This is a genomic window from Shewanella eurypsychrophilus (genome assembly GCF_007004545.3).
Lineage (GTDB): Bacteria > Pseudomonadota > Gammaproteobacteria > Enterobacterales > Shewanellaceae > Shewanella > Shewanella eurypsychrophilus.
Map to the genome: position 1 here is coordinate 688,529 of NZ_CP045503.2, position 115,343 is coordinate 803,871.

The window sequence follows — 115,343 nt, forward strand, 5'->3', positions numbered from 1 at the left end:
AAAACAGTCCCGTCACAACAAGGCTTGTTGTGACTAAGCGGGTAAGGAAAGTCCGTTTCTTCATTGTAGTTATTCTCTAAGGTTAATGTCTCTAGGATTAGTCGTACTTACATTCGTTAAGTTCAGACTGGGTATTCAGAGTGTTAACTGGATTTTAAAATAAGCTATTTTTGTGAGGTGGGCTTAGCCATCATATAAGATATAAAGCCCTATTTTGCCAGTGTTATATCTTTACTTTGATGACAACCTTACGCACTTGCTGAGGTGATGCACTGGTGCCCGGCATATGCATGTCATCGGGAAAGAATACAGCAAACATTCCTGCTTTTAACGGTATAAAGGCCGCATCAGCTTTATTGCTCTCGTAGTCGAATTCGGCGTAATCATGTTTTTCAAAATAAGGTCTTGAGGGAGTTTGCTCTGCCAGTGGCAGGTAGCCAAACTCCTCTTCACCGCTAACCACATACTGGACATCAATATATTGCTGGTGAACTTCAAAGGGTTCTACTTCGCGAGGCTTGGTTTCGTAATCATTAACAATAACAATCAGATTCTTACCATCTAGCTCGTAGTTACCAAGCTCCATTGAGGTGAAGTCAGTTTCTGCCAAGTGGGCTAAGGCTGCTGTGATCCGTGGGCTAATGTGCGAGTAAAGGTCTTTGTTATTTAAGGTATCGACAATCATGATTATCTCGGGCTGTTTGGTTATTGCTAGTGTGTATTAGGCATGAGTGTAGCGGCCATACCATTTTATACAAGAGCAGTTATAAAGCAGAGTACTTAAGAGTCGAGATTTGGATAAATAAGGGACTCAAACTGCTAGCGCCTAGCATCTATTTATTAGGAATTAGGCAAGATTTTATCTCGAAGGGGATATCTCTTAGCTCAAACGCCGCTTTTAATTGCTTAGTGATTTTAGATTTAGGCTTAAGTGGAAAGCTTATCTTGCCCTTGGTGGCATGGATAAATAAATGATCGCCAAGCAAGCGTACCGAGTTGATCTCATCATATTTAACTGAGAGGTCTTTTGCAGGCCCCCAATCACTCTCCAAGGAAAGTTTAATAAACCTAACCGACTCAGGGGTAAATTGAATTTTTTGTTGCCAGATAAAATAGATCCAGCTGATACAGGTGCAGACAAATAAGGCTGGAATGATCAGATCCCAACTGGTGTCAAAAGAGCTGACTTTTATAATAAACCCTATGTAGGTACTAGAGATAATCGCGATGATTATGCTCAGCTTTCTGAAGGGACGAATATTAGTGTCTTCCATCTGTGATATTCCTTATCAAGACTTCCTTTCCTTGAGGCTATAGTACTCCTACTATTTTAAAAAGTTAATTTTTGTTAAATAATGTCTCAGAAATACATTGTGAAGGAAAATAGATTTGCCAGCCCTACGTTTTCTCGCGGGACCGACCGCATATAAACAAATCGCCGATAACGGATTAAAACCTGAACTCTTTAGTCAACTATTGGCAGCTTCTGGTGGTCCAAAATGGATTGGTATCGCCGGATTAGACAAGTATCTATTTGGTGAGTTTTTTAAACAGAGAAAAGCGCCTCTGCATACACTCGGTGCTTCTTCTGGGGCTTGGCGCCTGGCTTGCTTGGCGCAAGATAATCCTCTAGCGGCGTATTCCAGGTTAGAGGAGTTATATATCGGCCAAAAATATGATGTGAAGCCCACATCTTTTGATGTCTCTGAGCAAGTGAAGGTGATTATTCGCGGTCTACTTGGGGATGCTGTGGGAAAAGATATCGTCGAAAATCAGACAATCAAGAGTCACTTTTTAGCATGTCGAGGGAAGCATTTAAACCGTTTGTCCAGTCGGTTGGCATTAAGCTTAGGTCTGGCCACCACAGCGGCAAGCAATTTGATCAGTCGTCAAACTTTAGGCATGCATTTTGAACGCTTTCTCTTTAGCTCAAATGATGAAGCATCCCCCTTTAATGCGCTCAGTGATCTCCCCAGTAAACAGGTTATGTTAAGCGTAGATAATATTGCCCAAGTGCTGCTAGCTACAGGTTCTATTCCTTGGGTTCTTGCACCTGTGACCGAGATTACTGGTGCACCCAAAGGGCATTATTATGATGGTGGCATTACCGATTATCATTTTGACTTGCCACTGTCCCATGCAAAAGGTCTCACCATTTACCCGCACTTTTATCCTAAGATCACCCCAGGTTGGTTTGATAAATCTCTGCCATGGCGCCAGGCTCGGCATAACTATGCTAATGCACTTATTCTCACACCGAGTGAGGAATATCTTTCTTCTCTACCCTATGGAAAGTTACCCGATCGTAGTGATTTTAAACATTTTTCGAGCGATGAAAGAATGGCTTACTGGTATAAGGCTATCTCAATGAGCGAAGTGCTGGCCGATGAGTTTGCAGATGTGATGGCTAAGGGCTCAATTATGCAACACCTAGAACACTTCTAATCCAGATGGCATGCTCTCTTTTATAAGAGTGAGGGGTGAACATTTAAGGAGTAATAAATCACTGCAACAAATCGCTATCTATCTGTGTCTAATAGAATGTAAAAGCAGGAGAGATTTGAGCTGTATTTTTATGTGAAAAATGGTGTTAGCAAGCAAAAGGGGTCAATCAGCAGTAAATTCTGTAACTGCTACACTTTATGATTATTACCTTTGCTGTTAATTAACGAGAAATTGGTACGCTTTTTTCGGCTACCTGGCCTTGAGGCTGGAGGTTACTATGCGCACACAGGAGATGGCGTTAATCACGCGGGATGCGGTGTTATTACCCGAAGGAAGGTTAGAGATCCGAGTCGTGGATCCAGCTTATCTACAAGTGATAGCAGATAATCTTAAAGGCAAGTGTCAACTGGCTTTTGGCATGTTTATGGCTAATGGCAAACCTCCTTGTTACCCGAATGCGACTCAATGTGAAGTCATTGATTTTAATCAGCTAGATGATAATTCTTTGGGGATCGTGCTCGAAGGAAAGCAAAGAGTAAAAGTCTTGTCTGCAGCGCAGAAAAGAGATGGAGTATGGATTTCCAGAACCTTACCTTGTAGCAACTGGTGTGAAGAACCGATAAAAGGTGAATTTGAGCTCATTAGTGCTGCACTAGAGCAGTTCTATGAAGTAAACCCTGACTTATTTGGCCTATATTCAAATCTGCACTTAGATGATGCAGCTTGGGTCAGTCAACGATGGTTAGAAGTGCTGCCCTTGTACAGCAAAGATAAACAGGTATTGCTCAATCAGCCTGATTGTCATAAGACAATGAACTTCGTACTAGAGCTAATCAAGTCACATGTGAACTAATGTGCGGAGCGCTTCGCTCCGAGAGCGTTCGCAAGCTCACTTCGAGGCCGCTGCGCTTCGAGCTCGTTCGCAAGCTCACTTCGAGAACGCTGCGCTTCGAGTCCGTTCGTAAACTCACTTCGAGAACGGGAACAAGTTCCCTACGAGATAATTGCAAAATCTTTTTTCTTCTGACTTTTCTTGAGCTCGCAGGAACGAAGTTCCGTACTCGGAGGCGCTTCTCAGCCGAACTCGCATTCTCGCAGCGGCTTTGCCGCGTCCTCGAAGGGCGAAGCCCGTCCTTGCCAGTGACGAAGTCACGCTCTAGCCGCTTCTTTTCTGTTAAAATAACTTGTCTTTAATCCGATCTAATTAGAATTATCATGCCTTCATCTGTTCGTGCTTCTCAAGCGTCCTATGTCGTTTTACCTGAAAGTGTTGCCGATAAACCCACGGTATTGAGTTTTCTTGTGGAACGTTTTAATCAGATAGGCAGTGATGTTTGGCGAGAGCGTATTATTGACGGTAAGGTGCACTGGCGAGATGGCAGCCTCATTGCTGTCGATACGCCATTTATACCTAGGGCTCGGGTTTATTATTATCGTGAAGTGAAAGCCGAAACTAAGGTGCCTTTCGAAGAAAAGGTGCTCTACCAAGATGAGCAGATTATCTTAGCGTTTAAGCCGCACTTTTTAGCCCTTCATCCCAGTGGCAATTTTGTCAATGAGTGCCTGATCAATCGATTGCGAATGAAAACGGGGATTGAGACATTAGTGCCAGCGCACAGGTTAGACAGAGCGACTGCAGGTATTGTGCTGATTATTGTTCAGCCTGAGGCTCGCACTCAGTATCACGACCTATTCAAGAACCAGCAAATAACTAAAGAATATCAGGCATTAGCCAAGCTTACGCCTGAGCTATTAGCGAAAAATCAGCAAGGCGAGTTGCAACTTCCCCTTCATTGGACAGTAAAAAATCGCATGGTGAAAGGTGAGCCCTCATTTACTATGCAGGTGGTGGATGGGGAGTCAAATACTCATTCAGAAATCAGCCTTATCGATATTAAAGGTGATATTGGCTTATTTAAATTATCGCCAATCACAGGGCGTACCCATCAGCTAAGAGTGCATATGCAAAGTTTAGGTATGTCGATTCTCAATGATCGCTGTTATCCGCAATTGCAGCCGAAATCAGATGACGACTATACTCGTCCGTTGAAACTCGTGGCTAAGCGCCTGAAATTTCAAGACCCTGTGACTGGAATAGCACTAGATATTGAATGCGAGGGTTTTGAGTGTGAAGGGTTTAAATCTTTACTTGGTTAAGTTGAATGCACATAGTCAATTTTGTATAAAATATCCCAAGCTTGTTTTTTTATCGGCATGTCTCTATGCTGGAGTGGCTTAACTCATCAATATGATGAGCGAGCAAGTAACCTTCATTACCTCAGAAAGTGGTCGGGGAGTAGATGCTATTGGTTAGCTTAATATTCTGTTTATGCTCAATGTTTAACAGAGTTAGTGCGTACAAGATCTACTATAAACAACACAAGGATAATAATAATGAATAAATCAGCCCTGATCTCAATTACATTGGTCGCTGTAGCGGTTGCCGCTGCGATTGGCTACCAAAGCTTAAATTCTGAGCCTGCCTCTCTTGAATCAGCTTCTCAGAAGGTTACGGATGCTTCTCCAGTAGCACAAGTAGCCCAATCTTCTGCAAAGCCAATGGCGCCTGTTTCCATGAGTGCACCAGTGACCCCAGTACAGTATGAAGTAGAGCAAGAAGTACAGCATGAGGCACAAGCAGGAACTATGGAGGTGGCAGCTATGTCGGCCTCAGAACCACAGCAAGATAGTAAACCTTCAGCCGTTAATGATCCTAGCCACCCTCCGCGTCAAGCGCCGAATGCCAACCGAGCACCAAGATCGGCACCCAATGCCAACCCTGAATATGCCCATCACCCGAGACCCGGCACTGAGCAGCCCGTTTCAGCGCCTGTAAGCATGCCATCACAACCATCTGGAAATTAAACATAAATCTGCATGAGTGACGTTGCTGGTGTTTTTCAAGGTAGCTGTCACTCTTCGCAAGTGTCAGATAACAAGTTCCTGAAATCTCTATTGTGGATTCATTGGGCTGGTTTTGTTATTTGGTTAGTTTATTGAGAACCATAGCTTCATTGGTGTTTATTGCTTGCAGCAGGTGCTGTAAATGGATTTACGAATGTCACGATCACACGGTCAGAGATGCTCCCGGCATCTCAAGACATTTCCCATATCCCTATGGGTCAGATGTGAATGAGTGACCTTACATGTAGATACTTCTGTGGAACGCTGCAAGTACAGTCCCTGTAAGCTCTACCAAAACATCTGACCACCATGGAAGGTGGAAATGCCGGAAAATGTATGGAACATTTCCGGCCCAGTTTTGGAAGCCCACAGCCGTATCTACATCGGATTATTCATCTCTTCGATTTGAAGTATTAATGTGTCAGCTAAACATGTTTATGGACATTAGTGAGCTAGTGCACTCGCCCTAACTCAACAGATATTTTAAAACTGAACAAAAGCGGATTCACCACGGAGAACACGGAGGGCCACGGAGAAAGGCAACAGCGAAAGCCTCTGGAACTCTTCATCTTTACCTCCGTGTTCTTCGTGTAAGCGAAGCGCTCCGTGGTGATATTATGCTCGAATTGAAGATCCCCCTTTCTGTAGAACACCCAGTGTAGAAGCGGCTGCGAACTTCGATTTCAGGGATGAAATCGCAGAGCGCCCAAGGATGGGTTTACAGCGTACCGAGAGATTACTTACACATGCGCCCACTGCAGGTGATAGATAGCAATGAAAGTACGACTTTCAAACACACCATCCAACAAATGCTAGATTCCGGCTCAAAAGCTTTGCCGGAAAGACAGTCGTATCAACAAAAAATGTAACCTGCCTTCATTCCAAGGCTGGCTAATTTTTTTGGGGGAAGCAGTGTCAAACTCGCTACTCTTTTCTTGGTGAGTCAAAGTGAGTTTCGCTCATATCTGTGTGCAGCACGGCAATCTTAGTCGGTGCACCATTTTTAGCTAAATCAAGCATCCCAATTCCGCTCTGATTCATTAAGCGCTTGCTGCGTGCACCATTGGGGCGCCTGCCACGAATGGACATGCGTTTACGCTTGGTGAAAAAATTCAGTGGCGAAAAGTGGCCATATAGCCAGCCATTTATTTTATCGAAGATAGGAATTAGCTTTTCTGGGAATTGATTTTTTAAGCCGCTACAGGTGATCTGATAAATCTTAGGGCCACCTTTTCTAAATCGTATACGAATGTCATAGGCAAAGGAGTAATGGACATCGCCTGACAAGATCACAAATTGCTCCGGCGTTTTCCTGTGTTGAAAAATGCTTAACAAGGTGTTGGCAGTGCCTGGGTGGGCCATCCAGTTTTCGGCATCCACCAACAATGAACCGCCAAGCATAGTAGCGGTACGTTGCACGGTTTCGATGAGTTTGACTCCGAACATAGGGGCCGCCGAGACGATGATGACATTACTCTGGCCAACTAACTCCTGTTGCAACTCCATCAGGGATTCCCAGTCCATCAGACCAGATGGTTTTGCTAGGTTAGACTCGCTACGCCAGCGGTGAGTTCGAGTATCTAACACCACCAATTTAGGCGATGTCTTTAAGGTGTAATGCCAATGCTCAAATTTGAGCAGTTCATCGATGAGTCTGTCTTGTGTTGCTTCATCTGGCTGAGAAAAGTGGGCATCGATGAGTGGTGTTATTTGCGCTTTAAATTTTTTCGGAGCATTGCCTAAGCCCTGAAATAGGGCATAACCTATCAGTGCGTTACCTATGATACGTTTAGAGAAGGGATGCCCGTAAGCGGCTTGCTCCCATTTTGCGGTCAGGTTCCAATCATCGGTGACATCATGATCATCAAAAATCATGTAGGTTGGCAGGTGTGCCATTAAGCGTCTGACTTGCTGGAGTCCTGCCTTAAACTCCAGCAGATGTAGCCACTCCCTATTCCAGCGGGTGTTGTTTGCCACAGATAAGCCTGCAACCTCTTTAGGGATCTCTATTTGATCCCAGAGCTCGGGTGACCAGGTCAGTAAATACAGGGCAATGATTTCACCTAAAGTGATCAGGTGGTTTTCGGCCAATGATGAGGTGAAGATGGGATGGTTGATATACCAACGCCTGATCGCCGTTTTTGCCTGATATTGTGTCTTAGGCAGTAAATTTTTTTGTCGCTGATATAGGGCTGCAGGATGGTAGCTGATAGCAGCACTTCCACTGAGGGCTGCATCGTTAAATTTCTCTTGCGGTAAGCCCAATAGCTTTATGACTTCACCTATGGCATAGATCATCGGCCCGGCAATGTCATCGACGTAGACTTGATCGCCGCTAAGCATCAGTAGAGAGGGGCGCGCTTCAATGCTGAGATCTTGGCTGAGTCTGGTATCGGCAGCCACGAGCGCATCACCGCTGTGGTGATGAGGATTACGGCAGGAGCCGTGTAGCAAGTTATCTATTTGAGGCTTGATAACAAACTCTGGGTTTTTTTTATCTTGATAGTTTAGCTGCTGGATACTGCTAAATAGCGCCCCATGCTGGCTATCGGTTAACTCATAAGCTATTGCAGAATCGACACAAAGAAAATCCTTCTGCTCAACCTGAATAAGATACTGCCAGGCCTTTTCTCCAAGCTGGACTTCATGGCACTGCTCCTGTTGCAGGACTAACTTTTTCTTAGCAAGGGTTAAGGTCAGTTCATTCATCGGCTTTGAGCTGACAAGCCACAGGGTGAAGTTATCTTGATCGCAATGACGAAGTGTTGGACCTGCAAGGACTAAGGGTAATGCTGCGGGCATCATTGAGTGTCGATTCCAGAGGTGATGAGTGAGCTAACAGATTAAACAAAAGGATTAAATTTGCAAAATATTAATCGTCAGCAAGCTTTAGTTAAGGCGTTTCCAGTTCATATATGCCTCATCGGCCAGTGCTAACATTGATAGATCTTCATGGGTGTCACCGTAAGCATAGACCTTGGGGTAGTCTGCGAGGGTGAATTGAGCCTTAACCTTGTTGGCTTTTTTATCACCACTACAGTCGCCAGCTAAATAGCGACCAGAATAATGACCATTCAGACTCTCCATCTCACTGCAGATCAGGCTTATCTCCATGGCGTCACACCAAGATCTTAAATAGATATCTAACGATGCTGAAACGAGTACGGCTTTGTCACCGCGGCTAAGATGCCAGCGTATTTTATCTAGGGCGATATCTCTGAGATGAAGAGGAATAATGTGTTGAGCATAATAAGCCCCTAAGGATTCAAGCTGTTTAACTGAGCGACCTTTAAACGCAATATAGGCGACCATAGGACGCAATACTCGAGCTGGAAATAGACCCGCTTTATAAGCGACAAAGAAGGGCAGGATAAGACTGCCCCATATTATAAATCGTCTCTTCTTGGCCGAATGGCGAATAAATTTAGAGAACATGTCGGAGTGAGTGATGGTGCCGTCAAAATCGAACAAGGCTAAGCAAGGTTGGTTGTTTTCCATCGTATCCCCTCATTTTAAACTTGAACGATAAGACCTATTTTAACGCGCTTTTTATTGACAATCGATAGCGTTGAAAAACAAGTCGGTATTGGTACGTAAATTGTAGATAATCGAGATATTAGTTGTCGATGAAGTATGTAATTATTGCAGCCTCTGTGATTTGTGTGGTTATGTGCGTATATGGATATTGGTGCTAAAACTTCTTGGAGTGGCTTAGGTAAATGGGCCCTGCTTTCTGTTTCTTTGTTAAGTTCCGCAGCTTGGGCTGATATCGGTGATACGCCTGTTATCGGGGGTGTATTTAATGCCAGTGAGATCATGCGAGATCAGATTGTCTCATCCTTAAGTTATTCCACTAAGCTGACGAGAGATATCACCCTGTTTACTATTGGCGGACTTTCGCTTGATGCGTATATCCTAACCTTGCCTCTGGATAAAAAGGTTAAAGCTCGCGTGATTGCTCAGCTAAGCGATCCGACGTATGCGATCCCTCTGGGTCATTTTCTTTATCGTTTTTACGACCGTTATACCGGTCTGAATAGTGAAGATGAATTTAAGCAATATTTGGCAAGTATCTATGATGAAGAACAGCTCAAGCAGTTCGAACATAGTCTCTACCATTTTGGTTCTGGCTCAGTAAAAGATAAGACCGCCGATAGAGTAAAGGAGGAAAGCTCTTCTTCGGCTGACCAAAGATTAACTAAGCAAGAATCGGCTAAACAGACATCTGTTAAACACCAGAGTGCCCAAGCCCAAGGCATAAAAGCTGATCGTAAGTTTATCGCATCTATGGTCACCATATATGATGCTCTGGTAGATATTGGTATGTGGCAGGATATGGATGCTGTGCCAGCTAAGTATACCTATCTCACGAATAACCCGGCTGACCTGCAATTAGTCGATAAAATACAGCCTATCATTATCGATATCATGTCCGATGCGGCCGGTGGTATGGATGAGGGCGAGATGAAAGCCTCGGTGCTTGCCATCATCGCAGACGATAAGCCAGAAAACCGCAGTAAGGTCAATAATAAGGCTCAGGCGTTAACTGTTACCCTGATAGATTTTGTGCGCTTAAATGTACTCAAGGCTTACCGTCAATTTGTGTTTCAGACAGAGCGGGAGCAGGCATTAAATGCCTGGATGCAGGACACTTTCGATGATAATAGTGATGACTTGATCGCTTTTTTGAAGTCACAACAGCAGCGCCGACATTCGGTACAGGTGACTGTCGATGGATTACAGCAAAGTTTAATTGAAGGCTTAGTGGATCAGTCTAAACCCTTTATCCATAAGGCCTATCAGTTGCATCAAGAGAGAGCCGCAGTTAAGCCTAAAACTGAGGTTACCCAAGAGCCAGAGCATCAACAACAGGTTAAGTTTATGGCTCAGCTTGCTAAGGAAGCATATCGCGATCCAAATTACTTGCCATTCTTTAAACGCTTATATCGTGATAATCCTCATTCTATAACGCAAGTAGGTATCTCATCTACGCCGACTATTAGTGTACGTAACTTGCCTATTATCAAGACCGGAGCCAAGGTCTCTGGAGAGGGCGGAACGGGGATCCCTAATTTCCATTTTGTCGATCGCGATCGGGATCGCGCCTATTACTTTTTTGGTAATGATGCGCTACAACTCGACCGCTTGATGGAGAGCCATGGCGTCAGAACCATGTTCGATCGTTTAGCTTATCTGATCACACTCAACTGTAATGGCCAATATGATTGGAATGCGCACACTAGCTACGACGGTCTCGTCAACTTAGGTTTGGGTGAAGTGCAGCGTGATTATGGTGAGAAGCGCTGTATAAGAGAGTTGCAGGAGCGGGCTAAGGTTGAAGTTAAATTGAAGAAGGATAGAGCTGAGCTTATCGAGGATATTCGCGGTTATCAAGGTATCTGGTTTGTGGATGTTTTTACGAAATTAACCAAAAAATGGAAGATAGAGAAAGCGATTTCTGAATTGGCGAAACTCGATGGCCAAGGCATGCCAGATCATACTTTGATCTATAATCCCTGGCCGGATCATTTTGCACATTTTACCGGGCCTTTCAGTGATGAGATTATCATGCCCACCGGTGAGTTGAATCGACTAGATTTTTGGCTAGAGAAGACTGAACAGGCTTATAGAAATGCAGGTATTTATGATCAAACCTTGTGGGGGATGGCAGGCGACCATGGTCTGTCTCCGGTTTTTTACGCGCTTAATCCTGAGAGGCAAGTGTTTGATAACTTGTCGAAGAAGCTTGGCTACCCTCTTTTAGTTAAGAAGATCTCTTCCGATGAGGGAGAAGGTCCAAAGATCACCAATGCGCTAAATTATGAGAGCAATAAAGGTATCGATGTGGTTGTGGCCTCGACGGCTGGTGGCAACATGATGATGGACTTTTTCAATGCTAAGTCAGGATGGGAGGCACAACCAGTTTACAGTGAACTGATTAACTGGACACCTATCAATGCACCAATGCAATCCGATACTGTCGATATTGTTACCGAGACGGTCAATAGCCTGTCAGAGTCGCTGGATTATATGGTGCTTAGGCAAAGGTCTTGTCAAGCTGAGGGCTGCCTGGTGCGATTGATTGGGCATCGTGATGGTGTGCGACACGATGAGCTGGTGGAGCGCAGAGGAGATAAACTGTTTTACTCAAGCGCAAAGGGAGGCTCGCCCAAGTTACTGGATATCACCAGCCTAAATCCATATCGAAACTCTCCCTCTCAAGCTGAGATAGAACACTTTTCTGAGCTGCAAAATCTATGTATTACTCAGGCGAAAGCCGATGATGTAAACTCCTGGTGCAATGTCGAGCAGTGGCGTGATTTAACACGTTTTACTTCCCGCCCCGATTCGGTGAATCAGCTTGCCAGGCTATACGATGAAACGCGGGCCGGTACCATTAACCTGTTCCCCAAAGCGGGGATCGGTTTTAACACTAAGGTTCCGGGTCGCCATGCAGGAGAGAGCTTTTCTGAGAAAGATGCCTTCATCGGTTTCTGGGGCATGCCAATAGGGCCCAATGCCAGCACACTCAAGATTGAAGAGAATGGTTCATTGGCGCCGACCCTGTATGAGTTTTTAACTGGTGAGCAAGTCAGCCCTGGTGAAAATGGCTGGGGTTATCCGTCTTTATTGAATAAGCTTGATATTCAGTGAGCCTAGTTTATATGTGTAGAACATTTATAGCAGCTTGGAGATGAAAATGGCTAAAATAATGATAACCGGTGCGACAGGTTTACTCGGTAGGGCTGTGAAATCTCAGCTTGAAAAAGTGACTGAGCATCAAGTGATTGCCACAGGATTTAGTCGTGCTCAAGCTGGTATATACAAGTTAGATCTCACCCATGCAGATGAGATAGCACAATTTATTGCACAGCATAAACCCGATGTGATTGTACATTGCGCCGCCGAGCGTCGCCCCGATGTATCGGAGCAAAACCCAAGCGCTGCATTAGCACTCAATGTCAGTGCGACCAAGGCGCTCGCTGAGACAGCCAAAAAGCACGGCGCCTGGGTTATCTATATCTCTACCGATTATGTATTCGATGGCACTGAGCCCAGTTATTCTGAGTCAGATATGCCTAATCCGGTTAACTTCTACGGTGAGTCGAAATGGAAGGGTGAGCAGGCGCTGCTAAAAGCGTCCAATGAGTTTGCCGTGCTTAGATTGCCTATTCTCTATGGTCGAGTTGAACAGGTCTCTGAGTCCGCAATCTTGGTCCTGCTTAACCAGTTAATGGATAAGCAGACTCAAGAGGTTGATCATTGGGCGGTACGAAGTCCTACATCGACCCAAGATATTGCTCAGGCGATTGAGAAGATGATTGAGCTGAAGCTTAATCATATCGATCTGTCTGGTATTTATCATTTCAGTGGTACAGAGACCATGAGTAAATATCAGATGTTGCTTTCCTTAGGGGAGATACTTGGGCATAGCACTCAGCATTTAAAATCGGTTTCAGAGCCAACCGACAGTGCTAAACGTCCTAAAGATTGTACCTTAATCTGTGACAGGCTCGCTAAGCTTGGCATTCAATCTAAGGTATTATTCCGCGAGGGAATGTTAGCATCTCTTGGTGAGTCACCAACGGCACTTGCAAAAATAGGATTGAAAGTAGATTAATTATGCCTCATAAGTTAGTGCCAAGTTTGAAAGCCTCCGATCAGCTGGCTTTTCTGAGAATATTTGGTTTAGTGCTCAAGCTAGGGCTGACATTTTTTGCCGCCGAAACTTTTGGTCTATCCATTCATAGCCCTGTACTCAATTACGCTCTTTTGCTTGAAGGCGCTTATCTGACATTAACGTTTGCGATCAGGCAGCCCATGATGTCAAAGGACTCTGGCTTGTTTACTGCGCTATTGCTAGATACCGCTTTTTGGATCACTTGGCTGTATTTTTCAGGTGGTGCAACGAATGCATTCATTTCCCTATTGTTGTTGCCTATTGCAATTGCGGCGGTAACATTGCCCCGCTGGGCACCTTGGACACTGAGCTTCATTTCAACCATTGCCTATAGTTTAATGCTCTACTCTGTGCCTGATAATCAGATGCAGCATCACGGTATGGATATGGGGTCTCACTATTTAGGCATGTGGTTCAACTTTGTCATTTCAGCACTGGTATTAACGACCAGTGTCGCCTTTATTGCTAAACGCATGCGTCGACAAGACGCAGAGCTGGCCTATATGAGAGAGGCACAACTTAGGCAGGAGAAATTATTAGCATTAGGCACCGCATCGGCGCAGATGGCACACCAATTGGCGACCCCACTATCTAGCTTGCGTTTATTGGTCGAAGAAGTGGCTGAAGATCTCGTTACTGACTCTCCCTCCATCAAAGAGATGGAAGTGGCCCTTTCTCGTTGTGAAACAACGCTTACAGAGCTTAGGTTGGCTACAGAGTCTATTCGAGAGCAGAAGCAGGTAGAGGTTGAGACGAGTATCTTGATAGCTATGCTGAGGCAGCAAGTGACGCTGTTAATGCCGCAGCTTAAACTACAGTTGGTGGCAGATCCACAGATTCAACAGAGCCACATTTTTACTGATGCCAGTTTGCTGCCAGCACTACTCTCGCTGATTGAAAATGCCGCTCGTGCCAGTGAAGACCAAATCGGTGAGAAGCGTGTCAAAGTCGAAATTGATATAGAACCAGAATATCTAAATTTGCGGGTTAGAGTGCGTGACTATGGTATCGGGATCCCCAAACACTTGCTGTCTCAACTCGGTCATAAACTAATCGATAGTCCAACAGGTATGGGGATGGCACTGATGCTAAGCCATGCTAGTTTTGAACGACTAGGTGGCACCTTAATTCTAGGTAGCCATAGTGAAGGTGGCGCGGTGGCTGAAGTGACCCTGCCAGTCATAGAGCATTAGATAAGCGCTGTATTCATTGGTAACCTTGTGGAGAGCATGTGACAGAAAACAATAGATTATTGATCATAGAGGACGACTTCGCCTTTGCTGGCGTACTAGCAAGACGTTTAACGCGATATGATTTCGAGTGTCAGCTTGCTCACGATGCAACTCAGGGATTACTGCTTGCCAGGCAGTTTAAACCCACACATATATTGCTGGATATGAAGCTTGCCGAAGATAATGGCTTGGCACTGATTGAGCCTTTAAGGCAACACCTTCCTCAGGTGTTGATGGTGCTGCTTACTGGCTATGCGAGTATTGCTACCGCAGTTGAGGCAATACGTCTGGGCGCAAATAATTATTTGGCAAAACCTGTCGACACTCAGACCTTGCTTCATGCACTTAATGCACTGCCCGAAGATGTGTTACTTGTTCCTGTTGATGAAGAGCCGCTTAACCCCAAACGATTGGAGTGGGAGCATATTCAACAGGTGTTGACTGCTAATAAGGGCAATGTGTCGGCAACAGCTCGTCAATTGAGTATGCACAGGCGGACATTACAGCGAAAGCTGTTGAAGAAGCCTGTATCGTAAAAGCAGGCAAATGCTCTTCTTTATGAGTCTGTATAAGTAAATCCACTCATTTATTCTATGATTATAGGGTGTTTCACTGTAGCTTGTTGTTAATGACAGCTGGAATAGGTCGCATAAGATGACTCATAGCTCAGTATTTGAAACGGATAAGTTTTTACTCGACAATCCAAACGATCTTATCTCAATCGAAAAATGGCAAAAGACGGTTAATTTACTGGCCAAACTGTTCGATGCGCCAGCCGGTTTTTTGGTGCAACACACCTCTTCCGGTTTTCAGGTGACGATTGCCAGTGAGCAGGAGTCAAATCCCTATAGTGCTGGGATCGTTATTGAGCCTGAGGTTAATATTTTCTGCCGTAAAATAGTAGAAACCGGTGAAGAGCTGTATGTCTCTAATGCCCCAATAGACCCTTGCTGGGACAGCAATCCTGAAGTCCATAAAGATGGCTTTACATCTTACCTTGGTGTACCTGTTTTTTGGCCCAATGGTAAAGCGTTTGGCACCTTTTGTGTGATGGATTATAAACAGACAGATTATCAAGAGACCTATCTTGAGTTGATCCGTCATCTGAAGGATATTCTCGAAGCAGATCTATCCATGTTGGGCGTCTATGAGCAGATGTTAAAACTAGCGATCACCGATCCCTTGTGTGATATCAATAACCGACGTGGTTTTTCTGTGTTAGCAGAGCAAAGGATTAAGCTGGCACAACGTACTCAGGGTCGATTAGGCTTGCTCTATATTGATATCGATGACTTCAAATCTATCAACGATATTCACGGCCATAATGTTGGCGATGAAGTGCTCCAACACTTGGCTAACACGCTGGGTGAGTGTGTAAGACATACTGATGTGATCGGTAGAATGGGCGGTGATGAGTTTGTTGCTTTGGTCGTCATGGAGCAAGAAGATGATCTGATTAAAATAGAGCAGAGCATAATGCAAGGTATCGCATCAGCCACTGAGAGTCGCTCCCTACCTGAATATGCTGTTTCCATAGGGCATGTGACAGTGGATTTAAAGCTGGATTTGATGTCTATGCTCGATAGTGCCGATAAAGATATGTTGATCCGTAAGCAGGGAAAACTTGATATCAGCTAGTTTATCTATCCTAGGTACTAGGATCTAGTACCTAGGATTTAACATCTTAAAATCTATATTCTCCCGTTAGCCAAGCGTTCATGCCTGTGCCTGGCATGCGTTCGCCAGCTGTCAAATCACCACCCATGACTCGGTTATAACCGGCTAAATGATCTTCATATTCGGTATCGAACAGGTTATTGACCCCAGCTTTAATCATCCAACTGTCAGCGTCATAGCCAAGAGATATATTCATCAGACCATAACCGGCAGTCGTTTCTTCAAGTTGAGTCTCAGATACCTTGTCCTGAGCGTTGACACCTAGGCCTTCGACTCTTGCCTGCCAGTTGCCGTTTTGATAATTTAATCCAAACATGACCTTAGGTGGAGCGATTCGGTAGAGGTTATCGTCGATATCACGACGCTCACCACTCACATAGCTGGCATTCATATCTAGGCTCCAGTTGTCACTAAGCTGATAAGCCGCAGCGAGATCCATGCCAAATAGCTGGGCATCGACGTTATCAAACTGCATAGGGTTGTCATCGCCCATCATCTGCGCCGCCATAATCACTGCCGGGTCTGTTGCTGCAACCCCTTGAATATAATCATTGATGCGGTGTAAGAAGATACGCGGACTGAGGCTGAAGTCGCCACTGGCGTAATCAGCGCCGACTTCGACTTGATAGGCTGTTTCTAAGTTCAGATCTATCTGGCCGACATAGGTGCGTCCATCTGCCAAGCCGCCGGTTGATTGCATTGGTACCCATAGGTATCTCTGTTGGTAGCTGGCGCTGGTTTGTTTACTGGCCAAGCCTAAAATCCAGCTCAGCTCGCTGTTCACTTGATAACGGCCATTAAGCACAAGATCGACACCGGTTTGAGATTGCGAACGGTCGGCATTGTTATACCTATCCATCAGCATCTTAATCGCAGGCATGCTGCCGGCCATAGAGTGTTCTACCTCATCGGCGTCGGTGAGGTAGTGCTTAACGCGTGCGCCCAGTTGCCAATTCCACTGGCCGATATCTTGTTGCCACTGAGCAAAGGCACTGTAGGTATCGTCTTTTACACCATTGAAATTATCCACATGGAACATGGCCATGGTGGGATCGGTTATCACTGAATTATGTTCACTAAGCTGAGTATCGACTCCGAATAGCCAAGCGTCTTTGCCTATAGATATCAGGCCATCGAAGCTGGTGCTGTCGGCGCTGTTGTATCTGGCATTCATGGAGGGCATCTTCATGCGTTGGCTGAAGTTGTCCATGCCATGTGTTGCATCGCTGTAGGCCAGATGCCAATTGAGCTCCCAGTTAGAGAGGTCATGAACACCCTCTAGCTTGACCCTGTCACTGCGGATAAAGTCGATATCCATAGGCAGTGCCGGCGTTCCGGCTTCGTTGGTTTCAACGTGCTGATAGCCTATGGCAATAGACTCATTGTCTGAACTCGATGCTCCCAGATTGAAGCGGTACTGACCACCAAACATCTGCTTGTCATATGTGGTGGGTGAAATTTCACTGCCATTACCCGAGGTGGTATTTTCATCGCCTTTGAGTATGTCTGCATAAACCAGTAGGGCATGATCTTGGTTACCGATATTGGCCTTAGCGCCTAAATGACCACGCTGACCATTATCCTGATATTGTGCCGCTATTTTGCCACTGGTTTCATCGAAGCTAGCTTGAGATTCTATGACCTTGACGCTACCGCCTATGGTATCGGTGCCAGCTGATACCGGTGCTATGCCTCGCGTCATTTCAAGGCGTTCGCTATTGACTAAACTGGCATAACTTAGTGGAGAGTCCATGGCATTCGGGCCGGCGCTCGCTAAGGTGACACCGTTAACTTGAGTATTGACTCTGTCGCCATATAGTCCGCGATATTGGGCTATGCCAGTTAGCGGGCCATTACCATTGACTGCTGCACCGGGAATTTGTTCCAGTAAGCCACTGATATCGGCTTTTGGTGCGACCGTATCTGCCGAAACTGAGCTATAGCTGCCTTCTTGATGACCAGTGACTTCGATAACTTCGAAGCCAGCATCGTCGGCGAAAGCCTTGGTAGATGAAAAAAGAGCTGAAAAGATCGAAAGTGAGATAATTGATAAGCGCAATGTCATAGTATTTATCTTCGTTGATTTATCTGTTGATAATTTGTTTTTGATGTGACCATCTTGGTTCGCGGCGGATTGTGTCAGTCAACGAGAAGAGTGACAAAGCCTAATCGCCAAACTGCGACAAGCTGTCGCAGGGGTGGTTAAATTCGTGGCAGGTTTGTGCAGTGCTATAAAGCGGGATTACTTAACTATCAAGGGAAAAGTCTCTGAAAACTCTTCTATCCGTTTGATGATAAAGTCTATGGTTTTTCTGATTTTTAGTGTTGGGTAGTCGGATTGCAGATACACGAGTTGCAGTGGGATCTTCTCGGCCAGCTGATCGGGAAAGAGTAATACCAGCCTGCCTTGGTGCACATCCGCGGCAACATCCAGCCAACTCTTATAGGCAATGCCTTCACCAGCTAAGGCCCAGTCACGAATGACGGCGCCATCATTGCTTATCTTATTGGCCCTGACATGGGTGTCATAGCTTTCACCCTTATGGCTGAATCGCCACTTATTCCAAGGTTTTCCGCCTCGATTGAGGAGCAATATTTGGTGTTGGTTGAGCTCATTTGGGTGTTTGGGTATTCCGCTCTTAGCGAGGTAATCGGGGGAGGCTATGGCAACCCTATGGGTCATGGCTAGCTGACGGCGTTTAAGATTAGAGTCTTCAAGCTGGCCATATCTAAGTGCCAGATGCAGGTTCTGATTGATAAGATCTGACATATGATCGCCAAACAAGAGAGTGAGGGTCAGATCGGGAGCCTGATTGGCAAAATCATCGAGCCAGCCACGGATGAGGTTTCGTCCTAGATCTGAAGGTAGCGCGATACGTATCTCTCCCTTTAGTTCTCCTCGGTTATCCGCTAGGGCTGTATTTGCACCTTCAAGTAACTCCAGCGCTTTACGGCCTGTCTCGATAAAGACCTGCCCTTCCTGAGTGAGTGTCATCGAGCGGGTAGAGCGAGAGAACAGCTGACAGTTTATCAGTTTTTCCAGCCGCTGAAGCGCAGCGCTGGCCGCCGCTGGCGTCATACCTAGTTCGCGACCGGCTGCAGAGATGCTTTGAAGATCGGCAATTCTGATGGCGAGATGGAGATCTTTGAGATGATACATATCAAATATTTTTTGAAAATGATTCCAATAATAGCCTAATTATCAAAATTTGTTAACAGGGGTAGACTTAGCTCATGTTTTCAATCATCAGGAGTTATTATGAGCCTTTTTACCCCCTATAAAAAATCACATCTGTCATTGAGTAATCGTATGGTGATGGCACCGATGACACGTTCGAGAACGACTCAGCCAGGCAATACGCCCAATGAGATGATGGCCGAGTATTATGCTCAGCGGGCCTCGACGGGGTTAATAATCACCGAAGCCACTCAGATCTCTGATGATAGTCAGGGCTATTCTTTTACGCCGGGAGTCTACACCCCTGAGCAGGTCGAGGGGTGGAAAAAGGTCACGTCGGCAGTGCATCAGGCCGGAGGCACTATTTTCAATCAGCTCTGGCATGTGGGGCGAGTATCTCATCCTGTTTTTCAGCGGGGACAGGCACCGATAGCCCCATCGGCTATAAAGCCGACAGATACTCAAGTTTGGGTAGTAGACGAGGCCAACCCTGAGGGGCAGATGGTAGATTGTCCGACGCCTCGAGAAATGCACCAAGGGGATATCGATCGTGTGGTCAATGACTTTGCCTTAGCGGCAAAAAATGCCATCGATGCCGGATTTGATGGGGTCGAAATTCACGGTGGCAATGGTTATCTTATCGATCAGTTTTTACGCACCAACTCTAATCATAGAGCTGATGAATATGGAGGAACACCAGAGAAACGTATTCGCTTCTTAATCGAAATAGTCAAAGCGGTCAGTGTTAAAATTGGAGCCGAAAAAGTGGGTGTCAGGTTAGCCCCGTTTGTGACCTTTAAAGATATGGGCTGCCCTGAAATTGTAGAGACGATTTTGTTAGCCGCTAAGCAATTAGGCACGATGAATATCGGTTATGTTCATTTATCTGAAGCGGATTGGGACGATGCGCCGCAGATCCCAGAATCATTTCGCGTTGAACTCAGGGAAGTGTTTCATGGCACCATTATCGTGGCGGGGCGTTATGATGTTCATCGAGCCGATGGGATCTTAGCTAAGGGATATGCCGATCTCGTCGCATTTGGACGTTCATTTATTGCTAATCCTGACTTGCCTTATCGTCTGTGTAATCAGCTACCTTTGGCTCATTTCGATAAGGGGCCACTGTTTGGGGGCGGCGCAGAAGGTTACATCGATTATCCTAACTACCAAGCGGCGACATAAAGTGGCTGGTTTGTTGAGATAATCAACTGAGATTTTCATTTATCACTAAACACGCTCATTGTCGGGTCGCATTGACTAGCTCGGCAATGTTGTGCACCCCAAGCTTCTTCATCACCTTAGCACGATGGACCTCTATGGTGCGTAAGGATAGAAATAGCGCTTCAGAGATCTGCTTGTTGGTTTTACCCTCTGTAAGCAAGTGCAGTACCTGATGCTCTCTGGGAGAGAGAGTGAGGAGTTTGCATTTCAGTGACTGTTCTTCAAAGGTTCGCTGGCTGTAAATAAAAGCCTTGTTAATCGCTTCGGCTAATTCAGTGCCTGGTACTGGCTTTTGAAAAAAATCACAGGCGCCTTTACGAAATGCATCCACTGCCATGGGCATATCACCGTGACCGGTGAGAAAAATAATCCCTAGTGGGCTATCCACATCAAGTAATCTGGATTGCACCTCCTGCCCGGTGATTTCAGGCATGCGGCTATCGAGAATAACGCAGCCAGCTTGTTGCAGATCTATCTGTTTGAGAAATTGGCTACCAGAGTTAAACCCAGTGACTTCGTAGTCGAACTGGTGCAGCATAAAACTCAATGAGTCTAAGATCGCCGCATCGTCATCAACTAAGTAAACGGGCAGAGTGAGATCAACTTGTATCATTATTAGGCTCTAGATTCTCTATGGCATTGTACTGACTTTAGATTAGCCTTATGGCGCTCTAGTCTCAATGGTTCAACGCCAGTTTAGGATGGAGATCACTATATAAATATCATGTTTTATGAATACTTGAGACTGGCTCTCTGTATTTTATTGTGGATTGAATTATCTTTGCCCTAGAACCACAGCCGGGCACAGATGATGCGATTACCTCACTACTTTCTTACTCTCTTTACTCTTCTTTTTTGTATAAGTGCCTCAGCGCAACCCAAGCTCATTGATGCAGAGGAAAACATAGAGCGTTTTAAAGTTGGAGTACTCGCCAATCATGGTGTGAAGAAGGGGATAGAGCGTTGGCAGATGACCATGGATTATCTCAGTGAACAAGTGCCTGGGACACATTTTGAAGTGGTGCCTGTCGATTTTGATGAGATGAGCCGTCAGTTACTGAGTCATGAGATCCAATTTATCGTCACCAATCCTGGTCAATATTTGAACCTTAGCGGGCACTTTCCGCTGTCATGGCTAGCGACCATGAAAAGTCTTAAGCATCAGCAAACCACCTTTGCAATAGGCTCAACCATCATAGTGCGTGCCGATAGTCAGATTTATACCCTCAAAGATTTAGAAGGCAAACATATCGTTGCCAGCGATCCCCAGGCGTTAGGTGGTTATCAGGCCGCAATAGGCCTATTGCATAAGGTGGGTTACAACCCTGAGCGTTTTTTTGGCTCTATGCGTTTCTTAGGTTTTCCTTTAGAACCCATTGTTTATCAGGTGAGAGATAAGACAGTCGATGCTGCAATTACCCCTTTTTGTACCCTGGAAGAGATGATCGATCAAGGAATGGTCAATAAGGCAGACTTTAGGGTGATCCACCCGACTAAGCCCGAGGGTTGTGATTGCCTTGTGAGCACACAACTTTACCCGAATTGGTCCTTTGCTTCTGCCGATACGGTGTCACCTCTGATCACACAAAAGATCGCCCAGGCGCTCTATGATCTTCCTGCCGATCATATTGCAGCCATCACAGCTAAAAACTCAGGCTGGACTGCACCAATTAGCCAATTTAAGGTGATACAGCTATTTAAAGAACTGCAGCTTAAGATGCCACCTCCGCCACTACATAAAACTGTACTGAAGTGGATGGAGCGCAACAAGGAGTGGGGATTCGCCCTTTTGTTGCTGTTTGTCGCCTCTACCATCTATCACCTTTGGCTTGAGTATAAATTCAGAGAGAAGAGTGAATACTTGCTTGAGACAGAGCGACAATTAAAGGATAAAGCCTTGCAGGTTGAGCGAATGCAAAGTGCCGCAATTTTAGGTGAAATAGGCTCAGGGCTCGCCCATGAGTTGAATCAACCTATAGCAGCGATCACTCAGTACAGTGAGGGAGGCATGATGCGATTAAACAACAGAGGCGATGGAGGCTCCGAGCTCTATGAGTTATTGGCCAAGATAAATGCTCAGTCTGTGCGTGCTGGGGCCGTCGTACACCGTATAAGAGGTCTGCTAAAGCGGCGAAAAACCCATGCTGAAGCGCTAAATATAAGTGATGTTATTAATAACTCCTTAGTGCTTTTTCGACGTGAATTTGATCGACAGAATATAGCACTGGCGCAGGAAACCCATGGCGTGTTCTACTCGATACAAGGTGATGAGGTGGGCCTGAGTCAAGTATTAGTCAATGTGATCAAGAATAGCTTAGATGCCATGAGTGCGATGGCCACTGCGGATAAGCAGATCTGTGTATTCCTCGATTTTGAGGATACCCAAGTTCGAGTACGTGTGAGAGATAATGGTCCGGGTTTACAGGGAGAAGCCAGTGAACTGATGGCATCATTCTGTTCCACCAAAGATGAAGGTCTTGGATTAGGGCTAGCCATCTGTAAAGATGTTATCAATCAACATAACGGCGAGTTTAAAATAGAGAATAACAACAAGTCTAAAGAGTCTACTTGGGCACAGGGTTGTGTGGTAACAATTCTATTGCCTAGAGAGATAAATCAAAGGAATAAACATGAGTTTGAAGTGGAGCTTCCCTAAGGGATTAATATTACTTTGTTTTGGTGACGACCTATTTTGAACATAGGCTATCCAATATTTGTTGTATTCTCATCATACTGCTCTGCGACAACTCACAGTTTCCCGGCAATCCCTATAGATAATCCTGCGTAGGATCACACTCACTTCCTTCATGTGGTTTACCACAATACCCTTGCTTCTTGTAAGGGTTAACAATGCTCATAAGCCCGCTGTAGAAATGGGCAGCGAATACTATATTTGTGAGCGTTTCATCTGCATTGCCGATGAAGGAGGAAACTATGATTAAGCTTGATAGGCGTAATTTTATTAAGGGAGCTGGAGCTGGGAGTGCAACCTGCGCCCTAGCAACCATGTTACCAGGGTCTTTGGCAGCATTGGAAAGTGCCCCACTAAAAGGAGTGGGTAAAGAGGTCGCGAGTATCTGTGAGATGTGCTCAACACGCTGTCCAATTTCGGCGCGAGTCGTTAACGGCAAGAATGTTTTTATTACTGGTAATAAAGAAGCTAAGTCGTTCGGCGGTAAGGTGTGTGCGAGAGGCGGTGCCGGTCATAGCTTACTCTATGATCCACAGCGAATCGTTAATCCTCTTAAGCGTGTCGGTGAGCGTGGTGAAGGCAAGTGGGCTGAGATCAGCTGGGATGAAGCTTATAAAACCATAGCCAAAAAACTGAATCAGATAAAGCGCGACCATGGCGCCGAGTCTGTTGCCTTCTCATCAAAGTCGGGCTCTCTTTCTGGTCACCTGTTTCATCTTTGTAAAGCCTTTGGTTCGCCCAATACATTTACCCATGGCTCTACCTGTCCTGGTGGTTATGTCGTTGCTGCAAAAGCGATTTTTGGTACCAAGGTTAAACGAGATCTAGGCAACTCAAAATATATTATTAACTTCGGTCATAACCTCTATGAAGGTATTAATATGTCCGAAACTCGCGCCATGATGGATGCGCAGATGGAGAAGGGCACTAAGCTGGTGGTGTTTGAACCCCGCTTCTCAATCGTTGCCGATAAGGCGGATGAATGGTTTGCGATTAAACCTGGTACCGATGTCACCGTAGCATTAGCTCTGTGCCATGTATTGATTGAAGATGGCCTATACGACAAAGCCTTTATTGAACGTTATGTTGAAGGATTCGATGAATTTGCCAAAGAAGTTAAGGCATACACTCCCGAGTGGGCCGAAGGCATAAGTGATGTACCCGCAGCCGATATTCGTCGTATCGCTTATGAATATGCATCACATGCCCCTCACGCAGTCGTCGATTTTGGCCATCGAGCCACCTTCACCACCGAAGAGTTCGAGATGCGTCGCGCCCTGTTTGCTGCCAATGTATTGATTGGTAATATCGAGCGAAAAGGTGGCTTATATCTAGGTAAGAAGGCCAAAACCTACAACAAGTTTGCCGGTGAAACAGTGGCACCGATACTGGGTAAACCTGGTGTAGAGGGCATGCCTAAGCCAACAGCCAAACGTATTGATCAGGTTGATGACCAATACGCCATCATGTGGTCATCGGGCGGAGTTTACCAAACGATTTTGGATGCCACATTAGAGGCGAAACCCTACCAGTTAAAAGCTTGGGTGATGAGCCGCACCAATCCAATGCAAACCATGACGGATAGATCCCGTGTGGTGGAAGCACTTAAAAAGCTCGACTTAGTGGTGAGCTGTGATGTTTATATTAGCGAAACAGCGGCCTATGCCGACATTATCTTACCTGAATCTACCTACCTCGAGCGTGACGAAGAGATTGCTGATAAATCTGGCAAGAACCCTGCCTACTATGTGCGTCAGCGTGTGGTTGAAACCATAGGTCAAACTAAACCGAGCTGGCAGATTTTCAAAGAGCTTGGTGAAGAGATGGGTTTAGGTCAGTTCTTCCCTTGGGCGAGCATGGAAACCTTGCAGATGCTGCAACTTAACCGTGATACGACTGAGCTTAAACGCATTAAAGATAAAGGCTATGTCAGTTACGGTAAGCCGCTAATGCTTAGAGAGCCTGAGATGGTCAGCGCCTTTGCCCAATCCTATAGCAATGCTAAGGCGGTCGATGCAGACGGAACCTATGGCAGTCAGCTTAAGTTTAAAACACCAAGCGGCAAGATTGAGCTGAGTTCGAAAAAAGTCGAAGGCATGGCACCTGGTCGTGGAGTCATTAAATATCGTGAGGTAAATCTTAAGCAAGTCGACGAGCTCTACTTTATTCAGGGAAAAGTGGCGATTCATACCAATGGTGCAACCCACAATGTTCCTATGTTGGCGAACTTGATGTCCGATAACGCAATCTGGATCCACCCGATAACCGCAGGAAAGCTGGGGATCGGCGCAGGTGATGCGATAAGTATCACCAGTAGCGTTGGCAGAGAAGAGGGAACGGCCTTAGTCACCCCAGGTATTCGTCAAGATACAGTCTTTGCTTATATGGGCTTTGGCTCTAAAAACAAGGAGCTGGTACGTGCAACAGGTAAAGGCGTGCATTGCGGTAACTTATTACCACATAAGACTGCCCCGGTTTGTGGCATGAATATTCACACCACTGGCGTCAAGCTTGCGAAGATTTAGTAGGAGTTAAAATATGTCTAAGCGACTCATAATGATACATGACGAAAATAAGTGTATCGGCTGCCAAGCTTGCAACATAGCTTGTCGCAGTGAAAATGGCACCCCTGATGAGGTGACCCGACTTCAAGTCAGAGTAGAGGGCCCATTTGGCGAAGCGCCTAATCTACATTTCAAATATAACCGTGTTTCATGCCAGCAGTGTGAAGATGCACCTTGCGTCAAGGTCTGCCCAACAGGCGCGGCCTATGTCGGCGAAGACGGCCTAGTCTCAATCAAGGCTGAAAAATGCGTTGGTTGTATGTACTGTGTTGCTGCCTGCCCTTACAAGGTTCGCTTTATGAACCCGGAAACAAAAGTCGCCGATAAGTGCAACTTCTGTAAGGAGACCCGCCTTGCTAAAGGTGAGTTACCTGCCTGTGTGACAGCTTGTCCAACCGATGCCTTGATCTTTGGTGATGCCAACGATTCTAGCAGCGAAGTCGTCAAAATACTTAACACTAAACCTAGCTATCAAGATAAGACACACCTTGGCACAAAACCGAGACTCTATCGTATTCCGACTAAGAGAGGGGGGATCCAGTCATGAACAATATCTGGGGCGATATGGCGCAATATGATCCGGTTACCTGGAATTGGATCATCGCAATCTATCTGTTTATGGCAGGCTTATCTGCCGGCAGTATCTTAATTGGTATCGGACTTCGCTGGTATCGCAGTGAAGAGGATAGAAAAGCTGTTAAAGGGAGCTGCGCAGAAGAGAGCGCTATCTTAAAGGCGGCCGCTATCATCAGTCCGATAGCGATCAGTTTAGGTTTAGCCTGTCTGGTGTTCGATCTGACTAAGCCGTTTCATTTTTGGTTGATCTTGATTAATTACAACTTCGAGTCGGTGATGGCGTTGGGTGTGCTAGCCCTGTTAGCTTACTCACCCTTGGGCATCGCATATGCATTAATCGTGTTGCGTGATGAGCTACCTAAGTGGAAATTGGGTTTCCTATTGCCAGTGGCTCAGATATTGATGCCATTTAGAAAGGCGATTGAGGTATTGCTGTTTATCTTAGCTATCGGAGTCGGTGCTTATACGGGCTTCCTTATCTCGGCAATGAACGCCTATCCAATGCTCAACACGGCAGTATTGCCTGCTCTGTTTTTGGTTTCTGGTCTATCGGCGGGTGCAGCAGCTAACTCTATCGTGGCGCTATTGATGTTTAACGTCGACAGCCATGATAAAGAACTGAGTAAGATGCATGGGCTTGAACTCCCAGTGATGGCTACTGAAATCATGTTCCTGTTTATGCTGTTTTGCGCACTCTACTTCAAAGGCGGCGCAGCTGCAGTAGCGCTAGCATCACTAACCACAGGTGTGTGGGCGAGTGTGTTTTGGATCGGCGTGGTAGGTATTGGTTTTGGCATTCCCCTGCTATCAATGCTGATGCCAGCATCTACCCGCCACACCAAAACAGCAATGATTGTGGTGGCCTGTAGTGGCTTAACGGGTGTGTTAGCACTCCGTCACTTTATAATCTATGCAGGACAGAGTTACATCCATTAGATGAGCGCTAATGTGCCGCTTATTGTTGTAGTTCATTGTTAGCAATTAGCTGGTGGTGAATATCTAAGCCCAGATATTATATCTGGGCTTTTTGTTTTTGGTTGGTTTCATTTGGTCTAGTTGGTACTTGGCGGCATGCTGCATACCAATATTGCATTGTTATTTAACGCCTGTCCGGCGAGGAATGTGTAAGCACTTCTGTGACACGCTGGCTCTTGATTTCATAAGAGTCTATCCCTATACGCTCTGCGACATCAAACAACCTCCATGTTTAAAAGCCAGTTCGATATCCCTATCTCTCGTTCGGAGAGTATCACTTCGTGATTCCTCACCCTGAAATCGAAGGTCACAGCCGCGTTTACACCTGAGTATTTTCTTCTTCGATTGGAGTTTTACTGACAGAATTGCTTGGTGATCACAGAATAATGAGGACACCTTTAACTCGTTTATGTCGGATAGGCGGCACTTGTTGCCAAGTGCCGCCCTCCTAAGAACCCAGCGTGCAACTTTCACTGCACTGGGCTCAAGCCTCCACTAAGGCGTGTTACGTTACCCAGCTACCTACATTACATTGCAGCCAGAGCAGGTTCGAACCAAGAATTACGACTTTGCTTTTTCGGTTTCCTCTTAACCAAATAGGCTAGATATTGAGGATCGAATGGCGTGGCAGCACTCCTGATTTTCACATGTCTCTTTATCGGCGTTTGAGCTATCTGAACCAGATTAAAATGGCAGTCCATGTTGGCGATTTTCTGCCAGCCGTGGAATTGCCACCCACCTATGCGATTCATGTAGTATTTTCGACGTACCCAGTCTTTGCTTTTCGTTAGGTGACGCCTTACCGCCCATCGCCATAACAACCAGAAAAGTTGATGGCCTACATAATCGAAAGTTCGCTTTGCCACACAATGACGATAATAATTCGCCCATCCTCTCAGCTTCGGATTCAAAATCTTAATGAGATCGTTTACTGGAATAGTTGCGTGCTTTTTGACGAGTTCGCGTAAGTTACTCAAAAATGATAATACATTGCTCTTACTTGGTTTAATAAGCAGTTTGCCTTTGTACTTCCTAAGATTGAATCCCAGAAAGTCAAAACCATCATCAATATGAGTGACATGCGTTTTCTCTTCAGAAAGTGTTAAGCCTCTTTCTTGTAGAAAACCAATTAGCTGCGGTTTGATTTCGTTAAGTAGGAACTGTTGTGAAGTCCCCGTTATTACAAAATCATCTGCGTATCCGATGAAGTTGACCCTATCACCTGTTTTACGAGCAATAGACTTAACCAATTGTTCTAACCCAGCAAGCGTGAGCAGCATCAGAGTAGGAGATATTATCCCACCTTGTGGTGTCCCTTCTGCCGTTTTATAGAACAATCCTTTGTCAACAAAACCACAACCAAGCCATTGTTTCAGCATTCGTTTATCTAATTGAATGTTATCGATAAGCCATTGATGACCAATCTTATCGAAACAGGCTTTGATGTCTCCCTCAAGAACCCATTGGCTAGAGTTTTTCTGACACAAGCATTTGAAGCATTGCGCGATGGCATCGGCAGTACTTCGGTTAGGTCGAAAACCATAACTGTTTGGGTCGACAATGGTCTCAGAGATAGGCTCTAATGCAAGAAGGTGGAGGGCTTGTTGCGCCCTATCTATCATGCAAGGAATGCCTAGGGGTCTGAGTTTGCCGTTTTTCTTGGGGATATAGATACGCCTGAGCGGTTTGGCTTGATAGCCTTTTCTGCTCAGTTGATTGACCGCCGCCATACAACGGACATCGGTGTTCCAGATGATGCCGTCTATTCCTGGCGTTTTACTGCCTTTGTTTTGAGATACTCGTTTAACAGCAAGAATCTTTGCTGCTCTTGAGTGAGTTAGTATCCACTGCAATGCTTTCGCCTTGCCGTGTTTACCTTCTCGGATTGCTTTTGCAATGCGCATTTGAAGCCTTAATACATGTTGCTTAACCGCCTTCCAGTTAATGGATTGCCATTGAGCATTGTCAGGAGATGCACTAACTTCGTTTGAAGCCATCATTTGCGTTTCTCCTTAAATAAAGTTCTTCAAATCATCTTGCAACGGGAGACCAGCTAGAAGTCAGCTCGCTTTCGCGCCAGATAAAATCAGTATCCGCATCATTACAATGCGGCATTCGCTTTTTCTAGCCTCCTTTACCTGCATGACTATCGGCAGCCTTCGCAGGCCACTTTCCCCAAAGGGAGCAATACAGGCTTACCCTGTTCCGTATGTCGCGCAACGTCAGGTTAGATGCCCACTATAGTGCGGAGAGTTATTTGATCACGAAAGAGCACTGTCCAATCTCTTTCCAACTCTCGTGCCTTTTGGCCACAGCGTATTAACCACTTCCGCTGTTTCTCATATAACGCACCTTAAATGGATTCACTTACGTTCATCATACTGACACCCTAGCACTTACCCGATTGTGGTTATCAGGAGGAACATCCTCTCACGATTCTGTTCCCGTCCAATGGACTTCGTTACATTGTCAGACTCGCTGCTTTATTCAGAGTCTTAGGGTCATCTGGTGATACAGATGGTTCACTCTTATCGCGGTGAACAGCGCTTCATACGACTTCAGGTCGCACGGACAAAAGTGAGTTACAGGCTTTGCACTAATGCGCTTAGTTCAGATTAGAAAAAGTATCTTAGTTTATTCAAAAGCCCTAATTCGCTCCGACCCCTTTATCCGTTTCTATTGCCAAAGCTTTACTTGTGCTACTTAACACTTCTATCAGTGAAACTGATTTTGGGGCAGATTCGACTTAGAACAATCACTCTAAGCCGTAGATATGTGTCCTGTCTTTCTTAGGGTTAATCTATCAATAATTAAAAAACTAAATACACTTAATCAATATAGTGTAACATGTTGGTTTTATACCATTTTATATGACAATAAAAGAAAACCTTATGCCTAGAGTACATCTTCAATCTGTAAAACGTAACCTAATAGCAGTTATTGCTATGTTAAGCAGTCTCATAACGATTTATTCATTTTTTTCTTGTCCTGTGCCTAATGAAATAAAAGAAAACCCCATCTTTAGTTTGTTTAGTCTATTTCTATTAAGCATCATTTTTTCGCTAATGCTTAGCAAAGAAAAAAGAAAAGTTAGAATTAAGATTAACAATGATACAGAATTGGAAGTCTCGGTAGGTAAGCTGGGGGCTTGTCAAAATGTAGTTATACCTGTGAATGATTATTTTGATACGAGAGTTGACGGCCATATAGTCTCACCTGATAGTCTTCACGGTCAATTTATCAAGCATGAATTTGGTAATGATACCGCTCTTTTAGAGCAATTAATCGATGAACAATTAATCAATATAAATTATAGAGTAAATGATGAACGTAGTGTTAATAGAAAAAAATCCTACCCTCTAGGCACGACGATTAAGATTAGTCACAAAAAAAGGGATTACTATTTAGTTGTATTGACTCAATTTGATTCTGACAATAAGGCTGGCATTAATAGTTCAGATTATCAATTGGTTATAGCAAAGTTGATTTCTTTTATTGCTACTCACTCTCAAGGAAAAAGGGTCTCGCTACCTATAATTGGTGGTTCATCGAGAACAGGCCTCAAAGCACTATCTAAGCAGCAAAAGCTAGAACTGATTATCTTGTCTATGATGTTATCGGATAGTCTATCGATAGACAAAGGTTTAGATATTGTAATACCTGAAGCGGACTGGAAGAGCATTAGCCTCAATAGATTGGAATATCATATGATTAGTTAGTTGATTTTTTTGTAGTTCGTGCTACGATAATTCAATCTTTACGCGTTAGAAGTATATCTTCATCCGGCGTATCGCCGGAGCTTAGTAATTGGGTAAAATTACGAGCACGATACTCGAAAAATCGCTACGCGATTTGTTCTCGCATCGTGCCCGATCTAGGTAAAGATAAATGTTTTCAGAAAATATCAGCGCATTCTTTCAAAATATCAACCTTGAAAAAATGCGCTTAGCTGATGTACCCATCTGTGTGTTTTTTTGTGGCGGTGAGAATCGTATAGATAGCTCCGAAGATACTATCCCATCAATGCGATATATGGTCCTTCAAAAAATAAAGGCCGATGATCCAACTCTTTTTCGTCAAATTGTTTTAGCTGAATCATTTCAAGATTGGATAAATCAAGATGTTGATATAACTAATTTAATCGACTTAGAGGTTTTATTAGCAGAACTTGCGACTCTTGTTGTTCTAATTGTAGAAGGTCCTGGAGCCTACGCTGAATTAGGTGTATTTAGTGTAATAGAATCAATTCAAAAAAAGTTACTTCCCATAGTTAACACTACAGTTATCCAAGAACGGTCATTTGTTAATTATGGACCAATTGACTATTTGAAAAATGAAAAACCTGAAACTGAAATTAGTGAGCTTACGTGGAAGGTGCATATTGAAAGTTCCGATAATAAAATACTTTCATCAATTGATACATCAGACTCTAATTTAGAAGCAACTGTAGGTGTTATCATTGAGGATATTAATGATTCCCTAAACAAAAAAAATGTAGAGTCACCGCTCATAAATATTGAGATGAAAGGCCACGTATTTATTTTAATACATGAAATTGTATATTTACTTCAAGCTGTGTTGGCAAAAGAAGTTAAGTTTATACTTGGTAATTTCTTTAATATTAACTATGAAACTAAATATATAAGAAAAATACTATATATTTTAACGAAGCTTAATTTTGTTGAAAAGTCAAAAATCAAAAAGAATGATAATTTGTATTATTTATCAAAAACAAATCATAGTCTATTCAAATATTCTTACAAGTCTTCAGATGAGAGTTTAAAAAAAGATAATTTTGTTAGTCATATACTTCTTCATTACTTCGAAGAACCAAAAGAGAAAAGAAGGTTATTAGCAATTAACAATAGAGCACAAGGTGAATAAGTTGAATATACTAAATGAAATATCAAATGATATCGATGTAAACATAGGTGAATTCTTCAACTTTAGCTCTATGGCACCTACTGCATACTCAACATTTCAGATAAGAAAAAAATCTGGTGGTACTAGGGAAATATCCCAGCCAGCTCAGTGGCTTAAGTCTGTTCAGTACGCGATAATACAAAAGCTTTTAGAACAACTTCCCATTCATTACACTGCAACCGCTTATCAAAAAGGTAAGGGCATTAAGCAGAACGCTGAAGCTCACATTAATAAAACATTTATATTAAAGACTGATTTTGAAAATTTTTTCCCATCCATATTACAAAGTGATCTAGAGTTAATATTAAAACGTAATAATATAGAAATAAATAGTTTTGAATACTCTGTAATTTCAAGATTTTTATTTAAGAAGAAAAATGATTCAAATAAACTTGAACTTTGTATTGGAGCCCCGTCTTCACCCATGATTTCAAATGTAGTAATGTTTGAAATTGACAGCTTACTATCAGAAAAATGTAATGAACTAGACATTTCCTATACTAGGTATGCAGATGATATGACATTCTCATCTGATAAGTATGAAAATGTAGAATTCATTTTAGAATTCCTGAAACAGACCATTTTAAAAGTAGAATCGCCTCAGTTAATATTGAATAATAAGAAAACCAAAATAATTTCAAAAGGGCGTTCTCAAAGAGTAACAGGTGTGATTCTTTCGAATGATGGAAGGGTATCTATAGGGAGGAATAAAAGGCGACGAGCTCGAACATTATTACATTTATTAGAATTAGATAAGGTTGATGATAAATCATTAGTTGAACTGTATAGCATTGTTAGCTTTATGAGAAATATTGAACCTGAGTTTTATGAAATATTAAAAGAAAAGTATGGTTATAATCTTTTTAAAAAACTATATAAAAAATTCTCATTGCTGGTTGAAAAACATACGGATCAATCGACAGGGATGAAGCTAAAGTTTAAAGGCTTTAACGTTGATTAAGATAATATTAAATAACATGGCCATATATGGACGCCCCGACCCCGTCAAGATAATATTCCTCTAACTAAGGTGTTTTTTACCTTAGTTAGCCTTTGACTTTTAACTAATCAAACTGCTATTTGATGAGACTCATAGCCGCTAAAAGCGGTTGTACTGCTATATATTCGGGCTTAACAAGCTCTTGCTTGCGCCCCTGATGAAATCCGTACCTATGCGCCAATAATTTATTTAACACCCATGCGGACTAAGCATGTCCTTGGCCTGTTCGGGCTTACATTGGTTGGACTGAGCCTGGCGAATCCCCACAAAAAGATAAACAGAAATAATGAGATAGGAAAAATATTGAGGAACATTCATGGCATTTGGTGATCAAATTTATCGCCAAACAAAAATTACCACGAGTAAATGCCATGAATGCAAAGCAAGTTTTATCAAAATGTCTCTCCCTTGTCACCCCATAAATGCATAAAACTCGCCGACAGAGTTTGTTTTCAGCAATCGAAAGCTCAATGAATGGTGGCTCCCTATCAATCACAAGCCTTGGCCGCGACATTGATAGTAATGCCTTGGAAAAACATAAGATTAAGCGTGTAGACAGGCTCTGCTCTAACACTCAGCTACACCGTGATATCAAGCTCATCTATACTCGAATGGCTTACCTATTGGTGAGCAAAATGTCACAGCCAATAATCCATATCGATTGGTCTGATTTAGATGACAGGAAGGAGAGCTTTCTCATCCGCGCCTCCCTTGCAGCTCAAGGGCGCTCTTTAACACTCTATGAAGAGATTTATCCGTTAAACCTGAAAGAGAAACCTAAAATTCACCTCCAATTTATGACTCGGCTGAAGGCGATGCTACCAAGTAACTGCAAGCCAATTATCGTGACAGAACAAAGGGGTCGGAGCGAATAAGGTCAAACCTTCTTGTAAATCCACAAGTGTAGATACGGCTGCGAGCTTCCAAATCAGGGATGATTTGGCAGAGCTTCCATGGATGGACTTGCAGCGTCTCGCAGAAGTAGCTGCACATCCCCCGCTGGGAAGCGATAGATTAGCATGAAGGTTCGACCTTCAAACACTCAGCCAACACCAACAAATCCAAATGAAACCAATACTAAATGTAATCAGCCTTCCTTCGAAGGCTGGCTCACTTTGGGGCATAAGTGAGTTACGGAACACTAGCCATAACCACAATCGAAGAGAGAAATAACCGAGTGTAGGTGCGGCTGCGGACTTCGGCTTCAAGGATGAAGCCGCAGAGCGTATAGGGATATATTCACAGCGTGCCGCAGAAGTAGCTGCACATGCCTCGCCGGCCAGGCGTTAGGTTACATTGAAAGTACGACTTTCAAACACACTAGCCAACAACTGCTGGATTCCGGCTCAAAAGATCTGCCGGAATGACAAAAGAGCCAGCTTCAACCAAGTAAACAACACATAAAATGTAATAAGACTTCATTCGAAGGCTGGCTCACTTTGGGGCAGAAATGTTTTACCAATTTAAGCTTAGACTTACCATCAAAAGCCAAATCGAAGAGATAAATAACCAAGTGTAGGTGCGGCTGCGGACGTTGATGGCATGGATGCCATCGTCGAGCCTCCATGGACGACTCTTATGAAATCAACAGGCGGCGTTTCGCAGAAGTAGCTGCACAATCCTCGCCGGACAGGCGTTAGATTACAGTGAAGATACAATCTTCAAACACTCGTCCAGATGTAAAACTAGCCAAATGAACCGAATAAAAAATGTCATCAGCCTTCATTCGAAGGCTAGCAAACGATATTGGCCGTCGACACCAATGAACCCAATACAAAAGATATTTAAGACTTGTTATCTGACAAGGTTAAACCCCAACTTTGGGGGATTTTAATCTCTGGCTCAGATACGTTTATTACAATTGATGACATTGTTGTTTCTTTCCAAAGTAAAAGAGGGACTTGTTATCATGGATACATCTAGCTCGAAACCAAAAGCTAAGACCAAAGCTAAGCCAGACTCTAAGACTAATGATAAGTCAGGTGTGGCTCGTCGTATGCCTTGGGTTGCTATCGGTGTCATCACATCCATAGTGATCATTGTTGGGCTGTTGATCACTGTGATGCCTAAAGGTTTTAAGTCGACTCACGAGCAAATAGGCACAGGTAAACCTGCTGTAGTGTTTGTCTATGATCTTAGCTTAACTGTGAGTAACAGCCAGACCGAGCAGATGAATGAAGCTCGCGACTACCTGAGTAATCATCTTGACGAGGAAGTGTTCTTTCTCATCGCCAGCGTGGACACCCCTGAAGGCGATCAACTGATCGCTAAACACCGTGCTAGACCTGCAGAGCTTTTACTCTTTGATCCATCCGGCAACCTAATTAAAAGACAGTATGCTTTGAAAAGTGCTGGCGAGCTCATCCAGTGGCTGCGCTAGGAGGCATTCTATACGGATATGTTATTTGGATGATGTAGCTAATAAGTCTATAAGATACTTCAATCTTGTTATCTGACAAGTTCAGACCACCTAAGGGAGCAAGTATGCCTGAAAGTCAGATAAACCCATTCTAATGTCTCAAACTAATGTCTCAAATCGGAGACTATTTTCCATTGTCGTCGGGCCGTTTCCAAGATAAACCCTGCTGCCAATCCAGCGGCTGTGTTCACTAACAGACAAATCGCGGCGGTTGAGAGAATGATGAAGATACAGAAAGGGCGGCCATCGATAAATCGTTTTGACCAGGCAAGCTGAAGACCAGCAATCGCTAATAGACTGCCCAGCACCGCCAGTGGAATGAGTGACAGCATGGTCGCTATTCCTTCACCCCAAGTGAGGGCTATGAGCAGGCAAGTGCTGCCAAATATCGTTGGTGCAATCCAGGTTCTGGCACCAAAATGATGCTGAACCGCAAGGCCTCCTGCACCATGGCACATGGCAGTTGCACCGAAGGGAGCTAAGACTAAATTCATCAAACCAGAGCTGGTAGCGAGGCGTTTAGGGGTAAAGTTCTCCTTCCCATTGACCATGTCGGCGGGAAACTTATCTTTTGCCATCGCCGTGGTGGCTATCACCGCATTAGTGAGGGTGAGTGCCAGTTGTGGTAACACCAGTAAGCCAGCTGCTGAGGTCCACTCGTTGAGGCTTGGCCAACTGAGCTGCCAGCTGGTGTCGACATTGAGGTTAAAGCTGGGTGCCATACCACTGTTGAGTTGCCATACCATGCCTAAACCGAGTACCAGAGGCATAGCGAGATAGCGCATGGGCAGGAAGCGGCTGGCAAACAGAATGGCAAAGGCTGCGACTCCGATAAACCAGGTCTCTCCCATCATCTGTCCACCCATCCAGATAAGTTGTAATCCAATGGCAAGTTGGATACCGATACTGATAGCGGGTGAGAGCTGCTTTGCCATCCAAGTGATCGCACCGCTAAAGGCGAGCACTAATAGTATTATTCCCATCATCATACCGCTGGCTTGCAGCATGCCAGGGGTTAAGCCTTGGGCTATCACTAACGCAGCGATCACCTTCATCGGCTGAATGGGGATAGGACGCCTGTAGTAGAAAGCGGTAAATAACGCGAACACGCCAAAACCCATAAATATCCCCTGTGGAGAAAAATGGTTGAGGGCGATAAGGCCTAAAACGAGCGGTAAAAACGTACCTAGATCGGCGAAGGCACCGCTGAGTTCACCTGAGTACTGATCACATCTTTTAAGAAATGTGCTTTTGCATGTCATATAGCTTGCCGTGAGTAGAGAACAGCTTATTCTTTACAATTATAGTGCCAATTTGTATTACTGCTTTATAGGCTCTCAGGGAGCAATTACGGCTATTTAAAACACCTAGATGGGACAAGTTGGCCATAGCGTATGCCAGCCTGTATCTAATTGGGTATTATCAGCGAATGCTAATACGGAAGCTTAGGAGCGTTAAGGTTCGATGTGTTCAATGTTAGATAGGTGTTTGTGATAAAAGGTCAACCGCCCCAAGGATAGTGGGCGATTGACAAAAGTGTACCTATTTGGGGTTGGGTACATAACAGGTTATAGCTAGTTTACATGGCGTATTCCTTGCTTATTGATCATTGGGTCGCCCTCATAACCCAGTGCTTGCCAGTTCATGCGAGTGCCTTTCTTATGACAGTCGTTACACTTAAGGGCTTCCTCTTTTGGAGAGACCATGTGGTTGATACGCCACCACATCTCTGTTGCTGCAAAACCATATTCGCCACTGTACTCAAGGCCTTTTTTGACCATAGTTTCATTGGCCTGCATACCGAGTTTAGCGGCAAGGTCCCAATCAAATTCGCTCCAGTACCCCCCCTCACCAAATGTTTTGGCTGTGATGAAGATGTCGTGCTTCTTATCGTAGATCTGCTTACCCTTGTGTACCTTGAAGGGGTAGATCTTGGCCTTGGGATCCTTAATGTCACCCAATGGATAGGTCAGTTTAGTGACTTGGCTGGGATCCATCTTATCGCCCGCCATATAGGCATCGGCGCTGCCGTTGAACCAGGCATAAGTAGGTTCAACCATCTTGCCCCACACGAAGTTGCCCTTTTTCTTCTGGAAGGTTTTTTTACCGTACTTATCTTTAAGTTCGGGTCTGTCTTCTCCGGCGCTTGACCAGTCCCAGCTTAGCTTTGTCGGCTCATTTTTAGCAAAGAATGGAATATGACAAGTTTGGCAGGCAAGTGTTGCCGTGTGCGTGTTGATACGCTTGCTTTTATGGGGAGTATTTTCATGACAATTCTCACAGCCGATATGATCGAGGCCACCTGGTGAGACGCCCATGGCATTACCTGTGATCTGGTGCTGCTCAGTCGTGTGACAAGCCTGGCATTGGAAGTCATTACCGTCGGTATCCATATGTACATCTGTGGCTTTGTCGGGATAAGACATGGATGAGTCAAGATCGCCATGCTTCACCGCATCGCCACCACCACCATAGAAATGACAGCTACCACAGTTATCACGCACCGGAGCCCCCACGTTTTGTGCGACTCGCTCCAGGTTGACTTTAGCCAGAGGCTCTCCGGCGCCAACGGGATCTTTAACGTAAGTCCCTGTGGTGTCGTGACAAACCAGACAATCGACCTTAGTCATATCGGTAAAGTCGAAGTTATTGTCTTTCCAGCCATAGCCCGCATGACAACTGGTACATCTAGGCTCGTTACCTGAGATAGAAGTACAGAAGTTATTGATACTATTTTTCTTACCACGTTTGACCGTACGGCCCGGCAGTTTTTGTTCCAGCTCCCAGGTCCAATGTGACGACTTCATAAAGTCTATAGCATGATCTTCATGACATTCTATGCATTGCTGGGTCACTTGAGTCCCTTCGGTGAAGGGGCCCTCGATATAGTCTTTATGTTGATTCGCTGCGCTGGCTGAGCCACTGAATAAAGACAGGGCTGCCAACGCTAGGGCGAAGGGGATTAGAGTAAGTTTCATATTTTTTCTCCCACCCCGGCCGAAGCCGAGGGGCTGAGCTGGACTAGAAGTTAACGGTCAAAGATGCATTGAGATCAAATGCGGTATCGACAACAGGGAGCATGGAGTAAGCGCTGCCTGCGATAACCTCATCAATCTCTTGTGGTGCGCCGACGGGGGTGCCACTGCCTGTATACTCGAAATCGTAATAGAGGCCAGCGAGTTTGATGAACATGCGCGGGTTGATATCGAACATATAGTAAGCCTCACCCACATGTCCTCGAGTCGCTAACTTGCTACCGATAGGATCGTCTTGTGCCTGAGTGAAGGGGGTCCAATACTTAGAGCCATAGTTATACTCGAGACCGAACTTACCGTAAGGTGCAGGAATTTGAATACCTGCATAGAAACCGTAGCCATCTTTTGCACCGCTATCGTCGGCCGCGCTTGGCATCATGATAATTTCGCTAGCATCGGCATTGAGCTGAGCTTCAAACACGGCATCACTGAGCATGCCGCCGAACATACCTGCATTACCGTTTCCATCGGCGCGAGTCCATCCGCCAGAGACAAACCATTTCACATCGTTATCTTCTTCGCGAGTGAAGCCAATTCCACCGAGATAGATATCGCCAATGACACCACTGGGTTGTACCCGAGTCTGGAAGTTAAAGTTGCTGAATTTCTGCATATCTTGGTACATGGTTGGGGCAAAGATACTGGCAAGTTGTGTCGGGAATGCCATGGTGCCTTTGAAGCCATCGTTGACATCTTTGGCGCCGAACAGGGTAAATTGGAGGAAGTTTTTGCCATCATTAATCGCATCGATGTTGAAGCCACCGAGATGGGTGTCCTTAGTGACAATATCACCGAACATCTCGCCGTTACCGAATTGGGACTCGAAGCCTTGACCATAACAGAAGCGAACGACCTGGCCTTCTACACCTGTGATGTCACTCAAGTGATAGCCCGTGGTTAGACCATCGAAGTTAAAATTCACTAAGTGTCCCGAAGGTGTGCCACCGCGCTTCTCATTTTCACGATACTGGGTTGGTGGACCATAGGTTGAAGGTCGGCGTCCGATAGAGAGATAGAGTGGTGAGCCATTGATATTCTTCCAGTCGAAATAGGCACGTTCTACCCGTAAAAAGTCACCGCTTGGATTACCGCTGTTACTGCCATCCATGGTGAATGAACGCCAGGAGTCAAATACCTGCACACCAGTTGAGTCGCCCCAGTTTTTGTACATGCTCAGACGCCCCGAAAAACTGACGTTATCCCATACTTTGGCTTTCAGGTTCAGCCTGAGTCTGGTGGTGTAGAAGATATCGTTATCGATATCGTTATCGATATCTTGAGTTGTCTTCTGTGCTAAGACATAAGGCATGATCCCTTGTAGTTGACCACTCTGAAATGCTGCCGCTAGATTCGGATCGGCTGCCATCATCTTACCCAAGGGTGAAGTCGGGTCGTTTGGCATACCAAATGTGCCCGACATCGCCTTAGCGCCGAAGTCGCTGAAATTCACCTTTATCGCTGGGTTCCAGGTGACATTTTGATAATGGAGTGAGTGTGCTTTGGTGCGAAAATCCCCCGTGATAAGAATTCTGTCGAGTGCCGAGTGACGTTCATTGTTATCGACACGATCATTGATATCGTCGAGTTCAGTGGTGATATCTTCGAGCTGTTTTTTCAGCTCGGCAATCTTTTGGTTGTCAGTATCACCGGCATAAACCGATCCTGATAGTGCCAGTGCATTTGCAACGAGTAGTGATATTAAGGTTCTCATAACATCTCCTTGGGAGTGCTCGATCGAATTTTAGTGCTTGTCGAGTCGCTCATGAGCTAGGGCCTTAATTAAGCTTCAGACCTTATCTCTATTGATTAAAATCTGACTAACTGTTAACAAATTCAGGCTGATGGGAGGCCTGGGGAGTTCCCCCATATTTTTAAATTTGTCTTGATTAGTCTTTGATTAGTGCTTAATGGTTAACTCTATTAACCGCAGGTTTGTGGTTGGTCCGAGTCGGCCGCATGGTCGTAAAGGAACTGTTGAATATCTTTTAGATCCTTGTTAGACAGCGCATTGAAGGCTTCCTGATCGCCTTTATGTTTCAGACGCTTAAAGTAGCGATCCCACTGGCTCATGGTCTTACTCATTGGAGTGAGTTCTCCAGCTGTGTCACCTTGGCTGTGACAAGATTTACACTCTTTCTTGTACAGGTGCTTCCCCTTCTTAGGATTGCCCCCATCTGCTGCGTATACCTGAGCACTAAATGAGAATGCGAGTAGGATACATGCGCCTATTTTTATTGTCGGTTTCATCATCTTTTCCTTAGTCATCGGAGTACGTGACTTAACTTACTGTTAGCAGAACCGTTCTGCCTTGTTACGTAACTTATCAAAATGGAGTAGATGTTAACTTGATGTTGATCACTATTCATTATAAAAATCTAATTGATAAAAATATCATGAATAAAAATCTAATGAATGGTATTTGTGGGTTATTCCATTGAATTAGATGATATTTATTTTTATTGGTTTTATTTTCACGATTTAATTTAAATATTGATAAGTCAAAAATGAGATTTGAATCACTATTTTTATATCACTTAAGTAATAGTCGATATGTGGAGGTTGTTAAGGTTTTAACGGCTAGTGTAATTTCATCTGTGGCTTTGTCGTTTTGACATCGCTAGTCAAATTGAATCTAGATGTCTTTATGACACCACCATGTCATAAGGACATTTATTTTAATTGTCCTTATGACATTAATTCCCGGTGGGTAAAATGTAAAACACTTTAAATATAGTGAGTTATAACTTTGGCCCGGCTTGTGCAATAGGCTATTCAAGTTTAATAATTTAAGCATATTTGAGGTTTTACCATGGCTATTAAGGTCAAGAACAATATTCAATGGGTCGGTCAACGTGATTGGGAAGTACGAGATTTTCATGGTACTGAATATAAGACGGAAAAGGGTACCAGCTATAACAGCTATCTGATCCGAGAAGAGAAAACGGTACTGATCGATACCGTCGATCACAAGTTCTGTCATGAATTTGTGCAAAATTTGGAGCTGGAGATCGATCTGAAACAGATCGATTATATTGTCATTAATCACGCCGAAGAAGATCACGCTGGCGCCTTGGCGGCACTGTTGGCAAAAATCCCAGGCACACCTATTTACTGCACCGAAAATGCCATCGACTCTATTACTGGGCATCATCATCACCCTGAGTGGAATTTCAATATCGTTAAAACTGGCGATAGCTTGGATCTGGGCAACGGTAAGCAATTGATCTTCATCGAGACCCCAATGCTACATTGGCCCGACAGCATGATGACCTATATGACTGAGGATGCCGTGCTGTTCAGTAACGACGCCTTCGGTCAGCATTACTGTGACGAGCGCCTATTTAACGATGAGGTCGATCAGACTGAACTGATGGATCAATGTCTACGCTATTACGCCAATATCCTCACCCCATTCAGTCCCTTGGTGACCGCGAAGATCCAAGAAGTACTTAGTTTCAACTTGCCTGTCGATATGATTGCTACCGCTCACGGCGTAGTGTGGCGTGAAGATGCAACACAGATTATTCATAAATATCTAGAATGGGCCGATGAATATCAGGAAGACAGGATCACAATTTTTTATGATTCTATGTCTAACAATACTCGCATGATGGCAGATGCCATAGCGCAAGGGATCTATGATGTCGATCCCCAAGTTGCGGTGAAAATTTTTAACGTTTCCCGTCACGATAAGAACGAGATCTTGACCGGCCTATTTAGATCTAAGGGGGTACTTGTTGGCTCATCGACCATGAACAATGTGATGATGCCTAAGGTGGCCGGCATGCTGGAGGAGATCACGGGTCTACGTTTTAAGAATAAGAAGGCTGGCGCCTTCGGCAGTTTCGGTTGGAACGGTGGTGCAGTTGACCGTATCCACACTCGTCTGACCGATGCCGGTTTTGAAACAGTGCTTGGGTTGAAGACTAAATGGAAGCCAGATGGCAAGGCGCTGTTGGCATGTCGTGAGCATGGTAAAGAGGTCGCGCGCCAATGGGCTTTACATCCCCTTCAAGCACTCGATACCAAACAAAATACACCGGCAGTCAATGATCCTGTGATACCAGCCAAGCAGCCAGCAGAAACAGCCAGCCAAGCCGAAGTGGCTAGCGTCAGTACTACGGATTTTGCAGGGCAGAGCCTGGTATGTACTGTGTGTCAGTGGGTCTACGATCCTGCATTGGGAGAGCCTAACCAAGATGTCGCCCCAGGCACTGAGTGGCAAGATGTGCCGGACTATTTTCTTTGTCCTGACTGTAGTTTAGGAAAGGCTGTTTTTGAACCGCTTGCTAAAGAGGCCGCAGCATGAGTCTGCCTATAGTGATTATAGGCAGTGGTTTTGCCGCTTATCAGTTAGTGAAGACGCTACGCCGGCAAGATACACAACAGGCGATCACTGTGATCACCGCCAGCTGTGGCGATGATTATGCGAAACCCGATCTGAGCCATGTGTTCACTAAAGGGCAGTCGGCTAATGATCTGATTAAGATGAGCGCCGATGAGTTTGCCAAGACCTATGACATCACTCTGTTGCGTCGTAGCCGGGTAGAGAGTATAGATGCGAGGCAAAAAACGCTGCGCTGTAATGGTGAGTCGATTGCTTATCAGCAACTGATCTTGGCTACAGGTGCTAAGGCCCTAGTGCCCCCTTTTCAGGGGGACGCGATGGGGCGAATTATTACCCTCAATGGCTTGGAGGATTATGCGGCCTCTGAGGTCGAGCTGAAGAAGGCTCAATCTGTGTTGGTGATAGGCGCTGGCCTGATTGGTACCGAGATCGCAATGGATTTGGCCAGTGCGGATAAGCGAGTGATATTAACCGACAGGGCAGAGGCACTATTACCGAGTCTGTTACCCGATTTTGTCTCTGCGCAACTTTATCAGTCTCTGGGCAATCAAGGGGTGTCGATAGAACTGGGCACCCAAGTTGAAAGTCTGCGACAGGCAGAAGAATCTATCGCCATCAGTCTTGAAAACGGTCATGACTATCGAGTGGATGCTGTGGTGTGCGCTGTGGGACTGCGGCCGAATATTCGTTTAGCGGCAGAAGCTGGACTGAAAACTAATCGTGGTATCGTGGTGGATCGTCAATTGCGCACTTCAGATCCTCATATTTTTGCGCTGGGGGATTGCGCCGAAATTGACGGCAATGTGCTGGCTTTTCTGCAGCCGATACTGATGAGTGCTAATGCGCTGGCAAAAACCTTACTCGGTCAGGCCAGTAATGTGGCGCTACCGCCTATGATGGTTAAGGTTAAGACTCCGCGTCTCCCCATGCAGTTAAGTGGTAATACCGCCAATGCCGATGCAAATTGGCAAGTGAGCGCAAGCAGGGAGGGAATGACGGCCAAAGCCTTCGATGAAGAGCAGCAGCTGATTGGTTTTGTGGTTACCGGCAGTCATATGAAGCAAGGGTTTTCCCTGTTGCGTGAGCTTCCGCCAACATTTTAATCAATACCAATCAGTATAAAGATGTGACCGCTCAGCGAGAGTTTAGCGCTTAAGAGGCAAGGCAACGAGTGAAGAGCATAGTTATTCTACGTTTAAGCTCGTTAACACAGCATCAGATGCGCTAAAACTCGCCTTTCAGGAGTGTTTTTGGCTGCCTACTTCTTCGTTGAATAGATTCACAAGGGAACACCATTCCATCACCTATTCACCTTGAATTAGTTTGCCAAAAATAACTCTGAGTAGCTCACTTTCTTATACTGATTGGTATAAACTCAGTTTTATGCCCAAGAAAAACCCCGGTATCAGAGATGACACTGGGGTTTTTAAATAAATATAGAGTCTGTTCAGGCTCTTTGTTTACTATGACTTTCTACGGCTGTTGACGTGTTGGCGCTAATACGATTTCACGTACACAAACATTCTGTGGCTGCTCGAAAGCAAATACAGCAGCATCAGCAACGGCTGTAGGTTCAATCACGCCACCCATAAACTCTTTCCACTCTTGGTAGCCCGCTTTAATCTCTTCATTCGTCGTATGGCTAAGCAGTGCCGTTTCAACCGCACCCGGTGCGATAGTCACCATACGTACATCGTCCATTGCCACTTCTTCACGGATATTTTCCGTTAAGGCATGAACGGCAAACTTAGTTGCACAATAAGCGGCATGGTTAGGGAAGGTTTTACGACCCGCAACAGAACTGATGTTAATGATGGTACCGGTTTTACGGGCTTTCATGCCAGCAAGAACAGCGTGAATACCGTTAAGTACACCCATGACGTTAACGTTTAGCATCTGGCTCCACTCTGCTGGATCTTGCACATCGGCAGCGCCGAGTAACATAAGACCAGCGTTATTGATTAGGCCGCCAACGGGTCCGAATTTTTCTTCAGCTGTCGCAATCGCTGCTTTCATTGCTGTTGCATCAGTCACATCAACACTAATACACAGTGCATTTTCAAGCTTCAATGCTTGCATTGGCTCAACACGACGAGCGAGTAAAAGTAGTGGGTGGCCTTTAGCGCTAAATGCTTGTGCCATTGCTGCACCGATACCAGAAGATGCGCCTGTAATTACGATAAGTTGTTTCATCTGTTTATGCCTTGTAACTGAGTAATAAGGGGGATCGGCGAATGTTTAAGCCGTTCATTTAAGTTGCATGCATTATAGAAGTAGAATCATTGTTGATATATGCCTTAAAAAGAACATGATTATTTCCAGGTGACTACAAATAAAGTAATCTAAGCTAAGCCAGTATTGAGTACGGGTCCTTTATCGAAATCTAGTCAGCAATTGATGAAAGACCAATTAATACTAATGATCGAAATGACTGTGATGAGAGCTGAGCATGGGTAAAAGTGATATAAATCTAGCGGATATTAAGGCGTTTAGCGTGATTGCTGAGCTGGGAAGTTTTACTCGGGCGGCAGAGAAGCTGGATTGCTCACGATCTCACCTTTCGAAGCAGCTGACGAATTTAGAAGCTTGCCTTGGGGTAACGCTGATCACCAGAACGACGCGGGCTCAGCGTCTGACCGAGCAGGGCTCAGCATTTTTTAATCGCTGTAGAGCTGCTTTAGACAGCATTGATCAGGCAGTGGAGATCGCTGTTGATAATGCTCAGAGACTACAGGGAAGCATCAAGATTAACTGTGTCGGTGGCTATCTTGGTGAAGAGGTGGTGGCGAGCTTAATTAATGATTTTATTTTAAAATATCCCGGGATCTCGGTGGAGTTAGATTTTAGCAGTCAGCGGGTCGATCTGCTGGTGGATCAGTTCGATCTGGTTTTCAGGATGGGTGAATTAGAAGATTCTGGGCTGGTGGCTCGTAAGCTGATGGACATTACCAATTTGACGTTAGCATCGCCTCAATATCTAGAAGCTAGAGGAGTGCCTGAAGATCCTAAATCGCTCAAGGCTCATCAATGCATTACCGGCTCAGTCAATAACTGGTCATTTTTCCATATCGACAACAAAGATCGCAAGCTAGATGTGCATATCAATGGTGCTTTTCGCTGTCGTAATGGCAGAGCAATGAAGCATAGCGCAATAGTGGGCAATGGTATCGTTAGGCTACCTAAGGTCTATTGTGCTGAGGAGATAAACAAGGGGCAATTGGTGTCAGTTTTCGATGATTGGCAAATAGCCGATACTCCCTTCTATCTTCTCTACCATAAAGATAAATACCAGCCTGCGTTATTAAGGGAGTTTGTCAGTTTTACTGCCGAGCATTTTAGGGATTACGTGTATTAGCATTTAATCAATAACAGATAAATATCAGCTGTTTAAAAAAGATCAAAATAAATACCCAATAGTGTTGGTTTTTTGAGCGTTTATCGTACACAATTCTGAATGTTGGACTATCTTTAAATTCGACTGTTTATTACATCTCTCTACATTCTTTAATGAACTTATTTCAGAGCGCTAGGCTGAATTTTATTGAGTAAAAGAGAAGGAGTAAACATCAGAAAATAAAAATAAAGATAAGGGCTGAATGGATGAAAATGCTCAAACTCGCACTCTGCTGTGCACTCTTACTTTCTTCGATACTCATTTCGTTGACGGCTATCGCGGGTCAGCAATATTATGAGGCTCGAAGCGATGCTATGGGCGGTGCTGGTGTGGCCTCTTCAAATCGTGAAGGTGCAGCATTTATCAATCCAGCTCTACTTGCTCTCCAAGCGCCTAAGTTCAATAATTTTGCCATGTTACTCCCCGTTGTAGGTGCCGATGGCGCCGATAGCGATCAGATGATCGATAAGTTTGATTCACTGCAAGACTCCTATGATGCTTTAGATGCTGCGATTAATGCGAGTGATGCTGTAGCAGTCGATCTCCATAGAGATGATCTCGTTAACGATCTGGGATCCTTAAAAGATAACAATGCCTATGTCAGTGCTGGCCTGGGCTTTTCAATCGTGCTGCCTACTCATAGAATGCCGATGGCAGTGTTTTATAAAAGCTATATTGATGCCATTGGAGTCGCTGCAATCGCTGAGTCTGATATCGATAGTCTTAATGCATTAGATCCCAATAATCCACCCGTACTCGCTGATTTAGATTCACAAGGAGCTGTGGTTGCCGGTGGGGTGTCGGATCTTGGTGTGGCGTTAAGTTTTCCACTATCTATCGTCAATATGCCTATTGCTATCGGTGTATCGCCTAAGTTTCAACGCATAGATACTTATAACTACGTGGTGAGTGCCAATAACTTTGATTCTAGTGATTTCGATGACTCGCAGTATCGCAATGACGATACGACATTTAATGTCGATGTGGGCATTGCGATGGAGCCGCTATCTGGCTTAACGGTCGGTTTGTCTGGACGCAACCTTATCAAGCAAAATGTTGAAACCATAGAGAGCCAGGGCCGAAAATATACCTACCAAGTTGAGCCTCTTTTTACTGCTGGTGTGGCTTATGACTGGGATAGTCTTACGCTAACTTCGGATATAGATCTTAATGATCATAAACGCTTTAAAGAGTTTAGTGGTACTCAGTATTGGCGTGTAGGAGGAGAGTTGAAGGCGACAGATTGGTTTGCACTGCGTCTAGGTTACCGCCATGACATGAAAGATAATACCGCTAACATCTACTCATTAGGCACTGGCTTTGAATTCGGGCGAGTATTTTATCTCGACTTAACTGGCATGCTAGGTAGCGACGATGCCATCGGCGGGGTTTTACAAACGTCATATCATTTTTAAGAGCAGTTTCGAGGGCGCGACTGCGTCGCTGCGAGGCCGCTTCGCTATGAGTTCGTAAACTCACTTCGAGAGCGGGAACAAGTTCCCTTCGAGTTCGCCAACAAGTTGGCTGCGAGCAAAGAGTAGCAGCCTTTGGCCTGTCTTTTCTCGCAGCAGCTTTGCTGCGTCCTCGCAGGGCGAAGCCCGCACTCGAAGGCCACAGGCCGTCCTCGCAGTGACGAAGTCACGTCCTCGCAGCAGCTTTGCTGCGTCCTCGTAGGGCGAAGCCCGAACTCGTACCTTCTCTTAGCCTAATTCCATTATCGACTTTGCCGCCAATACCGTCGCACAGATTGAACATAATATGAGTGTTGCTTTGCGAGTCCTATCTTTATCAATTCGTCCAACCAGTCTTCCTGCTACTAAGTAACCTAAAATTACAGAGGGTAGCAGCATTAGCGATAGCCAGAGGTGCTTAATACTCAGTAAGCCAGTGATTGCCAGAATAGCTAGAGCTATCATGGAGCTGAAGATAAAGAAAGCCGATAAGGCGGCTCTAAACTGACGGGCATCTTTTCCTGAAAGGAGAATTGCCAGTGGTGGGCCACCGATAGCGGCGATATTGCCAAATACACCAGATATTATGCCTGCGCCAAATAGGCTCTTACGATTCACGGCTATGTTGAGCTTCAGCAAACTCAATATGACTGCCGTGGCAACAATACCCGATATAGCCAGCCCAAGAATGGCTTGTGGTGCATATATCAATAACCCTGCACCGATAAACCCTCCAGGTATTCGCCCAAGTAACGCATATTGCAAGCCATTAAACTCAAGGGCGCCTCGCTCTCGAAATAGGGTCAACAAGGAGATAGAGAAACCCATCATGATAACGGGGGCAGGCACCAATTCAGGATCGACAATATACAGTAGGGGAGAGGCGACGATGGCTAAACCGAAACCGATAAGGCTCTGTGTCAACGCGCCGCAGAAGATGATAAGGGAGGCTAGCGCTAGTGTCGTCGGATCTATCATTGCAAACACGGCGATTTCTCTCAATATTGGGCGATGTCTTGCTAAAACAACTAAGGATCGCATGGCGATCCTTAGTATATGACTGGTAAAGCGTTAAGTGAGTAGGGTTACTCTACATCTTCCCATTCGATACCCATCTGATCCATCAAGCGCTTCACTTCGGCTGGAATGGTATCTGGTTTATCTTTAGATAGATCATCATCGTTAGGCAGAGGTTGGCCTGTGTAAGCATGCAAAAATGCCTCACATAACAGCTCGCTGTTAGTGGCGTGACGCAGGTTATTGACCTGACGGCGGGTGCGTTCGTCGGTAAGAACCTTAAGTACCTTCAAGGGAATAGACACAGTAATTTTCTTTACTTGTTCATTCTTCTTGCCGTGTTCAGCATATGGGCTGATGTAATCGCCATTCCACTCAGTCATTGACTCACCTGTAAATTCAAAATTCGGGGCAGATTTTAACCCTTTAAATTGTGCAGTCAAATTATTGCCTCTTATTTATGACAATTGCAAATAGATTTCTACAAGTTTGGACGTCTAAACGGCTATAACTGGTTGACGCTGGCCTTTCGCTTAGGTACATTTAGACGTCCAGACATCTCTTTCCACTTTTTGTGGTCAGTATGGTGTTCAGTAAATAGTTTAGGAGTAGTAGATGACCGAACGTAAGTTAGCCACAATTGCAGTGCGCCAAGGGATTGAGTCCGATACCCAACATGGTGCCGTGGTGCCCCCTATCTATTTATCTACTAACTACTCCTTCGATGGGCATAAGAATCCCAGAGACTTTGATTACAGCCGCTCAGGTAATCCTACCCGTTCGATTTTAGGTGATGCGATTGCCGGACTCGAAAAAGGGGCGACAGGGGTTGTGACTTGCACAGGTATGGCAGCAATCACATTGGTGACCAGCTTGCTTGGCCCTGATGATCTGCTCGTGGTACCCCATGATTGTTATGGTGGTAGCTACCGTCTGTTTACCAACTTAGCCAAAAAAGGGGCCTTTAAGCTAGCCGTTGTCGATCAGACTGACAATAAAGCGCTTAATGCTGCGATAGCGCAAAAACCTAAGATGGTCTGGCTGGAAACGCCCTCTAACCCTCTGCTAAGAGTGGTTGATATCGAAGAGATCGCTAAAGCCTGTAAGGCCGTCGATGCGTTAGTTGTGGTAGATAATACCTTCCTGTCACCTATTCTGCAGCAGCCCTTGCTACTGGGCGCCGATATTGTTATTCACTCCACCACTAAATACATCAATGGTCACAGCGATGTGGTTGGTGGCGCCGTAGTAGCCAAAGATGCAGAACTCGGCGAGTTGCTTCACTGGTGGTCAAATACCTTAGGGCTGACGGGGTCGGCGTTTGATAGCTATCTGACCCTTCGCGGTATTCGCACCTTAGCGGTGCGTATTCGTGAGCATCAAGCCAATGCTCAGCGTGTTTTAGCTGTGTTAACTAACAGCAATGCGGTCGATAAGGTGTATTATCCAGGTCTTGCCGATCACCCTGGCCATGAGATTGCCGCTAAGCAGCAAAGAGGCTTCGGTGCCATGATCAGCTTCGAGCTTAAAGGTGGAGAAGATGAGCTGGTAGCATTTCTTGACAAATTATCTGTGTTTTCTGTCGCAGAAAGTTTAGGTGGGGTAGAGAGTTTAGTCGCGGTTCCTGCGACAATGACTCACAGAGCTATGGAGCCAGAGGCTCGAGCAGAAGCTGGGGTTAAAGAGACCCTAATCCGTCTTTCAGTGGGTATCGAAGATGCCGACGATTTAGTTGCCGATATTGAAGCTGGACTTGCCGCAGCGGCAAGTTGTTAATTTCGGTAGATAGGAGTTAAAGATGGCGCGTTGTCATTTGCATAAATTTGGTGGTTCTAGCTTAGCGGATGCAGATTGCTACCGCCGTGTTGCTCATATCCTTCTCACTCACGGCAATAGCGATGATCTCGTCGTTGTATCGGCTGCGGGTAAGAGCACTAATTTTCTTTATAAGCTACTAGAACTCAAAGACACTAAGCAGTTGTGGCAAGAAGAGCTACAAGTGCTGATTAGCTTTCAACAGAATCTGATCGAACAGTTGCTCTCTAATGAGCAAGCAAGAAGCTTAAGGGAACGCTTATCTATTGATAAATATCAATTAATTAGTTTGTTCTCATTAGATATTCTTAATGAATATAAACGCAGTGAAGTGGTGAGCTTCGGCGAGCGTTGGTCTGCGCGTTTACTCGCGGCCTTATTGAGAGAGTCTGGTGTTGCGGCGTCGGATATTGATGCAAGAAGCTTATTGATTGCCGATGAAGGTGCCGTTCCTCAAATCAGGCTCGATGAATCCCGCGAACGCGTACAGGCATCAGTTGCGAATCACCCTAATGAGCGTTTGATTATCACAGGCTTTATCTGTGCAAACAGGCACGGTGAGACCTTGCTATTGGGTCGTAACGGCTCAGATTACAGTGCAACCTTGATTGCCAGCTTAGCCGATATTGAACGTGTGACTATCTGGACCGATGTTGAAGGTGTCTTTAATGCCGATCCGAACAAGATTAACGATGCTAAGCTGCTTAAGAGTCTCTCTTTAGATGAGGCTAACCGTTTAGCACACTTAGGCTCACCAGTACTGCATAACCGCTCACTACAGCCATTATTTGATACCCAAGTGAGTCTGGCAGTACGTTCAAGCTATGCATCTCACACTGACTTTACGCTCATCGCGCCTAAGAGTTCTCAAGCTAGCGCGCCAGTGGTGACAAACCTTCCGAGTGTGTCGCTATTTACCTTCAGAATTGCCAGTGATATTGCAAATCTAGCAGACTTGCTCGAAGAGGCGGGTCTGTTGCCGCTTGCTCATTGGAAGCTGGCACATAATTGCGTCGAACTTGCCTTTACTCACGAGAATCAGAAACAGGTTCAAGCAATTTTAGAAACCGAAGCGCTGGGGATCTCAGACTTAAGTCAGAGAGATGATTTAGGCTTAGTGGCGTTAGTGAGCGCCGATGCAGGGCTTTATCGACGCGGCTTTGCCCGATTGTTAAGTCGTGATGCCAGACCGCTATTTAAAGATGGCTTAAGTTTGGTGACCTTAGTACCAACATCGCAAGTCAATTTACTCACTCAGAAGGTGCATCGTCGCTGCGCTGGACCGCGTAAGCGCATCGGTGTGTTGTTATTGGGTATTGGTAATATTGGTGAGGCCTGGATCGATCTGTTTAGCCGAGCTTGCGTCGCGTTAAATAAAGAGTTAGAAGCCAGCGTTGAGCTAGTAGGGCTACTTAGCTCTAAGAAGGCTTTGTTAAAAGAAGAAGGTATCGAGCTAGATTCTTGGAAAGAGGTATTTGAGCAACAGGCTACACCTTGGTTATATGATCATATGTTTGAGCAGTTACAAGCGCTCGATTGTGATGAGATCATCGCCTTAGATATCAGTGCCAGTGCCGATTTGACTCTGCAATACCCTGAGTTTTTCTCTCGTGGGATCCATGTGGTTAGTGCGAACAAGCTAGCGGGATCTGGTCCTTTGGCTTTTTATCGTGAACTTAAACAGCAACTGGGTAATCGCAGACTGTTCTGGCGCTATAATGCGAGTTGTGGGGCAGGTTTACCTGTGCAGCACGCGCTTAATGACCTACATAACAGCGGTGACACCATTGAGGCTGTTGGCGGGATCTTCTCGGGAACCTTATGCTGGTTGTTTGAGAAATATGACGCTAAAAAACCTTTCTCTGAACTGGTGTTAGAAGCCAAGGGCTTAGGGATCACTGAGCCAGATCCTCGTGATGATCTTTCCGGTCGTGATATGCAGCGTAAGTTGCTTATTCTGGCTCGCGAGATAGGTCATGAGATAGAGCTTGAAGATATCGAGCTTAACTCATTAGTGCCTGCGGACTTAGCCGATATTCCATTAGATCAGTTCTTAAGCCGGATCTCAGAACTTGATGGACAGATGCTGCAACAGTTTCAAGCCGCAGCAGAGCAAAACAAGGTATTGAGATATGTCGCTGGGCTTGATGTTGTCGATGGGCAACTAAAAGCCGCTGTCGGTATCGAGTGGGTCGATTGTGAGCATGCCTATGCCAATCTGACCCCAGGCGATAATGTGTTTGTGATCCGTAGTGTCTTTTATCAGGACAACCCTTTGATTATCAGAGGGCCAGGTGCAGGACGAGAAGTGACTGCAGCGGCTGTGCAATCAGATCTTGCGCAGATTTGTCGGGATTTGGTGCAGGAATAAAGCAGGACGCTGCGCTTCGAGTTCGTTCGCAGGCTCACTGCGAGAGCGCTGCGCTACGAGAACGGGAACAAGTTCCCTTCGAGTTCGCCAACAAGTTGGCTACGAGATAAAAGCCAAATCTTGTCCTCGCAGGAACGAAGTTCCGTCCTCGAAGGCGTTTCTCAGCCGTTCTCGCAGCTGCTTTTCTTCGAGTATGTTCGCAGGCTCACTGCGAGAGCGCTGCGCTACGAGAACGGGAACAAGTTCCCTTCGAGTTCGCCAACAAGTTGGCTACGAGATAAAAGCCAAATCTTGTCCTCGCAGGGCGAAGCCCGTCCTCGGAGGCGCTTTCCAGCCGAACTCGCAGTGACGAAGTCACGTTCTCGTAGCAGCTTTTTTTCAAGCTGGCTGCGAGTAAGATCAAAAGCTTTTAAGCTTCTGACTTTTCTTTTCCTCGTAGTCGCAAAGCGACGTACTCGGAGGTGCTTTCTGCCGTTCTCGGAGGGCGAAGCCCGTACTCGAAGGCGTTTCATAGCCGAACTCGCATCCTCGCATCCTCGCAGTGACGAAGTCACGTCCTCGCAGCAGCTTCGCTGCGTCCTCTAGCGACAGCGTCGCGTCTTCATTATATCTTATTAATATTTAGTCCCCTGTTTGCTATTGACTTCAATCTCATTTTCTCTAGTATGGACATATAGACGTCCAAACGTCTAAAAAGATTTGTACTAGGTATCTTATACAGTAGGTATCCATTACCGCTAGTGCGAGCGTTTAGATAGCTAATTTGTAAAGTGTCGTAAAGGGATAAGAAATGGGTTTTCATCATGCACAACATGCAACATCACTAAACCAGAGCTTGGCTGAGCTGAATGGTGATATTAACGTTTCTTTTGAATTTTTCCCTCCTGCTTCACCTGAGATGGAAAAGATCCTCTGGAATTCAGTTAGACGACTAGAGCCGCTCAATCCAAAATTTGTTTCTGTCACTTACGGTGCTAACTCTGGCGTTCGTGACCGTACCCATGGGGTTATTGAGCGTATTCAGAAAGAGACTGATCTGGTTGCTGCGCCGCACCTGACATTAGTCGACGCAAGTGATGAGGAGCTAAAAGAGCTTGCTAAACATTACTGGAACACTGGTATTCGCGATATTGTTGCGCTTCGTGGCGATCTGCCCGAGGGTAGCCCGAGGCCGACTCGTTTCGCTAATGACTTAGTACGTCTACTACGCTCAGTCGCCGACTTTGATATCTCAGTGGCTGCCTATCCCGAAGTGCATCCTGATGCGAGAAATGCCCAGGCAGATCTGATTAATCTAAAGAAGAAGATCGATGCAGGTGCTAACCGTGCAATTACCCAGTTTTTCTTCGATGTAGAGTCTTACTTAAGGTTCCGCGATCGTTGTGTTGCTGCAGGTATTGATGTCGAAATTGTCCCAGGTATTCTTCCGGTAACTAACTTTAAGCAACTTAAGCGCTTTGCTGGCATGACTAACGTCTCTATTCCTAGCTGGTTACACAAACAGTTCGAAGGCTTAGATGATGATCCGGCCACTCGTCAGATGGTAGGTGCTAACGTAGCTATCGACATGGTTAAGGTGTTGTCCCGCGAAGGCGTAAAAGATTTCCACTTTTATACCCTTAACCGTGCTGAGTTAACTTATGCCATTTGTCACACCTTAGGCGTACGTCCTGGGCGATAAATTTTAGCCGCTAGGTTATAAACCTATAAAGTGACAATTCGAATGCCCACTCTTTTGAGTGGGCATTTTTGTCTGGAATTAGATATTTATCGAAACTTCATGTTAGTTTTAGATCAAGCAAACATTTATACCGATTGGTATTAGGTATTAGATATTTAGGGAAGAATGTCATGAGAATTCTAGTCGTACTCATTTTATCTGGATGCATTACGGCGTGTAGCGGGGTTAGGTTCCAATCGAATATCAGCCCTGATTTAGCTGAACATGCTCAAAGCGTTGCGAACGCTGATAAAGTTGTCGAATACAGTGTGGAGGAGATCCAGCGCTATCAAGCAAGGGATTTAGGGCTATTAGTTGCTTCTTCATGTCAGCAAGAACTGCTCTCAGCTAAACCTTCCAAGTATTCTATTAAGCGCGACCTTAAATATCAGACTCAGAACTTAGGTGGCAATGGATTTGTCATCATGGAATGCAGTAATGATAGGTATGCTGGTTGTTATGCTTATTTGGAGTGTAGAGCGCTAGCCTATGACGTTGATTATGGCAGTCGTTAACTTGGGTTAAAATAGAATGATACAAGTAAAACATAGATACAAAGCGAGCTGTCACTGTGGTGAAGTTGTGCTTAAATTAACCTTACCCGAAGGCTTAGTGGACCCTCGTCGATGTGATTGTTCTATGTGTAGGCGTCGTGGGACAATAGTCGCTTCAGTCCCCTTAGCTGATCTTGAAGTGGTTAAAGGGCAAGAGTTACTCACTCTTTATCAGTTTAATACTCATAGCGCTAAACACTTTTTCTGCTCAAAATGTGGGATTTACACCCATCATCAAAGACGCTCTAATCCCCACCATTATGCATTTAATGTGGCTTGCTTAGATGGTGACGATCCCTTCTCACTGCATCAACTACTGAAAGAAGGCGTTACGTTAAAAGATGGGGTTAATCATCCAAGTGACACACCTACTTATGACTAACTCAAGAGCAATTCATGAGTGAAACATGTGTACTAATGAATAAATAAGTGAATAAAGAAGTGAATAAAAAACCGGATAAACAAATGGATAGCCAGGCTCAGTGCCCCTTGTGTCAAAGAGCTAATGGCTGCGCTGTTAATCAGGGTGGGAGCATTAGTGAGTGTTGGTGCAGTGAGGTCTCTTTCCCTTCTAGAGAGCAGATCCCAGAATCTCAACTCGCTAATAACACCTGTATTTGTAGAACCTGCATTGAAAAACTCAAGCAGGAGGAGCTGTTAGGTATCAAACGTATTGATTGATACCTGTGTCTACTTTACTGGGGTCATATAAAACTTACAGCTTAATAGACCGCCGAAGAGATAAGATTTACCCCACGCTGAAAACAACCATCTGTCAGTCTTTTATGCGCAATACCGTGAAGCATGAAGGAGATATTATAGCGATTGCCTTTCACTGGCAGTTTACTGATGACAGCTCCTCTTACGATATAGCTTTCGGTATGGGTAGCGACATCCTTCTTGCGTTCAATCGCTGTCACCTTATAAACCGTGGTGTCTAGCTTTTCATCACCATCAACGACCATCGCCATCTGCCCAGGCTTGACCTGTTTCCAGTCTTCGTTCATTGCGTCGATGGCTTGATTATCATCAAGATCAAAGATGATAGGGTCGCTCAATACCTCTTGGTTACTGTCCGTTTTATCCTCTGTTTCACCGTAGGCTCTTTTGTAGTCGCGGCCTTTTAAGTTATTAAAGTAGATCATTTGTGTCTCGAGATAGATTAGCTATGCTTTAATAAAACATAAAGATATACATCTGTATAGCCTGTTTTTGTAAAACACTGCTTTGAAGTGTCAGTGAACGTAAGCATTAGTTTAGTTTTCAGCTATATATCTGGCGTGAAAATGTTCGATGATAAGAGGTACTGCTGACTGTCATGAAAGAGCTTGTTGTGAAAGAAGTGGCCTTGAAAGACAAGAGCTGCCATCGAATCGGTTTACTGGTCTTTGTGGCGATATTTCTTTGCGGGTTAAGCTCGTGTCAATTTAGCCGTGAGCAGCGGATGAAAGAATCATACTCCGTGCTAGTGCTACTTGCTCATCCAGATGATGAGACTTGGGTTTCGGGAACATTGGCTAAATTGGCCGATAGAGGGCTTGAGGTTATTCCTGTTTATGCGACCTCAGGAGGTAAGGGAAGTGATCGTTTAGATCTGGGATTATCAGGTACTAAACTGGCTAAGATGAGGGAGCTTGAAGCCATTAAGGCATGCCAAGTGCTAGGTGTGAGCCCGCCTATCTTCTTGCGCTTTGCTGATGGCAAGTTAACCCATCTTCAATCTCAGCTATCTAATAAATTTAAAGTGATTGTCGAGCGAGTGAACCCGGCATGGGTCATATCATTTATGCAAGGTGGGATCACTGGTAATCGAGATCATAGAATAGTGAGTAAACTGATCACACGAGATCACTCTACCCGTGCTGTCTATTTTGGGCTATCCGATACCCGAGCAAGGTCTTTGAGCCATGCAGCACAGAAGTTTGACTTCAATTACTCTGTCACGGCGCCGGTTGATGATAATGAGGTAACTCATCGAGTCGATGTATCTCAATACACCCATTTACGTATTCAGGCTATGTCTCAGCATATAAGCCAATTTCCGCCTGTTATGATAAATGCATTTACAGATTTTGTTAGTGCTTCATCTTTTGAAGAGTTAGTAGTGTCAGATGATGTAGAGAACCCTAAAGCGTTAGAAAAATATCTAGATTGACACAGCTTTACCTTTTTTTACCTCCTTAGCTATTTCTCTAATGTGACTGATATACAGCGTGCGATAGCTTTCGGCGGTGATATTTCAATTTCCATGAGCGCCGGTGACTGTATTGTTCAAGCCAATGATATCCCTAACCATGACTTTAATGATGCGGAGGCAAGCTTTGCCACTAATGTGTCAGAACAAGACTCTAACTATGTGCTAACGAGCCAACCTCAGCAGGCGCAGAATAGTACAGCTTTAAACCTAGGAGTGACCAATGCTGTGATGCTCAATGGGGTGGTGATCGATCTGTTAGCGGCGGCCTGTTATGGCGTAGGTAACGAGCCATTAGGGCTGGAGAAGATAGGTTGTGGCCAAGATCAGAGTGATAACCCTTGGCGTTACGACCCTATGTCAGCGCTAAATAACTTTGGCACAGATGCACATAATGCTCATGTGCAACCTGATGGCACCTATCACTATCATGGCAGCCCTATGGCTATGTATGATCTGGACTGTGAAGCCACAGGCGAGGCATCACCTGTCATCGGTTTTGCCGCCGATGGCTTCCCAGTATTTGGCCCCTGCTTTCAAGAGCCTCAGAGCAGTTTAGTGCGTAAAGCAGAGTCAAGTTTTGTGCTCAAAGGTGATGGCACAGCAAGACAAGCGGTGAACGGTTATACAACGCCAGTTGCAGGTGTGGGTGGCATCGTCAGTAACAATTACGATGGCCAGTTTAGGGGGGATTATGAGTTTTTATCGGGGCAAGGCGATCTTGATGAGTGTAACGGTATGACTATCGATGGCCAGTATGGCTATTACATTACTGATAGTTATCCTTGGGTGCTTAACTGTTACCAAGGTGAGCTGGATGACTCTTTTAGTAAGATGGGGCCAGCATTAACCAACCTGCTGCACAGCCATTAGCTCTTGATTACAGCCATGAGCTTTTGATAGTCGCTGCGCGAGAAAACTCACGCAGCGACGATGAAGTTTCTAGTTAGTTATTGATTGCTCAAGTCGATCATTGCCTGAGTGATGTCGCCGGCAAGATTGGGGTCATCGAGCTTAATGCTAACCGGTTTGCCATTTTCAATTAGGTCGTAGAAGTTGACATTAAAGCGGGTAAACACATCGCCCCACGTATATTCTAAGAAAGTGGTTCCTGTCTCTAGGCTCTGACTGATGGTCCACTCGGTGGCATACTCTGTCATTTTACCGTCGACGATTCTGTTAGGTGCATCATGGGGCACCTTGACGACAGTGGCCTGTAACTTCATCAGGCCATTAATGGTGCTTTGAGGCTCGGTTAAATGCGATAGAAAGTAACGGGCATGCAGGTATCTTTGCTCCGGACTTACGTTACCTTTTTCACCTATGATGCTTTTACCATCAGATGATTGTAACGCTTGCTTGGCCCAGACCTTATCCCAATTATCTATGTGTGCTTTTACGCTAGGTTGATTGGTCATCACTTTAGCGTCATCACCGGTATACACATTCACACCTTCAGGATCTAGCTCTATGATGGCGCGATCGCCAGACTTGTCCGTCACAGTCCAATGAAACTTTGGCGCGATAGGCAGCCCAGGAAGCTCGACTAAGGTGGATTTTATCTGTTCAATATTGGCGATGACCTCCTTTACACTGGCAAAGTTAGTCGCTAAATATTCACCATAGGTAAGTTGAGATATGCTGCCTTCGACTCGTTCACCCATAGCCATAGGACCATAGTATAAGACGCTAGCTCGCATGCCTTCACTATTGACCACATCATGCACCAAGCCACCATAAGAGAAGACCCCGGCAATGGTGTACTTGGTTTTATAGCTGCCACCCGCTTTATCTAATCCCAGAAGCAGCCGCTCAGAACCTGCAGGCAGCACTCTAATCTCGCCCTTGGTGGGCTCTAGCCAGTCATTGGTTCGACTAATCAAGGTGCCGAACTCTTTGGTGTTCCAAGCAACGTCAGTACAAGCTTCAACGTTAAAAGAGCTTGCACTAGCAAGACCCAAGGTGATCATGCAAGCAAGTGCTGTAGAGTGAGTTTTCATAGGTATGCCTCTAGTCATCAATGTACCGCTATCATATGTGGTATATTTCATGAAAACACATCACATTTGATGGGTTAGATCCACGGTGCGGAGACGAGTTATGAGCTTAAGCTATGAGCAGGTAAGGGCTTTTGTCACGGTTGCTGAAACGGGTTCATTCAGTGCCGCTGCCAGAGTTTTAGACAGAGACAGATCAACGCTCAGTCAGGTGATCGCCAATTTAGAGATAGATCTAGGTTATGGGCTTTTCGATCGCTCGGCAAAACTTCCGGTGCTGACCCGAGATGGCCAAGCATTGTTGAGTCATGCTAAGAACTTAGCGGAATATACCTCATCTTTTGAATCATTGAGTGCCAGCATAGGCAAAGGAATTGAGAGCGAATTAACGATTGTGCATTGTGATTTGATCCCCAAAGAGCTGATAACCCTAAGCGTTCAAGCCATTCGAGCGCAATTTCCTGATACCAATATTCATTGGCTTCATCGAAGTCGAGAGGAGATCATTGCAGAGTTAGAGGCTGGTGAGGCAGATTTGGGCTTAGGCATCGCTTTTAAAGCTAAGGCGATAAGTCGGATGGAATATATTCACTTGGCTAACTTACACTTTATCCCCGTCGTCGGGGCTAGCCATCCATTGGCAAAAGCTGGCGAGAGAGAAAAAGTGGGCATTACCCAGCTGAAAGAGTTTAGGCAGCTAGTACCCGAGGATTGCATCACTGCAGAGATGCAAACCACAGTCGTTTTATCGCCCCATTATCAAAGAATCGAAAATATGAGTGTGCTAAAAGCTTTGCTGGAGATTAATGAGGGCTGGGCATTCTTGCCTAAAGGTCTTGTCCATGATGAACTGCAACAAGGCGTACTAGTCAGGTTAGATGTCAAAGAGCTTAATCAGGCGCTCGCGTTCCCGTTAAGCCTGTGGTCATTTAAATCTAAAAATCCTACCCCAGTTAGGCAAGCTTTAATTAAACGTATTTGTGAAGTTATGAGCGAACTTGTCGGCAAGTATCAGCAAGTTTAAAGCGAAAATAACAACTTAAGACGATAGCTCAAGTTGTTTCTCTGTCGACAGTTGCTCTTCTAGCCAGTTAATGGCGTTTTCATTGCCGTCATTAACTCCAGAGAAGAGGCGAATGTTAAGTTCATCAATTTGTCTTCTCTGGGTGAGTTGTTGGGGGAGTTTGGCATCTTGCTCGTTATAAAATACAACGGCTGTAGCCCTCAAGTGCTCGTGAGACGCCATGCAAAGTTGTGCCTCAAATGAGTAAGTATATTGATGCTGTTTGTTGACTAAAAGGGCGTAATCATGATTGAAGGTTTGGCTCATGTACTCGTCAAATTCGCCTAGCATTTCGAGGGTGACTTCGACTCCTGGCTCAATCGTTACTTGGGCAATGTTGTGTGTTAACAGCTCGACCGAACAACCAAAATTGAATTTATGCATATGTTCTTTCCTTGGAATTATTATTTATATAGCGCCATAACAGCTTAGTATAGAAAAGTAAAAACTGTAAAATGTATGCGGTTACATTTACCTTAGATAATGCTGACGAAAGTGGATATTGCAATCAAATAGACAGTGTTTCTGTATTTTATTTCTATGTATTAGGCGATTAGAAAAGATGGAAGTTCATAGATGAAAAAAATTTAATCCGGTTGATGTTCAACTTAAATGTGATGTTAGCCAGTTTAGTGCAGTTTGGGTTCCCAGTTTAGTCGCTGGAAACGTCTTGATGTTAATGTTATCCATCTTTCTTCTTTTATTGAACTGAGGAGGGATCTTCTCTCTTTGTAGATCGTGATATAAGACGGCGATGGCTTTCTGTTTTTCTAATGAGCCTAAACATAATTCTGCTTCATAGGTGTAGCTATACTGGTTTATCTTGTTGACCAAGAGTGCAAAAGAGTCTGGATAGTACGCATCTAAGTAGCTATCAAGTTCCTCAACCATCTCTAGGGTCAGCTCGATATTGTTATCTACAATGACCTCAGAAATGTTGCCTTCCAAGTGATTAATTGTGCACCCAAAGCTTAAGCTAGGCATCTCCTTCACCCTTAATGTTATGTTACCTTGATTGTGCTCGTTATGTTCAATATAGAGTATTAAGTCTTGAGGGTAAATTAACCAATCAAGCCTATCCGTTTTATTCAAGATAGTATGATTCTTGTTATAGCGCCTGATAATACGAAGAGAAATTGAATGGAAAAAGTTGACGCTGTGGTGGTTGGTGCTGGTGTTATTGGTTTAGCGATAGCCGCTCGATTAAGTAAAAATTTAGCTAATGTTGTTATTATAGATAAGCATAAGTCCTTTGGTGAAGAGACCAGTAGCCGTAATAGTGAAGTGATCCATGCGGGGATCTATTACCCTCAGGATAGTCTGAAAGCTAAGTTATGTGTCGAAGGCAAGCAGGCGTTATATCGCTACTGTGACCTAAGGGGAGTTCCCTATAAGCCCATAGGTAAGTTAATCGTAGCTACTACGCATGATCAGCAGTCAAGCTTTGAAGCTGTGATAACGAGGGCTGAGGCAAATGGTGTCACAGACCTCATCAGGCAATCGTCTCGCCAATTACATACATTCTCATCTGAGTTAAAAGCCACGGCTGGCTTATTGTCTCCCTCTACGGGCATTATCGATAGCCACAGCTATATGCAAAGCCTGCTGGCTGAGATTGAAGCTAATGGAGGCAGCTTTGTTCCTAAAACAGGCTTTGTCGCTGCAGAGCCAGATGATAAAGGTTTTGTTATTCACTTAGACATAGAGGGTGAACCATTAAAGATTAGAACTCGTTATCTTATCAATAGTGCAGGTTTATATAGCACTCAGGTTGCATCAAGTATTCAGGGAGTGGAAAACAGTCTTATTCCGCAGCTTCATTGGTGTAAGGGTCATTACTTCTCCTATAGTGGCAAGAGTCCTTTTTCAAAGTTGGTCTACCCGGTGCCAGAGATTGCTCTCAAAGGCTTAGGCATCCACGGGACTCTGGATATGAGTGGCCAGCTCAAGTTTGGCCCCGATACCCAATATATCAGCGATAATACAGAACCTGATCACCATGTATCCCCAGCATTAAAACCTAAGTTTGTTGAGGCTATAAGGCGGTACTTCCCCAATATCGACCCCGATAAACTGCAGCCGAGTTATTCAGGAATACGACCGAAACTTCAGGGGCCTAACGCTAACTTTGAGGATTTTAAAATAGAGAGTTGTGCTAGCCACTCGATTAAAGGCTTGATCAACTTGTATGGGATTGAGTCTCCTGGCTTAACGGCGAGCCTGGCTATCGCCGACTATGTCGCTGCCAGCTTAGAGGGAAAGAGTTAGAGAGTTAATGATGAAGGCAGGAACTGAAAAAGTCAGCAAGATATTAAATTAATAGACTGCTTAAAACTGTACTAAATTTATAGTTAGTGCAGTACAGGAATTCTCTTATGGACAAGTTTAACGCTAACTTGAGGTGTTCGGATGAGAACCGTCAGAGTCGATTGGTATCGGTTGCTTGGTTATAGTCTGCTCTTCTTACTTTTTTCCTTGATAGTAACCATAGGTTTTGTTTTCTCATTAACTGGTGAGATGAAGCACCTTCTACAACTTAGAGTACACCTATCGGGTATTGAACTGGCATTTTCCTTAGCCATGTTTATCAGTATCCCTGTGCTGATGTTCCGTTTTAGCTTCTTCTTTTATCGAATGGTAAAGCGAGGAAGGCGAAATGGTATCGGTATAATCTGTTATCAAAACCTGTTCAACCCATTTAACTTTCTGCTCTTCCCCAGCCTACTTAATCACATTGGGCTGGAGTCCAGGAGGCGATGTATCGTCTCTGTCACACTGCTTCTCATACTCTATCTGGTCGTATTCTTCGATACACAGATTAAGCCTGCATTGATGGGGTTGAGCTAAGTGACTCAAGATTTAACAAAACACAAAAAAGTTAGATGCAATAAACATCTTTGCTGGTACTAAATTTTTGGAACTTAGAATGAAGTTTTGAGGAACAGAGATGCGTTTTTGAATACTTTCTTTAACTCTTATCACAACTTTCTTAGGCTCATCTTCTATATGCTTAAGTTTCCACAATGCCTTGTGGTAATAAATGACTTTCTTGCGTCGAAGGGTGAGCTTGCCTGTTGGGTTAGTGGACAGTGTTTTATGGTAAAAAGCCAGTTCTCGTCTTCCTCGGACTTGTTGTGGAAAGCTTTCCACAACAAGCCTGTTATGAACAAAATCTAAAACAGTGTCTTTTAGTATGCCTAAATCTCTCAGGCTTCTTCCTATCCTATGGCCTACACCTGGAATTTTGAGTTTGTTAACCTCACATGTGAAACGTTGCATATGGAGACGATCGGCTTTAAACAGAGGGTCATAAATTATAGTTAGTGGTGTTTTACAAGCTGCTGCATCATTGTTAAACCCAGTGTATTTGGTCTCCTTATCAGCTTTTATTACTTTCGGGTCCCAAGGAGCAACTTGCGCCGAATAAGAGCTTAAAGGCATCATTAGCAGGGCTCTATCTAACTTTAATGCATTAGCATGTAAGGCTGCTGCAAAACCTCCCCTACTTATTCCATAGCCTATTCTTTCTGGAAATTTGCAGAGAAGCTTACCAAGCTGTTTGATAAAGTTCTGTAGTTCGATAGAACGATAATATTCATCTTTATTGATATGAGTAAATGAGATGACATTTATCTGCTGCTTAGTGAAAAAGTTAAATCCCCAGGGATGCAAGCTCTCATCGACCTCCTGCTCAGTCATTCCTTCAGAGCCTGGTGGGAATGTGATCACCACAGGCGCATCAATATCGATAAGTCGATATTGAACGAGGACATTACCAATGCGTTGGCGAATTGTCTGGTGAAACTTTAGCAAAATAGAGCCTTTGTTGTAGCGGTAAGCGCATCACACTTTTGTATCTAGCGTGAGGGACTTAATCTTCTGATGGCATATTATATTTTTAATTATTACTTAAAATCGTGGCGGAATTGATGTTTGTGCGATCTGGATCACGCTCAGTTTTTGTGGTGTTAACCTTGTGTATTTTATGGTTTTAATAAGGTGATTAACTTGTTTTTACTCTGAAGCTGAAAGGTTTTATGCTTGCGCAGTATGGGTTGCTGTAGCGTGAATTTGGTTGCATTTGATAACGTGTGTATCAGTGGTTGGGAGGGGGAAGAGTAAGTCATGGTCACTTGTTTAGCGAGGGGATACATATTTTCGACATGCCTTATGGTAAGTCGCTCTTACAGTCGCTGCTAGAAGCCGTGAATGCTATTTCATTTAGTTTTAGTCGGGAATTGGTATTAGATTGCAGAGTGATTAAAAAGCATTTCATTGAGACATAAAAAAAGGAGCCATAGGCTCCTTTTTTACATCGTAAATTTAGCGGTAATTAGCTCTCTTTAGAGGCATTACCCTTACGATGTGGCTTTCTGTCACCTGAAGGACGACGGTCGCCAGAAGGCTTACGTGGACGACGTGCAGGACGGCTATCGCCACCAGCAGGTAGTTCAGCGCCTGCTGCTTCACGGATGTTCAAAGGTCTACCACAAACACGAACTTTTCTAAGGTGCTCTAGTACGTCTTTTGGCATTCCGTCAGGAAGGTCAATCGCTGTCACGTTGTCAAATAACTGGATTTGACCGATGTAACGGCTGTCGATATTTGCTTCGTTGGCTACTGCGCCTACGATGTTACCAACACCAACACCATTATCACGACCTACGTCGATGATGTAACGGCACATCTTAACGTCTGGATTGTCCTTAAGCGAGTCAGCTGAACCTAAATCAGTAGGAGTTGGACGCGAGTCACGACGTGGGCGCTCACTGCGTTCACCACGATCACGTGGGTTACGGTCATTACGGTCATTGCGGTCACGAGAGTTACGATCATCACGGCTATCACGCTGACGTTCGTGAATCGATGGTAACTGTAGAGGACGATCTTTCTGAACTTGCTGCAGTAATGCTGCTGCAAGTACATCGGTATCAACTTCTAGCTCTTGACAAAGTTTTGCTACAGCACCCTTCATGAAATCTAAAGAGTCTTTAGCGATAACTTCAGCAACTTGCTCACCTAGACGAGATAGACGACGCTCGGTCACTGTTTCTGGGCTTGGAACATCCATTGGTGCGATGCGGCTCTTCGTTGCACGTTCGATAGTGCGTAGCATACGCATCTCTCTGTGTGTAACAAAAAGAATCGCCATACCTGTACGACCAGCACGACCTGTACGGCCGATACGGTGAATGTAAGCTTCAGTATCATATGGGATATCGTAGTTTACAACGTGTCCGATACGCTCAACATCAAGACCACGAGCCGCGACGTCGGTTGCAATAATAATATCTAGCTTGCCACGCTTAAGCTGGTCAACAGCACGTTCACGTGCTTGTTGATTCATATCACCGTGTAGAGGTGATGATGCGTAACCGCGGGCTTCTAATTTTTCAGCTAGCTCAACACAACTGTTACGAGTTCGAACGAAGATGATAATACCTTCGGTCTTCTCTACTTCTAAAACACGTACCAGTGCTTCAAGTTTGTTGTGTTGTGAAACTTGTACAAAACGCTGTTCAATAGTATCAACAGTTGCGGTTGTCGCAGCAATCTTAACGTGTACAGGCTCAGACAAATACTTGTTAGCTACACGCTTAATCTGCTCAGGCATAGTTGCCGAGAATAGCGCAAGTTGACGTTGCTTAGGTGTATGCTCAAGGATCCATTCGATATCATCGATGAAACCCATTTTTAGCATCTCATCGGCTTCATCAAGCACCATAGCTTTTAATGAATCTAGCTTAAGTGTGCCACGACGCATGTGGTCCATAACACGGCCAGGTGTACCGACGATGATTTGTGGTCCACGACGCAAGGCATTTAATTGCTGATGCATGCTCTGTCCGCCGTAAATTGGCAGAACGTGTAGACCTTTCATAAATTTTGCGTAGCTACCAAAAGCTTCTGCGACCTGAACGGCAAGTTCACGTGTAGGTGCAAGTACCAAAATTTGTGGGGCATTTGTATTTGGATCGATGCTGTTCAGTAGAGGCAGTGCGAAAGCACCTGTTTTACCTGTACCGGTTTGCGCCTGACCTAAAATGTCTTTTCCGGCCATGAGAGGATCGATACTCGCAGCCTGGATTGGAGTTGGTTTTTCGTAGCCGAGCTCGTCAAGAGCACGCAACAAAGGCTCGGCAAGACCGAGTTCGCGGAAAGTTTTTTCATTGGATGACATGGGTTGTAGCCTTGTGGAATAGCGAAGTACTTTTTAAATTAAAGCACTTATGTTTAATAGACAGAAAATCAACCCCGTGTCGACTTCCCGCACCGAAAACGTTCAGTAAGCCGAATATTATAGCAAGGTTTAATTGGTATTACCAATTAAACCTTGGCTTTTGGTGTGGTTATCTAGTATTTACTAAGCAATTACTAAGCCAATTAATGAGTTAGATGATTAAATATTTATATTTTTTTGCCAATAATTGGCTTTATTTTAAGAGTAAACTGTCTATAACGAGTAGTTGATTGGCTGATTCAGTGACAGCGGCCAGAAATTGAAGATCTATTTTTTCAATCGTATCACGAGTGCTGTGATAATCATTGTGTGGCGGTACGCCAAAGTAGAGCCAAGGTATACCGGCCTTGTGCAGTGGATAATGGTCTGATGCTCTTAACCAGTCGACTTTTTTTACACTTTTATTCAGAGATCTAGGATGTGTGGCCTTGATGCATAAGCCATTCGCTGCGGTTATATTACGTTGAATTTCATTAAAACGTTTAAAACCTTTTTTACCTTCTAGGTAGATCGCATAGGGGCGTCCAGGGCGGCCAACCATGTCCAAATTTATGGCAAGTTCAATTTGTTCTATCTGAGGTATGACACCTAAGGTCTTAAGGCTTTCAACTAAGGCGTAGCCGCCGAATAGGCCCGGCTCTTCGGCATCGGTTGCTACAAACAGGTAGTTGATAGGGAGAGTATTCAGGCTTGAGAGCTGGCTATCATCCGTTTTTATTGATTGAGTGACTCGGGATGCTATCTGTAACATGGCCGCGATCCCTGAAGCATTGTCATCGGCACCTGGGTGTATTCGGTTACCCTTCTTGCCCAAATGATCATAGTGAGCCAGCACGATACGCCATTTATCAGTGGGCTGTTTGGCACGAATGACGCCGATCATGTTAACCCCTTGGCGCTGACTAAAACTTAGCTGATAGCTAAAAGGAACGGCATATTCATCTTGCCAAGGTTTGAGCCCAACCTCATTAAAGCGAGAGGCAATATAATTCCGGCTCTTCTGCGCCCCTAATGTGCCAGTTTTGCGTCCTTCGAATGCATCTGAAGTTAATGCTGCTATGTCTGCATGAAGGACTTTGGGGTCTGCCCAGCTTGAGGTTAGTCGATTTTTACAGGATAAATAGGCTTGTGAGTCTGAGCTGTTACAGCCAGACGCTATTAGGCTAAAAAAAAGACACACAGTAGGGACTATGAATTGTTTTATCTGGTTAGGAGTGGGGTCCATCCTGTTCCTTACTCTTGTTTACCTTACGGTTAACTTAACCTTATATGACTCAATATACGAACAGTAAATCTTGGCTAACGGTTTTAACCGAGTGTTATATCTATTGCTATTCATCTGCCATCGTATGTGAATGTTTCTCTGGGATCAGAGCTTTAAACTTATATTCCTTAATGCCAGAAATCAGCCTAGATTTTTCACCTACTTTAATTTCAGTTTCAGGTTTAAGATTTCCCTGCTCTATGACGGCGATACGACCATCTGGTAATGAAATGGTACTGGAGTCGGCATTACTTGAAATGACTTTTGCTTCAAATCGACTACAGTTGCCAGCTAACGGGTCGATAATGGTCACAATAAGCAGGCTAAAACTTGTAACTAAACCTAAGGTAAGCAGGGTGTTTTTTAAGGTGAACATAAGGTCAGCTGATTTTCTCTTCTGTTATAAATCGACGAACAAGCCCAAACCATTGAATGTAGGGCTTATTCGCACAAACTACTTTAACAGATGATTTTACAGTAAAGGCTTAAGAAAGCGAGCCGTATGAGATTCAGTGTGCTTAGCGACGTCCTCTGGTGTGCCACTCACTAGAATCGATCCACCTCCAGCCCCGCCTTCAGGACCTAAATCAATGATCCAATCTGCAGTTTTAATCACATCTAAGTTGTGTTCAATCACTACGATGGTATTGCCGTGGGATTTTAAGCGGTGTAATACATCGAGTAGCAGCTGAATATCGGCAAAATGTAAACCTGTGGTGGGTTCGTCGAGAATATACAAGGTTTGCCCTGTATCACGCTTCGAAAGTTCTTTCGCCAGTTTGACTCGCTGCGCCTCACCACCCGATAAGGTGGTCGCACTCTGTCCTAAGCTTATATAAGACAGGCCAACTTCCATTAGCATTTGCAGTTTTCGTGAAATGGCAGGTACAGCATCGAAGAATATGCGTGCTTCTTCTACTGTCATAGAGAGTACTTCATGGATACTCTTACCTTTATACCTAACCTCTAGTGTTTCACGGTTGTAGCGTTTGCTTTTACAGTTGTCACATGGCACGTATACATCGGGCAGAAAGTGCATTTCGACTTTGATTAAACCGTCGCCTTGACAGGCTTCACATCGGCCACCTTTCACATTGAAGGAGAAGCGTCCCGGTTTATAACCACGGGTACGAGATTCTTGGGTGGCAGCAAACAATTCACGGATAGGAGTGAAAATGCCTGTATAGGTTGCTGGGTTCGATCTGGGTGTTCGGCCAATAGGGCTTTGATCTATGTCGACCACCTTATCGCAATGATCCATTCCCTTGATGCTCTTGTAGGGAGCCGGCTCGTCTACCGTTGCACCATTGAGTTGTCTATGGGCAATCTTGTAGAAGGTGTCATTGATCAGTGTAGATTTACCCGAACCAGAAACACCAGTAACACAGGTAAATAGGCCGACAGGAACAACTAAGTCGACATCTTTTAAGTTGTTACCAGTAGCACCGAATAATTCAATAAGCTTGTTGCTGTCGTAAGCCACTCTTTCTTCGCTGATATGGATCTGCTTCTTTCCTGAAAGATACTGACCGGTAATTGATGCTTCACAGGCAAGAATGTCTTCTAGAGTACCGTCACAGATAACTTCTCCGCCATGAACGCCAGCCCCAGGGCCTATATCGATAACATGATCTGCCATTTTTATTGCGTCTTCATCATGTTCGACCACGATGACCGTGTTACCTAAGTCTCTTAAATGGATCAAGGTTTGTAGTAAGCGCTCGTTATCACGTTGGTGCAAACCGATAGAAGGTTCATCGAGGACATACATCACCCCAACGAGCCCGGCACCTATTTGACTGGCAAGACGAATACGTTGAGCTTCACCGCCGGATAAGGTATCTGCAGAGCGAGATAAACTCAGGTAGTTAAGGCCTACATTGACTAAGAAACCGAGTCTGTCACGTACCTCTTTGAGGATTTTCTCGGCAATTTGCCCCTTCTGTCCAGGGAGATCTAAGTTGCTAAAATGCTCCATGGCTTCGCCGATAGACCACTCTGTGAGCGTCGGAAGGTTTAAATCTTTAATAAATACATTTCTGGCTTCTTCGCGCAAACGCGACCCACCACAGCTTTTGCATGACTGAGTATTGATAAATTTAGCCAGCTCGTCACGGACGGCGTTAGATTCTGTCTCGCGATAGCGGCGATCCATATTATTAAGAATGCCTTCGAACGGGTGGTTACGAACCACGACATCGCCTCGGTCATTTATGTACTTGAAGGCAATGACCTCTTTGCCTGAGCCGTAAAGAACCAGTTTTTTAACTTCATCAGTGAGTTCTTGAAAAGGGACTTCGATATCAAACTTATAATGTTCGGCCAGTGAGCTGAGCATCTGAAAGTAGTAAAAATTGCGTCTATCCCAACCACGAATTGCGCCGCCAGCTAAGGAGAGTTCATCATTCATGATGACGCGTTCAGCATCAAAATATTGCTGCATGCCTAATCCATCACAGGTACCACAAGCCCCTGCAGGATTGTTGAATGAGAAAATTCTCGGCTCTAGCTCAGCCATAGAATAGCCACACTGTGGGCAGGCAAAATTAGCTGAGAATAATAGCTCTTCAGTTTTATCACCTTCCATGCTGGTAACCGTTGCAATACCACCGGAGAGTTCCAATGCGGTTTCAAAGGATTCAGCTAGACGCTGCTTGATATCGTCACGGACTTTAAATCGATCGACGACCACTTCAATGGTGTGTTTTACATGTAGCTCTAGTTCTGGTGGATCGGTTAAGTCGCAGACATCACCATCGATACGGGCGCGGATAAAGCCCTGAGCCGCAAGGCTCTCGAGGAGTTTGACATGCTCGCCCTTGCGATTGTTGACCACTGGCGCAAGTAGCATCTGTCGGCTACCTTCTGGCAACTCGACAACTTTATCGACCATCTGGCTGACAGTTTGTGCAGCTAAAGGCTGTCCATGGGTTGGACAGCGTGGCTCGCCCACACGGGCGAATAACAAACGTAGATAATCATAGATCTCAGTGATCGTCCCTACGGTCGACCTTGGATTGTGTGATGTTGATTTTTGTTCGATGGATATCGCAGGACTTAGGCCTTCAATCAAATCGACATCGGGTTTTTCCATTAAACTTAAAAATTGGCGGGCATAGGCAGAGAGTGATTCGACGTAACGTCGCTGTCCTTCGGCATATAAAGTGTCGAAAGCCAAAGAGGATTTACCTGAGCCTGAAAGGCCGGTGATCACAATTAACTTGTTTCTGGGGATCGTTAAGTCGATGTTTTTTAGATTGTGGGTGCGGGCGCCACGTACTTCAATCTTGTCCATCTGTCTCTCTATGGCCGAATAAAAAAGAGATCGATTATCGCACAAAAATGGATAAAAGCAGAGCAGCTTTAACTTTGTGCTTTGAGTTGCGAGGACGCTGCGCTACGAGTGCGTTCGCAGGCTCACTGCGAGAACGGGAACCCGTTCCCTTCGAGTTCGCCAACAAGTTGGCAGCGAGATAAAAGCAAAATTTTGTCCTCGTAGCAGCTTTGCTGCGTTCTCGTAGGGCGAAGCCCGAACTCGAAGGCGCTTCTCAGCCGCTCTCGTATTCTCGTTGCTGCTTTTCTTCGAGGTCGTTCGCAGGCTCACTGCGAGAACGCTTCGCTTCGAGGTCGTTCGCAGGCTCACTGCGAGGACGCTGCGCTTTGAGGTCGTTCGCAGGCTCACTGCGAGAACGCTGCGCTTCGAGTGCGTTCGCAGGCTCACCGCGAGAACGCTGCGCTTCGAGGTCGTTCGCAGGCTCACTGCGAGAACGCTGCGCTTCGAGGTCGTTCGCAGGCTCACAGCGAGAACGCTTCGCTTCGAGGTCATTCGCAGGCTCTCTGCGAGAACGCTTCGCTTCGAGGTCGTTCGCAGGCTCACTGCGAGGACGCTGCGCTACGAGAACGGGAACCAGTTCCCTTCGAGTTCGCCAACAAGTTGGCTGCGAGCAAGAGAAAAAGCTTTTCGCTTCTGACTTTTCTTTTCCTCGTAGTCGCATAGCGACGTTCTCGTAGGGCGAAGCCCGAACTCGCGTCCTCGAAGGCGCTTTCCAGCCGTTCTCGCAGTGACGAAGTCACGTTCTCGCATCAGCTTTGCTGCGCGCTCGTAGGACTAAGTCACATTTTTACAGCTTTCTAAGCTGCATTCAGTTAGCTCCTTTGCGCTTGTAAACAGCTTCGTGATAATATGCGCGACTTATTTATGAATTCAGATCAGGGCGGAACATGGCCAATAACGGACTCTCAAAGACTGAGAAAAAAGTCGCGTTTTCTTTAGCCAGTGTATTTGGTTTACGCATGATGGGCTTGTTTATGATCATGCCTGTTTTTGCACTCTATGGGCAGCACTTAGAAGGGTTTTCACCTCTCTGGGTGGGGATTGCCATCGGTGCATACGGTTTGACGCAAGCAGCATTACAGATCCCAATGGGGATTTTGTCTGACAAATATGGTCGTAAACCTATTATCCTTATTGGTTTACTGGTATTTGCTTTGGGAAGCCTAGTTGCTGCCAATGCCGACACCATCTACGGCGTGGTCGCTGGCCGTGCTATTCAAGGAATGGGGGCTATTGCTGCTGCCGTATTGGCTTTAGCGGCCGATTTAACGCGAGATGAACAGCGCACTAAAGTGATGGCCGTTATTGGCATGTGCATTGGTTTCTCATTTGCGTTGTCCTTATTGGTCGGGCCGATAGTTGCTCAGCACTTAGGTCTATCAGGCATATTTGCAATCACCGCAGGTTTAGCTGTGTTAGGTATGATTATCGTGCAGGTCTTAGTGCCGAATCCGATATCTCAAGCGCCTAAAGGTGATACGGTCGCGACGCCAACGAAGCTAAAGGCGATGTTGAAGGACCCACAGCTGTTTAGACTCGATGCTGGGATCTTCATTCTTCACCTTGTCTTAACGGCTGTATTTGTTGCCTTGCCACTGGATTTAGTCGATGCAGGATTGATAAAAGAGAAGCATTGGATGCTGTACTTCCCAGCGTTTGTTGCTGCATTTATCTTAATGGTGCCCTTGATAATCATCGGGGTGAAGAAGAAAAATACTAAGGCGACATTTCAGGTAGCCCTGATGATCATGATGGTCGCTCTTGGGGCTATGGCATTATTTTCCAATAATTTGATGGTACTCAGTATCGCCGTGGTGCTCTTCTTTACTGGCTTTAACTATTTAGAAGCTTCATTGCCAAGTTTGATTGCCAAATTCTGCCCCGTCGGAGATAAAGGCTCTGCGATGGGCGTTTACTCTACCAGTCAGTTTCTCGGGGCTTTTTGCGGTGGCTTACTCGGCGGTGGCGCCTACCAGTTAGTTGGCGCCGAAGGTGTGTTTGCGGTCGCACTTGTCTTGATGGCGATATGGCTATTTTTGACCCTTGGCATGGAAAACCCCGTGCTACTCAAGAGCTATACCCTTGAAGCGACAGTAGAAGGTAAAGAACAGGCTAGAGAGATGGCGACTCAGTTATCTCAACTTGCCGGGGTTGCAGAAGCTATCGTTGTGTTGGAAGAGAAAGTCGCTTATTTAAAAGTTGATGAGCATTTCGATTTAAGAGAGGCGCGAGCTGTGTTAGGCTCTGTCAGTTAACTGGTTTGTTCGATGATTTTATCTCGAATTAAGCTCAGATTTTATAGTATTTAGTAAGAATATCTCAGGAGATTTCAATGGCCAGTCGTGGTGTCAATAAGGTAATTTTGGTCGGTAACTTAGGGAAAGACCCTGAAGTTCGTTACATGCCAAATGGCAATGCCGTAGCCAACTTTACAGTGGCGACGAGTGAGTCTTGGAAAGACCAACAAGGTCAACAACAAGAGCGCACCGAGTGGCACAATATCGTCATGTACCGTCGCTTAGCTGAAGTTGCTGGCGAGTACCTGAAGAAAGGCTCAAAGGTCTATATCGAAGGCAAATTGCAAACGAGTAAGTGGCAAGATCAGTCTACCGGTCAAGACCGTTATAAGACTGAGATCAATGCTAACGAAATGCAGATGTTAGATAGCCGAGGTCAAGGTGGCGGTCAGCAAGGTGGCTATGGTCAGCAACAGGGCCAGCAGCAGGGCGGTCAGCAGTCTGGTGGTTACGGACAGCAGGCACCTCAGCAGCGTCAGTCAGCACCACAGCAAGGTGGCTACAACCAACAAAACGGTCAGCAGTCAGCTCCGCAAGGTGGTTATCAGTCGCAAGGCGGTCAACAGCAGCAGGCTGCACCACAGCAAGCACCAGCTTATGCACCTAAGCCTCAGCAATCCGCTCAAGCAGCGCCACAGCAAGCCGCACCTAAGGCTGCTCCGCAGCAGCGTCCTGCACCAACGCCGCAGCCTCAAGGTCAACAGCCTCAGCAGAACTTCACACCAGATCTAGATGACGGTTGGGATGACGATATCCCGTTCTAGCCCAGAACTTTTAAAAAGTGTAAAGTTAAAGCTCAAACCATATATGAACCCAGCATAAAAGCTGGGTTTTTTTTGGCCTTTCAAAATGTGGCCTATCTGTGACGCTTAATTTAATGGACCAAGGTTAAATTGATAGTTTTGATAGCCGTAAACCAGTATCGGTACGGTAGTAATAAGTATTATTTTCAATTATTTGCGCGAGTGGTTAGTACATGTTGATAATGTTAGTTCGTGAGAGTCGTATCTCAGATATTAGAAGGTCAAACGTGTAATATCTGAATATCAAAGTAGTTAAATAGGGCATTTATGGATCTTAAGTTATCTAAATTAGATTATTTCACGTTACAAGTTTTAGTAGGACTTTATGAACTAAAAAGTGGGACATGTTTAGCGGCTAAATTAGATGTGGCGCAACCTAAGGTGAGTAGGGCCTTAAGTACTATTAGAGAGGTGTTTGATGATGAAATGTTTGTCCGTAAGCAATATGGGTTTGAGCCGAATGAATTGGCAGCAAAAATTTACCCAATAGCCAAGGTGGTGATTGATGCTTATTTACAAGTACAACGCGCATCACAGGACAATTTAGAGCAAAAGAAAACGATTAATATAGCAACACTAGACTATAACACCAATTTTTTGCATCAAAGTGTACTGGAAGTATCGAAGAAGTTAGGGATCACTAGTGTTATTAATATGGTGCCATGGAATGATGATATCCAAAAGCAGATCACATCGGGCAAGGTGGATTACGCAATAACGGTCAATCCTCCAGAAAATAATTTATTAAGGACTGAACTTCTTGCAGAAGTTAAGAGGTTTTACATAATAGCAAGAAAAGGTCATCCTATTTTCGATAAGTCATTTGGTTATGCAGACTTGATTTCAAACAGTTTTGTGCTTATTAACTATGCAAGAATAGGTCTGAAAAAACGAGCGATAGAACTATATGTAGAAAAGCATGGTGGAGAGATGGATGTTGTTTTAAAAACCAACAACTTGCACTATGCTTTAGATTATCTGGTTAATAATGACAGTATCTGTATCGCTGCCACTGAAAGTATCTTGGAACACATTATTACTAGGGAGGGGTTACAATACCAAGACACGACAGAATTTTGGGTTACTCAGGTCATTCCCAGTTTAGATTTATCCGCTCAAAAAAGCGTCCAATATTTACAAGGAAGGCTAGAGGGTGATACTACTTTTTTTAATGAGCTGGTTATAACAATGAAGCAAAGGCTAGAATATTTACAGAAAACGGTATGTAATCACAATCAAAATAATTAAACCGTGACGAGTGGATAGAAAACCAACCGAATTCGGTTGGCTAGTATGGTTAATAGTAAAGCCGATTATTTACTATGATAGCCTTCTATTTTCTCTTGAGAGTGACAAACACTACAGGCTTCTACCGTTGGGGTACCATCAAAGCTGGCATTACCAGAACTGATGGTGTGCTGCTTGGCTGACTCAGACGTATGACAAGATAGGCAAGTCGCTGCCGCAGGGCTGATAAAGGTGTCGATGACATTGTTATGGCGTACTAATACCGGTGTCGTTTGTTCTACCTTATCTAAATTAAAGCTATCTTCAACATGGCATGAAAGACAGTTAGATTTGCCCGCAGGATAATTAATATCTGAAAAATCCATTGAAGGTCTACCAGAGTAATTATTTATCCCTTTAGCTCCACGTGTACCACTATGGATACCATGAACCATAAGTTTATAGTCAAATGCGTAAGCAATCGCTTCAGGCAATTGAGCATCGACTCGTATCATGCCTACTTTGCGAGGAGAGTTGGGGTTGTGACAAGTAAGACAGCCACCTTCTTGATATGTAACACCATGATGTTTTAATGCGCCGAATCCTTTCGTTTCGATAGTCTCACCAGTCCAATCTTCATCATGATGCCAAGTATCATCGTCCATGATGAGCGTTACCGCTGCATCATTAAGCTCGTTGTGACAAGCCGTACATTTACTATCATCAATCACTTGTCTACGTGCTACAGCAGAATAATTATCTGCAGATTCAGTTACTACACCATCTGTATTAAATGCGGCTGAAACAGCATTTGGGGTAACGGTATAAATATTCTCTTGACCGCCACTGGCTGCACTTTCAATACAAGAGGTGAACTCTCCACTATCTTTGTTGAAGCAAAGCTCACCGTCTAGTACTAACGTACCAGAATAGGCTTCAACTATGGTTGAAGGTAATTTATCCGTTACAGTCACTGTCGTTACTCCGGTCGCTACGTCATAGCTTACGACACTGCCTTTTTCTGCGTTGTCGCTAACGATATCGAAGTAGATCGCACCAAAGTCAGTTTCTCCATTTTGAGGCATTCTGCTGAAGCTATCATCTTGGTTACCAAATATTGCCTTAACGAAGAACTCTGGGTAGATAACTGAAATATGGTTGTAAGATAAGTACTCTAGTTTAGTTGGGTCAACAGCGGCCCCATCCATTAATACCTTGAGCTCAATACTGGCTTGTCCAGCATTTTGGCCATAGGTATACCCAGATACTTGCATATCAAGTAATTCAATATTAAAGCGTTGCTTTACATTATCGGCCAGAGATTTAATGTTTAGATGTGAATGAGCTACATCGACAGAAGTGGATGTATGACATTGAACACATGAACCTGTTGGGTATCCAGCTTCATGCATTGGACGTTCAATTGTAGTCACTGAGTCATGACATGCTCGACAAGTATTCTCAGACGGGTATTGGGTGAAGTAGTTCCATTGAGGAAGTGATTCACTTTCCTGATGACAGGTATCGCAGTTGATTGCTGACTGCGGATAGTTATTCGCTCCACCGTCAGCTTTCAACTCAATATGTGCACTATGGACTAAACGGGTGAAGACATTTTCCTCACCCATGTGGCCTTTATTGTCATTGTGGCAAGTGTTGCATGACTCTAATGTATTATAAGTACCGCCATGATAGATGTTGCCAAAGTCAGCATGGCAGCTAATACATGTTTGACCATCAACCATCTCGCGGCTAACTAAACCATCTTCAATGGTGATGTCGCCATTTTGGCTGAAATCGTACACGAGATTGACATTAGGCACTTTATCCCCGTTCGAGAATGTCCATTTGGTGGACAGTAATAACCTTTGAGTTGCCAGTTCATCGTAGTTAATTGCTTTAACGGGAGTCGTATCACCAAAAGAGCTGTCCAGTGGGATTGAAAAAGTATATTGGTAAGAGCCATTTTGGTAATCAATAAGCTCTCCTTTACATGAAGGGGTAGCGCCTGGAGCTCCAGAGCAATCTGCACCATAGGCTAACCATTGTGGTGCTTCTCCGGTTACCTCATCTGCTGGCATCAGTTGGTGCATATAGAAACCAATATTGGCATCAGTGAGTCCAATAACTGGGATCTCATTTTCATTCAGTGCGGTAATCAACACACTTGTAACTTGCTCTGAGTTAATGGAAACGTTATCAACCGTTAAGTTGAGGGCGTTCGCCGTGCGGACGGTGATGAGTCCGTCATTGCCGTTGTTTCCGTTATCTCCATCATTTCCGTCTTTGCCGTCATTACCATCGCTTCCACACCCATAAAGGCATCCGCTCATGAATAAGGCAGATATAATTATTTTCTTATTGGTATTCATCATCTACTCTCTAATTAATTTATAATGTTACTATTTACAGGAGTAATTTATATAAAAAATGAATGGGTTAAATAGTGTGGAATCACACTAAGTGAAAGATAAATGATTATTTTCCATAAAGGTTAACTAGGTTTGTTTTTTAAAAGTCGATTATTGGAAATATAAAATGTGAAAATCTAAACATATTATATGTCGTAACTGGTGTTTAATGTTGTAAGTGTCAGTTGAACATAATTTGTTAACTATGTTTTTGTAAATCATGTTGAAAGGTTACTGAGTTAGCTTAACGTTGAGTTGAATAAGTTCTTGATAGAATCAGCTAACCATTGCAAGTTCGGTTTTTTATTATTTCTGTTGTGCACAAGGTAAAGTGTTGGGGGTGTTATTTTTTCATAAAAATTATTAGTTTCTACTTTTGAAAGTTTACAGGCATGGAGATCTGGCATACTGTTTATTACATTGTAAATAGAACCGAATGGCAGCAGTGTGATGGCATTTCGCTCTCGTAAACAGTCAAATAAACTATAGGCACCAGATACTTCAACCTCAATGTTTAAGTCTATGTTATTCTGGATGCAGTACTCCTTAAACTTATTCTTATTAGGTATTACAGAACCAATATTGCAATCAATAAATGGGTACTTTGAAATTGAGTTTAAATTTATCTCTTTCTTTAGCAGTGGATGGTTGTGATCACATATCAAGTAAAGAGAGTCAAGTTTAGCAAGAGGGGTTGAGATCAGGTTTTTGTCAAAAGATATCATTACATCATAGTTATCACTACTGCATATTCCAAAGTCAGTTTTCCCAGATGTTACATCATCAATAGAAGACCTTCCCCATTGAGAAATGTTGAAGCTCAATTTACAATTGTCATTGTTAATCATTGACAGTAGTATCTTTGGGAAAGGGAATGAAATAATATCTGGTGCAGATATTTCAAAGTGACTAAGATCGTTGTTAGTTTCGCCGCCGCTACTGATTTTTTGTAACTCTGAGCAGCACGATAAAATTTGTTTTGCTAATGGGTAAATTTTACCAGTAAATTCATTGGGGATTAGGCCATGCTTTTTCCTAATGAAAAGTTCGTTCCCCAGTACTTCCCTAGTATGTTTGAGGCATCGGCTTACCTTAGGTGCGGAAATGTTTAACTTGTTAGAAACTTTTGTCACCGATCTCATTTCATACAGATTGACGAGAATGTTTATACTTAAAAAGTCTAAATTGCTAAAGGAAATACTATTCATAAGATATCCAGATAAAGATGGTAACAAATTTATAGTACAACTATTTATGTCATATTTCTTTAATGAATATAATTAAATAACGATTATACTACTGGGGTCTGATTTAACAAATATGAATAATTGGTATTCACATTTGTTAAATGCCAGTTATTAAGAAAGTGAGGTTATGAGTTTTTGTTCTTTAAAACAGTTGGTTAGTGTGTTGACTGTTGTTTTCGTGGTTCGGTAAAATCACAGGGAGAAGATTTGTTTTAATTTGGCTGCGACATTAGCTTAGGCTGTATATCATAGTAATTATAAAATGCATAAAGTGAAATTGTAAAATACAGTTTTTTTAAATATGGTAAACCTTGCAGATTACAAATGGTTGTTCAATTCAAAATAACAAGATTGATCCAAATCAATATTAAAGAGTTGTGTTGAGATGATAATTGCATCGCTGAATAAGAAAGCACAATTTAAATTTTGAGGTCTATATTATGAATGTAACAGTAATGTCTAGTTATGCTTTTATTTACTTTGTATTATTTCTAGTGGTCCCATTTGTCATCGTAATATTTACAATGACATGTATTAAGTTTTTTAAATCAGATGAAATTAAAACGGATGATATGAGAGTTAAGTTAGCTCCTGAGAAAACTAAGGCTAAATACTCATCCCTGATAAGTAAACTTAATAACATAGCGAAAGATAAATACAATGTTATTTATGGGGTGTCTTTAGATAATATCCTTGATGTTAAAAGTGATAAAAATAGTCATATTCACGAAAACTTAAAGAATTGCCACTTGGATTATGTAGTTGTTGATGAAGAATCATCAGTGAAGTTAGTTATTACCGATCCTGAGCATAACACTCAAGAAAATAGTGATTTTATTGATAACTCACTAGCAAAAGTCGGTGTCAATGTTATTCATATGTCGGATGACCAACGATGTGATGACTTGTTAATAAGAGCATCGTTGGTTGCTTGATTTATAACAGTGCTAAATGATATTTGGCACTGTTGTAAAGAGTCTTTTGATAATCAATCGTTCGTTGAGATTTTATTATGAACAGTTTCCATAAAAAAATTATATTTCCAATGCTGACACTGATTGGATTTGTTTTGATACCCCTGCCTATTTCGTATGCAAGTGCTGTTGAAATTACTATTAATACCAATAAGCAGTGCATTATGTGCCATAAAAAAAATGGGAAGATGTTCGGTGCTCATTCTACAAACTCACTAGAGTTACGCTGCCAGAATTGTCATGGAGAAAAAGAGGGACATCCAAGAAAAAAATCTAATTTAATTAAATTTGATGAGAGTTCAGTTAACACTGCAGAGCAGCAAACTGCAGTTTGTACTAAATGTCATAACCCCAATGATTTAGCTGAAGGTGATTGGACTCATGTGGTTCATTCAAACAAAGTTAATTGCGCAAACTGTCATCAATTACACACTGAAACCGATCCAGTTACAGCTATTTCAACTAGTGAACGCAGTAAGTTATGTGTCAACTGCCATGAGAGCCGATAATTAGGGGGATATATGGAAAACAAAAGAAGGCTATTTTTAAAAGGCGCTTGCGCTACAGCAGTTGGAGCTGTTGGAGCGTCAAAGCTTATGGCTGCTCAATTAGATACTAAAATAACAGATGCTGCAGTAGAGATTAATTACGCACTCATTCACGATGAGACTAAGTGCATTGGTTGTGAAGCGTGCTCCGATGCTTGTCGTGAGACGAACAAGGTACCCGAGGGGGTAAGCCGACTTGATATTGTTAGAACAGGTCCATTCGGTGAATACCCGGAGCAGTACTTTCACTTTTCTCGCAAATCATGTCAGCAATGCGACGGTACTCCTTGTGTCAATGTCTGTCCAACAGGCGCCGCGTATAAAGATCCTAAAACAGGAATAGTCTCGGTAAATAGTTGGAAATGTGTTGGTTGCTTGTATTGCATTGCTGCATGTCCATATCAAATTAGATTTATCAATCCAATTACAAAAGCTGCAGATAAATGTGACTTCTGCAAAGAAACACGCCTTAAAGAAGGAAAGTCACCTGCTTGTGTAAGTGCCTGCCCAACTAAGGCACTTATCTTTGGCAATTTGAAAGATCCTGGTTCTGAAATTGTAAAGGTTTTAAAAACAACACCAAATTATCGCAGTAAAACAGAACTGGGAACTCGTCCAAAAGTTTTTCGTATTGCTGCAAAAGATGGGGAGATCAAGCTATGAGTCCATTCCATTTTGACAGCCTTGTTTGGCATTGGCCTATCGCAATTTATCTATTTTTAGCGGGTATTTCGGCGGGTGCTATTTGCTTCGCTGTATTACTAAAGCACTTTAAATTAGGTAAAAACGCTTATAAATCTAGTTTTGTGCAGGCTGCCTGTCTACTTGCACCGTTAGCTGTGTTTGGCGGGCTTGGTATCCTAGTTATCGATTTAACTAAACCCTTTGATTTCTGGAAGATTTTAGTGTTTTACAATCCAACTTCTATTATGTCAGTTGGCGTTGCTGTACTCATGATTTACCAAGTGGCCTTATTTTCATGGTTAGCTTGCGTATTTAAAGAGCCTATCTCTAATTGGTGTGATCATCGTTGGACAGTGATTGATAAAGTGCTAAATATATTAGCCAGGTATGAATCTACCATCACCGGGTTGTTAGTCATGCTAGCGTTATCTTTAGGGGCTTATACCGGATTTTTACTTTCGGCATTAACAACTTACCCAATGCTAAATAACCCTGTTTTACCTATATTATTTCTGGTTTCTGGTATTTCTTCTGGAGCCGCAGGGACGTTATTGGGTGGATTATTACTGAAGGGAAACCCTGATGGTAAAGAAGTGCATTTCATTCATAAGATTGAAATACCACTAATTTTGTTCGAACTGGTTCTACTTTTTACTTTCTTTATTGGGCTAATTATATCTGGTGGCCAAAGCCAAGTGGCGGCATTTACTGCAATTGGCGAAGGCTTCTGGGGTTGGATATTCTGGGCTGGAATCATAGTAATAGGCCTAACACTACCACTGGCATTCAATCTATTTATGACAGTCTCTGCTAAACGAAAATTATCATATGTTGCTATCACAGCTAGTTGCAGTTTATTAGGTGTTTTACTGCTGCGTAACTTCATTCTTTACACAGGTCAAATGACCGTCGCATAAACCAATATCCGGAGTTTATAATATGCTTAGAGTTTTAGGGTTAACATTGTTATTAACATTATCAGGTTATGCTATTGCAGAGCCTATAGCTGATACTCATTCAGAAATGAGCGGATGCGAATCTTGCCATGTAGACAGTGAGCCATCTGCTGATTTAGACTATGAAAACGGTGCTTGTGTAGAATGTCATGGATTTTTAAAGGAGTTTGCTGACGAAACTCATCAAAAGCACTTTGAGATATTAGCATGCAGTGATTGTCATTTGGCGCACGACGAGGCTAATCCCAATGATTCTTGCGCTAAATGTCACTAGTTGTAATGATTATTAATGTGCAATAAATCAATTAGCTTCCACTCTCTCATCATGGCTAATTGATTGTTGAAGTGTATATTTGTTTATTTCAACATCTTTACAAGGAAGTTATTGGGCTGGAAGCCATTTTTATTTACAAGTAGCCTGCAATACTGCTTGTACCCAAGCTCCGAATGGGTTCGCCACTCTATATAAAAAAATCTAGAGTGGCATTTTTATTATTTCCTTAGTGTTGAGTGTCAGAGATCAATGAATCTAGTGTGTTGAATGATGAGTTGATGAAGCGGTTACGCCTGCCTCTGCCGTCAGTTGCGACACGATCTGGTTAAATTCCCCCTTGATATCTCTCATCTGAGCTTGGACAAGTTGACTGGATTGCCTCAGTGTTGCTGGCATATTCTTGAGGTACTTCTTGCCGGTTTCTGTTCGGTAGAAAGCGGCGATCTCTTTCAGTTCCAGTTGGTTGTAAGTACTGGTATAGAGCTGGATAAGTTGTGGCTGTATCTGCTGCCAGTTCAGGCGCTTTTGGGCCAACTTGAAAGCTTGCTCTCTATATTTGGTTTCTATCTCTCGGTGCTCTGTTTTTAAGGGCAGGTCTTTAACCATGTGGGCGAAATTTGCCTTGAGCTGATACATGGCTTGGGGGATAACGTCTTGAGCAAAGGTGGCATCTAATACTGCTTGTGCGGCGGCTTGATGAGAGGTTTGCTCTGCATGACTTGGACTGCTGAAGGCTATCAGTAGGGCTAGTATTAGAGATGTAGGGGCGAGTATTTTCATGGTAACTCCAGATAAGGAACCTAGCGTCTTGGCCTATAGGGACTAGGCGCTAGGCTCCTTCATTAATTACTTCAGATCTGCCTGTATGGCGACACCTGAACTTGTCACTTCACTCTCAAGGGTGATGTAGTACCAACCTTCGCTTGGGTTCGTCACTGTGAATGACTCACTGGTACTGCCTGCATTGGTTGATGCTGCCGAGTTAGATTGTGCACTTGGCCAGCTAGTACCACCATACAAACTGACATCGCCAGTTCCATGGGCCGTGCTCACCGTAAGATCGGTGCTACCTGCATCAATCCACATGCTGTAATAGTTCATACCATCGGCGCTACAAACAGCTTCACCCGAGGTTAAACGTCCATCACTGACAGGATTTAATGTCTGACACGCATTAGTGATATTTCCGCCACTTGGTGGTGTAGTAGGTGGAGTCGTTGCTCCGCCAAGACTGACATTGATGGTTGCACCACTATACTCAGTGTCGGTATCGACCACGATATAACGCCATCCTCGGTTTGCAGTTACTTGAATTGACTCTTCATTGCCTGCGTTGGTTGAGCGAGTTTGTGCATTACTGCTATCGGCCCAAGTATCTGCATTGTAATACAAGCTAGCATCACCCGTTCCACCTGATGTCGTAATGGTTAGCTGAGTATTATCCTCCTCGACATAGACATAGAAGCTGCTTCTGCCGCCGCTGATACATTCGTCCTTACCGAGTGTTAGTTGGCCATAACTCATGGTAGCCGCACCACAATCTGGAGCTGGATCTGGATCTGGGTTTGGATTAGGGTTAGTTCCGCCGCCTTGTGCGGGGTCTGGTTCGGCAAATACTTCTGTAGTGCTCACAAGTAGATCTGCACCACCAAATTCACCTGAGAGTGTCAGATAATGCCAGTACTCGTTCGGATTCAAGGTCACTTGAATCACTTCATGATTACCGTTTCCTATGCCAAAACCGTCATTGACTTCACCACTCGCCCAGCCTGTTGTGCTGTAGTAGATATCGGCATCTCCCCAACCACCGCCAGTTTTAATCCAAAGCGTTTGATTGGTTTTGTCTACGTTGGCAAAAGCAAAACTCGCTCTGCCATTTTGTGAGTCGATACACTCCATAGGTTGATCAATCACTAATGAGGCATCAGGCGTATATCGGAAAGTTTCACTGGTTACAGTACAGGGTGAGTAGTCGGTACTTATCGTTGAGACCGGGCCTGTCCAGTTGCCTTCTGTGCCACTCGCAAGGGCGGCCGTATCCGATGGACCATGGTCGACAATGCCGTTATCGACTGTACTTAAGCCACTGGTTAGCCAGCCTGCCCACTCATTGTCATAACGTGTGCCGATACCATCCATAAAGGCTTGGTACTCGGTGTATTGATCGTTTCTTAAGTAAGCTAAGATCTGATCCACATCGGATTTATGATTTTCAAACATGAAACGTACAGCAAGATAGCCCCAGCGATAGATACGGTCTTGACCTGATTCATAGTTATTTTTAAAGATGGTTGAAATGGCAAACTCACCCGTTTCACCCATGGTGATCGCCGATGTGTTGGCATCACGGTATGAGATGTATTCGGCTAAGCCTTCAATCCACCAGATTGTATCGGCAGAGATCGCACGGCTAAAGTCGCCTTGCAGATTGTAGCGACCATCAAGGTAATGCACATACTCATGTTGTAGATTCCAGATATGAAAATCTGGCTGACGCCATTCGGCTTCATAGGCGATAAATCTAGCCTGATTCTTCAGTCCGGCTGGTGAGCCCTCTAAATACATACCGCCGTTATTAGTTGCTATACCGAAAAAGGTACCCGCGTAGGATTGATAATCGCTTGAACTATCGAAAACAATCAGCTCTAACGCGCTATTGTTATCATTGGCTACAGGCGTGTAGTTGGTGGCGAGTTTGCTGTGGAAATACGTTTCTTGGCCGCCGAGCACATCACAGGCCCAGGTTGCCTGATCGCGATACATGCTTTGAGCACGCATAGTGAGCGTATCCGAACACTGCCAATTAAAGGCGAGTGTCTCAGCTTCTAACTGTGCCTTAAAGCCACAGATATCGTAGTAATTACAGTTACTGCGATCATAGTAATCGGCCATACCTGCAGCAGCCATCCACACCACTTTCGAGGCATCATTCTTGTTGCTGCTATCGAGTACCGCTTTGACTAATGTAGTTACACGGCTCTTCATCTCAGGGATATGGTACAGGCGCGACATCTCACTCACCGCGTTAGTCAGCACATACTCGGCATCGGTGCCGACTAGGTGACGGTTGGCTAACTGGAAGTTGTTTAGGCTATCTAGAATGGTCTGATCGGTAGCGAACAAGGCCTTCATTGGCTCATCCCACTGGGCGCGGAATAGCGTTGTGAAGATAGAGTTAGCCGCAGCATTCATGCCCCAGTTTGCTTCCCAAGCAGCATCATAACGACTAAGTACTTCTTTGGTGATGTGGTTAAAGTCAGCACCGAGCCCAATCGAATCTATCAGGATCAGGGTCTCTTTTAAGACGCCTGAGTTTTCAGTTGAGACCGTCCAGATATTACTGTTATTAAATAAGCCAGTTATCTGGTTTTTTACATCAGATTTAACGGCACTCGAGTAGGCCGGTACATCATTAGGGCTGTAAAACTGCACATAGAGTGCGGCGCGCTGGAAATAGATCAAAGACTCGATGCCTGTGCTGTCTACGCCAGTATAACCCGCTGCACGGTCGTGAACTGCTGCTGCAACGGTGCGCATATTCGATTCACTAAATAACGCAGTGGCATCTGCACCTTTAAGGCTATATAGGGGGCTGACACATTGAGGATCAGAGCTAGCAAGCTTAGTGACTAAGGCATTACCACTTAAACCTATAAAGCTACTGCAGTCGGCCGCAGCTTGTGGGCCTAGGTTGCCAATTGGACCTTTTGCCGATGAGGGTAAGGCGGTGTGGGACCAAGGAGTACTTACTTGTACTAATGGCTGTTGAGTCTCTACGCGAGGTAACTGCTCGACGTTTGCATGTGCGCCATAGCTTGTTGCCAAGCTTATGGCTGCGACCAGGGTGTTCAATTTCATGGGGTCTCCATTATTTTTGATTGTTCCAAAGTCTGAATTGGCCTTGGAATTTATTGTCTGCTGAGCAGATCTTATTGATGTAATTGAAAAAGAAGTGACCACATGCATGACATCTAACTATGCAACACTTGCCTCAGAGTTTTATGTAACACAAACGCAACAATATACTGCGAGGATATAATATACAATATAAAGATGGTTATTTTGACAGCAGTCTGAATCATTCTTAACTTGTAATAAATATTATCTTTATGATTTTTAATGTTTTTATTTCTTTTGAATAAGAGAGGTAAACTTGTAGTGGATGAAATAATGGGAAGAGTTCAGTCTAGGTTAATCACGATTTTTAAGAATTGATTGAACCAAACAGGCTTGGGGTGTATCAATAAGGGATATAAAAGCTGATTTGATAGTGTCTATGACAAATGCCTCACCCCCCCTTGATTACCAACACATAGATTTTCTCCAACCTGGCTCTGCAGATGTGATGTTTCTCAATTGTTCGCCTATGGTAAAACCTGCTAAAGGCCAGATACTCATAAAGGTAGCTGTAGCTGGGGTTAATGGTCCTGATGTTGCTCAGCGAAAAGGTGTTTACCCAGCCCCTAAAGATGCCAGTCCTATTTTGGGCTTGGAGGTGGCAGGGGAAGTCTGTGGCCTTGGTGATGAAGTCACCCAATGGCAATTAGGTGACAAGGTGACGGCGTTAGTACCAGGTGGAGGATATGGCGAGTTCGTGGTGACGTATGCTGAGCATTGCTTACCTATCCCTCAAGGATGGACGCTAGAGGAAGCTGCTGCTATTCCTGAGACTTTCTTTACTGTGTGGGGCAATTTGTTTATGCGGGCTGGATTAACTGCTGGTGAAACGGTACTAATTCATGGAGGTTCAGGTGGAATAGGCAGCGCCGCTATTGTGTTAGCAAAAGCCTTTGGTGCGCGAGTAATTGCTACCTCTGGAAGCGATGAAAAGTGCGAGTATTGCTTGGGATTAGGTGCAGACCTAGCCTTAAATTATCAGCAAGATTTTGTCGTGCCAGTCATGGAACATACCCAAGGGCAAGGTGTCGATGTGGTATTTGATATTGCCGGTGGCGACTTTATCAATCAGAACTTAAAAGCCCTGGCTATTGATGGTCGTATGGTGTCTGTTGCGATGCAAAGAGGGCCAAAAGCTCAGGTGGATATTTTTAGATTGATGGCCAAACGTATCACATGGACTGGATCGACATTGAGACCACAATCCATAGAGGCTAAGTCGAGCATTGCTTGTGAGCTGCTTGAAAAAGTCTGGCCCTTACTGAATAAGGCAGCAGATGATCGAACCCATCGATTAGTCCCCAACATATTTGCAAGATTTCCATTGTCTGAATGCGTCAGTGCACATCTGCTTATGGAGTCAGGCGCTCACCGTGGAAAAATAGTGCTAAGCATAGAGAGGTCGAATGTTTGAAAATATTTTAATACTGATGACTTCGTTTTGTCTTATTGCCGACATATGTCTGTCACTTAGTTAGTTCAGTATCCGTTTTATCGAGTGCTAAATTTATCCTTCAGAGGTTTATCTAACTTAAAATAAGCAGAGATCAATATACTGATTTTACGCGTTTTGTTAGTTAAGATTATGATATTGCTTATATACCTGGTTATGTTCTCTGTTGTTTATTTATTCTTTGATTAAATTCTTTACTAAGAAAAACTTGAATAACTGAGTCTTTCTACTAAATTCGATAATGACTGGTGTATTCAATATTTGAGTGATCAGCTATCGGTAAAGCTAGATAATTATTTTTTATCACAGGTAAACATTAGGCAGTTGTTGACCAAACTAACCTCGATAGGTAGAGAAGGTAGGTGTTCAATATAGACACCTATAGTCTCTCCTGTATGTGTTGATTTAAGGGTATTGGCATATATGTATAATACGACGAAAACGACGATATGGTACGGCGAATTAAGAACTGCGCAGGGCAATGCGATTGTCATTCATGACAAACAGTTTCCCGACGCTCAAGCTGGGCGAATCTATCTCTATAATGCCGTTAGAGACTCGATTATCGAATATGCTGAAGAGATAGTGTCTGGCAATTTGCATGATCTCGATAAAGCAAAAATTAAAGCCGCCGAAGATACTTATGGTGCGGCGTGGGACTCGGCTCGTTCGGAGTTTATGGAGAGGCATCAGGGCTGGGTTGATGCGAATGCGACTAAGCATAAGCCTCTTATTACCAAGGGAAAAGCCAAATCAAAAAAGCGTGATGAGGTCGCAACGACCTCATCAGATAACGAACCTGGTTCTGAGAGTCTGGACAGAGAGTTTGCTAATGGTTGGTCCGGTGGGCTAGAAGAATAGTTTTCCCAAGACTTGCCTGTCGAAAGAATTTAATACCAATCGGTATAAGAGCCTAGCGCCTAAAGCCTAGGCGCTTTTCTTTTTCTGTATTAAAACTCATAACGGCTGATATGGTGGTATACCTCGCCTGGTTTGATCCAAGGGTTGGTAGCAAGAGAGACCTGATTTGCTGCATCAGGTAGTTGCTGAGGCTCAAGACAAATGCCTTGATGCTGCTTGAGAACCTGACCAGCTTTCCCCGGATTTCCCTGTAGAAAGTTAGCACCGTATACCTGCACGCTAGGTTGATTGGTGTAGAGCGTCATAGTTCGACCTGAAGTAGCAGCGCTTAATGTCCCAAATCGCGTGAGTTCAGAGCCTGTATTTCCTGTCAGGTAGCAGTGATCAACCCCTGAAGTCGAAGTGAACGCCTTTGCATTTTGCATAATAGAGAAGGACTTACTCTGGCGACAATCGAAAAGTGTGCCCTTTACATCACAGATCCCCGTTGGAATACCGGTTTCATTTAGCTCAAGCAGTTTGGTGCTGTCTATTTGTAGATGATGTTCACTATTACTCTGTGAACCGCTTCCCTCAAGATTGAAGTAGCTGTGTTGAGTCAGGCTAATGGGGCAGGCCTTATTGACGGCTGCAAAGATCTCCATATAGAGGTTATTACCGACTAAGCGGTAATCTAACTGGATATTACATTGCCCAGGAAATCCCATATCGCCATCTGGACTGATCAAATTTAGGCGGATACCATCGGGAAGCTGGCCCATATGCCATTGTTTACGGTTAAAGCCTTCTGTACCGCCATGTAAGCAGTTTCCTGACTGGTTAATATCCAACTGATATGCTTGACCTTCGAAGCTCATTTTTCCATTCGCAACACGATTAGCATACCTTCCAGCAATCGCGCCTAGGTGAGCATCTTGTTTCAAATAGTCTTCAACCGAGTCACATCCCAGTACAATATTACTGCGATCTTCATGACGATCCGGCGTCCACAATGAGCGAATTATTCCCCCTAAGCTCAATACTTCGGCAGCGATCACGCCATTATCAATGATGACACGTTCAATCTGACCACCGCGAGGATCGATCCAGGGGGATAACGGGCGAAAACGTACCATGGGATATCCTTAAATTGAATTATGGTCAAGGCTCTGGTTCTTAGAAGCTAGAACTTAGTTGCTAGAACCTAGTTTTTTTTAATAAACCTCTTCATCGACACGAGCCGCGCCAGCACTGGCTGAACAAAGGTATACTGTCGCTTCAATTCCTGTCTTTTCTGAATATTGGCTTTCTATCGCTTCGACCACAGCATCGGTGAGTTCATGATCAACTAATGCAACCACACAACCGCCAAAGCCGCCACCTGTCATTCTGACCCCACCGCGATCGCCGATCACCTCTGAGATAAGTTCGACTAAGGTATCGATTTCCGGCACGGTTATCTCAAAGTCATCTCGCATCGAGGCATGAGATTGCGCCATTAACTTGCTGAGTTTAGCAATGTTGCCAGCTTCTAGTGCGTGACTGGCATTCTGGGTGCGGCGGTTCTCGGTTAATACATGGCGGGCTCGTCGATAGCTGACATCGGATAGTGCTAGCTTGGCAGACTCAAGCTGAGCGAGATCTACATGCCTTAAGCTCTCTACACCGAAGTGATCAGCAACTGACTCACATTGCTCGCGTCTTAAGTTGTATTCTGAGTCGACTAGGCCACGCTGAACATTGGAATTGACTATGATGAGACTTAAGCTATCGGGAATGTGTACAGGTTGACTATCTAAGTCTTCACAATCGATAAGTAACGCATGGTCTTGTTCGCCAAGAGCACTAATCATCTGATCCATGATGCCACAAGCGCAACCGACGTACTGGTTTTCGCCCCGCTGAGCCATCTGAGCAACAGCGAGTGGTGACAGTCTTAGCTGACTGCAGTCATTTACAGCGGTACCAAATGCGATTTCAAGTGCGGCTGATGAGGAGAGACCTGCGCCTAAAGGCACATTACCAACGATGGATAAATCTAATCCTTTTGCAGGTAGACCAGCCGCTGACATTGCTGCTGTGAACCCTTTAAGGTAATTGATCCAGCTATCGCTTGGGTTCATTTTACCTTCCAGTCCAAAGCGCCACTCTTTTATTTCACCTGGAAAGGCATCAGATACGGCGCGAAAGGTATCATCATCACGGCGTTTTACCGCAATAATTGTATGGAAATTGATGGCAGCTGGTAGTACAAAACCATCATTGTAATCAGTATGCTCACCGATCAAGTTTACCCGGCCTGGGGCTAGGTAGAGATCGTCGGCAGTAGTGCCAAAGGTTTGCACAAATAATTTGTTCGCGCGCTGTGCGGGATTCGACATGCTTTAAAGCTTCCCTTATAAAATGATTGCTCAACCCTGCATAGCAGGGGATGTTAACCAGTACTTGGTGACTGTTTTGTTTTTTGGTTTTTTGAATATTTATTACAAATAAGACGAGTTAACTTATTCTGTAATAAAATATTACATAGGTTTTTATATCACGACTGAGCCGAGGCTGTAACTGAGTTTTTCGTCATTCTTATGCTAAAAATTCTCATTACTAATATTTATGCTAATTATGAGGTTACTTTTAAGTGTTTATACCTAAAAAGTAGTATGCATAGAGTTGTTTTAACGACTCTATGAGTCGTTAAAACAACGGCTAAAATATGACTCTTAGCTTTCGGCTACTGGTGCTGGCAGCTGAACTTGTTCGCCGAAGACAAACTTGCTTAATGCCAGTGTGACTAAGATTGTGGCGAGTAGTGTGATTGCCATCATATGGATGAAGTGCAGCGGGCTCCAAATAAAGGTAAATACCGCATAAACTAAGACACCGAAAACTAAACCGATTTTTATCGCCTTAGCGTTAACATTTTTAAATACTAATGCACAGATAAAGGCGGCTAAAACAGGCATAGAATACAGACCATTTAACTGCTGTAGTAAAGAGATAATACTCTCTGATTGCGCGAATACAGGCACTAAAGAGACAGATATCATGGTGAAAACCAGCGCGACTCGAGTGCCAATTTTACGAACATCAGCCTTGGGGTTAAAGTAATTCTGGTGAATATCACAGGTATATAGGGCGGCGGCAGAGTTAAGGCAGGAGTTAAATGAACTCAGCACGGCACCGGCTATAACCGCAGCGAAGGCACCAGATAACCAAGACGGTAGAATGTCACCGACTAATCTTCCGTAGGCCACATCGCCCACGTCACCATAGAGTTTAAAGGCAACGATACCCGGTAGTACCACGATAAAAGGCACGATTAACTTCATCACTACGGCAGCATAGAGGCCTTTTTGTGCCTCTTCTACCGATTTGGCTGCGAGTGCTCTTTGGGTGATCACCATGTTGGTGCCCCAATAGAAGATCTGAATAAAAATCATACCTGTGAGTAGTGTGTGCCAAGGGATATCTGATTGATCGTTACCTATGAGTGTAATACGCTCGATAGGGATCCCTGAAAGGTCCCAATTGACGGCATTCATAGCAAGGTAGGAAACAATGATCCCCATGGCTATCAAGCCAATACCATTTAGCATATCTGAGATAGCGATGGCTCTGAGTCCACCAAAGATGGCATATATAGCGCCCACGACTGCAAAGATGAGTGCCAACATAGTGACTGAAATTTGTAGGCCAAACATAGACTTCATAAACAGCGAGCCGGTATAGAGCACGACAGGTAATAATATGAATGCATAGCCCAGCATAAAGAGCACCGAGACCATGGCACGAATACCTTTATCATTATACTTTCGCTCTAATAGCTCTGTGGTCGTGGTGCAGTTGTATTTGTAGTAGATAGGGATAAGCCACTTAGCCAAGATTATTAGGCCGATAGCCGCAGCTATTTCCCACCAAGCAACCAGCAGCGCTTGGGCGCCATTCATGCCGACGATCTGCTCGGCACTGATATTAGTCATCATCAGCGAGCCCGCTACAACGACCCAACTAAGGCCACCGCCAGCGAGGAAGTAGTCCTTACTGTCGCTAGTATCGCGCTTGATATTGCGACATTTTAGGTAGGTAATGAGTCCTACCGTTGCCGTTAGGCCAAAAAATATGACCAGTTGAATAATCTGTTCCATCTTAGATTCCCTTTCTTATTATTGATTAGTCTATTGCCTAACAAAGGCACCTTGACGACATTTAGTCTCTGGCAATTTTCTCGAGCTGGCTGTTTGCATTCACTGGTGACAGTCTGAACTCAAAGTTTATTGGCTCAGCCTTGATTCGATAAGCTTCATGCACTTGTCTGCCCCATGATGTATCACCACCAACGCCCATCTGCTTATAGTCGATATTCCAGCTGACAAATTCCCGTGTTGGGATCTCTGCACCGTGGTTTTGAGTGACAGGGACTAAACCTGACGCAGAACCTTGTGCATCACCGATTCTAAAGTCGATATCGGCTTGGGAAAAAGGCCATAAGCTGGTTTGCATCTGTTTCCTTGCTATTGCCATGATGCCAACACCTGCATGATTTGTGACGGCTGCATAGCGTACATGGCTTCTCTGTCCTGTTTCTTGTGGGCGAGAATAGCGATGGAATAACTGCTCTATGGGTTGTTGGTACCAGCCTAATGGATTACCAGAAAAGCGATCGGCATAAGTTTCTTGTGGACCGCGGCCAAAGTAGCTCATAAAACGACGATCGAAGGGCAGGCGAGTGCTAAAACCAAAACGTGGCAGGTCTGGTAGCTCAACATCTCCAGGAGTAAATTGGCTATTAATCACTAGCTCAGCCTGCTTATTAAGATGATATAAGGTGACTAATGAGAAGTTTAGCTGTGGATGTTTTTGGCTGACTTTTATACCGTGATTGTGCTTTTCAATTGATGTGACTTCGAGCTCAGCAGCAGCGTCTTGCCAGACGCCTCCCCAAGTGGGCAGGCCATTGCCTAAGTCATTATCTGTTGGGGCACGCCAGAAGTTAGCCATCAAAGGCGCGATAATTTGCGTTTCAGTGCCATTGTTAACTTGGGTTAGCCAGCCAGAGTGCTTCGAGATCGCATAGCTGTTGTCTTTGAGAGATATTTGCCACTGATTGCTTGTTTCCAAGATGTGGCTATTTTGGCTGATATTCTGAGGTGATGGCGCAGCTTGTTGCAGCTCAAATTGCTCGAAGGCGAGCTGGTGGCCGGCTGGTAATAGTGGTTGAGGCGTATCTACCTGAGCCGATAGTAACAGGTGATAGTCGTAGTTAGGATCAAATTTGACCGCTTGTTTTGCTAGCTCTAGCTTGATCTCTTGGCTGTTACCCGCTGTGATGTTCGGCATCTTTATTGTGCCTTCATCAATGGCTACACCGTCTTTTTGTAGCGACCAATTGAGCAACAGTTCATGAGTCGATTTGAAGTCATATTTATTGCTGAGTGTAAACTGAGCGTGTTGGCCTGATAGTTGAAAATTATCGAAGCGCAGCGGTTGATAGACTCGCTTTACCTCACTCAGATGAGGATGAGGGTTACGGTCTGGATCCACTAAGCCATTGTTGAGAAAGTTGCCATCGGTAGGCATATCTGGATGATAGTCCTTGCCGTAGGCCCAATATCTTTGGCCTTTCTCGTTGGTGAAGGCGAGAGATTGATCGACCCAGTCCCAGATGAATCCACCTTGCAGATTGGGGTATTGTTCGATCACATCCCAGTAATCCTGCAAATTACCCACAGAGTTACCCATAGCATGAGCGTACTCGATCATTATTAAAGGTCTATCTGAGTGATTTTTAGCGTACTTTTCGATGCGCTCAATCGATGGGTACATGGGCGCAACTATGTCGGTATAGGGCTCAGTGCCAGCAGGTTCATATTGAACCGGACGGCTAGGATCTCTTTGCTTAACCCAGTGATACAAAGACTCGAATAGTTTGCCTTCCCCAGCTTCATTACCTAAAGACCAGATGATAATGGAAGGATGATTCTTATCGCGTTCCACCATACGTTCGACTCTGGCTTGATGGGCAGGTAACCAGCTCATCTCGTTGCCAAGTTGCGTTTTTTCATCGATGGCCAGTGGGTGGGATTCGATATTGGCTTCATCGATGATATACATGCCGTACTTGTCGGCGAGTTGTAGCCAATAAGGATCGTTAGGGTAATGGCTTGAGCGTACGGCATTGATATTATTTTGTTTCATCAATCGAATATCGTTTAGCATGCTTGCTCGGCTGACCACATGACCCGTATCGGGATCGGTTTCATGGCGATCAACACCGCGTATGGTTATGGCCTTATTGTTGACCAGTAGTTGGCCGCCATCTATCTCTATCCGCCTGAAACCTAGCTGCTGACTGCTGGCTTGGAGTAGTTCGCCATTGTCGTTTTTCAAGCTCACGATAAGTTGATATAGCTTTGGCGTCTCGGCGCTCCATAGCTGTGGCTGTTTGATTGCGGCAGAAAATTTAACCTCTTGATCACCAGATAGATTTATCGATTGAGTTCCTTTCGCGACCTCGCTGCCGCTGGGAGATAAGAGTTGGAATGCCACTGTGACGTCATCGGATTCTTGATGATTTTTCAGCGTTAAATTTAATGCTAGTTTGGCAACCGCTAAATCACTGGAGACTTGTGAGTTAGCATCAATATCGGCAATTCTTTGCTGGGCTGTGGCGTAAAGGTATACATCTCTTTCGATACCACTCATGCGTAGCATATCTTGGCTTTCAAGATAACTTGCATCACTCCAGCGAATGATTTTCATAGCGATCAGGTTCTTACCTGTGTTCAGGTATTGTGTAATATCAAATTCGGCGGGCGTTTTTGCCCCTTGGCTATAGCCGACCTCTTTACCATTGACGAATAGTGCGAAGGAGGAGCGTGCGGCACCTACATGAAAGAAAACCTGTTTGCCTTGCCAGTTTTCCGGCAGGGTGATCTCCCGACGGTAGCTACCCGTCGGATTATGCTCCGTTGGTGCATCAGGCCAGCTGGTGGTGAAGGGGTAGCGCTCATCGAGGTAGATAGCATGACCATAGCCTTGAGTCTCCCAGTTACCAGGGACTTGGATAGTGCTCCAGCCAGATGTTGAAAAGGTTTCCTTGGCGAAATCCTTAGGAGCTGAGGCTGGATTTTTGGCATAGTGGAATTGCCAAATGCCGTTAAGATCTAAGTAATTTTGACTAGTACGCTGGTTATCCTTGCCTGCATTGATGATTGAACTATATGGGAAAAAGCTGGCATGAGGCGCTTGTTTATTGATCTCAAAAATGGTGTGGTCTTGCCAGCGTTCAGCGGCAGTGACTAACGGGCTTGAAAGGCTTAAACCGACGATTAAGCTGCTTAGTTTAAGACCTGTTAGCTTGGTCTGAAATGGTATTTTTGGGCTCAAGGTGCTATTCCTATAATTATTATTGTATTTCTAACTAGCAGTCGTTTCTAAAGATGCAGAGCTACTTTCTGCTCCAGACAATCGCCATATGCTTAAGGTCTGGACTTATAGCCACTCTTGAAGGGCTATGGTGCAACTTGGTGGGTGGTTGTAATGTGCTAATTGACTGCCAAGTCTTTTGTCCTAGTTTGAGAGTGTTAACGCTTCTTAGCCGATTGGTATCAATATTAAAAATCCAGCCATTGTTGCTCCAGGCATAATCTTCGTTGCCGTTTCCGACACCTATCAAGGGGATATGGCTACCAGATAGTGGATCGAAACGTTTAATCACCCGATCGCCATCTTGCTGTTTATGCAGGTAGCTGAATGCTTTCTCTTGGGGGATAACGTGAATACTTCGACCTGCATTGGCCACCACAAAGTGCCGCTCATCGGCACCTTGAGTCGAATCACTCGTTGATGAGGCCTCGAAGTAGAGGCTGTAGGCGTAGCGCGCCCAGAGTAGGGTGCCTAGCTCGGGATGATGTGCATAATACCCAGTCGGGATCATGCTTTTGATGGTGCGGCTTGGTGTTTGTTGGTCGGCTTGCTGCCACACACTTTGATGAGGCACCCCTTGTTCGATGATATAACGGATCCCAGCGAGTTCATCCTGTTCAGTAATGAACGGTTGAGGCGAGTACTCGCTTTCATTGGGGGTGTGGGTAAGCTGCTTGACTCTTGAGTTACTGTTTTTATTTAGCTGATATTGATAGATGTCGTTATGCTCACCACTTCTATCAGATGCAAACATGATGTGCTGGCTATCAGAGCTAAAGGCTGGCTGATTATCATAGCCTTCTCGATTGGAAATAGGTGAAGCACTGCCAAGTTGCCACTCAGTTGTTTGGCTGTCGAATGTCAGTGGATAGAGCCAGATGTCATAGCCTGAGGCATATGCAGGGGCAAAGTTAAAAATAGTGACTAATAGTAAAAGCGCACTAGAGATTAGCTTGTTGGTGCTTTGAGCGTGTCTGGTCTTTAAAGGGGTCACAGCAAAGTATTTCCCATCTGATACAGGATGGGAAATACAATACTAGATTGTTAGGATAATGTATACAATTGGCTTGTGGGCAAATTTTATCCCTTGTTTTTCATCTCTTCGGCATTTGAAAGTGCCACATGCGAGTCAGGTAGTAGATCATTGACTACATGGTCGACAAAACCCGCTCCCGCCGCTTCATAGAGGTTATAGACACTATGAACACCGGACTGTTTTAAAGCGTCTGCATCTTCAGAAAATTGAACTATTGCGCTTATTTTTCCGCTGTAATTTAGTCGCTGTAGCTGCTCAACAGCGAATAGGTTACCTATGTGATGCGGCATCGCTAATAGTACTAACTCCAGGTTAGGCGCATGTTCCAGCTTCTCCCAAAAATCGGTATCTGAAGCATCCCCCTGAACCACATTACGGTCATGCTCTTTGTGGTAGTCGACCAGCTCTTGTTTATGTTCAATACCTAAAATCTCACCATCGAATTTGGCACTAAGCTCATCGTATGCACCGCTACCGATCCGGCCCATACCTAAGATGAGGAAGCGTGGATTTCCAACGGGAATTTGTCGATCCTCAGGGTGTAGTGGATGTTTCTCTAGTTTCTGTAATCGGCCTTGGTATTTCTGATACAGGCGGCTGGAGACCGCATTTAATGGGGCTGCAAGCAGGAAGCTAATACTCAGGGCTACGGCTAAGATCACTAACCATTGGGACGGTAACCAACCTTTGGTGGTTGCCACTGCAGCCACAATAAGACCAAATTCGCTGTAGTTACCTAAGTTAAATGAGGTCATCAATGAGGTTCGCGATCTGAGCTTAAAGTGTGTGAGTAAATATAAGAACAGCAATATTTTTATCGGTATGACTAAGACCAACAAGGTCGCAAGACCTATGTCTGAAAAGCTTGGTAATCCATTAAGGCCAACGGTGAGGAAAAAGGCAACGAGGAAAAGCTCTTTAAAGTAAAACAGTGATTTAGCCAGCTCTGATGACTTAGGGTGGCCAGCTAACAAGATCCCGATAATCAAGGCGCCTAAATCAGGTTTCAGTCCAACGGCTTCAAATAACCAGCCTCCGAGTACGAGTGCCATGACTAAGCCAAATAGTACCAGCAACTCGCCATGACCTACGCGATCGAAGGCCTTATAGATAAGTGGCTTAGCGAAGGGCAGCAGGAGTAAACCAAAGGCCCATACCGAAGGCATGTCTCCCTTAGAGATAGTAAGGAATGCGACAGCAAAAATATCCTGCATGATGAGGATACCTATGGCAACCCGGCCATAGAGAGACTGCATATCACCTTTATCTTCCAGCACTTTTACTGCGAAAATAGTACTTGAAAAGCTTAAGGCAAAGGCCAGTAAGGCAAGCTGATTAAAGTCTAATCCTGTGAGTTGATCTAGCCCTATCATTCCCAATAATTTGAGTAATGGGATAAAAAATAGCATCGAGCCCATTAAATGTAGACTCGAACCAGCCCATACCTCAACTTTGAACAGACTTCTGATATCTAACTTAAGGCCTATGGCAAACAGGAGTAAGGTTACACCTAGCTCAGCGAGCTGTTCCAGTAAAGGTAGGCTAGATTCTTCTATGCCAAATAGAAATAACACGAAGCCTGCGACGAGATAGCCAATGAGTGGGGGGAGTCCGATACGACTGACGAGCATGCCACATGCCAGAGTGATAATGAGTATGGCGGGTTCCATGATGCTCCTGTTTAAATAATTTTAATTATGTAGGGTAAATACCTCTTATTGTATAAGAATTTGATGAAGTTTAAATGAATATTATGCCAAAGAAGGTTCCAGGTACTAGATCCTAGGACCTAGAACCTGGGTTCTGTATTACTGGCTAAGAAGTATATCTAAGTGTTTCGAAAAATCAGCAGGCTTCATAAAGCCCGTGACTCTTAAATCATCTCGGCTATTTCCATCGGCATCAAACATCAACAGGGTAGGTAAACCCAGTACGTCATAGTGTTCCAGCAATTCAATATCAATGGCATCATTTTTGGTGACATCAGCCTGAAGGAAAACAATATTTGCGAGGCGTGCCTGTACTTGAGGATCTTTAAAGGTGATGGCTTCAAACTCCTTACAAGCGACGCACCAATCTGCGTACAGATCTAGCATAACCGGTTTGCCTTGAGCCGAAGCAGCTTCAACTTCAGCATTTAAGTCTTCAAGAGACTTAATGCGCTTATGATTAACCAGATGTTCAGTGTTGCTGTTATTGGCTTGTGGTTGGAGGCCTAACTGACTCATTACCGCTTGGAAGCCGTAAGAGAAGCTAGCAAGCAATAACAGAGTCAGTAACACAGAGCGAGTCGTTTGTTTCCAGTTAAACTCGGTGAGTTTGTTTTGATGGATTAAATACCCGATTAAGGTTATGCCCCAAATTGACCAAAGAAGGTCTGATACCAGACCAGGCCAAATACGACCAATCATGACGACTGAAACGGCAATCAGTAGGAAACCAAATATGGTCTTAATAACATCCATCCAGCTACCCGCTCTTGGCAGTAACTTGCCACCAGAAGTACCAATTATCAGTAGGGGTAAACCCATACCCATACTAAGTACATATAGCGCAAGGAAGCCTTGTAATAAGTCGCCAGTCTGTGCCACATAGATAAGCGCGCCAGATAGCGGAGCTGTAGTACAAGGTGAAGCGACTAACCCCGAGATGATACCCATGACAAACACGCCAATGACGTTACCGCCTCTTTGGTTATTTGAGAAGGTATTCATCTTTTCCTGCCATTTGTTAGGCAGTTTGAGCTCATATAGACCGAACATGGACAGGCTGAGTACAAAGAAAAGAATAGCCAGCACTATGAGTACGGCTGGGTGTTGCAAAGCAGCCTGATATTTCATTCCAGCAGAAGCGACAACCAAGCCCACTAAGGAATAAGTAATGGCCATACCTTGGACGTAAACCATAGATAAGCTGAATGCTTTAGCGGTAGATAGCTTCTTGCCTTGGCCGACGATAATCCCAGATAGGATAGGGTACATAGGGAAGACGCAAGGTGTGAGTGCTAAGCCTATGCCCAAACCGAAGAAGATGACTAAGGTCCAGATCAGGCTGTCGCCTGAAAGCATCTGACTCAGAGTATCTTGTTGAGTGATAGGCGCTTGAGTCGTTGCTGTATCAAGGTTTACTTTAGCACCAGCAAGCTTTTCGCCAGTGGGAAGTTCGTCGGTGAGCAAGCCATCATTGGCTGCGACCACATTCAGTAAAGCCGTTTTTTTGGTTGGAGGGAAACAGAGTTTACCTTCGGCGCAGCCCATAAAAGTCACATTAACAGAACCGCCTTCGATAGCCTCTCTGATTGCGATAGGGATCTCTACAAAAGAGTAATAGACCTCTTGTTCGCCAAAGTATTCATCGTGGTGATCTTTTCCTTGTGGAATAGACATCTCACCTAAGGTTGCACCATCGGCTTCAAACTTGAGTTTGTCACGGTACATGTAATAGCCGTCGGCAATAACCCAGCTAATTGTGAGGCGATCATCTTCTTGTTTGAAATCGAAAACGAAAGCTTCATTCACTGGCATCAGCTTAGGTTCATCTTTCAGAAAATCGAATTTATTACTGCTAAAAATGCCTTCACTGTGTGCTAACGGTGTTAACAGCAGTAAAGAGGTAAACACTAATGACATTGCGATAGTGACTAATTTTTTCATGATTTCTTGGTTTCTTCTTTCCGTTTAATTCACAGAGTAAATCGATATAACTGGTTGTTTTTTTATTCTTGGTAACTAAATTTGTGTCATATTATCAACCCAATTTAGATATTCAGGTAAACCATGACTTATGGGGATGGCGATAATTTCAGGAACTTGATATGAATGCAGTTGAGCGATAAGGCTTTCTAAAGCCGGATAGCTATCTTTAGTGCATTTTATCTGTAACTGATATTCAAGCTCCTGACACACTTCACCTTCCCACTGATAGATAGAGGTGACTGGCGATGAAATTTGCACGCAAGCAGCGAGCTTCTTTTCGACTAACTTTTTAGCCAACTCTGTTGCGCTCTCTTTCGAGGGGCAAGTCGTGAGGACTAGCAGCAGCTTGTTTTGCATTGTATCGCCTATTATTTAAGCTAGATTAAAGTTACGTTAAGCTAGCTTTGCTAAAGTCTATCTATAAACTCAGATCAACGGATACTATCTGAGGCTTAGGTTTGTACAGTGGGCATACTCTACGACTTTTAATTGGTGCTTGCATTAAGACATCGCTAAAATAGTGAGCTTATACAAGATTGGTCTTATAGAGTCTGGTGAAATCTCCATTGCCGTACTTGAAAATAGACCTGCAAACCCCCATTTAGTTTTCATATTGAGTAAAATAGTTTTTATTAATTGCCGTTATTTGTGAGGTCAGTGTGTTTTTTCTTTTATTAGTGATTTTCGTTCTAGTGCCAGTCATCGAGCTGAACGTACTGATCAGTGTCGGCGAATCATTAGGCAGCTGGACGACTGTCGGTTTAGTTTTTTTCACCGCGATAGTTGGCGTCTCATTAGTTCGGAGTCAGGGGATTAGCACGCTGATGCAAGTGCAGCAGAAGTTATCTCGTGGTGAAGCGCCCGGACAGGAAATTGTCGAAGGCATGATGCTGGCGGTTGCTGGACTACTCTTGTTGATCCCAGGGTTTGTCACTGACTTTATTGGTTTGATATTACTCACTCCCTTTACTCGTATTCCTGTCGCTGGTCTTCTTTATAAGCGTATGCAGGTTAAAGTGGCGGCCAATGGCGGTTTTCAAGCTGGTTTTGGCCCCGGTGGTCCGCAAGCGGGAAACAATCCATTTGATCAGTCTTCATTTGGCGACTCGAACGCGGCTCACCATAAAAATCCAGAGGGTGGCGATACCTTCGATGGTGATTATGAACATAAGTCTGATCCTAGCAATAAGCGTCTTGATAGCCATCAGGTAGATGATAAAGAAGATCCTAAGAACTAGTATCTAGGTCCTAGGTTCTAGTTGCTTTCTTTCGGATTTTTTGGGTAAAAGTATTCTTCCAAACAATCTATATGGCTAAATTTGCGTGTATTTTTATAGGGAAGTTTCATAAAACCTGATACCCCTTTGCCCTGAATTTTACCTACATGGCTCAATATTCTATGTAAACTGGCCCGAAATGCAGCCTGTTTTCTTGGGTTTAGCAATCTTAGATAGCTATGGACCTTCATGTGCTTAGGTAAGACTTCGAAGATGATACAGCCGGTGTGGTGGATTTTGTTGATCCAGGCGAGTTCGGTCATGATCTCTGGCGGCAGTTCTAAGTTTTCATCGGGATCACGGCCATCTTCAAAATAGGAATGTAGGCGAGATTTATCTTCTTGTGATGGCGCACTCCCCACCTCAAAGGGCAACTCCTGCTCAGGATCGATATTAAAGGGCGTGTTGGTATCCTCTCGCTCCAAGTGCAGCGTGTCTCGAGCATTAAAGAAACACGCTTTAAAAACACCGATCCGTTTAATGCCTCTTGCCAGCGTGACCATATTATTCACAGCCAAAATCAGCGCTTGTTTCTCATTGGCATCGTAGAGAGCAAGGTTTGAATCGACAAATACCCCCGTTTCTCGCCAATGGATCGCTAGGCCGCCGACAATAGAGTACTGGCTTATTCGTCCTACGGCGGCGATAAAGCCTTTTTCTGTGTCTCCCATGCCAGCCATAAAATTTCGGTAGTACTTTTCTAGCTGAAGGTCATCCATTTTTTCGATGGGATCTTCGGTGTTATGTTCTTTTAAGAAAGATTTTCTAGAGCTATAAATAACCGTTTCCACATCCCGTTCATGGGAGAGCTCCCAGATGGGGATCGCTTCAATTAATGGCGATTTTAGTATATCTGGTAGGTGTAATCGGTGGCTGTGTAGCATGCTTTTTAGAAAATAATCCCCGGCTCGGTTACGCTGTATAGGGTCATCACTGAGCATGTTATCTAAGGTTCTTGCTAACTCAACCGGTAAACCAAGAGAAGTGGCTTTAATGACTTTACTGCCAAAGCGGCTAGCTTGACCGGAAGCTATGGCATATAGGGTTGCCGCCACACCTTGTTCGTCGAAACGAGTCGATGATAAGGCGCCATTGAGCTGCTCCTTTCCGATAAAATAGACATCGCCCATTCTGGCATTAGTATGCTGCTGATCGTTTGACATCAGATCCATCACATTACCATTTACCGGATTACCTTTTGCGTCCCTTTGGGCAAATACTGCCGAGCCCCAATCGATGAGGGATAGGTGATTGCTTTTGACGTCATAAACCAAATTAGAAGGTTTAATATCACCATGAACTAAGGGGCGACCATGATGCAAATATTGCACTATGTGGGCTAATTGCCGGGCGATACTCATGATCATGTAAGCGGGTAAAGCACCGCGCTTGAGGCAAAGCTGCTCGAGATCTTCTCCCGGGGCTCTGGCCATCACCAGAATGCCCTGTTTGCCTCCATGAGCAAATTTTATCACAGGAGGCACATTAGGGTGCTTTACCTGGGCGAGCATAAAGGCTTCCTCTTCTAGCCTATCTTGTACATTTTGCGGCAGGGTGACACGTGAGAATTTAAATACATGGGATTCTCCCTGTGGGTTCACCCCTGCAAACACAAACCCATAGGCACCTTTACCTACAAGTTCTAAATCCACATAGCCGAGCTTGCTGAGTTGTTGTTTACATAAACGTATCCAGGCTCGATGCTTTCTTGCATCGTTCGCCTTGAGTAGGTAGATGGACTGCTCTTCAGAGATATAGAAATGTTGCAGCTGAGGAGTCGGCTCAGAATTCATCGGCTTGGATGTAGGCATAGATGTGCTCTGCATAGGTGTGAATGTACGCTCATTACTGGAGATTGATTTATCGATCAGTATAACCTTAAGCCAGTTCAAAGTGCGAGGTGTGATCTGGAGTCACTCTTGCCTGAGTTATATCTGCCTATTGCATTTTATCGGGACGGATCTTGACCTACATCAAGCCAGTAATAATCCCCGGGAGGTAATCTTTTACTTAATAAATTGACTTAACTGTTAACATTTAAGTTTAAGCATATGGACTGGCCTCAGCATTAAATTTCGAGGCTATATTGAATAGAAGGAGGGCGTATGCCAGAGGTAGACAAAGCCCTGTTAATTGAGTTACTCGACTATCCCAGAAAGAGGATCGTCCAATCTATGGAGCTGAGATTTTGCCCCCATGCTGGTTTTTTCAATACCAGCGATGAGCAATGCCTCAACTGCCATCAGGGGATGGAATGCACTTGGATGAATCACAATGATGAATTGGTGGCAGTGGAAGAGAAGTCTGTAAAAGAGATCAAGCAGCAGTTGCTGATCGCAGTAGACTTTGTTGACTCCAGCCTGACCCCACACCACCTCTCGAGAAGAAATTGTGAATGTGATAATTGTGTCTGGTTGAGGAAAGCGCAGAAGATTTTAGCGATTGAATAACACCTAAATTTTGAAATTTCACTCCACCCATTATTTTAGTCAAAATGTAAGTTTTGAATAAGCTTTCTGTTTCTATTAGAGTATCGACAAAAGATAAACTCTAATTCCAAGCCTTTTGTGTTCGCTGTTGCGACTTGGCTTGGAGATGCTGAACAGGATGTAATTATGGAACCCGCTTTTTGGCACGATAAATGGGATGCGAAACAGATTGGCTTTCACTTAGGTGAAGTGAACGCTTTACTCATTAAATACTGGCCCAGGCTAAATCTAGCCAGCAATAGTCAGGTATTTGTTCCCCTTTGTGGTAAGTCTGTAGATATTTGTTATCTTGCTGAGCAAGGCCACGATGTCGTGGGTTGCGAGTTAAGCAAAACGGCAGTAGAGGATTTTTTCTCAGAGAATGAGCTGCAATATTCAATAGAGCAGCAAGGAGAAATTCAGCAGTTTTCGACAGAGCAAGTCACACTGCTTCAAGGTGATCTATTTTCATTACCTTCCGAGCAATTTAGCCATATAAATGCTTTTTATGATCGCGCCGCATTGATCGCCTGGCCAGAATCTATGCGTCTGGCATATGTCGAGAAAATCACAGCACTTATTCCAGCTAAAAGCATCGGCTTACTGATCACCTTAGACTACCCACAAGAGACATTAAAAGGTCCACCGTTTGCGGTGTCGAATGATTGGGTGATGGCTAACATGTCCGATGCTTTTGAGATCGAGCTACTCAGCTGTGATGATGTGTTGGCTGATAATCAGCGCTTTGCTAACAAAGGCGTGCCTTGGTTGACCGAATCTGTTTATAAGCTGACAAAAAAAGGGTAGAAGGTCCTAGAATCTAGTTCCTAGATTTTAGGGGCGAGAACGCTGCGCTCCGAGAGCGGGAACAAGTTCCTTCCGAGCAAAGAGCAATAGCTTCTGGGCATTTGACCTGTCCTTTCCTCGTAGTCGCAAAGCGACTTACTCGGAGGCGTTTTTTGCCGATCTCGCACTCTCGCAGGCCGTAGGCCGCCCTCGAAGTGACGCAGTCACGTTCTCGAAGGCGCTTTTCTGCCGTACTCGATTCTATTTTTATTACCTTATTTTAAACATTAAAAAAGCGACCATCAGGTCGCTTTTTCTTGTTCAATTCTAAATCGTTTATAGAGTCATAAGACTCAACAATTAGAAGTTGTAACGTACACCAACAGTGAATACGTTGTCGTCTTCTAGGTCAAACTTCATACCAGCAAGCTTGTAATCACCTTCGTACATAGCGTAGTGGCCATATACCATAGTTGACTTAGCTACTTTGTAGTCAGCACCAACAGTGATAACTGTGATGTTTACGTCAGTTGTAGTATCGCCTTGAACACCACCAGCATTCTTAAAGTACTTGCTTAGGCCTGAAGTATCAGCGCCGTACTCAGCTTTAAGGTTTACACCGTTTAGGTTGTAAGCAACGTTGACGAAGTAAGTATCACCTTCCATGTTGTTGCTTAGGCTTTCAGAGTTCTGGTAGAAACCACCTACTTTGAAATCACCCAATTTAACTTGAGCAACACCACGGTATGCATCTATGTTAGAGATACCCTTGTTGTATGCACCAGCTACATAGTAGCTCTGAGCTTTTAGCTTCTTATCACCAATTGTTGCACTAAGTGCGTACTGGCTATCAGCATCTTCAACATCAGCTTGATTGTTGTCGGTCATTAGGTAAGTCGCGTTAAGTGTTACTAGATCAGCAATCTTTGGCGAGTAGTACCAGATACCATCAGCAGCACGAGTCTGACCAGCAACTAGACGATCGATATCAGCATTGCTGTTACCGAATAGGTCAACGCCACCTTCAGCTTGCTTGAATACTGTGTCGTTACGACCGACTAGTACAGTACCAGCAGCGCTCTTAAGACCTAGGAAAGTGTTACGAGCCTTAAATACGTCTTTATTTGAAGAGGTGTTCTCAACCTGGAATTCCATCTGGTAAATGACGTCGAAACCATTAGCGATAGACTCGCTACCTTTCACACCCACGTGTGAGAAGTTAGTTTCAAGTACTGTACCGTCTTTACCTTCTTGAGTCGTAGCGCCTGTATCTGAGTTAGTCACAGATAGATCTAGACGACCGTAGAAGTTTGGACCTTCGGCTAGCGCGCCGAATGAAGCTAAAGTTAAAACTGATGCAACTGATGCAGAAATTAGAGTTTTTTTCATGTTTAAGTGCTCCCAAGAACCTAAGTTCTTCTCCATTTTTAAATGGTTATTTATGGTTGGTTATTTTTGCTGCAAGCGTCCGTTCTTGTAGCAAACATGGGGCCGAAGTTTACAGTTTTATGTCAATAAAATTGTGGGCTAGATCAAACTTTTACAGACAAATGGCCCCAGTTAGGCTGATTTATGACTAATTTGACCCTTTTGATTATATTTTGCTCAAAGGCTGTAAAAACCTAGTGTTACGACTACCACTAACTAGGTATTTTGTGATATTGAGTACTAATTACCATGCATTAGCGCACACTTAATAAGCACTAGCTAAGATTGTAATCCAATTGAAAGATTTTGTTTTGTTTTTATTGAATAAACAGACTTTTGTATTAAATCAACGCTGGTTTTAGTCTGAATAAAGGGACTGGTAGTAAGGCTGGAGTGGCTCAGATAGCAAGTTCAGTGCAATAAAAAACGGCAATATCGCCGCTTTTTATTGTTATCACTTATGGAGTTTAAGAAACCATAAATTATAGAGAGTAATGGCGATTAGAAGTCGAAGCGCATACCGACTGTGAAGATATCATCACTAAGATCTTGGCTTACGCCATTTAGCTGCATATCGCCATCGTACTTAGTGTAGTGGCCATAGAAGAGTGTACTCTTACTGATGCGGTAATCGGCACCGACACTGAACTGCTGTAGATCGACATTAGTTACAGTTTCCATACCTGCACCATCGGCATTACCCACGAAGCGGCTAACATATTTACCTAGACCTGAGTCATCACTACCGTACATGGCTTTAAGCTTCAGGTTACCCATGACATATGCGGCATTTACGAAATAAGTATCACCCTCAAGGTTTGAGTACTTTTCGTCAACATGTTCACTGTTTTGGTAGAAACCACCTAGAATGACATCGCCAAGTTTAACCTGCGCAACGCCACGATAGGCTGTAACATCATCAATGCCGTCATTGTAGGCTGCAGATAGGTAGTAGTTTTGTGCTTTAAGTGCTTTGTCACCTAAGGTCGCGCTCAGAGCGTACATGTTGCCCGCATCAATGCGTTCTTCACCGTCGTATTTAACGTAATTGTCTTCAACTAAATAAGTCGCATTGAATGTAACGAGATCGGCAATTTTAGGCGAGTAATAACTGATACCATCGGCTGTTCTAGATTGTCCTGCGGCTAACAGATCGATATCTGAGTTGGTGTTACCAAAAATATCGAAACCGCCTTCAGCCGCCTTAAAGACCGTATCGTTACGACCGACGAGTGCTGTACCTGCCACTGTCTTTAGCCCTAAGAAAGTATTACGAGCTGCGAAGGTGTTACCTGAATTATCGAAGTTACTCACACCGAATTCCATCTGGTAGATCACTTCTAGGTCGTTATTGATCTTCTCGGTGCCTTTTACACCTAACCAAGAGAAGTTATTTTCAATCACGGTGCCATTTTTTTGGTTTTGCGTTGCTATACCTGCGTCAGAGTTAGTAAAAGCCAGATCCGCACGACCATAAAAGTTAGGGCCGTCAGCAAGGGCTGAAAAAGAGGTGACTGCAAGAGTAGATAGAATCGTGGCGGACAGAACTGTTTTCTTCATTTTGGTCTTCCTGTTGCTAGTTCTTCATCGGTGGTTCTACTGATGAAAATAATTAGTTAGATTAGGATTTAACTCTTAATAGTTCTTCATCGGTGGTTCTACTGATGAAAATAATTAGTTAGATTAGGATTTAACTCTTAATAGCAGCTTCTGTTATTGCGATAACTGAAGCTTGGCTTCTGAATTTATCGAGATTGAGTCTGTCATAAATCTGCCATTATTTTATGATGTAGATCGCATTCTTTGGAACTTCTGCTATTCCGATCTCATTATTTTACAAGGCTTTTTTGTTTGTGAAATATACGGGTAACAGTTGAAGGAGGTGCGCTTCCTTGCGGCAATATCTATCTCATTTAATTAACCAAGTTGATGATATTTTGTACGGTATGCAGTGCTGTAAATTGCTGTGAATAAACGTGTCCTTTTAGGTTTAGTTTTTAACCGTAAAATAAGATAAAATCTGCCACCTTGTGATTATGGTAAGCTGAAATTGTAAGCCACTCACAATGTCTAACTTTTATTATTGTCTGGAGTTACAGTTGGAAAATAAGTTGCACTCTGAAGCATATCTGAATCGATTTGCAGGTATTGGCCGTTTATATGGGCAGAAGGCCTTAACTCGGTTTGCTCAATCTCATGTAGCTGTGGTGGGTATCGGTGGTGTAGGCACCTGGGTTGCCGAGTCTTTGGCAAGAAGTGGGATCGGAGAGATCACCCTAATTGATCTGGATGATATTTGTGTGACAAATACCAATCGTCAGATCCATGCGTTGAAAGAGACCATAGGTGAGTCGAAAGTTGAAGTTATGGCTCAGCGGATCTTACAAATTAATCCAGAGTGCAAGGTGAATCAAGTTGAAGATTTCATCACTACGGATAATTTATCTGACTACTTTATTGGCAAAAAATATGCCAGCCCAGAACAAGTAGGAGTATTAGATTATGTGGTTGATTGTATCGATGCAGTAAAGCCCAAAGCGGCTATGATCGCCTGGTGTAAGAGACAAAAATTGCCTTTAGTGACCGTAGGCGGTGCCGGTGGTCAAGTGGATCCAAGCCAAGTTCAAGTCACCGATCTGGCTAAAACCTATCAAGACCCTCTTTTGGCAAAAGTGCGTAACCTATTAAGGCGCGAGTATAATTTTTCTAAAAATGTGCAACGTAGATTTAGTATTGAAGCAGTGTTCTCTACCGAGCAGTTAGTCTACCCTCAAGCCGATGGCAGTGTGTGTAACAGCAAGGCAAATGTTGATGGCAGTATGCGTATGGACTGTGCATCTGGCTTCGGTGCAGTAACGGTTGTCACTGGTACCTTCGGTTTTGTTGCGACAAGCAGAGTCCTTATTAAGCTCGCAAATAAGGCTAATCAGTCATAAGAAAGTGTCATAAAGCTGGAAGTAAGTGTTTTAAGAGCGTTAGATCTTAAAATAATCTTTCAAACTTTGATCAAAATCTAAAGTTAACGAGAAGCGGCTTGATAGACTCAGGTCACTTTTATTCTTGGCACTTAAGATTATGACAAGTACTGTAATTAACAGCTCAGTGGCACAGGCATTACTCAATCGATTTATTGAATATGTAAAATTCGATACACAGTCAGATGCGAAAAACCCCGCGTGTCCGAGTACCCCCTCACAACTTGTTTTTGCACGTCACTTGAAGCAAGAGCTTGAGTCTCTTGGCTTTCATCGTGTGAACTTGTCATCGATGGGCTATCTAACTGCGAGTGTACCAGCGACAGCTGAAGGCATTCCTTGTATCGGCTTTATAGCGCATTTAGATACCGCCCCTGATTTTAATGGTGCCAATGTTAATCCACAGATAATCAGTAACTATGATGGGGAAGATATACTGCTGGGTGAGGATGAGTTGCTGAGTACAGAGCAATTTTCTAGCCTGCTTGATTATAAAGGGAAAACGTTAATCACTTCAGATGGAACGAGTCTTTTAGGTGGAGATAATAAGGCTGGAATTGTAGAAATAATCTCGGCTTTACACTATTTATTAGCACACCCTGAGATCCCTCATGGCGAGATCCGTTTATGCTTTACTCCTGATGAGGAGATAGGCAGAGGCGCTGATAACTTTGATGTTGAGGCCTTTGGTGCCAAGTGGGCATATACTGTTGATGGTGGTCAGCTTGGCGAGCTGGAGTTTGAAAACTTCAATGCCGCGACAGCAGTTATCACAGCAAAAGGCAATAATTGTCATCCAGGTTCTGCCTATGAAGTGATGGTGAATGCACAAACTATGGTAGCAAGATTTCATGCTAAAATGCCGCTGCATGATACTCCTGAAGGAAGCAGAGACTATGATGGTTTCTTCCATCTAATGAATATGCAGGGACAGACTGAAGAAGCTGAGCTGACTTATCTTATTAGAGACTTCGATGAGGAGCTATTTGAAAAACGCAAAAAATGGCTAGCAGACCGTGTGGCCAGTTTTAACGGCGATCTGGTATTAGGCAGCTTAGCTATAGAGATCACAGACAGCTATTACAATATGAAGCAACAGATATTACCTCACCCACATATCATAGACATTGCCGAGCAGGCGATGATAAATCAAGGTATTACGCCAATTATCAAGCCGATAAGAGGAGGTACTGATGGTTCAAGGCTTTCTTATATGGGCCTACCTTGTCCTAATATCTTCACTGGGGGGCATAACTTTCATGGTAAGCATGAATATATCTGTTTAGAGTCTATGGAAGCCGCTGTAGATGTCATTATAGATATTTGTCAGATCACAGCTAAAAAATATCAAAATCAATAAGTGATGTCGCCGATACCGTTATGCCGATACCGCATCAGTATGCTCATCTGAGGTTTGGCTGGGTAAAAGAGGGAAAGATATCAGGAAGCAAGCACCGCCCAGTTCGCATTTAGGTTCCAATCTTATATTGCCCTTAAGAAGGATCGCGGCATTGTAAGCGGCGGATAAACCAAGTCCTGTACCACCTTCATTTCTTGAGGTGGTATAGAAAGGTTCGAAAATATGCGTTGCCGCATCTGCCGATATTCCAGAGCCATTGTCTTGGATTGAAATATTAACCAGCTTATTGACGATTTTGGCTCGAATAATAATTAGGCTTTTATCTACTTTCTTGAAGGCATGTGTATACGCATTAGAAAGAATGTTTGTGGTGATCTGTTTAAGTAGGCTCTGGTTTGTGACAATTTCAAGCTCTGAATCTAGTTCGAATTGCACGTCAACCACTTGTTTATCAAAAAGAATTTTCATCGATTCGTGACTGTCAATCAGTGTTTGTTTAAGATTGATACTCTTTAACTCTTCTAAGCTTTGCTGCGCAGCTACGGTTTTAAACTTCTGAATTAAGGTACTCGCCTTAGTGATATTACTGACAATGAGCTCGCAGCTTTGTTGATACTCTTCCAAAATAGTGTTGATCTCTTCAAGGGTAGTATTTTCTCCATGGATCAACTGTATCAGCTCCTCTATATGCACCAGTTGTGATGTCGCAGCGGTTAAACAGATCCCGATTGGCGTATTTATTTCGTGAGCGACACCGGAGACCAGCCCCCCTAATGCAGCCATTTTCTCTTGTTCAACTAAAACTTCTTGGGCACGCTTTAGAACCAGTAAAGACTGCTCGAGCTCTTGAGTTCTTTCTTTTACTTGCCTTGCTAGCTCCTCTTTATAACTAGTCTCTAGTGCAAGTAATCGCTCTCTATCAGTTAATGCATCTTGTAATTCCTGTTTCGATTTATTGATATCAGCAAATGAATTTCTCAGTTGCTGCTGCATGGTATTTATCGCCTTAGAGACTTGATGAAACTCGTCACTTTTCTTGCTACTTTGCTCAAATTGTAACGGCTTAAAAGGGCTGTTTAGATCCAATTTTTTACAATACTGACTGAGTTGGTGTAAGTGTCTGGCGACCATGTACCAAACCAGAAACAGGATAAAGCCTGCGACGATGAAAGTTTTAATGGCATTGGAGAGTAGGATGATAATGGCTCTATCTAATAGCTTTTCATAAACAGCTTTTAGATCTGCTTGAACCAATAAGGTACCGACAGGAATGCTGTCATTGCCAGAGCTATAAAACAGTTCGAAGGTTTTTTCTATGGTGTTTTCAGGTGTTGGGGTTCCAGATATCCAGACTTGGCCACTATCGTCGTTGATAGAAATGTAGGTGATATCTGGGAGCTGAATGAGTCCGTTAAGTTGAGTGTTAATTAAGCGCTCATCGATAACCCAAATACTGGCAGCTAATACATCTAAGTTTACTTTTTCAATGCTGGTAAATTGCCGAGAGATGCGATCGACATCGCCCTTATAGTCATTTATCAATTGAAACCCTGTGGTGATCAAGGTGATTAATGAGCTAAACAATATGATTGATATGGTTAACTTACGGCCAATCTGGCTTTTGATTAATCTGCTAGTAAAAGTTTGCATGGATCCTTTTCTTAAGTATTGAAAGTTAAACAGTCTTGCTCACCTTTGGCTTCAATAACGTCGAAGTCGGCATCCCTACATAAGCATAGACTGACAATCACTTTAATGAGTATCTTAGTCACTTAAAAATAACAAAAAAAATTATTCATTGTAAAAGGACATTAAATCACTTTGTGGCACTAATATTGCTTTTGAATTGCATAAGTACAGGTTTTTGACACTAGGTATTGCTATGCAAAAAGTAAAGACACAAATATTTAAAGCGTCGGCTCCTAAGCAGCTGATTTTTAGCTCTATGCTTTGGCTCGCAATCGTCAGCGGTGCCTTGTTATTTGTCCCTGCCGCAATTCTGGAAGTCGTCCACTTGGATAAGGTTGTGAGTGCCCAATCTCATTTTATAGGCTTAACTTTCATTATTGGTATCGCCTACCTTATTACTCAGGTTGTTAATTACTTCTTGGATGAGGCGATAAGTTCGTTGAGAGTAAAGCGTGCCACAGTCGTTATCGAAGAGAAGGTGAGATTACTCGATCCAACTGAGCGCGCTTTGTTACGCGAGTTTTTCCTGCAAGGAGAAACCGTTTTAACCCTGCCGCAGAATGAGCCAGCGGTACAAAGTCTGCTAACCACTAATATCATTGAGCATTTAGGTAACCAAAAGCACTACGCTATTCAGGGGCCTACTGCAGATTATAAGATATCAATGCGCGCAAGGATTTACCTTAATCGTCAGGTGCTAAGGTTACCCGTCGGTGAGCCTAGTCAGGAAGAGATGCAAAACTTGATAAAAGCCAGACCGACATTTGCTCACATATCAGGGTCAAGAAAGCATGCCGCTTAAATATAGGGCTAAATTCATTGGCTTAGTTATAGGGAATGGATAAAAAATAGGGGGCATAGAGCCCCCATTTGCATTAAGAACAGCAGACCATCAAAGATACCGCCGTTCAATTAAAACCATGCTTTCAACAATATGCTTCAGTGTAAGCTTACTCAGGCTTAGATTTTTGGATAAACATCCACATGAGATATACCATGATGCCAATCGTCATAAAAATAACGGTCATTGACATTAAACCTATTGGGTTACCAAACATTAAATCTAACCAGAAAGCCATAGTGAAGTCCTCTTTCAAATCTATTTCATTACCTTGTTCCCCAAACTAATCTGCTTTAGAGATCAACTTGATGATCTCGATCAAATTTCAGCCAGAATCATTATGAAACTAAAGCTTTAATGTTAATTGTTTGCGTTACATCTCATTTGGCTTATTTAGCACTCGCAGACACAGTGAGTGCTAAATAAGCCAGTGATCAGCTTTTAGCCTGTGGAAACCGTCGATGAGGCTAAAATAAAAACATCAGAGTGAAATTTGTTCGGTCAGATCTTTTGAGCTTTTAAAAGGCTTGCCATTCGCCCTCTCAAAGGTATAATGCCCGCACTTACTGAGGTCGTAACGATTTTAGTTAGTCTATTTGATTAAGCCGGTGTGGTGGAATTGGTAGACACGACGGATTCAAAATATAGCGTCTCTAAATTCTGATTTGCTATAACATGTTGAATAGTCGAAGTTAAAAATCCTTTTGAGATGCGATTTGTCTTGCAAAGGTTTGCAAAGAATCTTATGCTTTGCAACGAGCTATACAGCTACTAAAGCTTTGCCGGTGTGGTGGAATTGGTAGACACGACGGATTCAAAATCCGTTGCTTTCGAGCGTGACGGTTCAAGTCCGTCCTCCGGTACCAAACTTTAAAACCTTGCTAACGCAGGGTTTTTTTGTATCTGACGTATAGTAATTTTTCAAATACCCCTTCTGTTCTCCCATTTTTAAGTACCTGAATCGTTACCTTTGCATGACTTTCCTCTATCTCTAGCGTAGATCTGTTTTGGTGTTATTAAAGCTGGCGATATACAGTCTCCCGCCTACTCCTTGCTTATCACTGATGAACATGAGAGCCAAAAGCTCAAGACTGAGAACGCCAAGCGTAAGATTCCTCTACATTTGGATCTTATCGGTGCTGGATTTATCGAATATGTCGAGTCATGCCATGAGCGAGTATTCGATGAGGTTACTAATCGTGAAGTGGTGACGGCATGGTTTGCTAGACAGATGCAAAACCTTGAGGTTGACTATGTTAATGAGCTAGGCCATATCTGCTCATTTCACAGTTTTCGTCACACGTTCATTACTAAGCTGATGAACGAGGGCGTGCAGATAAACCTGCTGCAGGAGGTGGTAGGCCATTAGATCAGTTCATTTGGTATCACTGGGAATTATACTCACAAGTCCACCGAACTCCGGCATGTTCTGCCTGTCGTGGATAAGCTAGTGGTAACTCTAGGGGCCTA

At 44.1% G+C, this 115,343-nt stretch carries 93 protein-coding genes, 1 tRNA gene and 1 pseudogene (1 of these 95 cut by a window edge); 52 read left to right on the top strand and 43 right to left on the bottom strand.

From position 1 onward, the window contains the following. The 3 genes from FM038_RS02790 to FM038_RS02800 form a co-directional block, all read right to left on the bottom strand. Nucleotides 1-64, bottom strand: partial view of a protein tyrosine phosphatase family protein gene (locus FM038_RS02790; RefSeq protein ID WP_142871856.1) — the 5' end (the start) only. 503 nt of this gene lie to the left of the window's left edge; 64 of the gene's 567 nt are visible here — the first part of the coding sequence; its start codon is at nt 62-64; its stop codon lies off the left edge, out of view. A gap of 159 nt (nt 65-223) precedes the next feature. Further along, the gene (locus tag FM038_RS02795; RefSeq protein ID WP_142871857.1) at nt 224-685 is read right to left on the bottom strand and encodes a NanQ anomerase/TabA/YiaL family protein; all 462 of its coding nucleotides are present in this window, start codon (nt 683-685) and stop codon (nt 224-226) included. Nucleotides 686-833: 148 nt separating this feature from the next. After that, nucleotides 834-1,274: a hypothetical protein gene (locus FM038_RS02800; RefSeq protein WP_142871858.1), complete on the bottom strand. Its 441-nt coding sequence runs from the start codon at nt 1,272-1,274 to the stop codon at nt 834-836. A gap of 115 nt (nt 1,275-1,389) precedes the next feature. On the opposite strand from FM038_RS02800, the gene FM038_RS02805 reads away from it, so the two are divergent. The 4 genes from FM038_RS02805 (at nt 1,390) to FM038_RS02820 (ending at nt 5,310) form a co-directional block, all read left to right on the top strand. Then, entirely contained in the window at nt 1,390-2,445 is a 1,056-nt protein-coding gene (locus tag FM038_RS02805; RefSeq protein ID WP_142871859.1) for a patatin-like phospholipase family protein, read from the top strand. Between the two features lie 277 nt (nt 2,446-2,722). Next, entirely contained in the window at nt 2,723-3,298 is a 576-nt protein-coding gene (locus tag FM038_RS02810; RefSeq protein WP_142871860.1) for an LON peptidase substrate-binding domain-containing protein, read from the top strand. Nucleotides 3,299-3,660: 362 nt separating this feature from the next. Next, complete coding sequence (locus FM038_RS02815) at nt 3,661-4,602, top strand: pseudouridine synthase (protein ID WP_142871861.1); 942 nt, start codon at nt 3,661-3,663, stop codon at nt 4,600-4,602. Between the two features lie 237 nt (nt 4,603-4,839). Further along, nucleotides 4,840-5,310: a hypothetical protein gene (locus FM038_RS02820; RefSeq protein WP_142871862.1), complete on the top strand. Its 471-nt coding sequence runs from the start codon at nt 4,840-4,842 to the stop codon at nt 5,308-5,310. A 963-nt stretch (nt 5,311-6,273) separates the two neighbouring features. On the opposite strand, the gene FM038_RS02825 is transcribed toward FM038_RS02820, so the two are convergent. Together FM038_RS02825 and FM038_RS02830 are read right to left on the bottom strand one after the other, a co-directional pair. Continuing rightward, on the bottom strand, nt 6,274-8,151 hold the full coding sequence (locus FM038_RS02825) for an alkaline phosphatase D family protein (RefSeq protein WP_142872899.1): 1,878 nt from the start codon (nt 8,149-8,151) through the stop codon (nt 6,274-6,276). An 87-nt stretch (nt 8,152-8,238) separates the two neighbouring features. Beyond that, a complete protein-coding gene (locus FM038_RS02830; protein ID WP_142871863.1) occupies nt 8,239-8,847 on the bottom strand; it encodes an HAD-IB family hydrolase in 609 nt (202 codons plus the stop codon). 180 nt (nt 8,848-9,027) lie between these two features. On the opposite strand from FM038_RS02830, the gene FM038_RS02835 reads away from it, so the two are divergent. From FM038_RS02835 to FM038_RS02855, 5 genes are all read left to right on the top strand, one after another. After that, nucleotides 9,028-12,003, top strand: coding sequence for an alkaline phosphatase family protein (locus FM038_RS02835; protein WP_142871864.1), 2,976 nt, complete (start codon nt 9,028-9,030; stop codon nt 12,001-12,003). Between the two features lie 46 nt (nt 12,004-12,049). Next, nucleotides 12,050-12,970, top strand: a complete 921-nt coding sequence (locus tag FM038_RS02840; RefSeq protein WP_142871865.1) for a dTDP-4-dehydrorhamnose reductase family protein — start codon at nt 12,050-12,052, stop codon at nt 12,968-12,970. Between the two features lie 2 nt (nt 12,971-12,972). Continuing rightward, the gene (locus FM038_RS02845; protein WP_142871866.1) at nt 12,973-14,223 is read left to right on the top strand and encodes a sensor histidine kinase; all 1,251 of its coding nucleotides are present in this window, start codon (nt 12,973-12,975) and stop codon (nt 14,221-14,223) included. 38 nt (nt 14,224-14,261) lie between these two features. Further along, nucleotides 14,262-14,798 carry a response regulator transcription factor gene (locus FM038_RS02850; RefSeq protein WP_142871867.1) on the top strand — a complete coding sequence of 179 codons (537 nt, stop codon included), beginning with the start codon at nt 14,262-14,264 and terminating at the stop codon, nt 14,796-14,798. 118 nt (nt 14,799-14,916) lie between these two features. Then, a complete protein-coding gene (locus FM038_RS02855; protein WP_142871868.1) occupies nt 14,917-15,900 on the top strand; it encodes a sensor domain-containing diguanylate cyclase in 984 nt (327 codons plus the stop codon). A gap of 46 nt (nt 15,901-15,946) precedes the next feature. Here FM038_RS02855 and FM038_RS02860 read toward each other — a convergent pair whose 3' ends face one another. Then, nucleotides 15,947-18,004: a TonB-dependent receptor plug domain-containing protein gene (locus tag FM038_RS02860; RefSeq protein ID WP_142871869.1), complete on the bottom strand. Its 2,058-nt coding sequence runs from the start codon at nt 18,002-18,004 to the stop codon at nt 15,947-15,949. Between the two features lie 177 nt (nt 18,005-18,181). After that, complete coding sequence (locus FM038_RS02865) at nt 18,182-19,099, bottom strand: LysR family transcriptional regulator (RefSeq protein WP_142871870.1); 918 nt, start codon at nt 19,097-19,099, stop codon at nt 18,182-18,184. 99 nt (nt 19,100-19,198) lie between these two features. On the opposite strand from FM038_RS02865, the gene FM038_RS02870 reads away from it, so the two are divergent. Beyond that, complete coding sequence (locus FM038_RS02870) at nt 19,199-20,299, top strand: alkene reductase (protein ID WP_142871871.1); 1,101 nt, start codon at nt 19,199-19,201, stop codon at nt 20,297-20,299. A gap of 55 nt (nt 20,300-20,354) precedes the next feature. On the opposite strand, the gene FM038_RS02875 is transcribed toward FM038_RS02870, so the two are convergent. Next, nucleotides 20,355-20,951 (bottom strand): response regulator transcription factor, encoded by a 597-nt coding sequence (locus tag FM038_RS02875; RefSeq protein WP_142871872.1) that lies wholly within the window; start codon nt 20,949-20,951, stop codon nt 20,355-20,357. A gap of 198 nt (nt 20,952-21,149) precedes the next feature. Here FM038_RS02875 and FM038_RS02880 point away from each other — a divergent pair, with 198 nt between their 5' ends. From FM038_RS02880 to nrfD (FM038_RS02895), 4 genes are all read left to right on the top strand, one after another. Continuing rightward, nucleotides 21,150-22,994, top strand: coding sequence for a sensor histidine kinase (locus tag FM038_RS02880; RefSeq protein ID WP_142872900.1), 1,845 nt, complete (start codon nt 21,150-21,152; stop codon nt 22,992-22,994). 278 nt (nt 22,995-23,272) lie between these two features. Continuing rightward, nucleotides 23,273-25,555, top strand: coding sequence for a thiosulfate reductase PhsA (gene phsA, locus FM038_RS02885; RefSeq protein WP_142871873.1), 2,283 nt, complete (start codon nt 23,273-23,275; stop codon nt 25,553-25,555). 13 nt (nt 25,556-25,568) lie between these two features. Then, entirely contained in the window at nt 25,569-26,141 is a 573-nt protein-coding gene (locus tag FM038_RS02890; RefSeq protein ID WP_142871874.1) for a 4Fe-4S dicluster domain-containing protein, read from the top strand. Beyond that, the gene (gene nrfD / locus FM038_RS02895) at nt 26,138-27,106 is read left to right on the top strand and encodes an NrfD/PsrC family molybdoenzyme membrane anchor subunit (protein WP_142871875.1); all 969 of its coding nucleotides are present in this window, start codon (nt 26,138-26,140) and stop codon (nt 27,104-27,106) included. Before FM038_RS02890 ends, nrfD (FM038_RS02895) begins: the two co-directional genes overlap by 4 nt. 566 nt (nt 27,107-27,672) lie before the next feature. On the opposite strand, the gene ltrA is transcribed toward nrfD (FM038_RS02895), so the two are convergent. Next, nucleotides 27,673-29,145: a group II intron reverse transcriptase/maturase gene (gene ltrA, locus FM038_RS02900; RefSeq protein ID WP_142872046.1), complete on the bottom strand. Its 1,473-nt coding sequence runs from the start codon at nt 29,143-29,145 to the stop codon at nt 27,673-27,675. Nucleotides 29,146-30,036: 891 nt separating this feature from the next. Here ltrA and FM038_RS02905 point away from each other — a divergent pair. From FM038_RS02905 to FM038_RS02925, 5 genes and pseudogenes are all read left to right on the top strand, one after another. Further along, nucleotides 30,037-30,864 (top strand): macro domain-containing protein, encoded by an 828-nt coding sequence (locus tag FM038_RS02905; protein ID WP_142871878.1) that lies wholly within the window; start codon nt 30,037-30,039, stop codon nt 30,862-30,864. Nucleotides 30,865-31,033: 169 nt separating this feature from the next. After that, nucleotides 31,034-32,029, top strand: a complete 996-nt coding sequence (locus FM038_RS02910; RefSeq protein ID WP_142871879.1) for a retron St85 family effector protein — start codon at nt 31,034-31,036, stop codon at nt 32,027-32,029. After that, complete coding sequence (locus FM038_RS02915; RefSeq protein WP_195873198.1) at nt 32,022-33,029, top strand: retron St85 family RNA-directed DNA polymerase; 1,008 nt, start codon at nt 32,022-32,024, stop codon at nt 33,027-33,029. The genes FM038_RS02910 and FM038_RS02915 overlap by 8 nt, the downstream gene beginning before the upstream one ends. A 461-nt stretch (nt 33,030-33,490) precedes the next feature. Further along, nucleotides 33,491-33,922: pseudogene (locus FM038_RS02920) on the top strand (transposase family protein); the annotation flags it as partial. A 1,055-nt stretch (nt 33,923-34,977) separates the two neighbouring features. Further along, a complete protein-coding gene (locus FM038_RS02925; protein ID WP_223292987.1) occupies nt 34,978-35,448 on the top strand; it encodes a hypothetical protein in 471 nt (156 codons plus the stop codon). Nucleotides 35,449-35,591: 143 nt separating this feature from the next. Here the strand turns inward: FM038_RS02925 and FM038_RS02930 are convergent, their stop codons facing one another. The 4 genes from FM038_RS02930 to FM038_RS02945 form a co-directional block, all read right to left on the bottom strand. After that, on the bottom strand, nt 35,592-36,749 hold the full coding sequence (locus FM038_RS02930) for a putative sulfate/molybdate transporter (protein ID WP_142871882.1): 1,158 nt from the start codon (nt 36,747-36,749) through the stop codon (nt 35,592-35,594). Nucleotides 36,750-37,061: 312 nt separating this feature from the next. Further along, on the bottom strand, nt 37,062-38,465 hold the full coding sequence (locus tag FM038_RS02935; RefSeq protein WP_142871883.1) for a tetrathionate reductase family octaheme c-type cytochrome: 1,404 nt from the start codon (nt 38,463-38,465) through the stop codon (nt 37,062-37,064). 43 nt (nt 38,466-38,508) lie between these two features. Next, nucleotides 38,509-40,233, bottom strand: a complete 1,725-nt coding sequence (locus FM038_RS02940; protein ID WP_142871884.1) for a DUF3373 domain-containing protein — start codon at nt 40,231-40,233, stop codon at nt 38,509-38,511. Nucleotides 40,234-40,442: 209 nt separating this feature from the next. Further along, nucleotides 40,443-40,772 (bottom strand): c-type cytochrome, encoded by a 330-nt coding sequence (locus tag FM038_RS02945; protein WP_142871885.1) that lies wholly within the window; start codon nt 40,770-40,772, stop codon nt 40,443-40,445. Between the two features lie 559 nt (nt 40,773-41,331). Here FM038_RS02945 and norV point away from each other — a divergent pair. Then, nucleotides 41,332-42,831: an anaerobic nitric oxide reductase flavorubredoxin gene (norV, locus tag FM038_RS02950; protein ID WP_142871886.1), complete on the top strand. Its 1,500-nt coding sequence runs from the start codon at nt 41,332-41,334 to the stop codon at nt 42,829-42,831. Next, nucleotides 42,828-43,973, top strand: coding sequence for an NADH:flavorubredoxin reductase NorW (norW, locus tag FM038_RS02955; protein ID WP_142871887.1), 1,146 nt, complete (start codon nt 42,828-42,830; stop codon nt 43,971-43,973). Before norV ends, norW begins: the two co-directional genes overlap by 4 nt. Before the next feature lie 370 nt (nt 43,974-44,343). On the opposite strand, the gene FM038_RS02960 is transcribed toward norW, so the two are convergent. Continuing rightward, the gene (locus FM038_RS02960) at nt 44,344-45,063 is read right to left on the bottom strand and encodes an SDR family oxidoreductase (protein WP_142871888.1); all 720 of its coding nucleotides are present in this window, start codon (nt 45,061-45,063) and stop codon (nt 44,344-44,346) included. 256 nt (nt 45,064-45,319) lie between these two features. Between FM038_RS02960 and FM038_RS02965 the strand changes: the two genes are divergently transcribed. Together FM038_RS02965 and FM038_RS02970 are read left to right on the top strand one after the other, a co-directional pair. Next, the gene (locus tag FM038_RS02965) at nt 45,320-46,225 is read left to right on the top strand and encodes a LysR family transcriptional regulator (protein ID WP_142871889.1); all 906 of its coding nucleotides are present in this window, start codon (nt 45,320-45,322) and stop codon (nt 46,223-46,225) included. A 245-nt stretch (nt 46,226-46,470) separates the two neighbouring features. Then, nucleotides 46,471-47,679, top strand: coding sequence for a conjugal transfer protein TraF (locus tag FM038_RS02970; RefSeq protein ID WP_142871890.1), 1,209 nt, complete (start codon nt 46,471-46,473; stop codon nt 47,677-47,679). Nucleotides 47,680-47,964: 285 nt separating this feature from the next. Here FM038_RS02970 and FM038_RS02975 read toward each other — a convergent pair whose 3' ends face one another. Together FM038_RS02975 and metJ are read right to left on the bottom strand one after the other, a co-directional pair. Then, nucleotides 47,965-48,702, bottom strand: a complete 738-nt coding sequence (locus tag FM038_RS02975; protein WP_142872902.1) for a sulfite exporter TauE/SafE family protein — start codon at nt 48,700-48,702, stop codon at nt 47,965-47,967. Between the two features lie 98 nt (nt 48,703-48,800). Beyond that, a complete protein-coding gene (gene metJ, locus FM038_RS02980; RefSeq protein WP_005500679.1) occupies nt 48,801-49,115 on the bottom strand; it encodes a met regulon transcriptional regulator MetJ in 315 nt (104 codons plus the stop codon). A gap of 232 nt (nt 49,116-49,347) precedes the next feature. Here metJ and metB point away from each other — a divergent pair, with 232 nt between their 5' ends. From metB to FM038_RS03010, 6 genes are all read left to right on the top strand, one after another. Next, a complete protein-coding gene (metB, locus tag FM038_RS02985; protein ID WP_142871891.1) occupies nt 49,348-50,508 on the top strand; it encodes a cystathionine gamma-synthase in 1,161 nt (386 codons plus the stop codon). A gap of 22 nt (nt 50,509-50,530) precedes the next feature. Further along, nucleotides 50,531-52,918 (top strand): bifunctional aspartate kinase/homoserine dehydrogenase II, encoded by a 2,388-nt coding sequence (locus tag FM038_RS02990; RefSeq protein WP_142871892.1) that lies wholly within the window; start codon nt 50,531-50,533, stop codon nt 52,916-52,918. Nucleotides 52,919-53,708: 790 nt separating this feature from the next. Further along, nucleotides 53,709-54,599 (top strand): methylenetetrahydrofolate reductase, encoded by an 891-nt coding sequence (gene metF, locus FM038_RS02995; RefSeq protein WP_142871893.1) that lies wholly within the window; start codon nt 53,709-53,711, stop codon nt 54,597-54,599. Between the two features lie 170 nt (nt 54,600-54,769). Then, nucleotides 54,770-55,153 carry a hypothetical protein gene (locus tag FM038_RS03000; RefSeq protein ID WP_142871894.1) on the top strand — a complete coding sequence of 128 codons (384 nt, stop codon included), beginning with the start codon at nt 54,770-54,772 and terminating at the stop codon, nt 55,151-55,153. A 16-nt stretch (nt 55,154-55,169) separates the two neighbouring features. Continuing rightward, on the top strand, nt 55,170-55,574 hold the full coding sequence (locus tag FM038_RS03005) for a GFA family protein (RefSeq protein ID WP_142871895.1): 405 nt from the start codon (nt 55,170-55,172) through the stop codon (nt 55,572-55,574). Nucleotides 55,575-55,621: 47 nt separating this feature from the next. Next, the gene (locus tag FM038_RS03010) at nt 55,622-55,873 is read left to right on the top strand and encodes a cysteine-rich CWC family protein (protein WP_223292988.1); all 252 of its coding nucleotides are present in this window, start codon (nt 55,622-55,624) and stop codon (nt 55,871-55,873) included. A 41-nt stretch (nt 55,874-55,914) separates the two neighbouring features. Here the strand turns inward: FM038_RS03010 and FM038_RS03015 are convergent, their stop codons facing one another. After that, the gene (locus tag FM038_RS03015) at nt 55,915-56,337 is read right to left on the bottom strand and encodes a hypothetical protein (RefSeq protein ID WP_142871896.1); all 423 of its coding nucleotides are present in this window, start codon (nt 56,335-56,337) and stop codon (nt 55,915-55,917) included. A 299-nt stretch (nt 56,338-56,636) separates the two neighbouring features. Between FM038_RS03015 and FM038_RS03020 the strand changes: the two genes are divergently transcribed. Both FM038_RS03020 and FM038_RS03025 read left to right on the top strand, forming a co-directional pair. After that, nucleotides 56,637-57,347: a PIG-L deacetylase family protein gene (locus FM038_RS03020; RefSeq protein ID WP_185965739.1), complete on the top strand. Its 711-nt coding sequence runs from the start codon at nt 56,637-56,639 to the stop codon at nt 57,345-57,347. Nucleotides 57,348-57,389: 42 nt separating this feature from the next. Continuing rightward, on the top strand, nt 57,390-58,259 hold the full coding sequence (locus tag FM038_RS03025) for a YHYH protein (RefSeq protein WP_199242723.1): 870 nt from the start codon (nt 57,390-57,392) through the stop codon (nt 58,257-58,259). Nucleotides 58,260-58,336: 77 nt separating this feature from the next. On the opposite strand, the gene FM038_RS03030 is transcribed toward FM038_RS03025, so the two are convergent. Next, nucleotides 58,337-59,386 carry a linear amide C-N hydrolase gene (locus tag FM038_RS03030; protein ID WP_185965740.1) on the bottom strand — a complete coding sequence of 350 codons (1,050 nt, stop codon included), beginning with the start codon at nt 59,384-59,386 and terminating at the stop codon, nt 58,337-58,339. A 100-nt stretch (nt 59,387-59,486) separates the two neighbouring features. Between FM038_RS03030 and FM038_RS03035 the strand changes: the two genes are divergently transcribed. Next, complete coding sequence (locus FM038_RS03035; protein ID WP_142871899.1) at nt 59,487-60,407, top strand: LysR family transcriptional regulator; 921 nt, start codon at nt 59,487-59,489, stop codon at nt 60,405-60,407. Between the two features lie 15 nt (nt 60,408-60,422). Here the strand turns inward: FM038_RS03035 and FM038_RS03040 are convergent, their stop codons facing one another. Next, nucleotides 60,423-60,830: a hypothetical protein gene (locus tag FM038_RS03040; protein WP_142871900.1), complete on the bottom strand. Its 408-nt coding sequence runs from the start codon at nt 60,828-60,830 to the stop codon at nt 60,423-60,425. Between the two features lie 219 nt (nt 60,831-61,049). Beyond that, nucleotides 61,050-61,430, bottom strand: coding sequence for a hypothetical protein (locus FM038_RS03045; RefSeq protein WP_142871901.1), 381 nt, complete (start codon nt 61,428-61,430; stop codon nt 61,050-61,052). 156 nt (nt 61,431-61,586) lie between these two features. Between FM038_RS03045 and FM038_RS03050 the strand changes: the two genes are divergently transcribed. After that, entirely contained in the window at nt 61,587-62,714 is a 1,128-nt protein-coding gene (locus FM038_RS03050; RefSeq protein WP_142871902.1) for an NAD(P)/FAD-dependent oxidoreductase, read from the top strand. 141 nt (nt 62,715-62,855) lie between these two features. After that, nucleotides 62,856-63,293: a hypothetical protein gene (locus FM038_RS03055; protein WP_142871903.1), complete on the top strand. Its 438-nt coding sequence runs from the start codon at nt 62,856-62,858 to the stop codon at nt 63,291-63,293. 12 nt (nt 63,294-63,305) lie between these two features. Here FM038_RS03055 and FM038_RS03060 read toward each other — a convergent pair whose 3' ends face one another. From FM038_RS03060 to FM038_RS03085, 6 genes are all read right to left on the bottom strand, one after another. Beyond that, on the bottom strand, nt 63,306-64,145 hold the full coding sequence (locus FM038_RS03060; protein WP_142871904.1) for a hypothetical protein: 840 nt from the start codon (nt 64,143-64,145) through the stop codon (nt 63,306-63,308). Nucleotides 64,146-64,779: 634 nt separating this feature from the next. Then, on the bottom strand, nt 64,780-66,627 hold the full coding sequence (locus FM038_RS03065; RefSeq protein WP_142871905.1) for a DEAD/DEAH box helicase: 1,848 nt from the start codon (nt 66,625-66,627) through the stop codon (nt 64,780-64,782). 253 nt (nt 66,628-66,880) lie between these two features. Then, nucleotides 66,881-67,912 carry a M28 family peptidase gene (locus FM038_RS03070; protein ID WP_142871906.1) on the bottom strand — a complete coding sequence of 344 codons (1,032 nt, stop codon included), beginning with the start codon at nt 67,910-67,912 and terminating at the stop codon, nt 66,881-66,883. 106 nt (nt 67,913-68,018) lie between these two features. Further along, complete coding sequence (locus tag FM038_RS03075) at nt 68,019-68,327, bottom strand: hypothetical protein (protein WP_142871907.1); 309 nt, start codon at nt 68,325-68,327, stop codon at nt 68,019-68,021. 96 nt (nt 68,328-68,423) lie between these two features. Beyond that, nucleotides 68,424-71,246 carry an excinuclease ABC subunit UvrA gene (uvrA, locus tag FM038_RS03080; protein ID WP_142871908.1) on the bottom strand — a complete coding sequence of 941 codons (2,823 nt, stop codon included), beginning with the start codon at nt 71,244-71,246 and terminating at the stop codon, nt 68,424-68,426. A 253-nt stretch (nt 71,247-71,499) separates the two neighbouring features. Next, nucleotides 71,500-71,946: a hypothetical protein gene (locus FM038_RS03085; protein WP_142871909.1), complete on the bottom strand. Its 447-nt coding sequence runs from the start codon at nt 71,944-71,946 to the stop codon at nt 71,500-71,502. A 226-nt stretch (nt 71,947-72,172) separates the two neighbouring features. On the opposite strand from FM038_RS03085, the gene FM038_RS03090 reads away from it, so the two are divergent. The 3 genes from FM038_RS03090 (at nt 72,173) to FM038_RS03100 (ending at nt 75,633) form a co-directional block, all read left to right on the top strand. Beyond that, on the top strand, nt 72,173-73,540 hold the full coding sequence (locus FM038_RS03090; RefSeq protein WP_142871910.1) for an MFS transporter: 1,368 nt from the start codon (nt 72,173-72,175) through the stop codon (nt 73,538-73,540). A 77-nt stretch (nt 73,541-73,617) separates the two neighbouring features. Then, nucleotides 73,618-74,346, top strand: coding sequence for a single-stranded DNA-binding protein (locus FM038_RS03095; protein WP_142871911.1), 729 nt, complete (start codon nt 73,618-73,620; stop codon nt 74,344-74,346). Nucleotides 74,347-74,652: 306 nt separating this feature from the next. Continuing rightward, on the top strand, nt 74,653-75,633 hold the full coding sequence (locus FM038_RS03100; RefSeq protein ID WP_142871912.1) for a LysR family transcriptional regulator: 981 nt from the start codon (nt 74,653-74,655) through the stop codon (nt 75,631-75,633). Between the two features lie 65 nt (nt 75,634-75,698). On the opposite strand, the gene FM038_RS03105 is transcribed toward FM038_RS03100, so the two are convergent. After that, on the bottom strand, nt 75,699-77,987 hold the full coding sequence (locus FM038_RS03105; RefSeq protein ID WP_142871913.1) for an OmcA/MtrC family decaheme c-type cytochrome: 2,289 nt from the start codon (nt 77,985-77,987) through the stop codon (nt 75,699-75,701). Nucleotides 77,988-78,262: 275 nt separating this feature from the next. Continuing rightward, nucleotides 78,263-79,231, bottom strand: coding sequence for a LysR family transcriptional regulator (locus FM038_RS03110; protein ID WP_195873199.1), 969 nt, complete (start codon nt 79,229-79,231; stop codon nt 78,263-78,265). Between the two features lie 479 nt (nt 79,232-79,710). Between FM038_RS03110 and FM038_RS03115 the strand changes: the two genes are divergently transcribed. The 5 genes from FM038_RS03115 (at nt 79,711) to FM038_RS03135 (ending at nt 82,706) form a co-directional block, all read left to right on the top strand. Further along, nucleotides 79,711-80,205: a DUF2726 domain-containing protein gene (locus FM038_RS03115; protein WP_142871914.1), complete on the top strand. Its 495-nt coding sequence runs from the start codon at nt 79,711-79,713 to the stop codon at nt 80,203-80,205. Between the two features lie 203 nt (nt 80,206-80,408). Beyond that, nucleotides 80,409-80,753, top strand: a complete 345-nt coding sequence (locus tag FM038_RS03120) for a cytochrome c3 family protein (protein ID WP_223292989.1) — start codon at nt 80,409-80,411, stop codon at nt 80,751-80,753. Nucleotides 80,754-80,765: 12 nt separating this feature from the next. Then, nucleotides 80,766-81,455: a 4Fe-4S dicluster domain-containing protein gene (locus tag FM038_RS03125; RefSeq protein ID WP_142871916.1), complete on the top strand. Its 690-nt coding sequence runs from the start codon at nt 80,766-80,768 to the stop codon at nt 81,453-81,455. Next, the gene (gene nrfD, locus FM038_RS03130; RefSeq protein ID WP_142871917.1) at nt 81,452-82,393 is read left to right on the top strand and encodes a cytochrome c nitrite reductase subunit NrfD; all 942 of its coding nucleotides are present in this window, start codon (nt 81,452-81,454) and stop codon (nt 82,391-82,393) included. The genes FM038_RS03125 and nrfD (FM038_RS03130) overlap by 4 nt, the downstream gene beginning before the upstream one ends. Before the next feature lie 22 nt (nt 82,394-82,415). After that, nucleotides 82,416-82,706: a cytochrome c3 family protein gene (locus FM038_RS03135; RefSeq protein WP_142871918.1), complete on the top strand. Its 291-nt coding sequence runs from the start codon at nt 82,416-82,418 to the stop codon at nt 82,704-82,706. Nucleotides 82,707-82,961: 255 nt separating this feature from the next. Here FM038_RS03135 and FM038_RS03140 read toward each other — a convergent pair whose 3' ends face one another. Then, nucleotides 82,962-83,486, bottom strand: coding sequence for a DUF2059 domain-containing protein (locus FM038_RS03140; RefSeq protein WP_142871919.1), 525 nt, complete (start codon nt 83,484-83,486; stop codon nt 82,962-82,964). A 66-nt stretch (nt 83,487-83,552) separates the two neighbouring features. Beyond that, nucleotides 83,553-86,564, bottom strand: coding sequence for a M9 family metallopeptidase (locus tag FM038_RS03145; protein ID WP_142871920.1), 3,012 nt, complete (start codon nt 86,562-86,564; stop codon nt 83,553-83,555). A 418-nt stretch (nt 86,565-86,982) separates the two neighbouring features. On the opposite strand from FM038_RS03145, the gene FM038_RS03150 reads away from it, so the two are divergent. Both FM038_RS03150 and FM038_RS03155 read left to right on the top strand, forming a co-directional pair. After that, nucleotides 86,983-88,017 (top strand): NAD(P)H-quinone oxidoreductase, encoded by a 1,035-nt coding sequence (locus FM038_RS03150; protein WP_142871921.1) that lies wholly within the window; start codon nt 86,983-86,985, stop codon nt 88,015-88,017. Between the two features lie 462 nt (nt 88,018-88,479). Further along, a complete protein-coding gene (locus tag FM038_RS03155; RefSeq protein WP_142871922.1) occupies nt 88,480-88,917 on the top strand; it encodes a hypothetical protein in 438 nt (145 codons plus the stop codon). Between the two features lie 89 nt (nt 88,918-89,006). Here FM038_RS03155 and FM038_RS03160 read toward each other — a convergent pair whose 3' ends face one another. The 8 genes from FM038_RS03160 to cutA form a co-directional block, all read right to left on the bottom strand. Then, a complete protein-coding gene (locus tag FM038_RS03160; RefSeq protein WP_142871923.1) occupies nt 89,007-90,032 on the bottom strand; it encodes an aldose epimerase family protein in 1,026 nt (341 codons plus the stop codon). Between the two features lie 78 nt (nt 90,033-90,110). After that, nucleotides 90,111-91,277, bottom strand: a complete 1,167-nt coding sequence (gene galK / locus FM038_RS03165; RefSeq protein ID WP_142871924.1) for a galactokinase — start codon at nt 91,275-91,277, stop codon at nt 90,111-90,113. 336 nt (nt 91,278-91,613) lie between these two features. Then, complete coding sequence (locus FM038_RS03170) at nt 91,614-93,038, bottom strand: solute:sodium symporter family transporter (RefSeq protein ID WP_142871925.1); 1,425 nt, start codon at nt 93,036-93,038, stop codon at nt 91,614-91,616. A 61-nt stretch (nt 93,039-93,099) separates the two neighbouring features. Then, the gene (locus FM038_RS03175) at nt 93,100-96,279 is read right to left on the bottom strand and encodes a glycoside hydrolase family 2 TIM barrel-domain containing protein (protein ID WP_185965741.1); all 3,180 of its coding nucleotides are present in this window, start codon (nt 96,277-96,279) and stop codon (nt 93,100-93,102) included. A gap of 61 nt (nt 96,280-96,340) precedes the next feature. Next, on the bottom strand, nt 96,341-97,312 hold the full coding sequence (locus FM038_RS03180) for a TolB family protein (RefSeq protein WP_223292990.1): 972 nt from the start codon (nt 97,310-97,312) through the stop codon (nt 96,341-96,343). Nucleotides 97,313-97,398: 86 nt separating this feature from the next. Continuing rightward, the gene (locus FM038_RS03185) at nt 97,399-99,024 is read right to left on the bottom strand and encodes a cation:proton antiporter family protein (protein WP_142871927.1); all 1,626 of its coding nucleotides are present in this window, start codon (nt 99,022-99,024) and stop codon (nt 97,399-97,401) included. Between the two features lie 138 nt (nt 99,025-99,162). Beyond that, nucleotides 99,163-101,007 carry a protein-disulfide reductase DsbD gene (locus FM038_RS03190; protein ID WP_142871928.1) on the bottom strand — a complete coding sequence of 615 codons (1,845 nt, stop codon included), beginning with the start codon at nt 101,005-101,007 and terminating at the stop codon, nt 99,163-99,165. 75 nt (nt 101,008-101,082) lie between these two features. After that, entirely contained in the window at nt 101,083-101,406 is a 324-nt protein-coding gene (cutA, locus tag FM038_RS03195; RefSeq protein ID WP_142871929.1) for a divalent-cation tolerance protein CutA, read from the bottom strand. A gap of 302 nt (nt 101,407-101,708) precedes the next feature. Here cutA and FM038_RS03200 point away from each other — a divergent pair, with 302 nt between their 5' ends. Continuing rightward, nucleotides 101,709-102,287 (top strand): FxsA family protein, encoded by a 579-nt coding sequence (locus FM038_RS03200; RefSeq protein WP_142871930.1) that lies wholly within the window; start codon nt 101,709-101,711, stop codon nt 102,285-102,287. Between the two features lie 17 nt (nt 102,288-102,304). On the opposite strand, the gene FM038_RS03205 is transcribed toward FM038_RS03200, so the two are convergent. Then, nucleotides 102,305-104,137: a protein kinase domain-containing protein gene (locus FM038_RS03205; RefSeq protein ID WP_185965742.1), complete on the bottom strand. Its 1,833-nt coding sequence runs from the start codon at nt 104,135-104,137 to the stop codon at nt 102,305-102,307. Nucleotides 104,138-104,431: 294 nt separating this feature from the next. Here FM038_RS03205 and FM038_RS03210 point away from each other — a divergent pair, with 294 nt between their 5' ends. Both FM038_RS03210 and FM038_RS03215 read left to right on the top strand, forming a co-directional pair. Continuing rightward, nucleotides 104,432-104,776, top strand: a complete 345-nt coding sequence (locus FM038_RS03210; protein WP_142871931.1) for a hypothetical protein — start codon at nt 104,432-104,434, stop codon at nt 104,774-104,776. 165 nt (nt 104,777-104,941) lie between these two features. Continuing rightward, nucleotides 104,942-105,601 carry a thiopurine S-methyltransferase gene (locus FM038_RS03215; RefSeq protein ID WP_142871932.1) on the top strand — a complete coding sequence of 220 codons (660 nt, stop codon included), beginning with the start codon at nt 104,942-104,944 and terminating at the stop codon, nt 105,599-105,601. A 339-nt stretch (nt 105,602-105,940) separates the two neighbouring features. On the opposite strand, the gene FM038_RS03220 is transcribed toward FM038_RS03215, so the two are convergent. Further along, complete coding sequence (locus FM038_RS03220) at nt 105,941-106,969, bottom strand: porin (RefSeq protein WP_142871933.1); 1,029 nt, start codon at nt 106,967-106,969, stop codon at nt 105,941-105,943. Nucleotides 106,970-107,509: 540 nt separating this feature from the next. Next, nucleotides 107,510-108,568 carry a porin gene (locus tag FM038_RS03225; RefSeq protein ID WP_142871934.1) on the bottom strand — a complete coding sequence of 353 codons (1,059 nt, stop codon included), beginning with the start codon at nt 108,566-108,568 and terminating at the stop codon, nt 107,510-107,512. A 506-nt stretch (nt 108,569-109,074) separates the two neighbouring features. Here FM038_RS03225 and tcdA point away from each other — a divergent pair. Beyond that, a complete protein-coding gene (gene tcdA, locus FM038_RS03230) occupies nt 109,075-109,944 on the top strand; it encodes a tRNA cyclic N6-threonylcarbamoyladenosine(37) synthase TcdA (RefSeq protein WP_142871935.1) in 870 nt (289 codons plus the stop codon). 166 nt (nt 109,945-110,110) lie between these two features. Beyond that, entirely contained in the window at nt 110,111-111,343 is a 1,233-nt protein-coding gene (pepT, locus tag FM038_RS03235; protein ID WP_142872907.1) for a peptidase T, read from the top strand. 18 nt (nt 111,344-111,361) lie between these two features. On the opposite strand, the gene FM038_RS03240 is transcribed toward pepT, so the two are convergent. Further along, complete coding sequence (locus FM038_RS03240; RefSeq protein WP_142871936.1) at nt 111,362-112,993, bottom strand: sensor histidine kinase; 1,632 nt, start codon at nt 112,991-112,993, stop codon at nt 111,362-111,364. Between the two features lie 232 nt (nt 112,994-113,225). Between FM038_RS03240 and FM038_RS03245 the strand changes: the two genes are divergently transcribed. After that, a complete protein-coding gene (locus FM038_RS03245; protein WP_195873200.1) occupies nt 113,226-113,834 on the top strand; it encodes a superinfection exclusion B family protein in 609 nt (202 codons plus the stop codon). Between the two features lie 148 nt (nt 113,835-113,982). On the opposite strand, the gene FM038_RS03250 is transcribed toward FM038_RS03245, so the two are convergent. Next, nucleotides 113,983-114,111, bottom strand: a complete 129-nt coding sequence (locus FM038_RS03250) for a DUF3149 domain-containing protein (RefSeq protein WP_142871937.1) — start codon at nt 114,109-114,111, stop codon at nt 113,983-113,985. Nucleotides 114,112-114,654: 543 nt separating this feature from the next. Between FM038_RS03250 and FM038_RS03255 the strand changes: the two genes are divergently transcribed. After that, nucleotides 114,655-114,739 (top strand) — tRNA-Leu (locus tag FM038_RS03255). A gap of 185 nt (nt 114,740-114,924) precedes the next feature. Further along, entirely contained in the window at nt 114,925-115,242 is a 318-nt protein-coding gene (locus FM038_RS03260; protein ID WP_223292991.1) for a tyrosine-type recombinase/integrase, read from the top strand. Nucleotides 115,243-115,343 lie beyond the last annotated feature (101 nt).

Excerpts from the sequence above, each read along its gene's own strand:
- FM038_RS02990 (WP_142871892.1), top strand. The coding sequence starts at position 50,531 with ATGGCGCGTTGTCATTTGCATAAATTTGGTGGTTCTAGCTTAGCGGAT.
- FM038_RS03240 (WP_142871936.1), bottom strand. The coding sequence starts at position 112,993 with ATGCAAACTTTTACTAGCAGATTAATCAAAAGCCAGATTGGCCGTAAG.
- FM038_RS03040 (WP_142871900.1), bottom strand. The coding sequence starts at position 60,830 with ATGCATAAATTCAATTTTGGTTGTTCGGTCGAGCTGTTAACACACAAC.
- FM038_RS03105 (WP_142871913.1), bottom strand. The coding sequence starts at position 77,987 with ATGATGAATACCAATAAGAAAATAATTATATCTGCCTTATTCATGAGC.
- FM038_RS03155 (WP_142871922.1), top strand. The coding sequence starts at position 88,480 with ATGTATAATACGACGAAAACGACGATATGGTACGGCGAATTAAGAACT.
- FM038_RS03000 (WP_142871894.1), top strand. The coding sequence starts at position 54,770 with ATGAGAATTCTAGTCGTACTCATTTTATCTGGATGCATTACGGCGTGT.
- FM038_RS02970 (WP_142871890.1), top strand. The coding sequence starts at position 46,471 with ATGAAAATGCTCAAACTCGCACTCTGCTGTGCACTCTTACTTTCTTCG.
- FM038_RS03115 (WP_142871914.1), top strand. The coding sequence starts at position 79,711 with ATGAATGTAACAGTAATGTCTAGTTATGCTTTTATTTACTTTGTATTA.
- FM038_RS03005 (WP_142871895.1), top strand. The coding sequence starts at position 55,170 with ATGATACAAGTAAAACATAGATACAAAGCGAGCTGTCACTGTGGTGAA.
- FM038_RS03205 (WP_185965742.1), bottom strand. The coding sequence starts at position 104,137 with ATGCCTACATCCAAGCCGATGAATTCTGAGCCGACTCCTCAGCTGCAA.
- FM038_RS02865 (WP_142871870.1), bottom strand. The coding sequence starts at position 19,099 with ATGTATCATCTCAAAGATCTCCATCTCGCCATCAGAATTGCCGATCTT.
- FM038_RS03135 (WP_142871918.1), top strand. The coding sequence starts at position 82,416 with ATGCTTAGAGTTTTAGGGTTAACATTGTTATTAACATTATCAGGTTAT.
- FM038_RS03185 (WP_142871927.1), bottom strand. The coding sequence starts at position 99,024 with ATGGAACCCGCCATACTCATTATCACTCTGGCATGTGGCATGCTCGTC.
- FM038_RS02840 (WP_142871865.1), top strand. The coding sequence starts at position 12,050 with ATGGCTAAAATAATGATAACCGGTGCGACAGGTTTACTCGGTAGGGCT.
- FM038_RS03145 (WP_142871920.1), bottom strand. The coding sequence starts at position 86,564 with ATGAAATTGAACACCCTGGTCGCAGCCATAAGCTTGGCAACAAGCTAT.
- FM038_RS03140 (WP_142871919.1), bottom strand. The coding sequence starts at position 83,486 with ATGAAAATACTCGCCCCTACATCTCTAATACTAGCCCTACTGATAGCC.
- FM038_RS03100 (WP_142871912.1), top strand. The coding sequence starts at position 74,653 with ATGGATCTTAAGTTATCTAAATTAGATTATTTCACGTTACAAGTTTTA.
- FM038_RS03120 (WP_223292989.1), top strand. The coding sequence starts at position 80,409 with ATGTGCCATAAAAAAAATGGGAAGATGTTCGGTGCTCATTCTACAAAC.
- FM038_RS02830 (WP_142871863.1), bottom strand. The coding sequence starts at position 8,847 with ATGGAAAACAACCAACCTTGCTTAGCCTTGTTCGATTTTGACGGCACC.
- FM038_RS03170 (WP_142871925.1), bottom strand. The coding sequence starts at position 93,038 with ATGGAACAGATTATTCAACTGGTCATATTTTTTGGCCTAACGGCAACG.
- FM038_RS02815 (WP_142871861.1), top strand. The coding sequence starts at position 3,661 with ATGCCTTCATCTGTTCGTGCTTCTCAAGCGTCCTATGTCGTTTTACCT.
- uvrA (WP_142871908.1), bottom strand. The coding sequence starts at position 71,246 with ATGGACAAGATTGAAGTACGTGGCGCCCGCACCCACAATCTAAAAAAC.
- FM038_RS02930 (WP_142871882.1), bottom strand. The coding sequence starts at position 36,749 with ATGACATGCAAAAGCACATTTCTTAAAAGATGTGATCAGTACTCAGGT.
- FM038_RS02940 (WP_142871884.1), bottom strand. The coding sequence starts at position 40,233 with ATGAGAACCTTAATATCACTACTCGTTGCAAATGCACTGGCACTATCA.
- FM038_RS03245 (WP_195873200.1), top strand. The coding sequence starts at position 113,226 with ATGCAAAAAGTAAAGACACAAATATTTAAAGCGTCGGCTCCTAAGCAG.
- FM038_RS02860 (WP_142871869.1), bottom strand. The coding sequence starts at position 18,004 with ATGACATTGCGCTTATCAATTATCTCACTTTCGATCTTTTCAGCTCTT.
- phsA (WP_142871873.1), top strand. The coding sequence starts at position 23,273 with ATGATTAAGCTTGATAGGCGTAATTTTATTAAGGGAGCTGGAGCTGGG.
- FM038_RS03035 (WP_142871899.1), top strand. The coding sequence starts at position 59,487 with ATGAGCTTAAGCTATGAGCAGGTAAGGGCTTTTGTCACGGTTGCTGAA.
- FM038_RS03075 (WP_142871907.1), bottom strand. The coding sequence starts at position 68,327 with ATGTTCACCTTAAAAAACACCCTGCTTACCTTAGGTTTAGTTACAAGT.
- FM038_RS02945 (WP_142871885.1), bottom strand. The coding sequence starts at position 40,772 with ATGATGAAACCGACAATAAAAATAGGCGCATGTATCCTACTCGCATTC.
- FM038_RS02880 (WP_142872900.1), top strand. The coding sequence starts at position 21,150 with ATGCGATTACCTCACTACTTTCTTACTCTCTTTACTCTTCTTTTTTGT.
- FM038_RS02810 (WP_142871860.1), top strand. The coding sequence starts at position 2,723 with ATGCGCACACAGGAGATGGCGTTAATCACGCGGGATGCGGTGTTATTA.
- nrfD (WP_142871875.1), top strand. The coding sequence starts at position 26,138 with ATGAACAATATCTGGGGCGATATGGCGCAATATGATCCGGTTACCTGG.
- FM038_RS03110 (WP_195873199.1), bottom strand. The coding sequence starts at position 79,231 with ATGAATAGTATTTCCTTTAGCAATTTAGACTTTTTAAGTATAAACATT.
- FM038_RS02875 (WP_142871872.1), bottom strand. The coding sequence starts at position 20,951 with ATGATACAAGTTGATCTCACTCTGCCCGTTTACTTAGTTGATGACGAT.
- FM038_RS02910 (WP_142871879.1), top strand. The coding sequence starts at position 31,034 with ATGTTTTCAGAAAATATCAGCGCATTCTTTCAAAATATCAACCTTGAA.
- FM038_RS02905 (WP_142871878.1), top strand. The coding sequence starts at position 30,037 with ATGCCTAGAGTACATCTTCAATCTGTAAAACGTAACCTAATAGCAGTT.
- FM038_RS02845 (WP_142871866.1), top strand. The coding sequence starts at position 12,973 with ATGCCTCATAAGTTAGTGCCAAGTTTGAAAGCCTCCGATCAGCTGGCT.
- FM038_RS03210 (WP_142871931.1), top strand. The coding sequence starts at position 104,432 with ATGCCAGAGGTAGACAAAGCCCTGTTAATTGAGTTACTCGACTATCCC.
- FM038_RS03095 (WP_142871911.1), top strand. The coding sequence starts at position 73,618 with ATGGCCAGTCGTGGTGTCAATAAGGTAATTTTGGTCGGTAACTTAGGG.
- FM038_RS02890 (WP_142871874.1), top strand. The coding sequence starts at position 25,569 with ATGTCTAAGCGACTCATAATGATACATGACGAAAATAAGTGTATCGGC.
- FM038_RS03055 (WP_142871903.1), top strand. The coding sequence starts at position 62,856 with ATGAGAACCGTCAGAGTCGATTGGTATCGGTTGCTTGGTTATAGTCTG.
- FM038_RS03160 (WP_142871923.1), bottom strand. The coding sequence starts at position 90,032 with ATGGTACGTTTTCGCCCGTTATCCCCCTGGATCGATCCTCGCGGTGGT.
- FM038_RS02820 (WP_142871862.1), top strand. The coding sequence starts at position 4,840 with ATGAATAAATCAGCCCTGATCTCAATTACATTGGTCGCTGTAGCGGTT.
- norV (WP_142871886.1), top strand. The coding sequence starts at position 41,332 with ATGGCTATTAAGGTCAAGAACAATATTCAATGGGTCGGTCAACGTGAT.
- FM038_RS02795 (WP_142871857.1), bottom strand. The coding sequence starts at position 685 with ATGATTGTCGATACCTTAAATAACAAAGACCTTTACTCGCACATTAGC.
- FM038_RS02835 (WP_142871864.1), top strand. The coding sequence starts at position 9,028 with ATGGATATTGGTGCTAAAACTTCTTGGAGTGGCTTAGGTAAATGGGCC.
- FM038_RS03250 (WP_142871937.1), bottom strand. The coding sequence starts at position 114,111 with ATGGCTTTCTGGTTAGATTTAATGTTTGGTAACCCAATAGGTTTAATG.
- FM038_RS02925 (WP_223292987.1), top strand. The coding sequence starts at position 34,978 with ATGGATACATCTAGCTCGAAACCAAAAGCTAAGACCAAAGCTAAGCCA.
- FM038_RS03225 (WP_142871934.1), bottom strand. The coding sequence starts at position 108,568 with ATGAAGAAAACAGTTCTGTCCGCCACGATTCTATCTACTCTTGCAGTC.
- nrfD (WP_142871917.1), top strand. The coding sequence starts at position 81,452 with ATGAGTCCATTCCATTTTGACAGCCTTGTTTGGCATTGGCCTATCGCA.
- FM038_RS03090 (WP_142871910.1), top strand. The coding sequence starts at position 72,173 with ATGGCCAATAACGGACTCTCAAAGACTGAGAAAAAAGTCGCGTTTTCT.
- FM038_RS03015 (WP_142871896.1), bottom strand. The coding sequence starts at position 56,337 with ATGATCTACTTTAATAACTTAAAAGGCCGCGACTACAAAAGAGCCTAC.
- FM038_RS03190 (WP_142871928.1), bottom strand. The coding sequence starts at position 101,007 with ATGAAAAAATTAGTCACTATCGCAATGTCATTAGTGTTTACCTCTTTA.
- metJ (WP_005500679.1), bottom strand. The coding sequence starts at position 49,115 with ATGACTGAGTGGAATGGCGATTACATCAGCCCATATGCTGAACACGGC.
- ltrA (WP_142872046.1), bottom strand. The coding sequence starts at position 29,145 with ATGATGGCTTCAAACGAAGTTAGTGCATCTCCTGACAATGCTCAATGG.
- FM038_RS03065 (WP_142871905.1), bottom strand. The coding sequence starts at position 66,627 with ATGTCATCCAATGAAAAAACTTTCCGCGAACTCGGTCTTGCCGAGCCT.
- FM038_RS03220 (WP_142871933.1), bottom strand. The coding sequence starts at position 106,969 with ATGAAAAAAACTCTAATTTCTGCATCAGTTGCATCAGTTTTAACTTTA.
- cutA (WP_142871929.1), bottom strand. The coding sequence starts at position 101,406 with ATGCAAAACAAGCTGCTGCTAGTCCTCACGACTTGCCCCTCGAAAGAG.
- FM038_RS02960 (WP_142871888.1), bottom strand. The coding sequence starts at position 45,063 with ATGAAACAACTTATCGTAATTACAGGCGCATCTTCTGGTATCGGTGCA.
- FM038_RS02870 (WP_142871871.1), top strand. The coding sequence starts at position 19,199 with ATGAGCCTTTTTACCCCCTATAAAAAATCACATCTGTCATTGAGTAAT.
- FM038_RS03045 (WP_142871901.1), bottom strand. The coding sequence starts at position 61,430 with ATGCCTAGCTTAAGCTTTGGGTGCACAATTAATCACTTGGAAGGCAAC.
- norW (WP_142871887.1), top strand. The coding sequence starts at position 42,828 with ATGAGTCTGCCTATAGTGATTATAGGCAGTGGTTTTGCCGCTTATCAG.
- FM038_RS02800 (WP_142871858.1), bottom strand. The coding sequence starts at position 1,274 with ATGGAAGACACTAATATTCGTCCCTTCAGAAAGCTGAGCATAATCATC.
- FM038_RS03085 (WP_142871909.1), bottom strand. The coding sequence starts at position 71,946 with ATGCGACTACGAGGAAAAGAAAAGTCAGAAGCGAAAAGCTTTTTCTCT.
- FM038_RS03125 (WP_142871916.1), top strand. The coding sequence starts at position 80,766 with ATGGAAAACAAAAGAAGGCTATTTTTAAAAGGCGCTTGCGCTACAGCA.
- FM038_RS02935 (WP_142871883.1), bottom strand. The coding sequence starts at position 38,465 with ATGAAACTTACTCTAATCCCCTTCGCCCTAGCGTTGGCAGCCCTGTCT.
- galK (WP_142871924.1), bottom strand. The coding sequence starts at position 91,277 with ATGTCGAATCCCGCACAGCGCGCGAACAAATTATTTGTGCAAACCTTT.
- tcdA (WP_142871935.1), top strand. The coding sequence starts at position 109,075 with ATGTCTAACTTTTATTATTGTCTGGAGTTACAGTTGGAAAATAAGTTG.
- FM038_RS03215 (WP_142871932.1), top strand. The coding sequence starts at position 104,942 with ATGGAACCCGCTTTTTGGCACGATAAATGGGATGCGAAACAGATTGGC.
- FM038_RS02965 (WP_142871889.1), top strand. The coding sequence starts at position 45,320 with ATGGGTAAAAGTGATATAAATCTAGCGGATATTAAGGCGTTTAGCGTG.
- metB (WP_142871891.1), top strand. The coding sequence starts at position 49,348 with ATGACCGAACGTAAGTTAGCCACAATTGCAGTGCGCCAAGGGATTGAG.
- metF (WP_142871893.1), top strand. The coding sequence starts at position 53,709 with ATGGGTTTTCATCATGCACAACATGCAACATCACTAAACCAGAGCTTG.
- FM038_RS03150 (WP_142871921.1), top strand. The coding sequence starts at position 86,983 with ATGACAAATGCCTCACCCCCCCTTGATTACCAACACATAGATTTTCTC.
- FM038_RS02855 (WP_142871868.1), top strand. The coding sequence starts at position 14,917 with ATGACTCATAGCTCAGTATTTGAAACGGATAAGTTTTTACTCGACAAT.
- FM038_RS03030 (WP_185965740.1), bottom strand. The coding sequence starts at position 59,386 with ATGAAAACTCACTCTACAGCACTTGCTTGCATGATCACCTTGGGTCTT.
- FM038_RS03020 (WP_185965739.1), top strand. The coding sequence starts at position 56,637 with ATGAAAGAATCATACTCCGTGCTAGTGCTACTTGCTCATCCAGATGAT.
- FM038_RS02825 (WP_142872899.1), bottom strand. The coding sequence starts at position 8,151 with ATGCCCGCAGCATTACCCTTAGTCCTTGCAGGTCCAACACTTCGTCAT.
- FM038_RS03070 (WP_142871906.1), bottom strand. The coding sequence starts at position 67,912 with ATGGACCCCACTCCTAACCAGATAAAACAATTCATAGTCCCTACTGTG.
- FM038_RS03050 (WP_142871902.1), top strand. The coding sequence starts at position 61,587 with ATGGAAAAAGTTGACGCTGTGGTGGTTGGTGCTGGTGTTATTGGTTTA.
- FM038_RS03060 (WP_142871904.1), bottom strand. The coding sequence starts at position 64,145 with ATGACTGAGCAGGAGGTCGATGAGAGCTTGCATCCCTGGGGATTTAAC.